Source organism: Qipengyuania triglochinis, assembly GCF_054655615.1.
Map to the genome: position 1 here is coordinate 786,826 of NZ_BAAHND010000001.1, position 115,343 is coordinate 902,168.

Genomic DNA, 115,343 nt, shown 5'->3' on the forward strand with positions numbered 1-115,343 from the left:
ACTCACCTATGAAAGCCGCTATTCGAACAGCTATTCAGACAGCCTGCCCGACTTCGTGAAGCTGGCCGAGGCCTATGGCTGGAAAGGCATCCGCATTGAGGATGAGAGCCAGCTCGATGCAGGAATCGAGGCGATGCTGGCGCATGACGGTCCGGTGATCGTCGATTGCATGGTCGCCAAGGAAGCAAACTGCTTCCCGATGATTCCCAGCGGCGCCGCGCATACCGAGATGCTGCTTTACGGCGACAAGGTCGGCGGCACGATGGACGACGAAGCGAAGGCACTCGTATAATGGTTATCTCGAAAGAACTTCCGGCGGCGCTGGCCGCCAAGGCGCAGCGTCGCAACTGGTACACGCGCGAAAATGCGGCAGAATTGCTCGACTGGATCGAGGAGACTGGCCAACGGTTTCTCGGCGTGGATGTGGCACAGGCACAGTCCGATGGCAGCTGGCTGCTGATCGACGAAGGTCTGGATCTCAGCCGGCAGACCGAGAATTTCGAAGCCGTGCGCCGCGGCCGCCAATTCATCGCTGAATATGACGGCTCCGGCCGGATGTTCGCGCCCGTATGGCAGGATCGCGGCGAATGAAGATCGCCGAACAATCCAGCGAGCGGCACGTTCTCAACGTGATCGTCGACAACGAGGCGGGTATCCTGGCGAAGATATCCGGCCTGTTCACTGCGCGCGGCTATAATATCGACAGCCTCACCGTGGCGGACATTTCCGAAGATCACGCAATCAGCCGCATCACCGTGGTCACGCGCGGCCCCCAGCCGGTGATCGACCAGATCCGCGCCCAGCTCGAGCGGCTGGTGCCGGTGCACCGGGTCATCGACCTCACCGAAAGCGGCGCGCATGTCGAGCGTGAGCTGGCCTTGATCAAGGTCGCTGGAAAGGGTGACGCGCGCGTCGAGGCGCTGCGTATCGCCGAGCTGTTCCGCGCCAATGTCGTCGACACCACCACCGCAAGCTTCGTGTTCGAGCTGACCGGCTCGCCCGACAAGGTGGACAGTTTCATCACCCTTATGCGCGAACTCGGCCTGGTCGAGGTCGGCCGCTCGGGGATCGTGGGAATGATGCGCGGGCCGTCAGCCGAATAACGGTCGCACAAATTAGAACGAGGAATTCAATGCAAGTTTATTACGACGCCGATTGCGACCAGCAGCTGATCAAGGACAAGAAGGTCGCAATCGTCGGCTATGGCAGCCAGGGCCACGCCCACGCCCAGAACCTGCGCGATAGCGGGGTTGGCGAAGTCGTCATCGCGCTGCGCGAAGGTTCGGCCACGGCGAAGAAGGCCGAAGGCGCTGGCTTCACCGTCAAGACCGTTGCCGAAGCCGCCGAGTGGGCCGATGTGCTCATGATCCTCGCGCCCGATGAACATCAGGCGGCGATCTATGCGGGCGAAATCGCCGGCAAGATGAAGCCCGGTAGCGCGCTCGCATTCGCGCATGGGCTTAATGTGCACTTTGGCCTGATCGACCCGCCTGCCGATGTCGACGTCATCATGATCGCGCCCAAGGGCCCCGGCCACACGGTGCGCGGCGAATATATCAAGGGCGGCGGCGTGCCCTGCCTCATCGCGGTCCACCAGGAATCGAACCAGTCGGGCGGCAACGGTTTCGCCAAGCAGCTGGCGCTGTCCTATGCCAGCGCGGTCGGCGGCGGCCGGTCGGGCATCATCGAGACCGATTTCAAGGAAGAGTGCGAAACCGATCTCTTCGGAGAACAGGCCGTTCTGTGCGGCGGGATCACCCACCTCATCCAGGCCGGGTTCGAAACGCTGGTCGAGGCGGGTTACGCGCCCGAAATGGCCTATTTCGAATGCCTTCACGAAACCAAGCTGATCGTCGACCTGCTCTATGAAGGCGGCATCGCCAATATGCGCTACTCGATCTCGAACACCGCCGAATATGGCGACATCAAGACCGGCCCGCGCATCATCACCGATGAAACGAAGGCCGAAATGGGCCGCGTGCTCAAGGACATCCAGTCAGGCCGCTTCGTGAAAGATTTCGTGCTCGACAACCAAGCGGGCCAGCCAGAACTGAAAGCCAGCCGCAAGGCTTCTGCGGCGCATCCGATAGAGAAGACCGGCGCGCAGCTTCGCGCCATGATGCCTTGGATCGGCGCAAACAAGCTGGTCGACAAGGACAAGAACTGACGGGTCAGGTCGTGCCCATACCGTAATCTTGTGGAGAGGATGCCAATGGGCGCGACCAACGCTCTACATTTCGGGTGCAAGTGCCTGAGACTGGCCGGCGCGGTCGAAAACGCTTCCCCCAGCGAAGGCGATTACGTCGTTTGTCATTGCCACGACTGTCAGGCGTGGCCCCGCCTTTTGGGCGCCGATCATGTGTTGGATGAGCATGGCGGTACCGCGCTATACCAGTCTCGATGTGCGAGGTTACGGATTGATCGCGGCAGGGACCATCTCGCCTGCGCCCACCTGACCAAAAAACCGACGCTGCGATGGTACGCCGATTGCTGTGACACGCCGCTGTTCAATACCTATGCCAATGGCCGCATTCCCTATGTCACGACCCTGCTGGCCAATTGCGACGATGCCAGTCCGGTCCTTTTGGGCAAACCGCTTGGCCACCTGTTTCTTGCCGATGCGAAGGGCGATGCCTCCCATCTGAAACCGTTGTCGATGAGCAAGCTGATGCGGCGTTTTGCCGTGCGTATGACCAAGGATATTTTCTCGGGCGACCGGCGTCGCAATCCGCTCTTCGATCCAGAGACCCTGGACCCTATCGCCCCACCCCGACGTATTACCGCGGAAGAACGGGCCACGCTGACCCCACCATCGTAGGGTAGGGAAGCCAATTTGCTCGCTCTTGAACTACGCCATAGCACTTCCCGGCCTTCTGGGGGTGCATTGGGCTATTGGCAAGAATTACTGGTCCGGCAAGCGCTCGCTGGATTTATCGGCCCGCCATCGCCACAAAGGGTCGCAGGATGGACCGTCACTGCATTGCGGCGGTCCGGGGCAAGGATCACAGTCCCAGCTCATTACGGCCGGGATCATATACAACAACCGACTCTCCCAAGGAGAAGACGCAATGAAGAAACTCGTAATCGCCGCCGCTGCCTGCACCCTGGCCGCCCCCGCCGCCTTCCTGTCGGCGCAGAACGCCAGCATTCCCGGACAAATGGATGCTTCGCGCGTTGCCGCGGGCACCTATCAGCTCGATCCGTCCCACACACTTGTGAGCTGGCAGGTCAACCACTTCGGCTTCAACGATTACTTCGGCCTGTTCGGCGATATCGAAGGCACGATGACTCTCGATCCGGCCGATATTTCCGCAACCGAGTTCGATATCACCGTGCCGATCGCCAGTGTATCGGTGGCCAGCGAAGGTCTGCGCGATCACCTGCTGCGTCCGGGCAAGGATGGCGGCGAGCCGGATTTCTTCGGTGCCAATCCCGAGCCTGCACGCTTCGTGTCCACCTCCGTCCGCCGCACCGGTGACACGTCTGCAGTCGTTTCCGGCCAGCTGACCATGAACGGCAAGACCGGCCCGGTCACCATGCTGGTCGATTTCACCGGCGCGGGCGAAAACCCGATGAGCAAGGTTCCCACCGTCGGCTTCCAGGCGCGCGCCACGATCGACCGCACGCAGTGGGGTGTCGACTATGCCGCCCCGATGGTCGGCAGCGAGGTCGATCTCGAAATCAGCGCGGCCTTCGAACGCCAGCAGTAATCCACTTTAATCTCGACTTCCCATCGGCATCGCGGCATCGCCCGTGCCGATGGGGGACGAGCACCGCACCAGACTGATCTATATCGTTTGCGCGGTGGCCTTTGCGGTCATCGTGTTCAACCAGCTTACGCGCGAACGCTCCCCCGCTTACGAGCCGCAGTCGAGCGTGGCGGAAATCCAGCGCTATGCCCGCGATACGCTGGCGGGATTGCAGCAGCAGTCGATCACCCGAAACCAGGAATATTGCGGCGTCATCTACGAAGACGAAGCCGGCAAGCTGCACACCTCCGAAATCTACGAAGGCAAGCGCGCGGAATGCGAATTCGACTGGGGCCTGCCGCTGGGCAATCACGTCGTCGCCAGCTTCCATACCCATGGCGGCTATGATTTCGACTACGACAGCGAAGTGCCTTCGGTAGAGGATCTTGCCAGCGATGTGGATGCGCGGATCGCCGGCTTCGTTGCCACGCCGGGCGGCCGCATCTGGTATAATGACTGGCAGGAGGAAAATTCCACACTGCTGTGCGGCGAAGGCTGTCTCGCACAGGATCGCCGCCAGGCCGCTGCGCCCAAAGAACACCTTGCCCCGACCTACACCATCGCTGACTTGCAAGCACGCGGGGCCTACGGCACCCAGCCTGAGTGAGACTGTCCGACTGCCATAATATCGAGGATTTCCGCCGGCTGGCGAAGCGGCGCCTGCCGTGGCCGGTGTTCGATTATATCGACGGTGCGGCGGATGACGAGCTGACCAAGGCGCGTAACACCGCAGCCTTCGACGAGGTCGATCTGGTGCCCGATGTGCTGGCGGGCGTGGAGAAGATCGATACCGCCTGCACGATCATGGGGCGGCGCAGCGAACTGCCGCTGGTCCTCAGCCCCACCGCATTGCAACGGGCCTTCCACCGCGATGGCGAGAAGGCAGTTGCCCGGGCGGCGGCGAAATTCGGCGTCTGGTTCGGCATTTCCAGCCTCGCCACCCACTCGATCGAGGAAATCGCCGCGCTTACCACCGCGCCCAAGCTGTTCCAGCTCTATGTCCACAAGGATAAGGGGCTGAACACCAGCATGATCGAACGCTGCAAGGCATCGGGCTTCGATGCGCTGGCGCTGACGGTGGATACCATTGTCTCGGGCAAGCGCGAGCGGTGCCTGCGTTCGGGCTTCACCACCCCGCCCCGTTTTTCCGCCAGTTCGCTGTGGAGCTATGCCACGCGCCCGCGCTGGACGCTGGATTATGTCTTCGGTCCGAAGTTCCGCCTGCCCAATCTCGACGGCTACGTCAGCGAGGGCAGCGGCAAGGCAGTGAGCATACAGGACTATTTCAACACCATGCTCGACACCGGCATGGATTGGGATACCGCCGCCCGCATCCGGCAGGACTGGGGCGGCACTTTCGCGCTGAAGGGCGTGATGAGCGCTGCGGACGCGCGCCGGGCGGTCGAGATCGGGGCCGATGCCATCTGGATATCCAATCACGGTGGACGCCAGCTCGACGGCAGCCGCGCGCCCTTCGACCAGCTTGAAGAGATTGTCGACGCAGTTGGCGGCGAGATCGAGATCATTCTCGACGGCGGCGTGAGGCGCGGGACGCATGTTCTCAAAAGCATGGCCCTGGGCGCCACGGCCGCATCGGGCGGACGGCTCTATCTCTATGCCCTCGCCGCGGCCGGGCAAGACGGGGTGGAGCGTGCGCTGGCCATCCTGAAGGAAGAAATCGAACGCGCCATGCGGTTGATGGGGATTACCTGCGTGCAACAATTGAACCGCGACCGGCTCAGATTTCGATGATTTCGAAAACTAACGGTTGAACCGGAGGCAATAATACGCAATGCAGCGACGCATGAACCGTATCGGACTAATTCTGCGACTTAGCCGCCCTTGGGCGTGACCTGTGCGTGCCAAAAGGGTGCGCCGCGCACCCAAGGGCTGAACAGACCGCAGTAGTAACCGACACGAGTACCTCCCGATGCCCATGCTCCCCAATCCGAGCGTCAAATATTCGCCCTTCCCGCAGGTGCCGCTGACCGATCGGCAATGGCCTGCGCGCACCATCACCGCCCCGCCCCGCTGGCTGTCCACCGATCTGCGTGACGGCAATCAGGCCATCGTCGATCCGATGGATGCGCATAAGAAGAACCGCTTCTTCGATCTGCTGGTGGATGTGGGCGTGAAGGAGATCGAAGTCGGCTTCCCCAGTGCGGGCGCCACGGAATTCGATTTCATCTCGGGCCTCGTCCAATCTGGCCGCATCCCGGACGATGTGCTGGTGCAGGTGCTCACCCAAAGCCGCGAAGATCTGATCCGTACCAGCTTCGCCAGCCTGACCGGCGCGCGTGCCGCCATCGTCCATCTCTACAATGCCGTCAGCCCCGCCTGGCGCGAAGTGGTCTTCGGCATGAGCAAGGACCAGGTGCGCGACATTGCGGTCAAGGGCGCCAAGGTCATGCGTGACGAGGCTGGCAAGCAGCCCGATACCGACTGGCATTTCCAGTACAGCCCGGAAACCTTCTCCACCGCCGAGCTCGATTTCAGCCTTGAGGTTTGCGAGGCGGTGATGGAAGTGCTCTCCCCCACGCCCGAACATCCGATCATCCTGAACCTGCCCGCCACGGTGGAAGCGGCCACGCCCAATATCTATGCCGACCAGGTCGAATATTTCATCCGCAACCTGCCCAACCGCGATAGCGCGGTGATCAGCCTGCATACCCATAACGATCGCGGCACCGGCGTGGCGGCGGCGGAACTGGCACTGATGGCGGGCGCGGACCGCGTGGAAGGCTGCCTGTTCGGCAATGGCGAGCGGACGGGCAATTGCTGCCTCGTGACGATGGCGCTGAACATGTACACGCAGGGCGTCGATCCGAAACTGGACTTCTCCGATATCGACCGCGTGATCGAGACGGTGGAATATTGCAACGAACTGCCGGTGCACCAGCGCCACCCCTATGGTGGCGAACTGGTCTATACGGCCTTTTCCGGCAGCCATCAGGATGCGATCAAGAAAGGCTTCGCGGCGCATCAGGTGCAGAACGATCCGCACTGGCGCGTTCCCTATCTGCCCATCGACCCGGCCGATCTGGGCCGCAGCTATGAAGCGGTCATCCGTGTCAATTCGCAGTCCGGCAAAGGCGGCTTTGCTTGGATTCTCGAACAGACACAGGGCCTCAAGCTGCCCAAGAAAATGCAGGCCGATTTCAGCCCGCATGTCCAGCGCGTGGCGGATGAAGTGAGCCGGGAGCTGACGGCGGACGACATTTGGGAAAGTTTCAAGCAGGCCTATCACGTCCAGACCGCGCCAAAGCATTTCCAGCTCGTCGATTACGAAGAACGCCGCGCCACGGATGGTACGCGCCTGTTCAGCGGAACGATCGAGGTCGAGGGACAAGAGCAGACCGTATCGGGACGTGGCAACGGCCTTATCTCCTCCGTGCTCGCCACGATCGAAGATGCTTTCGGGCTGAGCCTGGAAGTCGTCGATTATACCGAACATGCGCTGACCACCGGGCGTGACAGCCGCGCTGCGGCCTATCTCGAATGCCGCACGCCGGATGGGCGGACGATCTGGGGCGTGGGCATCGATGAAGACGTCGCCACGGCCAGCGTGCGCGCCGTTCTGTCGGCGGCCAATTCAGCGGTTCTGAAAGCACCTGCTGGCTAAGCATCGGTAAGGCTGGGCGGCCCCCTGGCCTACCCCCTTTCCTACATTCGGGCCGCTTGATAGCAGGGCCCGATGAAGCAGCTTTTCACCCGTCCGACCCGCAGAATTCTGCGCCCGTGCACGCCCTGCGTTTTTTCGCCCTGGACCGTGCTCCATGTGCTCCATCCTGTAGGATTTGCTTTTGACGACCAGTCCTGTGCGGACGCTGCTTGACGTTTACGTAACGTCAAGCTCGACAAGTGCGATGGCACGCAATACGCACTGCGCCAACTGGAAGAGGAACCTGACCGAATGACCCTGCCCGCCCCCTTCGACAAACTGCGTATCCCCGTAATCGGCTCGCCGCTGTTCATCGTCTCCGGCCCCGAACTGGTCATCGCACAGTGCAAGGCGGGTATCGTCGGCAGCTTCCCCGCGCTCAATGCCCGGCCGCAAAGCCAGCTCGACGAATGGCTGCACCAGATTACCGAGGAACTGGCGGTGCATAATCGCGACAATCCCGATCGCCCGGCAGCGCCTTTCGCGGTCAACCAGATCGTCCACCGCTCCAACGACCGGGTGGAAGCCGACATGGCAACATGCGCCAAATGGCAGGTGCCGCTGGTCATCACCTCGCTGGGCGCGCGCGAGGAGATCTTCCAGGCCGTGCGCGGCTGGGGCGGCATCACGCTGCATGATGTGATCAACAACCGCTTTGCCCATAAGGCGATCGAGAAAGGCGCGGACGGTCTCATCCCCGTAGCAGCGGGCGCAGGCGGCCATGCCGGCACGCTCAGCCCCTTCGCCCTGATGCAGGAAATCCGCGAGTGGTTCGATGGATTGGTGGCGCTGTCAGGCTCCATCGCCCACGGCCGCTCGATCCTCGGCGCGCAGGCGCTGGGCGCGGATTTCGCCTATATCGGCTCCCCCTGGATCGCGACCGACGAGGCCAATGCCGAAGACGGCTACAAGCAGGGCATCGTCGATGGCAGCGCGGACGGTATCGTCTATTCCAACCTCTTCACCGGCGTGCATGGCAACTACCTGCGCTCCAGCATCGAGAAAGCCGGCCTCGACCCCGAGAACCTGCCGGAAAGCGATCCGAGCAAGATGAACTTCGGCAGCGGTGGCAACACCAAGGTCAAGGCGTGGAAGGACATCTGGGGTTCGGGTCAGGGCATCGGCACAGTCAAGAGCCTCGGCCCGGTTGAAGACACGGTTGCGCGGCTTGAAAGGGAATACCGGGCGGCGAAGGACGCTCTGGCGACAAGGACCGCCTAGTCGGGCCGGGCGGTCAAAGCATCCCCGAGGCAACGGCTTCGCCCAATGCCTGCCCCATCTCGCGGGCGGTCTGCAGGGTGGCAGGGTCCAGCGTCTTGGCAGCGAGGATGGCCTCGGGAGACTGCGCCGCGGTTTTGACGATCCACGGCTCCGCCACGCGCTTCAGCCGCCAGCCCTGGGCGATCCGGTCGATCTGCCGCTGGGCACCCTCTCCGTCGCTTCCGGCAGCGATGATGGTGGCGAAGGGCCTGCCGTTGAGCTTGCCCAGAACCGGGTAATAGCAGCGGTCGAACATCTCCTTCATCTCGCCGCTCATGCTGGCAAGGTTCTCGGGGCAGACGAACAGATAGCCTGCCGCTGCCAGCAGGTCATCGGGCATGACATCTGCGGCGGGAAGCAGAGAGCCGTTGGCGGCGGCACCTTCCACAGCGCTCGCTGCAAGCGCTTCGCTGGTGCCGGTGCGCCCGTGCCACGCGATCAGCAGATATCCGTCTGTCATGAACGCAGGGTCGGGGCACCGCTGTCGATTGTCAACGCAGTTACGGTTGCCGTGCCAGCACGCAAGAGAGTATGAACCACATCATGGCCACCACTGCCCTCCCCAAGGTTTTCGGCGTTTCCCAATCCCTCACCGGCCGCGCCTGGCGTTGGCGCGGCGGCAATATGGACCTGGGCCAGGGCCACTTCGGCGATGGCGAGGCGATCGTGCGCCAGATACTGCTGGCCCGCGGCGTTGCGGCCGAGGATCTGCCGCGCCATTTGACCCCCACCCTGCGCGAATTCCTGCCCGACCCGTCGGAATTCAGGGATATGGATGTCGCCGCAGATCGGCTCACCCAGGCGGTTCTCGGCAAAGAGCGCATTACCATCTACGGCGATTACGATGTCGATGGCGCCACCAGCTCAGCCCTGCTGATCCGCTTGCTGCGCGATTTGGGCGTCGAGGCGGAGTACTACATCCCCGACCGACTGCTGGAGGGATACGGTCCCTCGGGGGAAGCACTCGTAAAACTGGCAGAGGCCGGCTCCAGCTTGATCGTGACCGTCGATTGCGGCGCCATGGCACACGAAGCGCTTGCCATGGCGAGCGAGGCAGGCGTCGATGTCATCGTGGTCGATCATCACAAATGCTCGCCGGAGCTGCCCCGTGCCGCCGCGCTGGTGAACCCCAACCGGCTGGACGAGAACGACCTTGCAGCGTCGCACGGGCATCTGGCGGCAGTCGGCGTCGCGTTTCTGCTGGCTATCGCGCTGGTGCGGACCCTGCGCAATCAGGGCTACTTCGCAGCCCGCAAGGAGCCTGACCTGATGGCGTTGCTGGATGTGGTGGCGCTCGGCACGGTTGCTGATGTCGCGGCGCTCCACGGGCTCAATCGGGCCTTTGTCGCTCAGGGGCTCAAGATTATGGCTCGGCGCGACAATATCGGCATGGCCGCGCTGATCGATGCAAGCCGGCTCAAGCGCGCGCCTGCCTGTTCCGATCTCGGCTTCGCGCTCGGGCCCCGCATCAATGCCGGCGGGCGGGTGGGCGAATCGACGCTGGGCGTGCGGCTGCTAACCACACAGGATCCGGAAAAAGCCCGGCAGATAGCGGCTCAGCTGTCATCGTTGAACGAAGATCGTCGCATCATCGAGGCAAATGTGCAGCAGGAGGCCGAAGCCCAGATCGCCGCGCAGCATAATCGCGCTGTCCATGTGGTCTTCGCGCGTGGCTGGCACCCCGGAGTGATCGGGATCGTAGCTGGCAGGATCAAGGAGAAGACCGGCAAACCCTCCCTTGTAATTGCACTGGATGACAACGGCGAAGGCAAAGGTTCGGGACGTTCGATTCCGGGAGTTGACCTTGGTGCTGCGATCATTCGTGCGCGCGAAGAAGGCCTGCTGGTCAAGGGTGGAGGTCATGCCATGGCCGCCGGGCTTACCGTGGCCGAAGACAAACTCGAAGGATTTACCGACTGGATTGATGCTCATCTGGAAGAGGCCGTCTCGCGAGCTGGGGAGAATCGCGAAATGCTGCTGGATCTAGCCGTCGCTCCCGGGGGGCTGACTCCTGAACTGGTCGATGCCCTGGAAGCCGGCGGACCCTATGGTGTCGGCTGGCCTGGGCCTCGTGTGGCAGTCGGCCCAGTTCGATTGGTCAAATGCGACATAGTGGGCGCAGATCACGTGCGCCTTGTCGCCAGCGGCGACGATGGCAGAAGTTTCAAGGGAATCGCGTTCCGTGCTGCTGAAAGCGAGATGGGCCAGACCTTGCTTCATGCTTCGCGCGGGCGCCGCCTGTGGCTCGCTGGCAGAGTGAAGATCGACGATTGGGGTAGCCGTCCGCAGGCAGAACTCCATCTGGAAGACGCTGCTTTTGCAGATTGATGGAAAAGACGCCCGATTGTGGGTTGACGGTTTTCTCAGGCACGCCTAATTGCGCCGCCACGCCACCGACCCCGCAAGGGGTGTGGCCCGTTCGTCTAGCGGTTAGGACGCGGCCCTTTCACGGCTGAAACACGGGTTCGATTCCCGTACGGGTCACCATCGGTGGCGTTATTGCATACGCAATCCGCGCAAAGCGCCACTCGTGTGGCCCGTTCGTCTAGCGGTTAGGACGCGGCCCTTTCACGGCTGAAACACGGGTTCGATTCCCGTACGGGTCACCACTTCTTCCATGACAATCCGTTCGCCGGACTGGCGCCCATCGTGCCGCCCCGCTAAGCGCTTGGTTGTAATGACTTCCCGTCCTTTTCCATGGTCCGGTTTCGCTCTGGCTCTCGCGACTGCCATCGGCCTGATGATACTCGGCCTGCCTGTACTGCCGATCCTGCTCATGCTGCTGGTATGGGCTGGCTCACTATGGCTCGTTGGCGGACCGCCGCCACCGCCGGTGGAAAAAAGCAAGAACGGCGGTATCTCTCGCGAAAACATCGGCGAACTGCTCGAGCATTCGGAAAGTCCGGTTATCGTTATAGAGAACGGCCGGGTGGTAATTGCCAACTTAGCTTCCCGCCGTCTTCTCGGCACGCACATTCTGGGTCAGGACGCCCGCATGGCTCTGCGGCAGCCCGAAGCCGTCAGCCTGCTCGAAAGCGGCGAGGACGGGGTGGCTATCGTACGCGGGCTTGCGCGGCGTAAGGACATCTGGCGAATCAACCGGCAAAGCCTGGAAGGTGGCCTTTCGATCGTGGAGTTCGTCAACAAGACAGCCGAAGCCGATATAAGCAGAGCGCATACGGATTTCGTTGCTAACGCAAGTCACGAATTGCGTACTCCCCTCGCCTCCATCCTTGGCTATGTCGAAACGCTGCGCGAAGATATCGATGATCTCGACCCCAAGATGGGCGACAAGTTCCTTGCGACGATCCAGCGTGAAGGCCTTCGCCTCCAGCAATTGATCAGCGATCTCATGTCGCTGTCGAGGATCGAAGCGGAAAAGCATGATCTGCCGGACGAAACTCTGGACTTCGGCAAGCTGGTCGATCGTGCCGCGCGGGATGCAGCTGGCGACCGAGCCGTCCGCCTGGACATGGATTCCCATGGAGAATTCACGGTGGGTGGAGATGAGCAGCAGCTCGAGCAGATGGTTCGCAATCTGGTCGACAATGCACTCAAATACGGAGCGGAAGACCAGCCGGTCACTGTTCGCTTGCAGCCGCAAGGTGACAAGAGGGTGGTTCTGTCTGTCCAGGACCGTGGCGATGGTATCGCGCCGGAACACCTGCCCCACTTGACCAGGCGCTTTTATCGCACCGATCCTGGCCGGAGTCGGGCGTCAGGGGGCACGGGCTTGGGACTGGCTATCGTCAAACACATCGTAGAGCGTCATCGCGGGAAGCTCGCGATCGACAGCGCGCTTGGCGAAGGTACCCGGGTGAAGATCACCCTGCCCCTCGCCGAATAGAAAAATAGTAGGAAAACGGGCAACTGCGACGACATTCGTCGTCCGATCCTATGCGCCCATCTCATGTCACAAAGGCGCAATAAACTGGTCATAGATGCGACGCCGAAACGTCATGTTGTAAGAGATTCGTCACATGCAGATCGCTTTTCGCCTATCCGTTCTCGCCGCAGCATTGAGCTGCACGGTGGCCACGCCCGTTTTCGCGCAAGAAGCAAATGTTTCGACCGAACAGGAGCTTGCAGCAATGAGAGCGCAGCTTCAGGCACTTACCTCGCGTATCAATGAACTCGAAGCCGATTTGGCCGAATCGAGAGCCGTCAGTCCCTCCACTGACAGCCCTATCGTCGGCGACACTTCGACTGTCTCGGCTCAGCAAGAAGCCGCCCCCGCCACTCAACTTGCAACATCCTCTGGCTGGAGCTTCAAACCGCGCGGTCGCCTCATGTTCGATGCGGGCACTGTTTCCGTTCCCGATTCGGCCGCAGCTGACGATGGCTTTGGAAATGAACTGAGGCGTGCGCGAATTGGGGCGTCGGGCGACCTTCCAGGCGGCTTCGGATACAAGTTCGAAATCGATTTCGCCGGTGATGAAGTGGCAATCTCCGATGCTGTCCTCACCTACGCAGATGGGCCGCTGGAAGTTGCGGTTGGACAGCACAACAACTTCCAGTCACTCGACGAGCTTACAAGTTCGCTGCACACGAGTTTCATTGAGCGCTCCGCTTTTACCGATGCTTTCGGCTTCGAGCGGCGAATCGGAGCTTCCATCTCCTATAGCTCGGGTCTTATCCTCGCTCAGGCAGGCCTATTTACGGATAATTCCGCAGATACCGGTACCGACAATCGCGGGGTGGACGGCCGTGTGGTGGTGATGCCTAAAATCGGGCCCGTGCAGATGCACCTTGCCGGCTCAGTGCATTACAACGATCTTGGTCATGAGGATGCAAGCGTACGTTATCGCCAGCGTCCGTTCGTGCATTTTACTTCCACTCGTTACGTCGACACCCGCAACCTCGCTGCCGACAACGAATTTGGCATCGGCATCGAAGCGGCAGCGATCACCGGCCCGTTCCACACCGCGGCCGAAGGCTTTTGGCAAAAAGTTGATACGCCGCTCGAAGTTGCAAATCCGACCTTCTTCGGTGGCTATGTAGAGGCGGGTTATTTTCTCACGGCAGGCGATACGCGCGGATATAAGGGCGGAAAGTTCGACCGCGTAAAGCCAGTCAATTCGGTCGGCGAAGGCGGCTTCGGCTCGCTCCAGTTCAATCTGCGCTACGACTATCTGGACCTTAACGATGCCGGTATCGTCGGCGGAATACAGAACGCCTATGAGGCCTCACTGATCTGGAAGCCGACCGATTATACGCTGTTCAGCGTGAATTATGGCCGGATGGACTATCGGGACGCCGCTATTCCGATGGAAGATGGTGACCGAGATTACGGTGTCGATGCCCTCGGACTCCGCGCACAGGTCGATTTCTGATCCCGATGACGTTATGGGCCGCCGAACAGATTCGGCAGTCCGATAGCGAAAGTCACACTCTTGTCGTCAACATGTAACAATTTCGCGCTCTTGCGCGGCTAGTTGGACACCAATGGGGTTTCTACCAATGACCAAGACTTTCAAATTCGCTCTCGCGGCCGCTTCGGCCCTTTCGCTCGCAGCCTGCGGCGGCAATGATGCTGGCGGTGGAGCTTCACGCGACCAGATCAAAGCTGTCGGTTCGTCGACGGTTTATCCGTTCGCCAAAGCCGTGTCGGAAACCTTCACGCGTTCCAATCCTGACTTCAAATCGCCGATCATCGAATCAACCGGTACCGGCGGCGGCATGAAGCTGTTCTGCCAGGGTGTGGGTGCGGCAACGCCCGATATCGCGAATGCATCGCGCCGCATGAAAGCCAGCGAATTCGAAACCTGTCAGCAGAATGGCGTGACGGACATTATCGAAGTTCAGGTCGGCCTAGACGGGATCGCACTTGCATCCTCCAAAGGCGGCATCACGATGAACCTGACGCCGAAGATGGTCTACGAAGCCCTTGCGGCCCGTCCGTATGGCCAAGAGCAGACCAACCAGACCTGGTCGGACGTCGATCCGTCCCTGCCCGATACGCAGATCCTGGTTTATGGCCCGCCGAGCACCTCCGGCACCCGCGATGCATTAAAGGAACTGATCCTTGAAGTCGGCTGCGACACCAATGCAGAGATGGAAGCCCTGAAGGACAGCGATAAGGATCGCCACGCACAGCTGTGCACCGAAGTCCGCAGCGACGGGAAATACGTCGATCAGGGCGAGCAGGACAATCTGATCGTCCAGAAGATCGAAGGCAATCCGAATGCCGTGGGGATTTTCGGCTACTCATATCTTGAGGAAAATGCCGACAAGGTGCAGGGCCTTAACATGAACGGCGTTGCCCCGACTTACGAGAACATCGCCAGCTTCGAATATCCTGGCGCACGTCCTCTCTACATCTATGTCAAGAAGGCTCACCTTGATGCTATTCCGGGTCTCAAGGAATTCCTGGCCCAGTGGACACAAATGTGGGACCGCGGCGGACCGCTCGCGAAGATCGGGTTGGTTGCCAATCCGGACGACGTGATGGCCCGGTCCATGTCGGCTGCTACCAACTTTGATACGCTCGACTCCTCCGAGCTCAACTAAGGTTTGAATGTACCCACGATGTCGCTGACTATCCTGCTCCTCCTGGCCCTCGGGCTCGGGCTCGCCGGGTGGTTGGCGGCTCGTGCGCGTGCATGGACCTTCCGACGCGCCAGTTCAGACGGACGTATCGCCAGTTTGCCGAGCTATCATGCTTGGTATGTCGCGTTATGGATCGTACTGCCTGTATTGATCTTCGTCGCGATATGGAGCGCGGTCTCACCGGGTCTCGTTGCACAGTCGGTGTTAGCAAGCCCGGCAGCCGATCAACTTCCGGAATTCGGTTTCCAGCGCCAGACAATTCTCAACGAAGCCCGTGCAGTAGCCACAGGCGCTTCGCAGGCCGTCTTCAATCCGCTCGCACGTGAATTCGTCGAACCCTATCGCGAGGCACTTTCGCGGTATAACTGGATCGGGATCGTCGTTACGCTGTTGATTGCCTTTATCGGCGGAGCCTATGCATTTCTGCGATTGAAGCCAGATTTCGCGGCCCGCAACCGCGTCGAAAAGATCGTAATGGCGATCCTGCTTGGCGCTTCTCTTGTCGCAATCCTGACCACGCTTGGCATCTTCGGTAGCCTGGTATTCGAGACCGTCCGGTTCTTTGGAATGGTCAATCCTATCGATTTTCTGTTCGGCACCCACTGGGGTCCCGATCCGATGGCTAATGCGGCGAATCCCGACGCGAGCCGCTATGGCGCAATCCCTCTCTTCTGGGGGACCCTTTTTATCGGCGCTATCATCGCGATGCTGGTCGCGATTCCGCTCGGTCTGATGAGCGCCATCTATCTCACGCAATACGCCAACCCCAAACTGCGTGCATGGGTGAAGCCAGCGCTCGAAATCCTGGCTGGCGTTCCGACCGTCGTCTACGGCTATTTCGCTGCACTTACCATCGCACCTGCAATTCGCGATTTCGCAATTTCTCTCGGTGCCACATCGGCATCAAGCGAAAGCGCGCTTGCCGCGGGTCTCGTAATGGGTGTCATGATCATTCCGTTTGTGTCATCGATGGCCGACGACAGCATTGCCGCTGTTCCGCAGGCCATGCGCGACGGTAGCCTTGCCATGGGCGCAACCAAGAACGAGACGATCCGCCGCGTCCTTGTGCCGGCGGCCTTGCCGGGTATCGTCGCCGGGGTCATGTTGGCTGTCAGCCGTGCGATCGGCGAAACGATGATCGTCGTTATGGCTGCCTCAACTGCCGCCAATCTCAGTGCAAATCCTCTCGAGTCCATGACGACCGTGACTGTCCAGATCGTGGCCATGCTGACCGGCGAAGGCAGTTTCGATCACCCGGCCACGTTAAGCGCGTTTGCCCTGGGGTTCGTACTGTTCCTTGTCACGCTGGCTCTCAACTTCATCGCCCTGCGCGTCGTCAAAAGGTTCCGCGAAGCTTATGAGTGAGCAGATCGCCCCCACGCGCACACCCGCTTTCGAAGCGCGGCTGAAAAAGCGTTACGCCGCGGAAAAACGCTTCAAGGCTATGGGCCTTGGCGCGATCATCTTTTCGATTCTCGTTCTGCTTTATTTGCTGGGCACGATGACCATAAACGGCATCGGGGGCTTTCAGCGCGCTGAAGTCGAAGTGCCTATCGACTTCACTCAGGCTGGCATCTCGATTGACGCCTCATCGACGGATGCAGGTGATGTCCTTCGGTCGCTTGAAGCTCAGGGCTTACCCCAAGTTGTCGAATATTTTGCGCAGCAATCCCTTGGTAACGAAGGCGCAAGCGAAATCGGCGGACAGGCATGGCGCGATGTCGCTGCGGAAATCGCTGCTGATCCAGCACTATTGCAGCGTAAGGCCACTTTTTGGCTCCCCGCCAGTGCCGACCTTGCGTCGGGACTCGATGGCGAGGGATCGCAAGAAATGCGCGCGCTGGCGGCGCAGCTTGTCGATACGGGCAAGCTTGAAAAGAATTTCGATGGGGGTTTCTTTACCCGCGCCGATGCGACCAACCCACAGCAGGTCGGTATTTGGGGGGCGCTCAAGGGCTCGATCCTGACCATGATCGTCACACTGGCACTCGCCTTTCCGATTGGCGTTCTCGCAGCTTTATATCTCGAAGAATATGCTCCGAAAAATCGCTGGACGGACGTGATCGAACTGTCGATCAACAATCTGGCAGCCGTCCCCTCGATAATTTTCGGCCTGCTTGGTCTCGCCGTATTCCTGACCATCTTCCCAAGCTACCGATCGGCGCCGTTGATCGGGGGGATGACCTTGGCACTGATGACGATGCCGGTGATCGTGATTGCGGGCCGTAACGCCATTAAGGCTGTGCCTCCGAGTATCCGTGACGGTGCGCTCGCTGTCGGTGCCTCGCCGGTACAGGTCGTCTTCCATCATGTGCTGCCGCTTGCCCTGCCCGGAATTCTTACCGGTACGATCATCGGTATGGCGCGTGCATTGGGCGAGACCGCACCGCTGCTAATGATCGGCATGCGCGCTTTCGTGGCGAGCCCGCCCGATAGTTTCACCGCGCCTGCAACCGTGTTGCCGATGCAGATCTTCCTCTGGTCAGACGAAATCGACCGCGGCTTTGTAGAGCGCACCAGCGCTGCTATCATTGTCCTCTTGCTGTTCCTCCTGTTGATGAACGGCCTCGCCATCTACCTGCGCAACAAGTTCGAGAAAAAGTGGTGACCGTAGTTCACGAAAATTTAGAGAACGTCGACGCCAAGATGAGCGCGCGCGACGTGTCCGTATTCTACGGTCAGAAAAAAGCGATCGATGACGTGTCGATCGACATTCCGACCGAATACGTGACTGCCTTCATCGGTCCCTCCGGCTGCGGCAAATCGACTTTTCTGCGTTCGCTCAACCGCATGAACGACACGATCCCCTCGGCGCGGGTCGAAGGCGAGATTACGCTCGACGGTGAGAATATTTATTCGCCGAAGCTCGATGTGGTTCAACTGCGTGCACGGGTGGGGATGGTGTTCCAGAAGCCCAACCCGTTCCCCAAGTCTATCTACGAAAATATCGCCTACGGGCCCAAGATCCATGGCCTCGCCGAAGGCAAGGATGAATTGGACGCCGTGGTCGAGAAATCGCTTCGCAGGGCCGGCCTTTGGGAAGAGGTAAAAGACCGCTTGCAGGACAGCGGAACTGCCCTTTCAGGCGGCCAGCAGCAGCGTCTGTGTATCGCGCGCGCTATCGCGGTCGATCCGGAAGTCATCCTGATGGACGAACCCTGCTCCGCGCTCGATCCGATTGCTACTGCAAAAATCGAGGAACTGATTGACGATCTCAATGGTCGTTATGCCATCGTGATCGTAACTCACTCCATGCAGCAGGCCGCACGCGTCAGCCAGCGGACGGCGTTTTTCCACCTTGGCAAGATGGTGGAATATGGGCGGACTTCCGATATATTCACCAACCCGATCGAACAGCGCACGCAGGATTACATTACCGGCCGCTACGGATAAGGCTCCAAGAGAATGCAAGAACACACAGTAAAGGCCTTTGACGAAGATATTACCCGCCTGCGCGGGCTGATCGCGGAGATGGGCGGTCTTGCCGAGGTCGCGATCCAAGAAGCGCTCGACGCGCTGGTCCAGGGCGATGACGAACTCGCCAAGAAGGTCGTCAAGGGCGACAAGAAGATCGATGCTCTCGAAAGCGAGATCGACAAGCTTTCCGTGCGAATCATCGCGCTTCGCGCTCCCATGGCAGACGATCTGCGAGAAGTGATCGCTGCTCTGAAGATTGCCGGTGTCGTGGAACGTATCGGCGATTATTCGAAGAACATCGCCAAGGCGAGCCGAGAGATCGGCGATCACCGTAAACAGTTCGAGCCGCTGACGCTCCTCCCCGCAATGGCCGAGGTGGCGAGCGAGATGGTGCATGATGTCCTGACCGCCTATGCCGCGCGCGACGCCGAGCTGGCCCGCGAGGTCATCGCTGCCGACGAAAAGGTAGATGCGTTCTACAATTCGATCTTCCGAAATCTCGTCAGTCATATGGTTGAAAATCCGGCAACGATCTCGAGCGCGGCGCAATTGCTGTTTGTTGCCCGCAATCTGGAGCGGATCGGTGATCATGCGACCAACGTGGCGGAAATGGTGCATTTCGCTGCAACCGGAACCTATCCCGTAGATGAGGATGGTTGACACAATTCTGTAGCTTGAGGGTCATACTGCCGTGTCAAAGAAACCGCAGGAAGGCGCCAAGGTGAAGGCAGGTAAGTTATTGCTGGTAGAGGACGACCCCGCTCTCTCCGAACTACTCGAATACCGATTCTCCAACGAAGGCTACGATGTCCGCACCACTGCGGACGGTGACGATGCTCTGCTACTCGCATCCGAAGACGTGCCCGATCTCGTCATTCTGGACTGGATGATCGAAGGCACCAGCGGGATTGAGGTCTGCCGTCGCCTGCGGCGCGACAAGACAACAGCGCATGTGCCGATCATCATGCTAACGGCGCGCGAAGCCGAAGACGACCGTATTCGTGGCCTCGAAACAGGCGCTGACGATTACCTCACCAAACCCTTCTCACCGCGCGAGCTCCTAGCCCGTGTTGCAGCGGTAATGCGCCGCATCCGCCCAGTTCTGGCTGGCGAATCTATCGAGGTGGGCGATCTAACGCTTGATCCCGTTGCCCATAAGGTGATGCGGCGGGGCACGGCTCTAAAGCTGGGGCCGACCGAATACCGCCTGCTCAAATTCTTCATGGAAAGCCCTGGCCGGGTGTTCAGTCGCAACCAGTTGCTGGACGGCGTATGGGGCACGGAAAGCGATATCGAACTGCGCACCGTCGACGTGCATATTCGCCGACTCCGTAAGGCGCTGGAAATCGAAGGGGCGAAGGATCCGGTTCGCACGGTCCGCAGCGCTGGATATTCACTCGAAGCGGCCTGATCAGCGGCAGACGCTGGTCCAGCGGCTATCCATGTCGAGATGAAAATGATCAGTGTGGGCGGTATTGTAGTCAGGTGAAAGCACTGTGGAGAACGCGCTGCACGCCCCATCTCGGATTTCGTGCAGAAAACGTGGCTTGTCGCCCTCGCCTCCCCAATCACCCAGTACGCTGATCCGCGTGCCGTCTTTCAGGACGAAGCCTGCAATGTCTAGCGCATTTGCGGTCGCATGCTCGCTCCATGCGCCTTCATCGCGGCCGTATATCCGGCGGCACGAATAAGCACCGAGATGTTCGATCCGCGCGATGCCACTGCCAAAAATTTCCTCGGCTTTGGGGTCAAGTGTGTCACGCCTCCATAGTTCCATGGCTAGGGCGACCGGACAGGTCGTCGCCGGCGCATAGGGGCTCAGGGGATAGTTTGAAAGCTGTGTCCGGTCTTCGCGGCGGCATTCCCTGTCCCCCGCCGGATCGAGCACATTAAACGCTACCTCGCTACGCTTCAAAACCGCACGGCAGGCGGGGACGTCATCGCGCAGGGCGAGCAATTTCTGCTGGGTCGCCCACCCTTTGGGATCATCCAGCGAGAGTGGCGCCCATGGATTGTGCTCCGGGTGCTCAGCCAGCCACGCGCGACCCGCGACGAACAGGCTTGCTAATACGAGCAGCATCAGCACGCGCCGGTCGAACAGGAATTTCCCGATATGACGCGAGAGGGTGTGGTTCAAAGCTGTGTACCGTAAAGATCGACCGCGATGGCCAAGGCTATCAGGATGAATACGCAGCCGATGCCACGATCGATCCAGCGCCGCGTTGCGGCCCGCTCCATCGCGCGCGCCAGTCGCTTTCCTGCGGAAATATACATCCAGCCTACGATCATATCGAGCACGAGCGCGATCAGTGCCAACGTGACGATCTGCCACCCCACGGGCAATTCGGGATCCACGAAGGGCGGAATGATCGCGACCATGTAGACCAGCGACTTGGGATTGCCGATCGCCACTGCAATTCCATCGCGAAATGCATGGGTAGACGGCCTGCGGGCCGGTTCCGTGCCTTCTTCGCTCGCATGAAAGGAATGCCAGATGGCTCTCGCACCAAGCCATGCGAGGTAGACCACGCCAGCGATCGCCAGCAGACGGAATGCCAGCGGATAGGCCCGGGCCAGCGTACCAAGGCCGAACGCCGCAGCCATCCACCATACGATATAGCCGATCTGCATGCCCGACAGGGCGGCCCACCCCGACCGAGGCCCGCGCCAAATCGCCTGGCCCATGACGAACATCATCGAAGGTCCTGGCACGATGCTGGTAGTGGCGGTGATCAGGGCAAATGCCAGCAAGCGCTCAGCGTCGAACATGCGAGTGGCGACTAGCGCGGCGCTTAATGAAAGTCGCGCGATTTCGGAATGATGCGCACATCACGCGGGTGTCCCTGATGCCATCCGCATTCGCGGTTGCCTGGCGGAGGCTCCTGCCATGGTTCCACAGGCTGATAGGGATCCTCATTGCCTTCCCGTAGATTGTCCCGCGGATTGAACTTGTCCGGCAGGGGCGATGCCACGTGGTCGGCACGCGCAAGCGGGGCGTTGAGCATATCATCGGAAAGCTTGTGCAGATCGGCTGTCGCATCGGTCATGTGCTGCGCGATCACATGGATTACTTCGTCGTCATACTCCACGCGGCCTCTCACTTCCATCAGCCTTGCCCCCATCACCACGCGCCGCTGCCTTTCTTTCAGGTCCGGCCAGATCACAAGGTTGATGACGCCCGTCTCGTCCTCCAGCGTGATGAAGCATACGCCTTTCGCACTGCCCGGTCGCTGGCGGATCAGCACTACGCCTGCAACATGGACCATGCTGCGAAATTTCCTCTCGCGAAGGTCGCAGGCACGGACAAAGCCGCGATCAGCCAGGCTGGCACGTAAGAAAGCCATCGGGTGTGCCTTGAGGCTGAGACGCGTGGTCTGGTAATCGGCGACCACTTCCTCGGACAGCGGCATCTGTGGCAAGCGCGTGGGATGCTTTTCGGCGCCTTCATCACGCGCGGCAGCAGCAGCGAAGAGCGGCAGGTCCGGCCCACCGATGAGGCTTCTTACATCCCACAACGCCTGCCTGCGCGACAGGTTCATCGACCCGAAGCCGTCGGCACTGGCGAGCCGTTCGACGTGCGATGGCCCGATCCGCGCCCGATCGCGCAAGGCCCGTACGTCCTCGTAGATGCCGCTCTCCTCACGCTCGGATACCAGCTGTGCCGCGACCGCTTCGGGCAGACCGTCGATCTGTCGCAAGCCAAGCCGCAAGGCGAAGCCATTGTCGAAGCGGCCTTGCTCCTTTGGGGCGGAATACTCCACCCTTTCCAGAGTACAATCCCATTGCGAATGGTTCACATCCGCAGGCAGCACCCGCACCCCGTGTTCCGCCGCATCGCGCACGATCTGCGCCGGGGCGTAAAAGCCCATCGGTTGCGAGTTGAGCAGCGCACAGCCAAAGGCGGCAGGGAAATGGCATTTGAGCCAGCTCGACACATAGACGAGGTGCGCAAAGCTTGCCGCGTGGCTTTCGGGAAAGCCATATTCACCAAAGCCGCGGATCTGGTTGAAACAGCGCTGCGCGAACTCGCGGTCGTAGCCGCGGTCGACCATGCGTTCGACCATCATGTCCTGCAATTCGTCCACCATGCCGCGGCTGCGGAAGGTCGCCATGGCCTTGCGCAACCGGTTCGCTTCCTTGGACGAGAACTTGGCCGCATCGAGCGCAATCTTCATGGCCTGCTCCTGGAAGATCGGTACGCCCAACGTACGTTCGAGAATGCTCGACAATTCGTCAGGTGGGCCGTGATGCGGACTTGGTGCGGGTATCTCCACCTTCTCGGCCCCGCGCCTTCGTTTAAGATAGGGATGGACCATGTCGCCCTGGATCGGGCCGGGCCGAACGATAGCGACCTGAATCACGAGATCGTAGAATTCGCGCGGACGCAGCCTTGGCAGCATGTTCATCTGCGCGCGGCTTTCGACCTGGAATACGCCGAGCGAATCCCCCTTGCGCAGCATGGCGTAAGTGTCGGGATCTTCACGCGGGACGGTTGCCAGAGTGAGAGTCCGGCTGTGATGATCGTCAATCAGGTCGAGGCATTTCCTGATGCAACTCAGCATTCCCAGCGCCAGAACATCGACCTTGAGGATGCCCAGCGCTTCGATATCGTCCTTGTCCCATTCGATGAAACTGCGGTCGGGCATGGCACCGTTGCCCACCGGTACCGTTTCGGTCAGCGCATTTTCGGTTAAAATGAAACCGCCTACGTGTTGTGACAAATGCCTTGGCATTCCAATCATTTGCTCAGTCAGCTTAAGAACCCGCCTCAAATGCGGATCTTTCACATTCATACCAGTTTCCGCGGCATGTTTCTCGCTAATCTCGCGGCCCCACCCGCCCCATACCGTCTTGGCGAGCGCTGACGTGACGTCTTCGCTTAATCCCATGGCCTTACCCACTTCGCGGATGGCCATGCGCGGACGATAGTGAATCACTGTGGCGCACAGCCCTGCCCGGTGACGGCCATATTTGCGATAGAGGTACTGGATCACCTCCTCGCGCCGCTCATGCTCGAAATCGACATCGATATCGGGCGGCTCCTTGCGATCCTCGGAAATGAAGCGGTCGAACAAAAGCTGGTGCTTCGAAGGATCGACATTGGTGATGCCGAGGCAATAGCATACCGCAGAGTTGGCCGCACTGCCGCGCCCCTGGCACAGGATCGGCGGATCGACCTTGTTGCGCGCGAAATCGACGATGTCCTTGATGGTCAGGAAATAGCGCGCAAGATCCATCTTGCCGATCAGCGCCAGTTCCTTGCGCAGCGTTTCGGTCACGCCATCCGGCACCCCGTCGGGATAGCGCCAGCCAGCTCCCTTCCAGGTCTCTTTTTCGAGATAATCCTGCGGTTCGGCGCCGCCGGGATACAGTTCTTCAGGATACTCATATTGCAGCTGATCGAGGCTGAAATCACAGGCGTCGGCCACGGCGCGCGCGGCTTCGATCGCATGGGGCCATGGTTCGAACAGATGGCACATGGTCTCTGGCGGCTTCAGATATCGCTCGGCATTACTCTGAAGCAGATAGCCCGCTCGCGCCACAGTAGTCTTGTGGCGGATCGCGGTCATCACGTCCTGCAGCGGCCGGCGCTCCGGCGCGTGATACTGCACATCATTGGTGGCGAGGATGGAAAGATCATGATCCTTCGCCAGCGCGTCGAGCCGGGCAATCCGGGCGAGGTCGTTCCCAGCGTAAAAGAAAGTCGCAGCGATATGGCATAGGGCTGGTAGTCCAGCGGCAAGATGCGGCACGATTTCCACGAAGGGCGCCGTGACCGCCCCTTCCCCCCGTTCGCTTTCCGCTGCGCCGCCTGGCGTGGCCCAGGCTGGAACGGTGAACTCGCATGCCAGATCGGGTGGCGGAATTAGAATCAGTTGCACGTCTTTACTGTGCCCGGCCAGCATCTCTAACGAGATATCGCATACGCCCTTATCCTGCCACTCGTTGTCGAGCGTGCGCATCCGGCCCGCGGAAATCAGGCGGCACAAACGACCATAGGCCTCACGGTTTTTGGGATAGGCGAGGAAGGCCAGCCCCTCGACCGTTTCGATCCGGCAACCGATACAAGGCTTGAGTTTGAGCGTTTTTGCCTCTGTGTGCACCCGCACCACGCCCGCCATGCTGTTGGCATCGGCGATCCCGATCGCGTCATACCCCAGTCTGCGCGCCTCCATTACCAGGTCTACCGCATCGCTCGCTCCGCGCAGGAAGCTGAAACACGAGACGAGACCGAGTTCGACGAACGGCGCGCGCGCTGGTGCGTCTATTTCATCGGGATCAAGGTCGATAGTGCGCTTGGGTTTCTGCTGGTCATTCTCGGGCATGACACCAGCTCTGAAAAGTCATTACGCCAACTCCTCGAGCCGCTCCTTCACTGCGGCGAGATCGGCATCGAACAGCCGCACCTGCTCCTCGCGCGCGGGACCATCAAGGCGAAGGAGATAGGACGGGTGGGCGGTGATCCACAGCTCGCTGCCGTCTTCCAGCGGAATGGGCGTGCCCCGAGCCTTGGAGATGCTCACTGTCTTTCCCAGCATGCCGCGCGCCGCGCTCGCCCCCATGGCGAGTATCAGCTTGGGCTGGACGATCGCGCGCTCGCTCTCGATCCACCAGCGGCAGGTATCGATTTCCTTTGCACCGGGATTTTGGTGCAGCCGTCGCTTGCCGCGCTGGATATATTTGAAATGCTTCACGGTATTCGTGACATAGGCCGCCTTCCGGTCGATACCGGCCCGATCAAGATGGTGTTCGAGCAGTTTTCCGGCCGGTCCGACAAAGGGACGGCCAGCCAAATCCTCCTGATCGCCCGGCTGTTCGCCCACGATCATCAGCGCAGCATCCTGCGGTCCCTTGCCCATAACAGCTTGATTATCGAGGCTGCCGATCGGGCATTTACGGCAGGCGTGAATTGCCTTGTCGATCGCTGCCAGCGTATCGGGCCGCTCTTCGAATTCCAGCGCTCCCTTTTCGACCATAGCACTTTCCCGCTTCTGCGCGCCCGCCACCAACTCGGGAATGAGCGTGGCTTCGGGCATGTTTTTCCAGTATTTTTTCGGCATCTCCTTGAGCATGGCGCCAATCTTCAGCCGCGCCGGATTGAAGATCGAAGCGTAGTAGGTGCGCCAGAGATCCTCCATCGGATCGCCCTGAGGCGCGTCGTGACGTTCAGCTGGCGGCCCCTCCGCCATGGTTTCGCCATCCCAGTGAAGCGAGCCGCGCGGCGTCAGGATCGACCAGCGCATGTTCGAAAAACGCCGCATGAAGAACCCTGCATTGGCCCGGAGAATATGATGCTCCGGCTCGAACCAGGCAACGTAATGCTCACCTCCCTCGCCATCTTCACCACCGGAATGATCGGGGCTTTCGACCAGCCGAAAGCGCACAAAAGCATGCATCTTGTGGCTGTCACGCCTCACGTTCTTGTCGAGTTCCTCCAGCTTTCTGACATCTGGATCAGCCTTGTCTTCCATCATCCGCGGCTTGCCTTGTAGCCTCCAGAGCAGGCGGTAGAGCAGCGCAAACCGTTCAGGGTCCAAATGAAGGATGGCATTACGCGCAAGTTGTACAAAGCGTCGGTTGGCCTGTACCGGCCTCGCTCCCTTAGGAGGGGCAGGCATACGCCGTTCTCCATGGGCGAAGAGGTCCCCGCTACCGCCGGGTTCGACCCATGCGATACGGTCCGGTGGCACATCGCATTGGACGAAGGCCCGCGCCCACTCGCGCCAGAAATCGAAATCATCCGCATCAGGCAGTTGGACAACGTAGTAGGTGCCGAGTTTGACGTGTTGGAGCGCAGTCACACGAACAGCTCCAGCTGCTCGGTTTTCGGGGCGAGCAGGCTGCGCAGGTCGGCGCGATCGGTGAGAGTGATCGGCCGCCAGTCGATAGTACAGATGAAAGGTCGAACCTTGGTGATGGACTGGGTCAGCAGCGACACATCGTCCAACCGTAGGCCGCGATGACGGCGACTTGCCAAGATCTTGCCAACCGCCTTCACGCCTAAGCCCGGCACACGCAGCAATTGCTCCTTGGTCGCGCGGTTCACATCAACTGGAAAGGCTTCACGAAACTTCAAAGCCCAAGCAAGTTTGGGATCGATATCAAGCGGCAAATTCCCGTCTGCTTCTGTCGCATGCATGACGTCCGAAGGCTTGTAACCGTAAAAGCGCATCAACCAGTCAGATTGGTAAAGCCTGTGCTCGCGGATCAAAGGTGGACGCTTCAGCGGCAGCACCGCGCTCGCATCTGGGATTGGCGAGAACGCGCTGTAATAGACACGGCGCAGGCGGAAATTATCGTAAAGCCGGCTTGCCTTGCCCACAATATCTGCGTCAGTCGCTGCATCGGCGCCCACGATCATTTGCGTAGACTGGCCGGCGGGCGCAAAGCGGGGGGCATGCCTGAACCGCTTGCGGGCATCCTTGGCCTCCACCAGATCCTCTTTCACCTTGCCCATCGCGCCTTCGATCTGGCGCGCATCCTTGTCCGGCGCGAGACGTGTTAGGCCGCTGTCAGTCGGCAATTCGACATTGATGGAGACTCGATCAGCATAAAGCCCCGCCTGATGGACGATTTCTGCATCTGCTTCCGGGATGGTCTTCAAGTGAATGTAGCCGCGAAAATCATGTTCTTCGCGCAAGATCCGGGCAACCTCGACGATCTGCTCCATCGTGTGGTTGGAATTCTTCACAATACCCGAGGAAAGGAACAGCCCTTCGATATAATTGCGCCGGTAGAAAGCGAGCGTGAGATCGACCACTTCTTGCGGTGTGAAACGCGCACGAGCCACGTTCGAGCTCTTACGATTCACACAATAATGACAATCAAACACACAGTGGTTGGTCAGTAAAATCTTGAGCAGCGAGATGCAGCGTCCATCTGGCGCATAGGCATGGCAGATTCCCATCCCTTCAGTCGATCCAATGCCCTTACCGCCCAGACTGTTCTTCTTCGCCGTACCGGAGGACGCGCAGGAAGCATCGTACTTCGCTGCGTCGGCGAGGATCTCGAGTTTTTGAAGGACGGTTTGCAGAGCCATATGTTCTATATATGTTCCACTCCGGGATTCGCCAATAACAAAAGGTAATTGGTTTGTTTTGCGAGAAGTGAGCATGTCAGATCCATGCCCGTTACGCCCATCGAAGTTATATGGAGCGAGGTGTAGCCGAAGGTCACGCGGCCTCACTTCCTCGAATAGGAAGGGGATCCGCTGCGGCCTTATTCACTCAAGCGGGAAACGGATGACAATATTCCGGAGTTATCATTATTGGAGCGCCAAGCATAATAACCTAAAATTAACCAGGTTCGTGTAAAAATCGATTAACAAGAGGGACTTGCCGAGTGGCACTTTTCCAGAAAAAATCTGGCCAGAAATCCGAGGAGCGCAGGACCGTACAGCGCTATTCTGTCGATTGTACTAGTCGGCTCAAAATGCCTGGCGGCAACCGGGACGGACGCCTGTCGGATCTTTCACAATCAGGCGCGCGGTTCGAGACGGCCAATCCGCCGCAACAAGGCGTTTCAGGCTTGTTGTCGTGGGGTGAGCACGAATTCTTCGGCAAGATCGTATGGACGCGCGATAGCAGTTGCGGATTTCTTTTCGAACGCCCAATACCGGCATCGGTCGTTGAAGAGACCTGTGATGTGGTCGAAGTCGAATCCGGCCCGGTGGCGAAGTTCGATAATATTCCCGTCGCCAAGCGGGGCCGCCGTGCGTCGCTTGTGTCTCGCGACAGTTGAGTTTTGCGAAGAGTGCCTCGCCTTTGTATTATCAGGCGAACAATCCCTGCAAGTACCACTTTGGTTTACCACCTCGTCCATCTCCGATGATGCCGAGCCGATAGATCCAGTAGCGCCTCCCTCTCTGATCCTCAATTCGGTAATAATCGCGTAGTCGGGTACCACCGCGCTCACGCCACCATTCAGGGGCGATACGTTCGGGGCCTTCGACACGTTTGATATCGTGTACCTCGTCGCGCCAGCGGAAACGCTTGGGATATCCATCGGGAGTAGCGTAGAGCACAGCAATCTGCTCGGCCTTGTCGAGCAGTTTAAAAGGGCGTTGATGGAAGGCAAACTGACCTTGGTTGGCCGGTTCGGGCTCTAAAGGTGGTTGGCCCCGCTGCGCACGCTCGGGGATGTGACTGGCTGAAGGCACGGGCCGTGTGACGGCGCGGGGCCCAAGGCGCACGGTGAGCCGATCGACCAAGGTGGAAAGCGCGATGCCATGGTTTTTCGAAGCCGTTTCGATATCGCTTTGGTCCAATGCCAAGGCTTCCGACCAGGTGGCACGCAAACGCAGCATTTCGATCCCGAACCCTGCATCTACATCATCTAGCTTGCTGACAAAAAGGCGTACGAAATGCGCGGCCTCTCGGGTTGCTGCAGCAAGTTCGATATGCCGCACAACCAATTCACCATCGACGCGCCACAAGCCGAGTTCCAGCCTGCGGGCGCCCTGCCCCTTACCCTCCAGTTCGCGCACCATGTCATCCGACAGATCGTTCACCACCTGATCGAGCAGGTGGCGGTGTCGGATCGGCTCCAGCAGGCGGCGCTGTACCATCGGAATTTGTTGCGGAATGACTGGCAGCAGCGGTTCCGGTATCCGGCCGAGCAGCTGGTCCAGCCGGATTAGCGGGTTGGCAGAGGGAGAGTTCCGGTTGCGAAACCGTCTATTGATTCCATCGCGATCGACCGCCGAAAGCTCGCTCAGTTTCTTGAGCCCTAGCCGTCGAAGAACAGTGACGACATCCTGATCGAGCCTTAGTGCCGCCACGGGAAGCTCGCCCAGCCGTGTTTCCATTTCCTCATCTTTGCGCAGGATCGTACCCGATGCAGCATAATGGGCCAGTGCCCAAGCTGCCCCGGCAGTCGGAGCTATGGCACAACGCATAGCGATGTCGCGCTGTGCAAACACCGCAGCTACATCGGCAAGCAGCTTTTCTTCGCCTCCGAAGAGATGCGGCACTGCGGTTACATCCACCAAAAGCCCATCCGGTACATCCATCGCCGACCAAGGTCCCCAGCGTCGTGCCCAGGCAGCAAGCTTTTCCAAGAAAACGAGATCGCCTTCAGGGTCGGACAGTGCCGTAGTAATTTCAGGGCAAAGCGAATGTGCATCAGCCAACATCATCCCTGCCCTGGCCCCGGCAGCAGCGCTTGTGCGGTTGGTCGCTTCGATCCGCGGCCCATGCGCTGTATCAGCGGTCAGGACAAACGGCTTGTCATCTTGCTCCCGTCTCTCCGCCGAGCCCATACTCCAGCGGTCCATGGCAATGGACGGGAGCCAGATAGAAAGGATACGGCGCGGCTGATCCATGGCAGACCAACAAGCTAGCGCCGCTTGCCTTGGACTTGTCGGAAACGAGACTGTTCCGAAAGCACAACGGATCTATCTTCGATTGCTGTGCTCGACGGCTTGAAAAACGCTCTTTCGGCGAGCCCGAAACGTGGACCGATATGCTGAACGATAGAGGATGGCTTGCCGGTGGGTGGCGAAGAGACCTGCGGCGTTTCACGACGCGCCTCCAGCCGCTTCCCGAACTCTTCGAAAACCCATTCGCCCGGTGGGTGCGAGCGGGCACGGAAGAGCTCCCCCCGCCACGACGGATTGCCTGGTGCTTGCGCGTTCCATTCGGGTGCGGTGGATGGAGCCGAAGTCACTTCCCAGCGCATCCGGGCCGAAGACAGGTCACGCGCCGCATCGACCCGCAGCAGGAACAAAGGTACCTCGTGTTTCTGCGCAGTCAGCGTCAGCCGACGCGAAGCTGTGAAGTCCAACGCCTTTGGATTGCCGGCAATTTCCCCGATAACGAAGGATAGCTCACGACAGCGCAACCCTTCCTCCATCGCAAAAAGCGCATCTTCCGCCTTGTGGGCCAGCACATGGATCACGCGCGACTGCAAATCCTGCGGTAGCCCGGCACGATACGGTTTACCTCCCAGGCGCGCCGCCTCACGCGTCTGCACCCAGAGTATGCTGCGTTGATCGCTCATCTCCCCGCCTTCTTTCGGCGACGCGTTACGCCAATCGTCAAGTGCCAGCGCCAGCACTGCACCAGCGCCTGCCGCTTCTCTCGAGGAGGCGAACACTTCGCTGTGCAGAGCTTTTCCATGTAAGCCAGCCAAGCCAGGCCTCCAGCGCTCACTATGACGCTCAGGTAGTGTGGCGACATCTTCAGAGGCGGTCGACGGCAAGGAGGAGAGAGCTAGTTGGATCATATGGAACCGAATCGTCTGTTCCCTTTATGTTCCAATATCTATCTATTAGCAAATCCTGCTCTATCTTTTCCTCTACTGGCTTGGGACCAAACCTGCCCTTCGGTCATTGAGCAAATGAACCAATCTTGGAGACCAAAATGAAACATGCCGAAGGCAATCCCGACGAACTCAAAACCAAGTTCTGGAAAGCTCTGGCCGACAGCCCATTCCTATTCCTTCAGCTGGACGGTGACAGCTCAAGCGCCGTTCCGATGAGCCCCCAACTGGACAAGGACGCGAACAGCTCGATCTGGTTTTTCACGCACACGAAAAGCGATTTCTGCAAGCTTGGGCCAGTCACTGCAACATTCGCCGGCAAGGGCCACGAAATGTTCGCTCGCTTCAACGGAAACCTCGTGAAGGAAACCAGTCAGGAGCGCTTCGACCAACTCTGGAACAACTTCGTCGAAGCCTGGTACGATGGCGGCAAAAACGATCCGGATATCTTCTTCATGCGGATGGACCTTGGCGATGCAGAAATCTGGAGCGGAGATCTGGGACTTCTCAATACCGCGAAAATGGCCTTGGGCATGACTGTGCAAGACGAAGCCGAAGAACAACATGTGAAGTCTGCAGACCTCTAATTTAATCGGCAAAAGCGAAAGGAGCCGTCCTAAAAAGGATGGCTCCTTTTTTATGTTTCTAGCTATCGGGATGAATGGGAACGGCTGTTTCTTCACCCGCCACATTGTCGACCACTTCCACGATCCCCTGACCCAACCGGCTGTGGTTCCTGCTATACCCGAAATACACCAGCAAACCGATTATGCTCCACACTGGAAGCACCAGCATAGCCGCACTTGGCAGGTTGAGGAACAGAAAGGCACATCCAAAGATCGTCGCCGGTCCTACCAGCCAGAGCATGGGGGTTCGGAAATCTCTCTTACGCTCCGGCGCCGTACGCCGAAGAACCATGACCGCAACTGCCACCATCAAGAAAGCATATAGCGTTCCTGCATTGGCAATATCGGCCAGCTGACCCACAGGGAAGAATGCTGCTCCGACAGCGACGATCACTCCGGTAATGGCGGTTACCACGTATGGCGTCTTCCACCGCGGATGCACTCTGGAAAGCCCATCTGGCAGCAAACCATCCCGGCTCATTACAAAGAAGATGCGGGTCTGTGCGAAAAGCAGGACGAGAATGACCGATGGCAAAGCCAAGAAAGCCGCTATTCCAAGGATATTGCCAATTCCCGAAAAGCCGATCTGGCGAAGGACGTGTGCCAAGGCTTCATTGGAGCAGACCAACGCTTCCACATGTTGCGGAAGAGCGCACTGCCGCGCCAATTCCTCGGATCCTGCTGGGAAAGGAATACCGCCGGGCCCCATGATCGGCTGCCCGCCGATCGTCCCGATCGCTCCCGCCGCCACGAGAATATAGAAGATCGTGCAGAATATGAGTGAACCGACGAGACCGATCGGCACATTGCGCTGCGGGTTCTTAGTTTCCTCCGCGGCGGTGGAAACCGCGTCGAAACCTACATAAGCAAAAAAGATAGTCGCTGCCGCACCTACTGCTCCGACTCCCGAACCGAAGCCTCCGAATAGGCCAGCGGGAAGGAATGGGTTGAATTTGTCTGGATCGAAATAGGCGCTGGTCAGCGTAAGGCCGATAAAGGCGGTTAAAGCAATAACCTTGATGGCGACCAGAATAGCGTTGACCTTGGCGCTCTCGCTTGTGCCGATCATCAACAACCAAGTGACCAGTAGGGCGATGATCATGGCAGGAAGATTGATAAATCCGCCTGCCTCTCCACCCAGCGCAAGCGGGCCCGCGGCCAGCCATCGCGGCAACTCTATACCCAGGAACTCATTTAGAATGGTACCGCTGAAGTAACCAGACCATCCTACGGACACTGCCGATGCTGCAATTGCGTATTCAAGGATAAGTGCCCACCCCACGGTCCAGGCAATTAATTCCCCCACCGTGGCATAGCTATAGGTATAAGCGGATCCAGCCACCGGAATCATGGAGGCAATCTCGGCATAACAAAGCGCCGCGACTACGCAGACGGCACCGGCAATCACAAAGGCCAGCATCAGGCCTGGGCCAGCCTTTTGCGCTCCTGCAGCGGTCAGCACGAATATTCCGGTACCAATGATACAACCGATACCGAACAGCATTAGCTGCAGCGCGCCCAAGGAACGGTGCAGCGACTTCCTTTGCGCCGCGGCCAGAATGGCATCGAGCGGCTTAACCCTGTCGAAGATCATATACGGCCAGCGGCCTCCACCGGCCCGCCGCGGGACAGCCCCGCTCCGCCAACCGGAAGTTCGTCATTTACTCGCGAACTTCCGGACGGAAAAGAGGATTTTGCTTAGGCTCCCAGAATGCTGGGAAACAGGCCCGTCACCAAGATGATCGTCACGGCGATCGGACACAGCCAGGCAATCAGGAACCGCCACAAGCCAAACGCGATTGGAGAAAGGCCGGTGGTAGTACGGAGGAGGTTCTTGTCTGCCTTCCAACCGATGAAGAGCGAAGTCAGCAGCGCCCCAAGCGGAAGCATGATTTTCCCGGTAAAGGCGTCGATCGTATCGAGAATATCTGTTTCGGCGAAGAGCGACCAGAAGCCGAGCGGGCGTACATCCGAAAGGACGTTGTAGCCCAAAAGACAGAAAATACCGATCAGGAAAGCGCCGATACCAAAGACAAGCGCGGACTTGGGACGGCTCCAACCAAGTTCACCGATGCCCCATGCCGTCGGGACCTCTAGGAGTGAAATTGAACTTGTCACCGCCGCAACGAGAATGAGCAGGAAGAACAGGAAGCCGAACAGTGCGCCTCCAGGCATAGTCTGAAATGCAAAAGGTAGGGTCTGGAAAACCAACGTCGGTCCAGCGGCCGGGTCGAGGCCGACAGCAAAAACGATGGGGAAGATCATCAACCCTGCAAGCAACGCGACGCAGGTGTCGGCAATTGCGATCATTGCAGCCGTGCCGCCGAGATTGCTTTTTTCTTTGATGTACGAACCGTAGGTGATGAGGCCAGCGACACCGAGGGATAGTGAAAAAAGAGCCTGGCCCAGCGCTGAATTCATCACTTCGGGAGTGAGCTTCGACCAATCAGGCGTAAACAGGAAGGAAGCAGCCTCTCCAATGTCTCCTTCCACCGCTCCGTAGAGCACGAGACCAATCAACAATACGAAGAAAGCTGGCATGAGATAGGTTGCAGCCTTCTCGATACCTGAACTCACCCCTCTTGCCACGATGTAGAGCGTAAGGCCCATGAAGCCCAAATGCATGACGAGAAGCAGCGGCCAGGAGGCAAACATATCACCCAGTCTCTGTTGGATCTGCGCCTCACTCTCTCCTGCAAGTGCACCTCGGAAAAGGTCACCGGAGCCGATGGCCTGCAGGAGGTCCCAGCCCATCACGCCAGCGTAATACAGGACCCAGCCGGCCACGACCGAATAGAAAGAGACGATTAGAAACGCTGCCACCGCGCCGATCCCGCCAAAGATCGACCACTTGGCCGATGCTTGGGAGCCTTGCGCTACCTTGCGGATCGAACCGACAGCGTCAGTCTGACCAACGCGGCCAATGAAGATCTCTGATAGAACCAGCGGCAGCCCAAGCAGAAACACGCACGCTATATAGAATATGACGAAGGCGCCGCCTCCGCTCTCACCCGCGAGCGTCGGGAAACGCCAAATATTGCCGAGGCCGACGGCGGCGCCGACTGCAGCAAGGATAAAGGCAGAGCGTGAGGACCAGCCCTCACCCGTAGTTTTTCCGGCAGCGACCATTCTCGTGTAATTCCCTCTCCGACAAACGATGCCTCCCGCATCGCAGATGTGCGCGGCTTTAAGCATGGAATTCAAACCCTGTCCAAGCCTCGCTTCCAACTGTCGACAACGCTTGCTAGGGCATCCGCCATGTCAACGACCTTCCAGCTCGACACCAGCACCAGCCGCGCCAATCCGACCCCGCAGCCTATGAAGCGGCTCACGGTCCCGAAGATCCGCGCTCGCAAAAGCGAAGGAAATAGCGAGGAACCGCTGGTCATGCTTACGGCCTATACGGCTAGGCAGGCCCAGTTGCTCGATGCTCACTGCGATATGTTGCTGGTAGGCGATTCGCTGGGGCAGGTCATTTATGGGCTACCGTCGACCATTCCAGTAACGATGGAGATGATGGCAAACCATGCCGCCGCAGTCGTCCGTGGCAGTTATCACGCTGTGGTCGTGGTCGATATGCCTTTCGGATCGTACGAAAGCTCCAAAGAGCAGGCATTCGAAAGCGCCGCTCGTCTCCTGAAGGAAAGCGGCGCCGCGGCAGTCAAGCTCGAAGGGGGTGAACCGATGGCCGAGACGGTCGCATTCCTCAATCAGCGAGGCATCCCTGTCATGGGGCATGTCGGCCTGACGCCTCAGGCGGTCAACGTTCTGGGCGGCTATATGGCACGTGGGCGCGACCATGCGGAAGCCGAAAAAATAATCGGTGATGCCAAAGCGCTGGACGAAGCGGGGGCATTCGCTGTGGTGCTTGAAGGCGTGCTAGAACCGATTGCAATTGAAGCGACCAAGGCCCTGTCCTGCCCGACGATCGGCATAGGGGCGTCAGCACAATGCGACGGCCAGGTTCTGGTCACCGAGGATATGCTAGGTATGTTTGATCGCGTACCACGGTTTGTAAAGAAGTACGAAAATATTGCCGAGGTGATCGAAAAGACTGTCGCGCAATACGCCGAGGAAGTGCGTGGGCGCAGCTTCCCTTCGTCTGACCAGACCTACCAGCCAAAGGGCTGAGGAACCCGCACATGAAAACTATCCGCGAGTATTATACTTTCTCGTTCGTCTTCACGGCGATCTGTTTCGCTTTGGCTGCCTGGTATGGCTGGTCCAGCACCGGCTCCCTTACCGCCACTCTAGGCATTTTATGGATTGTGCTGGTGCTTTCCATTCTCGAGGTTTCGCTGAGTTTCGACAATGCTGTCGTTAATGCGACCGTTCTAAGAGACATGGACCCGGTCTGGCAGAGACGGTTTCTCACCATTGGCATTCTTATCGCTGTATTCGGAATGCGAATTATATTCCCAATCGCAATCGTAGCAATCGCGGCGCAGGTCGGGCCACTCGAAGCTATCAGTCTCTCTCTGAATAATCCCAGCGAATACGAACGTATCGTCTCCGATGCCCATGTAGGCATCGCAGGCTTTGGCGGCGCATTTCTTGCTATGGTCGGCCTGACTTTCTTCTTCGACCATGAGAAGGAGGTGCACTGGATCCGCGTCGTGGAGCAGACGATCAATAAATTCTCGAATGTTCCCGCCGTAGAGATCGGCTTGGTTCTGGTACTTATCTATTTCGTTTCAACGCTCCTGCCCCCTGCTGACGATGTCATGTTCCTGACTGCGGCGATCCTAGGCTTGGTGACTTTCATCGCAGTCCACGCGATCGCGGCTATGATCGAGGAGCGAGAAGCACGAAAAAAGGCTGTCGGAGAATTGGTGAAGTCCGGGCTTGGAGGCTTCCTCTATCTTGAGGTGCTTGATGCAAGCTTCAGTTTCGACGGCGTAATCGGCGCATTCGCGCTATCGAATAATATGATCATCATCGCACTGGGCCTCTCGGTGGGCGCGATGTTTGTTCGCTCAATGACAATCCATCTGGTGAAAACCGGTACTCTGGCGCAATATCGTTATCTCGAACATGGAGCGTTCTGGGCGATCATCGTGCTGGGGATGATCATGCTTCTGTCGGCACGCTATCATATACCAGAAACGGTCACCGGCCTCCTGGGAGCAGTCCTGATTGGCCTCAGCTTCCTGTGGTCGGTGCGGTACAATCGTCGCTATCCGGACGAGGCGACAACCTCAGCCGACTAGCAAGCGGAGCTGCCAGTACCAGCTGAGCCAGATGGTAGAGCAATAGAGGCAGTACGATAAATCCTGCCATCGACGGCTTAAACAGAATGGTTGCCAGCGGCGCGCCAATGGCGGTCGACTTCTGCCCACCGGCGAAAAGGAACGAGATACGATCTTCGAAGGACAGGCGGAGAGCCTTTGCTGCCAGCCAAGCTCCTATATGCCCAATGAAGATTAGCGCTAGAACCATCGCCGCGGTCCACAGCCAGCCCTCGGGATCAATGCGCGTCCATATACCCTGCTCTACCGCGCCGGAAAATGCGACGTAGACGGCAAGAGCGATTACACCGCGGTCTAGCCAGATGATCTTCGGCTTGTGGGCGGAAATGAAGCCCCGGGTTCGCGTTTGAACGACCTGCCCGATCGCGAAGGGGACTATCAATATCTTCATTATCTTGATCACGGCATCGCTGCCGACTGCCCCGTCGCCAGTACCGCCCAAGGCTATGAAGAGTGGCACGCTGATGAAAACCCCAAGAATGCTGAGAAGAGCGGCAGCGATAACTGAAAGTGCCACATTCCCGTTGGCAAGCGAACTATATGACGTGGACGACTGTATCGTCGTAGGAAGCACACCCAAATATAAGAAGCCAATCGCGACCAGTGGAGGAATGCTCACTGGAGCAGCGCGGTAAAAGCACAGCCCAAGAAGGGCCATCGCTCCGAAGCACCACAATATCAAAGGCCCGAGGAATTTGAGGTTGGCTGCCCCTGCCAGGATTTCCCTCCGAGCGATCCGCATTCCGTTAAGCAGAAAGAGAACGAATATTCCGACATTCGCCGCTATCTGCAGAATAACGCGCGCATGCCCGGTAGCAGGAAGCGCAGCCGCCAGAGCGACTGCGACAACCAGCATGCGAAGCATTGGGTCGGATATTAGTGTGCGTACCATGATGCCGGAGGCCTAGGCGTGATCCGGTAATCTGTCAGTCCTGTAAATCGTACTGCTTCAGCAGGTCGTAAAGGGTCGGGCGACTGATGCCCAACAGCTTTGCCGTCATCGAGATGTTACCTTGACTACGAGCCATCGCCTGCCGGATCATCCGTCGATCCGCAGCCTCTCGCGCTTGCTTAAGGTTTAGCGGTTGCTCACCTCCCTCGCCGCTTTGCTCCAGATCGAGATCCGCCGCAGTGACGAGCTTGCCATCGGCCATAATAACTGCGCGTTTGACCCTGTTCTCTAACTCGCGAACATTACCAGGCCACTTCCAACCATCAATCGCTTCTAGCGCATCGGGCGCAAAGCCTTTGACCTGAGGATTCATTTCCTCGGCAAATCTAGTCAGGAAATGTTTGGCTAAGAGGACGCTGTCACCCGGGCGTTCGGTTAATGCAGGCACCCTGATTACCACTTCGGCCAATCGGTAGAACAGATCCTCGCGAAACGTATTGTCGCCGATCATTTCTTCGAGGTTTTGATGAGTCGCGCATACGATGCGGGTATCAACCGCGATTGGTGTACGCCCCCCTAGCCGTTCGATAACCCGCTCCTGCAGAAAGCGCAGTAATTTGACTTGGAGTGCGAGCGGGATATCACCTACTTCATCGAGAAAGAGAGTGCCACCGTGAGCCATCTCAATCTTACCTTCGGTGGTTTTTACCGCTCCAGTAAATGCTCCCTTTTCATGTCCGAAAAGTTCGCTCTCGAGAAGGCTTTCTGGAATTGCGGCACAATTGATTGCTACGAAGGTGCCCTTTCTACGGTCGCTTGCCTCATGTACGCCCTTAGCCAGCAGTTCTTTTCCAGTTCCGCTCGCACCGAGAAGCATAACCGAAATGTTGGTAGGCGCCACTCGTTCGATCGTTCGCGCAACCTTAGCCATTTCAGGTGCGGCAGTAATCATCCTACCCAGAACCGTTTTGTCTTCGCCAATCTTGGCGGAAAGTCGGCGGTTCTCAATTTCTATCTGGCTAAGTTTGAAAGCGCGACCGACGATAAGCCCGAGGTTCTCGATATCGACCGGTTTTTGATAAAAGTCGTAAGCGCCCCGTTCAATGGCCTGCAAAGCGCTTTTGCGTGCGCCATGGCCCGAGGCAACAACCACTTTAGTATCTGGCTTCATCGCCATTATCGCATCTAGCACGGCGAAACCTTCACTCGTTCCGTCAGGGTCAGGCGGTAAACCCAGGTCGAGAGTTACTACAGCAGGCTCTTGACTGCGAATGGCTGCCAGCGCCTGATCTCGGTTACCGGCAATAACGACATCATAGTCATCGTAGGCCCATTTCAGTTGTGCCTGCAGCCCTTCATCATCCTCAACGATAAGCAATGTCGGCTTGGTTTGCGCCATCAGGCCGCTTCCTTCCTCGTGATTGCCTTTGCACCCAAGAGCGCGTGAGCGGAAGCGAGCGGCAAACTAATGGTAAAACGAGTACCGAGACCCTCGCGGGACTCTACATCCAGTCTGCCACCCATGGACCGGATCAATTCGCGAGCTTCATAGGCGCCAATACCAAAACCACCGTCTTTGGAAGAAACGAAAGGAGTAAACAGACCACTTCGAATGAAACTGGGGCTCATACCCTTGCCGCTGTCTACAATTTGCACGATGCCAGATAGTCCGTCGCTGAAAATCTCAAGCATCACAGCGGATTCAGGATCACTGGCTTCGATCGCATTCTGCAAAATATGCGCTGCAGCCTGTTCGAAACCTTCTGGATTTCCGCTCACCTGCAGCGGTTCCGACCGAAGTAAGGTTATGGTATGCAAGGCCGAATAACGATCGATCAAAGCTCCCATATGACTCGTAATATCGAAGTCGCGGCCTTGCTCTTGGCCAGCCGTTCCATATCGCCCTAGCCGGGCCAGCATCGTGTTTAACTTGTCGGCACTGTTACGAAGGGTGATAAGCATGTCTTTACGAAATTCCGGCTTTTCGGCATGCTTCTCAGCGTTTCTGAGCAGCAGGGACATCTGGCTGGATAGGTTCTTGATGTCATGCATCACGAAAGCCATTCGCCGATTGAATTCGTCAAATCTCGTCGCTTCGGACAACGCTTCCTGGCCCGCTTGTTCGGAAAGGTAACTCGCCAGTTGCTGTCCCACGACGCCAAGTAGGTCGAAATCCTCCCAGTCGAGCTTTCGGTCGATGAGAGGTCGCGAGAGTACGATCAATCCTATCAAACGCTCGAAATGCAACAGTGGAACGACTGCCCATACCCGATCGTCTTCGAGAAACCACTGAGGAAGGTGATCGAGTTCTCCCTGATGCTCTACTCCTGCACGGCTTTCGTCCAAGTCTAGGATCAGACCTGTCTTCTCGAATATTTGCGCGAGTTCCGGTGAAATGGCGTTGCCCGGGATCCTCAGGTCTGGCCATCTCCAATGCCCGCCAGGCTGCAATGTCCCATCCTCATCGGATAAAAGCAAAGCCCCTGAAGGACTCTCGGTAATTTCCGCGAGCGCCTTCACCGCTCGCTCCTGCAACGGACTATCTCCGTTCGTCGATCGGCCCATTGTGTGAGTGAAGCGAATCCACTCATTGCGATAGTCATAACGATATTTGAAGAGATGCTTGATCGCGGTGACCTTGGCCCAACCGCGCAGCTTGTCTGAAGGTAGCCAGATCAGCGCCAAGGCTGCGGCGCCAACAAGGAGGCCTACCTGAGTAAGCCTTCCAGCATTCTCTTCGAAAAGACTCAGCCAGCTTGCAAAGAGAAGCATGGCGGCGAGGTAAGTCCCGATAACCATCAGCGAGAGAAACCGGAATGTTACTGTGCGCGATGGACTAAACGTTAATCCTGCAGCTTTTTGATTGAAGCCAATGGCAAAGGGGATGGCGACCATGGCCACTGCAAGGCCCCTCGTCGCTACTAGTTCGGCTGGATATGAACCAGATAGCCAGGCGACATTGTAAAAATTCAGAGTGAAAGCCCAGAAGCCAGCCATCGCCGCGGCATTCCACCGCAATATTTGGCGTGAACGCGGCGATGCTCCGACATACAAATTATGCACCATGACCAGCGACCCTGTAGCCACGAGCATACGAAACATCGCCGACGTCTCAAAAACGGTTGCCGTTGTCCCGTTAGGCCATCCGGCATTATAAGCCAGTAATATGAGGGCCAATTGAAGCGCTTCTACAAATCCCAGAGCTAACGCGACCGGACGTACCATTCGGACGCTTTCGTCACGGCCATCATTTGCGAAATGCCGCAGAAGAGTAGCAAGCCAAGCTACATTCGCGGCCACTTCCGTCAGTAACAAAATTGAATGGTCTGGGTCGAAACTCGCTGCCGCGACACACCAGTTCGCAGTCAGCGCAAGCGCTACGACGGCCGACCAGCGATCAGACCTTTCGGGATCTCCAAAACGAGCGATCCACACCGCACATATCCCGGCAATAATCGCGCCAACTGAATACGAAAGATAAGAGACGTGTGCTGCCCAATCCATCAGGGATGAGCCTTCTCACCAATCTTTCTCAAGACGGACATAAGACCGCTAGACCCCATTTGCTCTGCCAAAGTGATTGAGCAGCAGTATGGCGCAATGATGAATTGTCGGTAAACTTTACAGTTAAGAAATAGAAAAAACGGCGCGCCTTCGAAGGATGCACCGTCGTTTTTGGCCCTAAGATTTAGGTTTATCAGTCTTCAACTGCATCTTGAACTGCGGTCCCCGCATTCTGTGCAGCATCGCCCACCTGTCCTGCGGCCTCGCCAACTTCAGAAGCAGCACCAGCCACCGCATTGTCCTTCGCTACTTCCGCTCCACTCATTTGCGAGAAGAAGAAGACAGCCGCGATAGCAACTACCAATACAATGATTGCGATTAGCCAGCCTGCACCCCCGCCGCGACGACTCTCTCCATCAGTGATCACCGTATGTGTCGTGTGCGTATCTCCCGATGGACTGCGCGTCTCGGTAATGCGTTCTTCGGTCATGGATTTTCCTCAGCTGACCCATTGAATGTGGCAAAAACGCGGCTACCGCTCGAGCGGTTCCGCATAAAGAGGGTTAACGCGCTGATTTTTCTCCATCGCCAAACTCGAATGGGGAAATCCCTCGCCGCATGCGATCGAAGCGTAGGCGGCGTCCCCGAGGCGGCAGAGAGCGCTGAGAACACTCTTCCCGATAGCATCGTGCGCACCCAGGACCAATTATCTGAGCTTCGGATGGACGAAAAGAAATACCCCGTGCCTGGGCCAAGTCGCCAGCAAGAACCGCCTCGATGCCTAGTATAACGACAAAGCGCGCTTCGCCTGGAACACCGCTACCCTCGACACTTCGCATAATAGTGAACCATCCGCCCTGAGACTCGTCGCCTTGTTCAAGGCTAACGAACTGGGCAACCAATTCGCCACCGCGCTCGAAGGCCCGGTGAGCATCCCATAGCGGGCAAGACACATCTTCGCTCGCGAACCGCGCCGAACTAGCTCCAAGGAAACGTTTGGAGAATTGGCCCGCCCTGTCGAGACGAGCCATGAAAAAGGGCAAACCGCGCTGACCGACCCGTTGTAATGTAGTTAACCGGTGCGCGAGTTGTTCAAAGCTAACGCTAAACCTGCGCTCGAGAACAGGTAGGTCGTATCCGGTACCTTCGCAGGCGCGCAGGAAACGGCCGTAGGGCATTATCAGCGCAGCCGCGAAATAGCCCTCGAGGTGGCGGCTGAAAAGCGCCCGCGCTTCCTCATCGTCAAATTGAGCACCCTGCGCAATGTTCGGAATTTCGTCCTTCATCTCCAATTGAGCGATTTTGATTGCGAGTTGGAAATTGCGCGACGCCGGAGCGAGTAATTCCGAAAGCTGAACCTGACGGGCATGTAGATCCAGTCTGCTGAGGCTATCGGGCAAAACGTCGCGCGGGAGAATACGCACGGAAAGCTGGTGACGTTCTCTCAATCTCTCCGTCAAAGCCAGTCCGATGTCGCCGCGAGAAAGACGCATCTCGTCCGCCAGTTCCTCGGCAGCATGGTCGAGATCTGCAAAATGATTTCGCCAGCGCTCCACTTCACGGCGTGATGCTACGAGAGGAGAGTCTTCCACAGCCGCTCCTGCCCGAGCATTGTCGAAAAGCTGCGCAAATGCAGCCGCTACGTTTGGAGCCGTAGCAAGGAAATCGTCGACCTCATCGCGATCTATCGGGAAGGCAGCAAAGCGCTCATCGGCGAACCTTCGCATCAAACCTTCGAGCCCTCCGATTGCCTCATCTTCACGAATGCTGCGCGGATCGAAGTCGAATTGTTCTACCAACGCCATTACAACGCGGGCACTTACAGGGCGCTGATTTCTCTCGATAAGATTAAGATAGCTTGGCGAGATTGCCAGACGGCTAGCCATTGCGGCCTGCGTCAGGTTCTCCCGTTTCCGTAAACGGCGAATAGCGGGACCGGCCTGAAGCGCAGGATCAGCCATTTGTAAAGTCCTTTACAACGTTACATCTAATTTTTGCGCATAATGGCATTTTAGACAAGTTATTCTGTAAATTTTCCTGCCGGAGCGCGGGTGTTTAGGCCATAACCATCTCAAGGCCACACAGGCCACCCGGACGGACAGGAGATACCGCAATGACCTACCAGAGCCGCATTGCCCAAATGAACGAAACCATTAGCCAGAACGGTGACAGCTGGGCAGCCATCGATAGCGCAAGCGCCGCGCGGATGGCTGTGCAGAACCGCTTCCCCACCGGACTCGACATTGCGCGCTACACCGCGAAAATCATGCGCGAAGATATGGAAGCCTATGATGTTGACCCGGCGAACTACACCCAATCGCTGGGCACGTGGCACGGCTTCATTGCTCAACAAAAGATGATTTCGATCAAGAAGCATTTTGGCAGCACCAAACGACGCTACCTTTATTTGTCAGGATGGATGGTTGCCGCGCTGCGTAGCGACTTTGGACCCCTTCCCGATCAATCCATGCACGAGAAGACAAGCGTCCCCGCACTGATCGAAGAGATTTACACCTTCCTCAAGCAGGCTGATGCCCGCGAACTGGGCGGTATGTTCCGCGAGCTTGACAACGCGAAAGAGAAGGGCGATGTGGTTAATACCCATCGTATTCTTCGGGAAATAGATGAGCATCAAACGCATGTTGTTCCAATCATTGCGGACATCGATGCCGGTTTCGGCAATGCCGAGGCGACCTATCTTCTCGCCAAGAAGATGATCGAGGCCGGTGCCTGCGCGCTCCAGATCGAGAACCAGGTTTCTGACGAGAAGCAGTGTGGCCATCAGGACGGAAAGGTCACCGTTCCCCACGAGGACTTTCTTCAGAAGATCCGGGCGATCCGGTATGCCTTTCTTGAGCTTGGTGTACCCGACGGTGTCATCGTTGCCCGCACCGACAGCCTCGGTGCTGGCCTGACCAAGCAGATCGCCTTCTCGAAGGAGCCTGGCGACCTGGGCGACCAGTACAACGCCTTCCTCGATTGCGAGGAGGTTGATCCGGCCGACATTAAGAACGGCCAGGTCTTCATTAGCCGCGATGGCAAGTTGCTCGCGCCTAAGCGCTTACCCAGCAACCTTTACCAGTTCCGGGCCGGGACCGGAGAGGATCGCTGTGTGCTCGATTGTATAACAGCACTCCAGCACGGGGCCGATCTCCTGTGGATCGAAACCGAGAAGCCGCACATCGGCCAGATCGGCGGCATGGTTGACCGCATCCGCGAGGTAATCCCCAATGCCAAGCTGGTCTACAACAACTCGCCCAGCTTCAACTGGACGCTCAATTTCCGTCAGCAGGTCTATGACGCTTGGGAAGCCGACGGCAAGGACGTTTCGGGGTTCGATCGCGCCAAGCTGATGAGCGTGGATTACGACGGCACCGAACTAGCGGAAGAGGCTGACGAACGCATCCGCACCTTCCAGAAAGACGCGGCGCGCCAAGCGGGTATCTTCCACCATCTGATCACCTTGCCGACCTATCACACGGCTGCATTGAGCACCGACAACCTTGCCCGCGAGTACTTTGGTGATGCCGGAATGCTCGGTTACGTCAAGAACGTCCAGCGCGAGGAAATCCGCCAGGGTATCGCCTGCGTGAAGCACCAGAACATGGCCGGCAGCGACATCGGCGATGATCACAAGGAGTACTTTGCCGGTGAAGCGGCCTTGAAGGCCGGCGGCAAGGACAACACCATGAACCAGTTCGCAGCCGCGTAAGGAGAGGAAGGATGACTACGATGACCGAAGACACCCCCAAGACCGAGCCCGGACGCGCACGCGCCCTGTTCTCGACCGCCGATTTCCGCCTGCTGCGCACTGCTTTGACCAGCTACGCCCGCCAGACGGATGACCGCGAGGAGTTGGCGAAAATCAACGCCCTGCACCATCGCCTTGGCACTTACGTTCCCTCGGACGGCTAACATGAATTTCCGCACTCAAGCAGCGAAGCATTAGCGCGGAACATCCTTTCTCCTGGGGAGGAGAAGCGGCCACCGGAGCAACCCCCAAAAGCTCCGGTGGCCGTCATTTTATCCGCCGTTGGCAGGCATGAGATCGAGCGCCGCACCTGCCAGCGCTTCCGCCCCGGTCCGCACCACGGCTTCCGCATCGGGCGCCCAGTAGGGTGAGTGGAGCGAGGGCAGCGGCGTGCCCTCTTCCTTCAGCGCAGTGAGCATGTCGGCGGGCGTGCCGCTAATCCAGAAGATCATGCTCTTCACATCCTCTGGCGCAGCGCGGCGGAACTGGCTGAAATCTTCGCCGCCCATAACTGCCGGTGTGGCGAACACGGCCTGATCGCCGAAGCGTTCGCGGAACGTTGCCGCCATCTCTTCGGTGAAGTCGGGGTCGTTGAAAGTCGACGGCGTATAGGGATCCTCTACCGTCACGACGGGATAGAGCTCTTCCGGCAAACCCGCCGTGATCGCTTCGCCCCGAGCCACGCGGCGGATGCCATCGAGAAGCAGTTTGCGGCTTTCATCGGAATAGCTGCGGACCGTCAGCTGAAGCTTCGCTTCGTCCGAGATGATGTTGTGCTTGGCACCCGAATGAAAGCTGCCCACCGTTATCACGGCGGGGTCCAATGGCGATGAATTACGGCTCACTACCGTCTGCAGCTTCATCACGATCGCACTGGCAAGCACGATGGGATCCCGCGTGGTGTGCGGATAGGCCCCATGGCCGCCCACGCCCTTTACCTGAATGTCGACGCTGTCGACATTGGCCAGCGCATATCCGGAGGTGTAGCCGATGGTCCCGGCGGGCATGGGCGCCGCGGCATCGTGGAAGGCGAGCGCATAGTCCGGTTTGGGGAACCGCGTGTAGAGTCCATCTTCCAGCATGGCGAGCGCACCGAGCCCCAGTTCCTCGGCTGGCTGGAGCACCATGACCAGCGTGCCCTGCCATTCATCCTTGCGCTCAGCCAGCAGCTGCGCCGCCCCGATGAAGCCCGCCATATGGGTATCGTGACCGCAGGCGTGCATGACGCCGGTCGTCACGCCGCTTGCGGGCGTGGCAGTGACCGTACTCGCATAGGGCAGGCCCGTTTGTTCCACGACAGGGAGCCCGTCCATGTCGGCGCGAAGGAGGACCGTGGGGCCATCGCCGTTCTTCATGACGGAGACCGCGCCGGTCTTGCCGACGCCTTCGGTCACGTCGAACCCAAGCGCCCGCATTCTCTTCGCCAGCTTCGCCGCCGTCTTGTGTTCTTCGAAACTGAGTTCGGGATGGGCGTGCAGATCGCGATAGAGCTCCATCAGTTCGGGCATGTCTTCGTTCAGCGATGTGCGAAGGTCCTGAGCGGCGGCAGATGTGGAGCACGCAAGCGCAGCACAGGCCGCCGCGAGCATCTGTTTGCGGATGTTGGACATACGGAGGGGGACTCCTACAGGATGGAACACATGGAGCACGGTCCTGGAGAAGGAATCGCCCCACCCAAAACCGCCAGGCTTTCGATGAGGCAGACTGGCAGAGCGAACGCGATTAGGAAAGCGCGCTACAGGCTGTAGGTGAGGACGAGGCCGATCGAGAGCGACGCAACCATGATGATGACCAGCGGCACCCCGGTTTTCACGTAATCGCCGAACTGATAGCTGCCCTCCGCCATGATCAGCATATTGGTCTGATAGGCAATCGGCGTCGCGTAGGAGAGATTGCAGCCGAACAGCACCGCCAGCACCAGCGGTTCGGCAGGAAGCCCCAATTGCGAAGCGATGGCGAAAGCGATCGGTGTACCGACCGTTGCGGCCGTGGCATTCGAAGCGAAATTGGTAAGGAAGGTGACGAACACCATGATCGCGGCGAGCACGAATGCGGGCGGCAGGTACTGCAGGCCATAGGACATGGCTTCCCCCAGCCACGCCGCTGCCCCGCTTTCGTCGATGATCCGGCCGATGGCGATGCTGGCCGCAACCAGCACGATGACTTGCGCGGAAAGCGCACGGCCCACTCGGTCAAACTTTACGCAGCCGGTCAGGAACATCAGGATTGCGCCGCCGAGAGCGGCGATGGCAATGGGAAGGAAACCGAAAGACGCAAGCGCCACGGATCCGGCCATGATGCCGGCGGCCAGCCATGCCTTGGACCGGCGCGGCAGTTCCCGCTTACCCTCGAGCTGCAACAAACTGTCGCCATTGGCAAAGGCTTCCAGATCATTCTGGAGGCCCATCACCAGAAGGACATCGCCCTCCCTGATGCGCATATCGCCGACATCGCTGAATTCGTCCTTCTGCCCGATCAGCGTGTCGGGACGGTGGAGGCCGACGACAGCCACCCCGTAGAGGTCTGCTATGCCCGAGGTGGGTAGCGTGCGACCGGAGAGGCGACTGTCCGCCGTCACGGTCATCTCGACGACCTGGATATCCTCGCCGGTCTCACTGTGCTGACGCTGGATGCGCTCCAGAACCCACCCCGGGGCTGCTTCGCCCCGCAAGACTGCGATAGCTTCTTCGATGGCGACGTGTGTCCCCGACACCCGGAGCCGTTGACCAGGACGGAATAGGCCCGGCTTCACATCATGAAATTCGATGTCATTCGGCAGCCGCGAACTGATTTGCGCCATTTCGCGACCGTTGAGCAGGCTGTCCTCAGTAACCCTCAGCCGTGTGAAGAACCGCCGCTGTTCAAGGGTCTGCTCCACCCGGTTGTCGCTCAACATCCTGGGCATCACCAGCCACAGATATGGTAGCGCCATGATTGCCGCCCCGAGCACGATGGGGGTGTAATGAAACACGCTCATCATCGGCATTCCCAGATCGACGGCGATCGAGACGACGAGGATATTGGTCGAAGTGCCGATGGTCGTAGCCAGTCCGCCGATCAGCGAAGCAGCATTGAGAGGCATCAGAGTTTTCGACGCGGGCATGGCGCCGCGTGCCGCCAGCGTCACGAAGATGGGAATCAACAATACGAGGACCGGGGTATTGTTAACGAACATCGACAGGAAAAACGCGAGAAACAGCGATAGCAACAGGCCGAGATGGGTGTTGAACTTGAACACCCGCTCCAGAAAGCGGGCAGCTGGGTCCAGTGCGCCAGTCACGATCAGGCCGCGCCCGAGGATCATCAGGGCGCAGATGGTTATAAGGGCGTAATGGCCGAAACCGCCGAATGCGATGGCAAGGCCATCGGTTGGCGATTGACCGTCGAGCGGGAAGAAATAAAGGCCCACTGCGATCACAGCGATCGTCAGCAGCGAGATGATCTCGATCGACATGCGTCCGCGCGCAAAGGCGATGAACATCGCGACAGTCACGCCCATCGCGGCCAGAGCGTGGTATGATGGCATTCCGATCATTCGATATTCGAAGTCCCAAACCGCCAGAGCGAATGCAAGCAATTGTTTGCTTTCATTGCGCCCCAATCCGGCACCATATCATTGCGGGAAGCGCAAAACCGTCCTCGCAACCGTTCTAACACGAGATGCGATTCGCCGAGCGCCGCTGGTCGGCTCACGAGGTGAAATTATTGCGGAAAATTGTGGTACCCCCGGCCGGACTCGAACCGGCACTTCGTAAGAAACTCGATTTTGAGTCGAGCGCGTCTACCAATTCCGCCACGGAGGCACGTGTTGGAGCGCGGGAGTTAGCCGCGCTCCGAAGCGGCATCAAGCCTTCAAAGCATTCACGAGCATTTTATGCAGTTTTGAATGCAGCTGATCGTTCGCAGCCAGCACCTGTTTCGAGTGGATCGGCTGCGATCGTCCGCGGTAATCGGAGACGAAACCGCCCGCTTCACGCACGATCAGACAGCCTGCCGCGGTATCCCAGTCGTTGAGCCCGCTTTCCCAGAAACCGTCATATCGACCGGCGGCGAGCCAGGCGAGATCAAGCGAGGCCGCACCGAAGCGGCGGATACCCGCCACATTCGGGCCGATAGCGTTGAAAATCTTCGACCATTCGCCGAAATCGCCATGCCCTGCGAACGGAATGCCGGTGGCGATCAGGGCTTCGGACGGGTTACGGCGCGACGACACGCGAAGGCGCGCATCGTGCAGCCATGCACCTCGGCTCTTCTCCGCCCAGAACGTCTCGTCGGTCACCGGATTGTACACGACAGCGGCGGTAACGTCGCCCCAGTCGTCGCTACCCAGCTTGCGTTCCTGTACCGCGATGCTGATCGCGAAATGCGGGATGCCATGCAGGAAGTTGCTGGTGCCGTCGAGCGGATCGACGATCCAGCGCGGCATGCCATCCTTGCCTTCGATCGTGCCGGCCTCTTCCATTTCGAAGCCCCAGTCGGGCCTCGCCAGAAGCAGCTCGTCATAAATCGCGCGTTCGGCGCGCATGTCGGCCTTGGATACGAAATCGGCAGGACCCTTTCGGCTAACCTGCAGATGCTCGATCTCGCCGAAGTCGCGGCGAAGGCGGCCACCCGCCTTGCGCGCGGCTTTCTCCATCACGCGGATCAGTCCGGAAATTGCGGCCATTGTTATCTCTTATTCGGTAAGGACGCGGATCGAGCGCGCCTGCAGATGAATGTTACCCCACTCGCAGGCCATGTCGAACTTCGTGCCCTCGATGTGAAAGGTCTCGATCGCGAAACGGCGCTGCATGCCCTCGCCCGCATTGTCGCGGCGGTCGAGCTGGAGCTTGCTGATGCCAGCGAATTTCAGAAGGCCGGGGTGGAAACAGCAATCGTCCCCCTCGCCCGGCGCTTCATAATCGGGATGCGCCGGCTCGAGGCAGAAATCCATCTCCAGCGTCAGTTCGTCATCATTGATGATGACGGCACGCAGGGTGCTTTTCTCGATGTCGATATTGTCGAAACGGCTGGCGATCGATTTACCCATGAGAGCGACTCCTTGACTTGCCCTTAGCTCGCCTTGCCGACGTAGCTCTGCTCGTACACGTCGACCACGATCCGCGTACCGCTTTCAATGTGCGGCGGGACCATGATGCGAACGCCATTGTCGAGCACGGCGGGCTTGTAGCTGGAGGAGGCAGTCTGGCCTTTGACCACGGCATCGGCTTCGACGATTTCCGCTTCGATGTGCTGCGGCAGTTCGACCGAGATGGGCTTTTCTTCCCACAGTTCGAGCTTCACTTCCATGCCGTCCTGGAGAAACGGGCGGGCATCGCCGAGCAGGTCGGACGGCAGGGTGATCTGTTCGTAAGTACCCTGATCCATGAACACGAGCATGTCGCCGTCCTCATAGAGGAACTGGTATTCCTGCGTATCGAGGCGCACCTTCTCGACCGTGTCGGCGCTGCGGAAGCGGACGTTGGTCTTGCGGCCATCCTGCAGGTTCTTCATTTCGACCTGCATGTAGGCGCCGCCCTTGCCGGGCTGGGTGTGCTGGATCTTGGCGACCTTCCAGATGCCGCCTTCATATTCGATGATATTGCCCGGACGGATGTCCACGCCGCTGATCTTCATGAGAAATGCCTCGATGTGAAAGAGCGCTGCCGCTTCGGCGGTCAGCCATGTGGTGCGCGCCTTACAGCTTGGCGACACGCTCGGCAAGGCGGTGGAAATTTTGCAATGCATTCCCTATCTCGCCTGATGGAGGCCATGACATGAAAAGACTGTCCATCGCTTTGATGACCATCGCGGCTCTGACCGCCTCACCCACGCTGGCGCAGGGTCGACTGGGGCTACTGCCGCAGGGCGATTACGTGTGCGCGTTGCCCGGGAATGCGGACGGATCTGCCTGGAACGAGGTGGAGCGCGCAAATTTCTCGATCACTGGCGCGTCCAGTTACAAGGCGCGCCATGGCGCGGGGACCTATCTTCTGGAAGGCCGCAGGCTCACCTTTACGCGCGGGCCCATGAAGGGTATGCAGATGATGCGCGTTTCCAGCGGAATGCTGCAAGAGATCAACAGGTCAGGCAAGCTTGGCCGTATGCGCTGCCACCGCGCCGGCCCTCTGACGAAATAACCTCAGCTCTTACTGCCTACTCAGCAGCGGATAGGGATTGACGGCATTGGCCGGCTCCCACCACGCCGCGTCCTTCGTGGTCTGCAGAATCGCGAAGTGGAGATGCGGCGCATCGGCTGAAGCATTCCCGCTGGAGCCTACCTCGCCCAGCCGCTGCCCACGGCGGACTTTCTGCCCTTCCTTCAGCCCTTCGGCATATTTATCGAGATGCGCGTAATAATGGATTGTGCGCCCATCGTTCGAGCGGACGTAAATCGTCATGCCCCCCGCATCGGATTCGAACAGCTTCTCGATCACGCCGGGCGCCGCGGCGACCACGGATGTTCCTTGTGGCGCCATGATATCGATCGCCTCATGCAGCCGCTCTCCACCCCCGCGCGAATCGGTATAGGTGTCTGACAGTTCCGAAGGCCGTACATTGAGGACCGGGATCATCAGTTCCCTGGCGGCGCGTTTGTCGACTGGTTGCGCAAAATCGGTGTTGAGCGGGGCGGCATTGCGAGCTTGGTCGGAAACAGGCGTTTCCGAACCATCATCTGCCGAACCGGTGGTGATCGGTGAAGGGCTCGGCGCAGCATCGGCCGGCCGGGTGGTATTGCGCTGACCATCGGCAGTCGCATTTTCGATGAGGCTGCCGCCCGCCACGATCCAGATTGCACTGGTAATCGTGGCGGTGACGACGATGGTCAGAAGGCGGTCGACTATGTTCATGGGCCGTCCCTACCCCTTCAGGCCTCGAAAATCACCTGAGTTGATTGCGAGACCATGCCTGCAAGCCGTGCGGCATCCCAATTGGTCAGGCGTACGCAGCCGCTCGATTGGGCTCGTCCGATCGTTTCCGGATCGGGCGTCCCGTGGATGCCGTAATGCTCTTTCGACAGGTCGATCCAGACGACGCCCACCGGACTGTTGGGTCCGGGAGGTAGCTTGAAGGTCTCACCGTCTTCCTTGCCGCCTGAAAGAACTTCGGGATCGTAGCTGTAAGGCGGATTGTAGGCTTCTCCCACAATGTCCCATTCGCCAATCGGCAGCGGGAACTGGCTCGAGCCGGAGCTCACCGTGAATAGGGCTACCAGCTTGTCGCCCTGATAGGCCTTCAGTGTCTTGCCAGCCTTGCTGACGACGATCTTGTCGACTTCGGGCTGGTCCGTGCCGATACCCAGGCTGGCAAGCGTATGCTGCCAGTCGCGGTCCTCGACCTTGCCCTTCGCGATCCGATCGTTGCCGATGTTCGGCACGCGGATCTGCTGCCCTGCGGTAAAGAAATCAGCGGTCTTTGCGGTGGAGTTCGAGTTGGAAGAATTGGTTTTGTCGGTATCGGACGCACCGGAGCCGGAAGTGGTAGAACCGTCCATCCCGGCCGGCTTCCCGCCAGGGTTGAGCATCTTCAGGACTTCGACCGTGGTATGGAAACGTTCGGCCAGTCGCTCGTCGAGCGATTTGTAACCCATCCGCTTGAGCTCGGCTTTGCCTTCGGGGTCTTCCGGAATGTTGACGTAATCGGTCTGGCCCCAGCTTCTCGGTATAGTGACGACGCGCGTTGCGGGGATCGAATCCCAATCGGACAACGCAGTTTTTGTCGCTTCATCCAGTTCGCCCGTGACCTTCAGGTCGTTGGCCTCCTGAAAGCCGTTGAGCGCGTTCTCGGTGCTCATGCCCATCTTACCGTCGATAACGCCGGGGCCGAAACCGATGCGGTCCAGCACGACCTGCGCCTGCATCACCGGCCGATCCTGGCTATCGGGAATGTCCTGATCTTCCGTAGCTACGGAATCGCCCAGTCCGTAGGCGTCGTCATTCGACGCCATGGTGTCAGCGAGGTTATCGTCATCGTAAGTTTCGTAGCCATAGTCTTCGCTCGGCTGCGACTGAGCAGTTGTGTCGGTGGCAGCACTGTCTTCGGCATCATTTGTGCCACAGGCAACCAGGGCGAGCGATGATACGGCGACGAAAAGCATATTACGCATGGAGTCTTCTCCTGAACTAGTGCGGGGAGGCGACCCACCCCGTTTCAGGAGACACAACTCACTCGCCGGAGATTTGCTCCTTGAAGGCTTTGATGGCTGCGACTTCATCACCAGACCACACGGCACTCGACACCGCGAGAAAGTCTGCCCCGGCATCCACAAGGGGCTTGCAGTTGGATGGGGCGATGCCGCCGATCGCCACACTCGGAATCTCGACCAGAGATGTCCACCATTCGATCAGATCGAGCCCTGCGCGATGTTCCGTATTTTTTGTTTCGCTGTCGAAAAAGGCGCCGAAAGCGACGTAGTCGGCCCCGGCCTCTCCCGCTTCAATGGCCAGGTGGCGCGATGCGTGACAGGTCACCCCGATCTGGGCCTCCCTGCCCAGCTCTTCCCGAGCCTCGGCGACATCGCCATCGCCTTGGCCCAGATGCACACCGTCAGCCTTGAGGCGCTTGGCCAGCGGTATCGAATCGTTCACGATGAAAGCCACTTCACGCTCTGCGCAAATTTGCTGAAGCGGTTCAGCCAGCGCCGCGGCCTCGTGCTGGTCCAGTCCCTTCACCCTGAACTGGAAAGCGGTGACCAATCCTTCGCCCGCGTCGAGCGCACGCTCAAGTCGTTTGGGAAAGTCTCCCGAAACGTCCAGTGGCGAGATGAGATAAAGCTGCGTTGGAATTTGCTGTGTCATTGCGCCGCCTCGTACCCTCCGAATAGGCTTTCGTCGACATTCAGATTGGCGCAATGCAAGCCAAGCCTAAGAGAGCGGCATGATCAGACCTTTAGCCCTCGCGCTTATCGCCCTTCCTCTCGCCTCCTGTGCGATCATTCCCGATACACCGCGTGTCGGTCAGGACGCGGCCTCACAAGGAACCCCGGTTGGGATAGGTAAATCCGTATGGGCTGGCGACGCGATCCTGACCCCGCTCGCCGTGACCGAGGACAGCCGCTGTCCGCAGAATACGAACTGCATTCGCGCAGGCGAGCTCAAGGTCTCAACGCGGATCACTTCGACGCATTGGGCACAGACAGCGGAACTCACGCTGGGCAAGCCCCACGAAATCCTTGGCCGCAATTACGTGTTGGTATCCGGCGTTCCGGAAAAGCAGGCCGACCGCGAGACGCAGCCGGCCGAGTATCGCTTTGTGTACGAGCGGCGATAACGCCGCAAATACGTTTCTGATCAGGTTACGCTGGCCGCGTGGATCTGGTCGATCGCGCCCGACAGCGTCCCATCGAATTCCGCATCGCTCTGCTGCTTGCGGAGATCCTGCAAGAGGCCGCGACTGAAACTTGCGATCATGCCCGGGTTCTTGGCCAGTTCCGCGCAGGCGTCCTCTGTCGAATAGCCGCCCGACAGCGCGACCACGCGCAGCACCTTGGGGTGCTTCACCAGATCGGCATAAAGCCCGGCGTCCTTGGGAATGGATAGCTTGAGCATGACCTGCTGATCATCGGGCAGCGCATCGAGCCCTTCAACGATGGCATCGAGCATGACCTTCTCGCCTTCAGCGCGATCGGTCGCGTTGATGTCGTATTCGGGTTCAAGCATGGGGACGAGGCCGCAGGCGAGGATACGTGCACCTTCCGCAAATTGCTGGCGCACGGCTTCCTTGATGCCGACCGGATTGGCAGACTTGATTACGCTGCGCATCTTGGTTCCGAAGACGCCCAGTTCCTTCGCACGTCGGCAAAGATTTTCGAGCTCGGGGTTTTCCTTCATCAGCTGCGCGCCGTCGCGCTCGTCTTCAAGGCCCTTGTCGACTTTCAGAAAGGGGACGATGCCGCGTTCCTTGAGACGTGCGGGAACGCTTTTGCCGCCGCTCTCTCCGTCCATGGTCTTTTCGAACAGGATCGCGCCGATAACCTTGCCATTTCCGAAACAGGGGCTTTCGATAATGCGCTGGCGCATTTCATGGATAAGGCCGAACATCTGTTCATCGCCGCTCCATTCGCCTTCTTCGACTCCGTAGCCACGAAGCGCTTTGGGAGTTGAGCCACCCGACTGGTCGAGCGCCGCAATGAAGCCCTGCCCAGTTGCAATACGCTCGCGCATTTCATCGAAAGTCATATCTGTATTCCCGTCGTGTAGAGCCAAGTCTGCATTCGTATGCACTGCCATACAAAACCATATTCGCACCTGCAACAGGGCGCGGGCAACTTATCGCTTCATACATCGTATCTCCAACAAGCGAGAGGAGAACGTATGTTAGACGAAACCCAGCAAAAGCTTTGCAGTGAAAGCCGGACAGATTTTTCCGACCTCAAAGCGGTGACGATCAACTGCACGCTCAAGCCATCGCCCCAAGGCTCCCACACAGACAAACTCCTTGGCGTCGTGGAGGCCATTCTCGTGAGAAATCAGGTAGCCCTCGAACAGGTCAGGCTGGTCGATCACGATATCGCGCCCGGGGTCTATCCCGATATGACAGAGCATGGTGCGCAGAGCGACGATTGGCCAGCGATCTGGGAAAAGGTCGAGGCGGCCGACATTCTGGTTATAGGGACACCGATCTGGCTGGGTGAAAAGTCGAGCGTCTGTCAGCGCCTGATCGAACGCCTTTATGGGCATTCTGGCCAAACGAACAATCAGGGCCAGTATGTTTTTTACGGAAAAGTAGGCGGCTGCATCGTGACCGGCAATGAAGACGGCATCAAGCACGTCGGTATGGGAGTGCTCTATTCGCTCCAGCATGTGGGCTATACCATTCCGCCTCAAGCCGATGCGGGATGGATAGGGGAAGCAGGCCCCGGGCCCAGCTATGGAGACCCTAAGCAGGATAGCGCCGGTTACGTGGGGTTCGACAATGACTTTACCCGCCGCAACACGACTTTCATGGCATGGAACCTGATGCACATGGCGCGCATGCTGAAGGATGCAGGCGGCATCCCGGCCTGGGGAAATTCTGTCAATCTTTGGCAGGACGGACATCGTTTCGATGCGCCCAATCCCGAATATCGTTGATCAGTCGCGGCGGGTAATCTTGCGAATGATGCCGTTGAAGCTGAGCACCGGCTGACCATCCGCGGTAATCTTGCCGACGACATAAATCGTCTTTCCGCCAGCACGGACCACTTCGCCCCTCGCTTCGATAAGCTGGCCGCAGCGCGCCGGATCAAGAAAGTCCCCGGCGAGGTGCATGGTAACCCCATGAGAGCCCGCCAGTGCGTCGGTCGCTATGGTGAACAGCGCACTATCGGCGAATGTCATGAGGCAGCCGCCATGCATAAAGCCCGCGCCATTCATGTGCCGGTCTTCAGCACGGAAGGCGGAGATATGAGATCCGTCATCGTCGCGCCGCTCATAGAATGGACCGGTACGCTGTTCAAATGCGTCCCCGCTCCATTCGAACCAGCCGGCAAATTCACCTTCGGTGACAGGCGTCAGCCCACCGCCGGACCCAACCGCTTTGTTTTCGCTCATTTTGTCAGCGCTGCGACACCAGGCAAATCCTTGCCTTCCATCCATTCGAGGAAAGCGCCGCCAGCGGTCGACACGAAGGTGAAATCATCCTTCACCCCGGCCTGCGCCAGTGCGGCCACCGTGTCCCCACCTCCGGCGACCGAGATCAGGGAACCGTCCTGGGTGAGCGCAGCCGCTGTCTTGGCGAGCGCCACTGTGGCTGTGTCGAACGGCTCGGTTTCGAACGCACCCATGGGCCCGTTCCAGACCAGAGTACGGCAGGTCTTGAGCACATCGCCCAGCGCTTCCGTTGCGAGCGGCCCCACATCGAGAATCATCTCGTCTTCGGCCACCTCGTGCACGTTGCATGTCCGCATGCTGGGCGGATTGGCGGCGAATTCCTTCGCTACCACTACGTCATAGGGGAGGTGCACGGTGCATCCGGCGTGATCGGCCTGATCCATGATCCGGTTCGCCGTGTCGGTGAGGTCGTGCTCACACAGCGATTTGCCGACCTTTACGCCGCGTGCGGCAAGGAAGGTGTTGGCCATGCCGCCGCCGATTATCAGGTGCTGGACCCTGCCGACGAGATTTTCGAGCACGTCGAGCTTGGTAGAAACCTTTGCCCCACCCACCACGGCAACAACCGGCTGCTCGGGGCTACCGAGTGCAGCGTCCAGAGCTTTCAGTTCTGCTTCCATTGCCCGCCCGGCGTAGGCTGGCAGATAGTGAGCCAGCCCTTCCGTCGATGCATGGGCACGATGCGCGGCAGAAAAAGCGTCGTTGACGTAGAAATCGCCATGTGCGGCAATACCCTTGGCGAATTCAGGATCATTCGCCTCTTCTCCCGGCCAGAACCGCACATTGTCGAGCAGGCCGATGTCGCCATTGGAAAGGATGCCGATCGATTGTTCGACCACGGGGCCCATGACCTCAGGAATGAACATGATCTCGCGGTCCAGCACCCGCTCGATGTCGCCTTGCACCATGCTGGTACTCATGGTTGAAAAGCGCTGCCCCTTCGGACGGCCGAAGTGGGCGAGCAGGAGAACCTTTGCGCCCTTGTTCGCCAGTTCGAGGATCGTCGGCATCGCAGCTTCGACCCTGGTAACATCGCTGGCGCGCCCTTCCTGCATCGGAAGGTTCAAATCGACGCGCACGAGCGCGACCTTGCCGGTCACGTCGCCAAGGTCATCCAGGGTCTTGAAGCTGCTCATTTCGTAGGCTTTCCTTAGAGGAACTTGGCCATCACGCCCGCAGTGTCGAGCATGCGGTTCGAGAAGCCCCATTCGTTGTCGTACCAGCTGACGACGCGGGCAAGCTTGCCCTCCATGACGCTGGTCTCGAGGCTGTCGATGGTCGAGCTGGCGGGATAATGGTTGAAATCGCTGCTGACCAGCGGCTGGTCGGTATAATCCAGCACACCCTTCATCTTGCCTTCTGCAGCTTCCTTCAGCGCTGAGTTCAATTCCTCAATGCTCGTGTCACGACCGGGCGTGAACACCAGGTCGACGAGGCTGACGTTCGGCGTTGGGACGCGGACGGATGAGCCATCGAGCTTGCCGGCCAGTTCAGGAAGCACCAGGCCAACTGCCCGGGCAGCGCCCGTCGTGGTCGGGATCATGTTCTGCGCGCCGCCGCGGGCACGGCGCATGTCGCCATGCATCTGGTCGAGCATGCGCTGATCGTTGGTATAGCTGTGGATCGTGGTCATGAAGCCGCGTTCGATACCCACGGTATCGTGCAGCACCTTGGCCATCGGTGAAAGGCAGTTGGTGGTGCAGCTGGCATTCGACACGATGACGTCGTCGGCAGTCAGCGTCTCATGGTTCACACCATAGACGATGGTCGCCGATACATTCTTTGCCGGGGCGGAGATCAGGACGCGCTTCGCGCCTGCCTTGAGGTGCGGTTCTGCCTGTTCATGGCTCTGGAAGAAGCCCGTGCATTCCAGGACGATATCGATGCCCATGTCAGCATGCGGCAAATTGCCCGGATCACGTTCGCTGGTGACCTTGATTGACTTGCCGTTGACGACGATTGCGTCGCCATCGACTTCGACCGAACCGGGGAAACGGCCGTGCGTACTGTCATACTGGAACAGGAGCGCATTCGACTTGGAATCGGCGAGATCGTTGATCGACACCAGATCGAGATCGTGATCGTCACGTTCCAGAATGGCACGCGCCACGAGGCGTCCGATACGTCCGAAACCGTTGATTGCAACCTTGGTAGCCATGTGAAAAGCTCCTGCTTAAACGTTCAGTTTGTTCATGATTTGCGGCACGATTGCATCTGCAGTGATGCCGAATTTCTCGAAAAGGTCATCGGCTGGCGCAGAAGCGCCGAACCGGTCGATCCCGATATTGAGACCGTTTGCCATCGTGTAGCGTTCCCAACCGAAGGTCGTTCCGGCCTCGATGCTGACGCGCAGGATTTCGCCCGGATCAACATTGGGCAGAATATCCGCCTTGTAAGCATCGTCCTGCTCATCGAACAGTTGCGTGCAGACCATCGAAACGACATCCGCACCTACACCCTGCTTTTCCAAAGCCTCTGCACATTCCAGCGCGATATGGACTTCCGAACCGGTCGCGATGAGGATCACCTTGCGCTTGTTACCGGCTTTCTTGAGGCGATAGGCACCCTTTGAGCACATATCGGTCTCGTCCGGCGCGTTCCGAACTTGCGGCAGGTTCTGGCGGCTCAGAGCAAGGACTGTCGGCCTATCTTTGTTACGCAGTGCAATTTCCCAGCACTCTGCTGTTTCAATCGCATCGGCAGGACGCATGACCAGAAGGTTGGGAATCATCCTCAAGCTCTGCACGTGCTCGATCGGCTGATGCGTTGGACCATCTTCGCCAAGGCCGATGCTATCATGCGTCATCACGTAGATGGCGCGCGCCTGCTGCAAAGCCGAAAGCCTGATGGCGCCACGGCAATAGTCGGTGAAGACTAGGAACGTGCCGCCATACGGTATCACGCCGCCATGCAGCGCCATACCGTTCATCGCCGCTGCCATTCCGAATTCGCGGATGCCGTAATAGATGTAGCGACCTGAATAATCGTCAGCCGTGAATGGCCCGATTCCACCTGCCTTGGTGTTGTTCGAACCGGTAAGATCGGCGCTTCCACCCATGGTTTCAGCCAGTTGACCATTGATCTGGGCCAAGGCCATTTCGCTCGCCTTGCGGGTCGCGACCTTCACAGGCTCGTTCATCAACGACTGGATGTAATTGTCCAGGCTGAAAGTCTTGGGCAAGTCGCCTGCCATGCGGCGCTCGAATTCCGAACGCTCGCCATTTGCAAGAAAGCGATTTTTCCATTCGTCGTGAGCGATTTTCCCGCGCGCAGCGGTGCCGCGCCAGTCCGATAGAACCTGCTCCGGAATTTCAAAAGGTTTCGCTTCCCATCCGAGCACGTCACGTGCGGCAGAGATTTCCTCGTCGCCCAATGGCGCACCATGGGTTGCGCTGGTGCCCTGCTTGCTAGGGGCGCCCTTGCCGATCACCGTGCGGCAGGCGACCAGCGATGGCCGCTCGCTGGCCTGCGCTTCGTCCAAAGCGCGGCGGATATCATCGAAATCGTGCCCATCGCAGCTGACTACATGCCAGCCGGTTGCCTCATAGCGAGCCTTGATATCCTCGCTGGTCGAAAGCCCGGTCGAACCATCGATCGTAATTTGGTTGTCGTCCCAAAGCACGTTCATCCGGCCCAGCTTGAGGTGACCAGCCAGCCCGATGGCTTCGTGGTTGATCCCTTCCATCAGGCACCCGTCGCCAGCGATCACCCAAGTACGGTGATCGACAAGGTCATCGCCGAAATCAGCGTTAAGCTTGCGTTCGGCGATCGCCATGCCGACTGCCATCGCGAGACCCTGACCCAACGGACCGGTCGTGCACTCGATGCCATCGATCAGGAAATTCTCCGGATGCCCGGCGCAAGGGCTGCCAAGCTGACGGAAATTGCGAATATCTTCCATCGTCGGATGCGCATAGCCGGCCAGATGGAGCAAGCTGTAAATCAGCATCGAACCGTGCCCGGCCGACAATACGAAGCGATCACGGTCAGCCCAAGCTGGATCGGCCGGATCATGCTTAAGGAATTCGCTCCACAGCACAGTGGCGACATCGGCCATGCCCATCGGCATGCCCGGGTGCCCTGAGTTTGCCGCCTGTACCGCGTCCATGGAAAGTGCCCTGATGGCGTTGGCCATCTGGACCATGCGAGCGGTGTCGAGACTCATAAGGTAGGTTCTCCGGCAAATATGTGGGCGATTCGACGCGCGCGCACCCATCGCGAAAGGGGTGCTGCAGGTCAACCCGAAGGCCTTTGGTAAAGGTTGCCTGCGTTGGCTGGCGTAATTTATCAACAGGAGCTGCCAAGCCTTTGCCAAGGCGCGTCAATATCGTTAATTCGGGCTCACCATGAGCGAGCAACGCATCAATGGCGCTATCGACAGGATCGAAAGAGCGCTCATCCGGATCGAGGTACAAACAGCCCGGGCACGCGGGTCGGGCGATCTCACCGCTTCTCACGAGAAGCTGAAGGCGCGGGTGTCGGCCAGCCTTTCCCAGCTCGACGGCTTAATCGAAAGCCTGGAAGGATGAGCGACGTCCGGCTCGAAGTCGGCGGACGCCGCTACACGATTGCCTGCGCCGACGGCCAGGAAGACAGCGTGCGTCATCTCGCAAGCATGGTCGATGGGAAGCTCGCCCAGATGGGGACGAACCTCTCCAACAACGAAGCGAAGAACCTGTTGTTCGCGGCTATCCTGCTCGCTGATGAACTGGATGAAGCCAATAAGCGTACTGCGGCTCCTCCCCCGCCCGCGGTTCAAATCGATACCACCGCAATAGCCGATAAACTGGAAGCGCTAGCCGCTTCGCTGGAAAATGCAGCGTCGAGACTTGAGGGCTGACGACAGCAACCCTAGATAGGGATCGGCGGGGCTGCCCGGCACGAGCCGCATGAACATCCCTGAGGCTATAAGCAATCCTAGGGAGCTGTCCCTACCGGATTGGCGGGTTCGTCCTGGCGATCTGGATATACGGCGCCCACCTGACGTGAAGGCGTCAGAGGATTTTCCGGCACCGACCCATGGTGGTCCCGTCACTTTTTTGCTGCGCTATCGCTCAACTCTGACTGCGATATGGCGAGATAGCGACATCTTGTTCGATAAAGGCACCGCGTGACCAAAGACGAACTTCGTAAACAACTACGCCAGCGACGCCGTGATCATGTCGCGAGCTTACCGGATACGATGCGTGCGCTCGTATTTCACAGGCCGCCGGGTTCGTTGCTCGATATCATAGGCCAAGACGCGGTGATTGGGCTCTATCGCGCCAATCCCTTCGAAGCTCCGGCGACGTCCTACGCGAAATTTTTTCTCGAACGCGGTCATGAGGTCGCTCTGCCTCGCTTCCATAAGAAGAATGCGCCGATGGAGTTTGCCAGGCATTCCGATCCATTCGATGAAGAAGATCTCGAAGTCGGCCCCTTCGGCCTTCTCCAGCCTTTTGCCGATGCGCCGGTTTTGCAGCCCGACTTCCTCTTCGTGCCACTTCTTGGCTTTACCGAAAACGGCCAGCGCCTTGGCCAAGGGGGCGGCCACTACGATCGCTGGCTGGCCTCGCATGAAGACGCAAAGGCAATCGGAATGGCGTGGGATTGCCAGCTGGCCGATGAACTTCCAATGGAAGCACACGATCAGCCTCTCTGGGCGGTTGTCACTCCCACTCGCCTCTATGGACCATTTTCATGAGAACCGAACCGACGTGGCGTATTCCAGTGGGGCTGCTGGGCCTGTTGATGGTCCTGATCGTCTATGGAATTGTAATCGCGCGCTACTTGCCGGACCTGATAGGTAGCTGGCCAGCATTGGCACAGACTGTCGTCTATGTTGCCTTGGGGCTTATCTGGCTTCTCCCCTTGGGGCGATTCCTCACATGGATGGAAACCGGCAGCTGGCGCTAAGCGGAACCGCGGACGTATTGATGCCGTTTAGGCACCATGCCGGAATTACCTGAAAACGAAGCGCAGCGATTGGTACTCGAACGCGAATGCCTAAACCGCACGATTGAGGCGGTCGAACTTGGTGACAACGTTTCGTATATTGAACTGCCCGGCGACAACGAGAGAGCCAGGCTGATCGGTCACCAATTTACCGAGACGCGGCGGCACGGGAAGAATATTTTCGCCGGCTCCAAGACCGGGCCATGGATGACAGTGCATCTGGGGATGACTGGGCGGTTAATTCCATACGATGCACCCGATGATCCGCCCGACCACACGAAGCTATTGATACATTTTAAAGGCGATCGCCGGCTCGCTTTTTGCTGTCCTCGTAAACTCGGTCATGTGCGGGTTATCGACGACCCTGACAGCTATATTGAGCAGGAAGAGTTGGGGCCGGACGCGCTATCCATCACTGAGGATCAGTTCGTCGAGACGTTTGGGAAGACGCGCAGTGCGATCAAAGCCGCCCTCTTGAAGCAGGGCAAGATGGCCGGCGTCGGCAACCTGTGGTCGGACGAAACGCTCTTCCAGTCAGGATTCCACCCAGAGGTGCGTGCGGATCAACTGGGTAAGGAAAAGCTCACCGAGATTTTCGACATCATGCAGACGGTGCTGGAAAGCGTCGTAAAGGTCGAAGCGCACTATAAAGATCTGCCGGACGACTGGCTTATCAGACATCGTAAGGACGGCGCAGAGTGTCGGCGTTGCGGCGGGACGATACGCAACAAGAAGATAGGCGGACGAACCGCCTACTTCTGCGACAAACATCAAAAGTAAGAAAATATCCCAAGGTGGCGCGAGTGACGGGACTCGAACCCGCGACCCTCGGCGTGACAGGCCGATACTCTAACCAACTGAGCTACACCCGCGCATTCTACGCTGCAGCGCCCCTTGGGAGCCGCGCATCTAGTGGAGCCTCTGATTCCTGTCAACGCTATTTCCGAGCATTATTTCAGACTTTTTTTCAACAACACCTAAACTACTGAAATCAGGGATTATCTTGGCTAAGATAAAGGCTTTCCACCGCCCAGCAGCAAGAGCACCGGCAGCGGATTTTTTGCCACCGAATGGCGATTACAAAAGGCAGGAACCCAAGTTTAGCCGAACCAACCTCAAGGAACTCGATGCGGTGCTACGAAAAAGCTGATCCAATCCGAAAGAATGCATCAGCCTCAATAAAAAACTCCCGCCGAAGCGGGAGTTTTGTGCGCTGTCATCGCTCAATCGATGAGAATAAGTGCTGGTTTCTCCAACAAGTGCTTCAGAGCGTGAACGAAGCTTGCTGCGTCCCAGCCGTCGACGACCCTGTGATCGCAGCTGATCGAGATATTCATCAGCTTGCGCTTCTCGATCCGCTCCACCCCGTCAGGGCCGGTTACATACATGGGCCGTTCGATGATCCGGTTCGGGCCGATGATCGCTACTTCCGGACGGTTGATCACCGGAGTGGTTGCAACACCTCCCAGAGGGCCGAGAGACGTGACAGTCAGCGTACCACCTTCCATCTCGTCTTTCTTCGCCGTGCCATTGCGCGCGGCATCGGCCAGCCGCGAGATCTCGTTGGCAAGCTGCCAGAGGTTCTTGGCATGGGCATTCTTGATAACTGGCACCATCAGGCCGGCATCGGTCTGCGCGGCCATACCTATGTTCACCGAGCCATGGCGGGTAACCACGCCGGCCTCATCATCATAACGGGCGTTGATCATGGGGAAGTCAGGCAGTGTCTTACAGATGGCTGTAATAAGCAGCGGAAGTATCGTCAGTTTCGGCTTATCGCCGCGCGCATCGTTTAGCTGCGCCCGCAAGACCTCGAGCTCAGTCACATCGCATTCTTCCACATAGGAAAAATGCGGAATATTGCGCTTGGAAGCGGCCATGTTCTCAGCAATGCGGCGACGCATTCCGATAACCTTCTTTTCCTCGTCTTCGCGGGTTTTGGCAGCAGCGCCATAGCCCGAATTGTAAGACAGGAACTGATCGAGATCGCCATGACGAACACGGCCGTCCTCGGCCGGCTTCACCTGCGCAAGATCGACACCAAGTTCCTTGGCGCGCTTACGCACGGCCGGAGAAGCGAGAACCTTCGCCGAAGGAGCCGCAGCCGGTTCGGGGGCAGGTGCAGGAGTTGGCGCAGGCGGCGGGGTTGGATCGGCAGCCATCGCATCGTCAACATCGCTGGGATCCGAATTCTCTACCTCAATCCGCTCCTCCGCCTCGTCCGCCTTGGGAGCGGGAGCTGCAGCAGTTTCGGTCGCGGCATCGTTTTCTTCTGCCACGTCGTCGGGTATGTCCCCCTCGACCTCAATCACCACCAGCATCGATCCGATGGAAACCATGTCGCCTTCCTCGCCGGCGATCTCCAGGATCTTGCCGTCCACGGGGCTTTCCATGGGCACCGTCGCTTTGTCGGTCATCATGTCAACGAATTCCTCGTCTTCACGGACCGTGTCGCCGACTTTCTTGTGCCACTGGACGATTTCCGCTTCGGCAATACCTTCGCCGATGTCCGGCATGTTGAATACAAATTTCGCCATGTCGTTTACTCGCTCAGGATCTTGTCGAGGGCCTCGCCGATGCGGATCGGGCCTGGGAAATAGGCCCATTCGAGGCTGTGGGGATAGGGGGTGTCGAAACCGGTCACGCGTTCGACCGGCGCTTCGAGATGATAAAAACAACGTTCGGTAACGAGCGCCGACAGTTCTGCACCGAAGCCAGCCGTACGGGTCGCTTCGTGTACGATAAGGCAGCGCCCGGTCTTCTTGACCGATTTCTCGATCGTCTCAATATCTACCGGGACGATGGTGCGCAGGTCGACAATGTCGGCTTCAACGCCTTTCTCGCGGCAAACCGCCTCAACCACGTGCACCATAGTCCCATAGGCGAGGATAGTGAGTTCTTCGCCCTCGGTCGCATGGCGCGCCTTGCCCAGCGGTATCTTGTAGTGACCCTCCGGCACGACGCTCTCGTCGAAGCGCTTCCACGGCTCGACCGGTTTGTCGTAATAGCCAGAAAATGGGCCGTTATAAATTCTCTTTGGCTCGAAGAAGATGACCGGATCGTTGTCTTCGATCGCGCTAATCAGCAGCCCTTTGGCATCATAAGGCGTTGCCGGAATGACAGTCTTGAGGCCGGAGACATGCGCAAAGATCGCTTCGGGACTCTGGCTGTGCGTCTGGCCACCGAAGATGCCGCCGCCGAACGGGCTGCGTACCGTAATTGGCGCGGTAAATTCGGCCGCCGAACGATAGCGCAAACGCGCAGCTTCGGAGATTAGCTGGTCAAGACCGGGATAGATGTAGTCAGCGAACTGGATTTCCGGGACGGGACGCAGACCATAAGCCCCCATCCCGACTGCGGCAGCAATGATTCCACACTCGGAAATCGGCGTATCAAATACACGGGTCTTGCCATATTTCTCTTGCAGGCCAGCTGTGCACCGAAAAACGCCGCCAAAATAGCCCACATCCTCGCCCATGATGACGATGTTTTCATCGCGGTTCATCGACACATCCAGCGCGTCGTTGATCGCCTCGATCATATTGAGCCGCCGCTCGGCCTTCACGTCGTTCTCGGGCGCAATTTTAGTTTTGGTGTCGCTCATGCGCCCTTCCCTTCGTTAGGAAGCCCTTCGGGAAACTTCGTCTCGCGCTCGTGGATCGCTTGCTCAGCCTGTTCCTTGAGGTGCCAGGGCAATTCTTCGAACACGTCTTCGAACATGGTGCGGAATGGATGGTGGAGACCGTGGCCAAGAATGCCGTTGGCTTCGGCTTCCTTGGTAGTCTTCTTGACGTGCTCGGCAGCCTCGAGGTCCATCTTCTCCTGCCGCTCTTCGTCCCATTCCCCTATTTCGATGAGATGATTTTTCAGGCGCATGACCGGATCACCCAGTGGCCACTCTTCACGCTCCTGCGCACTGCGATATCCTGATGGATCATCGGAGGTAGAGTGTCCTTCGGCGCGATAGGAGAAGAACTCGATCAGGGTCGGCCCCGCATTGGCACGGGCGCGATTGGCAGCCCATTGCTCGGCGGCGTAGCATGCCAGCGGATCATTCCCGTCAACACGCAATGATGCGATGCCGTAGCCTACGCCGCGAGCTGCGAAGGTCGCACGTTCTGCGCCGGCAAAACCGCTAAAGCTGGAAATCGCCCATTGGTTGTTCACCACATTCAGGATGACCGGCGCGTTATAGACGGTTGCGAACAGGCAGGCCGAGTGGAAGTCGCCTTCCGCCGTGCTGCCCTCGCCCACCCAGGTTGCTGCGATCCGGCTGTCGCCCTTGATCGCAGAAGCCATCGCCCAGCCGACAGCTTGCGGAGTCTGCGTTGCGAGGTTGCCCGAGATGGAGAAAAAGCTGTGCTCCTTGCTGGAGTACATGATCGGCAACTGGCGGCCCTTCAGCTTGTCACCCCGGTTCGAATAGATCTGATTGATCATCTCGATCATCGGATAGCCGCGCTGAATCAGAATACCTTGCTGGCGATAGCTGGGGAACACCATATCGTCCGCTGCCAAAGCCATGCTCGCCGATACACTGGTAGCCTCTTCGCCAGTGCACTTCATATAGAATGACGTTTTGCCCTGGCGCTGTCCGCGGAACATGCGCTCGTCGAAAGCGCGCGTCATGGCCATGTGGCCCAACATGCTGCGCAGTGTTTCGGGATCGAGCTTTGGATCCCAGGGGCCATGCGCCTTGTTATCCTCGCCCAGCACCCGGATCAGACCATGCGCGAAATCCAGCATATCCTTGGGATCGCTGGTTTCATCGGGCCGCGATTGCGCACCCGCTTCAGGGACTTCGATATGCGAAAAATCGACCGTGTCGCCGGGCCGAAATTTCGGTTCAGGTACGTGTAGCGAGAGCCGGGGCCGGTTGTCTCCGGCGCCAGCAACTCCGTCTTGAGGCCTATCGGCCATAGAATCGTCTCCCAGACGCAATCTTACTCTTCGGCGATATTTTATTTCACAAGCCAAGACCGGTCAAGTGATGCCATCGATGCGCACATTTCAGACCGCAACCGGAGCCTTGATAGGTTCGTGCGGGGTATAATCCTTCACCGCGAAATCTTCTATCCGATAGTCGAATATCGTTTCCGGCTGCCGAGTGATTTCGAGCGTTGGAACGCCGCGTGGTTCTCTGGAAAGCTGCTCCGTCACCAAATGCTCGTGATTGAGATAAAGGTGCGTATCACCGCCCATCCACACAAACTCCCCAGGCTGCATATCTACTTGTTGCGCAATCATTCTCAATAAAAGTGCGCCCGACCAGAGATTGAACGGCAGGCCCAGAGCGACATCGCAACTTCGCTGATAGAGAATACCGTTGAGATAGGGCTTTCCATCCAGACAGGTCGACACATGATATTGATAGGTTTTGTGGCAGGGCGGAAGGGCCATGCGGGGGACATCTGCTACGTTCCAGCCCTCGATTATATGACGACGACTGCCGGGATTTGAACGCAGGGATTCAATTACCTCGGCAACCTGATTGATACCGCGACCTCTGCGAAAAAGCCCTCCTTCGACCGGGTCATAGGTCGGCCAATCGACCCATTGCTTGCCATACACCGGACCCAGATCGCCCCATTTTGCGGCAAACGCTTCATCATCAGCTATTCGCATCACAAATTGGTCGAGAGTAATTTTATCGCCAGACTGCTCGACATAGCGCGCGTGCGGCCATTCGTTCCAGATTTTCACCCCCTGCAAGACCAACGGACGGATATTGGTGTTACCGGTAAGGAACCACAGCAATTCGCGAGTGGCAGTTTTCCAGTATACTCTCTTCGTCGTGATCAGCGGCATAGCCCCCTCGGCGAGGTCAAACCGCAATGTCGCACCGAAAATCGACCTCGTACCTACATCGGTACGGTCCAGCCGCTCGTCACCCTCGAGCCAGATCTGCCGCATGAGATCGAGATATTGCTGTTCGAAATGAGGTTTTTCGGAGGTCATAGAGTACTCGTTCAACGAGCATCGGTCTTAGGTACAAAAACCTGCAAAAGCGCGCTTGCGTGTTAGACAATCCACACCTATAGGGCCGCCTCTGCCTCGCGGAGGGATCACCTCCGCCACGCATCCGGTCGGGGAGTAGCTCAGCCTGGTAGAGCACTGTCTTCGGGAGGCAGGGGCCGGAGGTTCGAATCCTCTCTCCCCGACCAACTTCGCTTTTCCTTATCAAATCAATGCCTTGCGCTCCCCGCAATAGTTAGTGTGGGGCAGGCGCGTGGGGCAGGCGCGTGGGGCAGGTTCTGCGGGCGGCTCCCTGTTGCTCTCATTGGGGACTGCATGACCCTTCAATGATCGAGCCGATCTCAATACGTGTGCGGGTTGTGAAGTGCCTATTATTCGGTACTTATCCTACTAATTAGAATGAGCCACGGATAGACCGATGCTAAGCAAGGCCGTTGTGAAAAACGTTGGAGTTCTTCGGGCGTTTTCTACGCCCAATCAGCCGACGTTCGATAAACTCACACTTCTCTATGGCCGGAACGGAAGGGGAAAGACCACTTTCTCGTCAATACTGCGATCTGCAAGCTGCGGCGATTGTGACTTGGTCATAGGCCGCAAAACCCTAGGCAATGGAGGTGCTAAGCCTGAGGTAATTCTTCTATTCAATGATGGCTCTAGAAATAAGTTCACGGACGGTGATTGGGAGTCGGAAAGCAATATAGAGGTCTTTGACCGCTCGTTCATCACAGACAACCTTTTCGCAGGCGAAGCTATTGATCTAGATCATGACCGTAAGCTCTTCACCGTCATACTCGGCAAGGCTGGCGTCAAACTCGCGAAGCAGTTGGAGTGGTTCAAAGAGGCCGCGAAGAGACGGGCGGCGACATTGAAAGCTGCTACCGCTGCGGTCGAGGCTGATGTTCCCTCAGGGATGTCGCTGGAAGAGTTTCTCGGGAGCGTCCCGCCACTGGACATTGATGACCAGATTGAAGCAGCCAAGCTGGATGGGAACGCAGCTCGCCAGTCTTCTCGTCTTCAATCTCTACAACTGCCTTCGGCTCTCCCTATTCCCACTCTGTCGGACGACATACCTCAGAAGACGGCGCTGACAGTCGAGGGGATCCAAGCAGAATCACGGGAACGTCTAGCGGAGCACTTTACTAAGCATAAGCTTGGCAAGGACGGCGAAGAATGGGTTCGATTCGGGCTGCAGCATATTGCCGACGAGGCCTGCCCCTTCTGCGCCCGCGACAATGTTGATGCCGAAGGTATGGTCGGGCTGTACGAAAAGATTTTCGGAGAGCAATACCAAGCGCACCTTAGCGATCTTCGAGCAATCGTCGGAGCGACCGAGGCTGCAATAGGCGTCGAAAGGCAAGCGGCATTGGGGAAAGCAGTCGCTGAGAATGAAACCCGCATCAAGGAGTGGAGCGATTTCTGTGACTTCAAGGACATCATTCTAGCCAATCCCACTGCGGCGCTCGATGCAATGAAGACAGCGCATGAAATGCTTTCGCCCGTGCTGAACGCAAAACTAAAATCGCCGCTCGAAACAATCGACTCTAAGACGGTTTTTGCCGACGCGAAAGGGCAGGTAGCCAAGGCTATCGAAGTGCTCACAGAGTACAATGCTGCGATCAATAGCGTGGTCGAGCGGGCCGAAGCGAAGCGTTCGGGACCCAAGAAGACTGAAGATGAATGCAAAGCCAAGGTGGAGCAGCTTCAAAAGCGCAAGCGCCGCGGTGATGATGACGTACAACACCGGATCGATGTTCGATTTCGAGCGCTCCGCGCCGATGAGCGCGCGAGAAAGATCAGATCGCTCGTTCAAGATCGTCTCAAAGCGGCCAACACTGCATCTGCGACACACTACCATGATCGGGTGAACCACTACCTCGAAAAGTTTAGTGCAAGCTTCGCGATCTCAAAGATTTCAAATGCAATGACCGGGAACAGCGGATCGGTTGACTATGGGCTCATCGTGCGCGGCCATCCCATTAAGCGCGGCAGACGAGACGCGTCAGAGGCTGTTCCCACTTTTAAGAACACGCTCTCGTCAGGGGACAAGACAACTCTAGCGTTTGCGTTTTTCTTAGCGGGCTTGGATCGAGAGACGGATCTCGCGTCACGCATCGTCGTCTTCGACGACCCCTTGAGCAGCCAAGATACACATCGGCAGAAAAGGACCGTCCACTATCTTGGCAAGCTTTGCGACAAGTGCGCTCAGGTCATCGTGCTTTCCCACGACGCGTACTTTCTTCGGCGTATAAAAAAGCGGTTCAAGGCCACACCATGCGCGGCCTATCAGGTGCGACTGCAGGGACCAGAACAATGGGCTTCAATTGACGAGGCCGACCTCGATGTAATCTGCCGTGATAGTCACGCAATCGATGTTGAAAAGCTTAGGAGTTACCTCGCCAACAAGCAGGGCGAACCACTGGATGTCACTAGGGCGGTGCGGACGGTGCTGGAGACTCATTATCGCCGCACCTTTCCCGTCCACTTTCAACGAGACGACTACCTTGGCTCTATCGTCAAGAAAATACGAGATGGCGGAAGCGCTCACCCTTGCGCTCTGCAGCTTGAAGATCTGGAGCATTGCAATGACTCGACGTCCGAGGATCATCATGGTGATGACCCAATGGTAGCAACTCTATCCCCGCCAGACCCAGACGATCTTCACTCGATCGTACAGGATGCATTGCGTCTAATTAACGCCATCTAGATGAAAAAAGCAGGGCCTAGGAGGCCTGCAGGCGAACCATCAGATTCTTGACGGACGACGCATGCCACTTGCCGCCCCTTGCGGTTCGCATGTGACGCGCATTCAGCTCCGAAGCAATCCCGGCAAGGCTTGTGATGCCCTTGCGGCGGATGCTGTCCACTGTGCCCCTGAGGCTTTCAGCGAACCTGTCGGCGTTGCTTTGGATAGCCGCAACGGACGCGCGATTCCCCTTCCCGGCCCTCCGGAGTGCCCTCGCTCCGTTCGGGTTGCCTAGCTTCGTCCCGCGCGCCTTGGCAGCCGCAAGAGCCGCTTTAGTCCGTTCTGAGATACGCTCTCGCTCGTCTTCATTGATAACCGCCAGAAGTCCGATGGTGAGCCGATTTACGTCCGGGTTGTCCGCGCAAGTGAAATCCACGCCGCTGTTGCGGAGCTGCAGGGTAAAGGCTGCATCGCGGCTAAGCCTGTCGAGCTTCGCGACTACCAGCTTCGCACCTGTCAGGCGGGCGTGGTCCAGCGCAGCGTTGAGTTGCGGCCTGTCATTGCGCTTACCGCTCTCCACTTCGGTGAACTCGGAGACAATCTCCCACCCCCTCGCCTCGCACAAAGCGCGGACGGATTGGCGTTGAGCTTCCAGCCCGAGACCAGAGCGCCCCTGCTTGTCTGTCGATACTCGATAGTAGGCAGCAACTCGGCACATGATTAGGTTCCTTACAAAACGATCAAACGGTCGTTAGGCCATTTTGTAAGGCAAAGTTTTGCAGGCTGTCGATGGGTCGCTGCTCGCTTTATCGCGAAACGGACTCGGCTCGACTCGTTACCTTCGACCATGCGGAAGTATGTGGTTCTCAGCTTCGCGATATGTGCACATAGGGCTGCTCCCATCACTCAACAGGGAGGACATCAAGTGACCACAAGGGATCCTAAAGGCATCGCTGAAGAAGTGCATGCACGCTTGGACAAGCTGCTCGGCGGCAAGAGAGAGGAAGGAGCGGACGCCATCTGCACTTCCCCCACCCCGCCCCGTTAAAGGGTGCGGCCTGCGCCGCCCCTAGGACCCCGGCGGGATAACCTTTCGGGATCCGAAGGAGCGGCGCAGGCCTCTCTACCTACACCCCACCCCCACGGGGGCAGGCGCGTCGGTCTGATACGTTTATGCCGCTTCGGATTTTTGCGCCAAAACTAACGCCCATAGCGAGGGGGTGCAGCCCTCGCCTCGAAACCGAGCGCAAATCTTCGTAGCTGCGCAGCCGCATAGTTCTGCACGGAGGGGTAGTCGTGTTCCATGCAAAAGTAGGACAAGGCTTCCCGCTGAGGCTCGTTGGCGATCTTGTCGGCGAACTCAGCTATCGGAAAGCGGTCACGGGTTGCAATCGAAGCAGCGAGAACAGGAATGGTCTCGCCACGCAGGCCGCGATAGTTCTTGTAGCGGCTCATGGGTACGGCACCGACATCGGCTCTACAGGAAGTTCGTAGGGGTTCACTTGAGCAGGGATGGACCGCACCAACTTCGCTGTATCCTCGACCAGTTTTGCCAAGTGCCTGGACTTCTTGCTCGATGCTCGTGCGCAGGCTTTGCACTGTGAGTTCAGACCATCTTTCTGACCGCGATGGCTTCCGAAGCCACTGAGCGGGTGCGGGGTCTGGCATGAGTGGCAGAACTTGCTCCCCGATGGCACAGGCACCGGGATATTCTTTCTAGGCATATTGCCTCCAAGGCCAGCCTGAGGCTGGTCCATAAGTTGATTGAGGGGTGGCAGGGGACTGAGACACCCACACGGCTTTCAATGTTTCTGAAAACCAGAATGACGGCGTCCTTCAGCCCCCAAGAGCTGCTGCTAGGAGCGCGACCGTGGCACCGGGCGGACAGCAAAGAGCGGACAGCGCGTGGTGGTGCAGGCTTCGACCTGCTGTCGCCAGCGACCCGGCTCTATCGGATCGTAAATGCACTCTCGACAGTGGGCGTCGATGGCGCTGCGTAATGAGGGCCGTTCGCTCACGCATAGCCCCAATGCCCCGTCAGGGCGGTTTCAGAGCGGCTAAGCGCGGCCGGGATGGTTCTGGTCATAAGACTGATCTTTCGCCGGGAAGACCAGCGCCAGCGCGGCCTTCACGTCCTCCCACAGGGGTTCCGAAGGTGTCCCAAGGGGTCGCTGATATTGTGGCTGACGGCGCTGCATGGCCGGTCTCCTCGATTGATGTGTTGATTAGGAAGCAGTTCCGATGTCGATGCGCGTCATCCCCGGCATGATCTCGCGGGAGGTCGTGCGGTGGCGGGCGGCATACTCGGGTGACCCGGGTCGATTCATATCGACGTAGGGCCTTTCACTTTTACGGGCTGCTGGACCGTAGCCCTTCGGCTTGCGGCTCCTCATCAATTGACCCCGTTGCGTTGTATTCGAGCCAGTAGCTGAGCTTGGTCTTCTACCCGCTTCTCACGATTTATCTCGGCGGCTCGGCGCTGAATATCGGCTTGGATTGCCGCTTCGCTCTCGCGTCGCTTGATGAGTGCAATAGACTCCTTCAAAGCCTCACGGGTACGATTTTGAGCTTCGATACCCGGCTTGCCGTCCTCGTTGACCAGAAGTCGCATGCGGCGCTCTAGGTCACGCATGTGGTTCTCGTAGTGAGTTCTGCGCACGCCTCCGATGGCATGAACTTCTTCAGGGATGGCTTCGCCTGTCTGTGGGTCAGTGGTGGTGGTGTAACCAGAGACACGATTGAGATCGTCATTGTACCGGTTCCACTCTCTCGCAAGGTCACGGTACTCGCGTGCAACGGACACCATCTCTTTGTGATAGGGAAGCGCACTCTTTCCAAGACCCGTCATAAGACGGATGCGAGATAGCTCGCCTTCGGCTCTCTCGCGAACCAGCCGCGGCTCTTCGCTTTCGCGCATGCTAGGCGGCAGCTTGTCCAGCTGGTCGCGGACATCTTGCTGCATCTCTGGCGAAAGCGCCTCTAGCTTCATCGGTGCCAGCCTGCGGCCTTCCGGCATGGTGGCATTACCGGGCACATCCTTGATAGGATCCATGCCCATGATGCGCTGAGCGTAGGGCTGGTCGTCCTCTGGGATCCCTTCGGGGATCTGAGGGGCGCTGCCGGTTGAAGTTACAACGGCGCGCAGTTCGTCGCCGCCGGAAGGCGTGGAATTAGTATCAGTCATAATGGGAGTTTCTGCCCGAGCAATCTCAGGCGGTTGGATTTATGAATACGTCGCAAGCGGACGCGGCTATTCCTTCGGCTCCTCGGGAGGAGACCGTCGGGCTTCGTACGGAGGAAGGGAAGGTAGGAGGTCGCTCAGGGCTTAACGCCCAACACACCACCCCTTTAGAGAGTTACTTGAAGGAGTAGTTTCTAAGAGAAACTGACAGGGATCCTTCGGGTCACTTACAGTGCACCTAAGGTTCTCTTACAGTTCTCTTTCAGTGTATCTGACCCGGGGGGGGAAGGGTTCCCTCTCCAAGGGTGAGGGTTAATCAAACTGTCCCCATACCTAGCCACGCTCGGCCCAATCTACTAGATACCGAGTTTCGGTAAACCGCAGCTCGGATACTCAATCAACGCAATGACCTCAGCCAGCCTCGTGAGCGATAATTCCTTGCCGTAGGTGCCAAAAGTCAGGCCTTGCTTCTCATGACCTATCAACTGGGCAACCTCGTTCTGAGGAACCCCCGCAGCCTCAAGCTGTCCGACAACGTTCTTTCGGAAAGAATGGAATACCTTCCGGCGGTCATTAAACCCGAGTGACCGCTTGAAGCGAGAGAACTCCTTACCAGCATCCCCGCCCGGTTTTTTGCCCGGACCTTCATCCGTGAAAGCTGGCCAGAGCCTAGCGTCCTCGGGTCCTTTCTCTGCTTTTCGATACAACCACTTAAGTTCATCATGAAGAGGCACCTTCCGGATACCAGCCGATGTCTTGGCATCTGTTACATCGATATAATTTACGCCGCCTTGACGCTTTAGCTGGCCGTTGGTCAGGGAGGCGATCTCATTAAGGCGCATTCCGGAATAGAGCGCTACCAGTATCACCTCCTGCAGGTCTCGGCGCTTAGGCGGTGGGTCAAAGAGTGCCTTCAGCTCTTCCGCTTCCCATGCAACATACCCTTGCTTGTTCTTTCCCTGTTTGAGATTTCTCCGATGCCCGTCGAACGGGTTGCGGCCCTCGCAATACTCACGGCCTTCCGCCCACTTCCAGAACGCCGAAAGTGTTCCCATGTGTCGATTAACAGTCGCGTCAGAGAGGCCTCGATCTCTTCCGCCGAAGCGCCTTTGCAGTTCCGTCCAAGACATCGTTAAACCGTCCTGTCTAGCTTTGCCCGTGCGTGCCCAGTTAGGATCCATTTGTCTCAGCGCATCCACAAAACGCGAGACGTCTCCTCGGCGCACTTGGCGGATGGGCTTGGCCCCGTAGAAGCACTGAAAGAGGTCAAAGGTCGCTTTCTTTTGCTGCTCAGTATTTGTCGGCTTAAGTCCTGCGGTAGTACGCCAAAGCTGAAGGTACTCACCTGCCAGTTCTCGAAAGCTTAGCTCTAGTTCGCCACGGGGTTCAACGTAGCCGCGCTCTCTCTGCTCCTTGGCATCCTGCAAAGCCATCAGCCTTACAGCCTGAGCTTCTGACAGCTCCCCTCCCCCGGTCTGTTCCTCAAGCTTTCCTAGTTCGTATTCTATCCCGGCGGTTATCTCATCGAAGCTCTCGCGATTACCCTGAAGGACGTATTCCCCGCGCTCAGACTTCTCGCGAACACTTTCGTAGACCCGGCGGAGTGCGGCTAAAGGCGCGGCGCTCCCCAAGCGTTGCGTCTCCCACTCAGCTTTGAGGTCGGCCTCCCACGCCATTGCTTCGACCTTCGCTGCGCGCCTGTCAGTGGCACTGAGGGTTCGGTAGAGCATCTGCTTGCCGTTTAGCGACTCTCGAATATTCTTTGGTACGCGAACCCTCGCTTCCCATTTATTATGTCGCTGCTTCAACGCCGCCATCTCTGCCCTCCGAAGCTCCGTGTGGGGCAGGTTTGTGGGGCAGGTTTGTGGGGCAGGTCTGTAGGGCCATAACCCACAGTATTGCAATGATTGTCGGGATTCTGCGGGGTTGAGCATCGCGTAGCTCAGTCTCCTCTCTCCCCGACCAACATAATGCGCTGATATTTTAGCGTTTCTCTTCATTTTTACAACCTTCGACCAATTTGCGGTCCGGTGTCGCTGCGGCGAAAGCGCCTGGAACATTGGTTTCTATCTCGTCGATGATCGCGCTCGTGCCTTCGAGTGCGAAGCCGAGATTGGCCGGGTCAAACAGTGCGTAAAGGTCGCTGGTCGAGGCCTTGCGATGGCCTCGCATGATCTCACCCTGGCGCCATTGCGCCTCCCCGATTCTCTTTCTGACTTCGTGCGCCATTGAGCGGCGGATCAGCTTTAGACCGGTCTCGCGCTCGCGAGGTAGGCCGAGTTCTTCGAGCATCGCCTCGAAGGCTTTGCGGACCGAACCGACCTCAACAAAGAAGCCATCGGTCGCGTCGAGCAGTTTGCCGAACTGTTCCGGCACAGGGATTTCCGGACGAAACTTGTTTGTCTGCCCCCCTCCTTCTGTTTGAGGCGGAGCACCTTCGCCTGCGAAATCCCCGGCTCTTGCGCTGGAACGGTCGTGATATCGTGCGCGGCGTCGGAGGTGTCCGTATGGCAACGCTTGCCACCAGGAAGCACAGCAGCTTCCGTGGTGCAATATCCTTGGCGGGCGCATGCGCTCGCTTCATGCGTCGCCCCGCGACAGAAACCTACCCCAAGGCCCTCGATGCTAGTTTAGGGCATGGCCGAGGCCGGGAAGCATCAAGGGACCCGATCAAATTATCTCGATGCGGAGTTGATGGCTGGAATGCGGGCCAATCCGGCGGGTACTGGGGAATTAGATATCAATTCGAGCGAAACCTTCAGTTTCGTTCTGGCGCAAGTAATTCGAATCACCAACCTGGCTACAAGTTCGATATCAATGGCACGGCGGCTTTGAATAAGGAGGTAAGGGCCGCCCCCACTACAGGCAAAAGGGTTGCGAGCGGCATTCTCTATAATTCAGCCAATCTATCTAACAAATGCACCGCAGGAGACACGGCCGGGACGTTGGTGTCGCTCTAATTCACGCGCCTGAACTCTACACCCGGCATCCCAGCTAGGTAATGGGCGGCGCTGCTACCGTGGTGGTAAACCGTGAGGCTGCGATAGGCTTGCGCCAGAATGGTGATAAGCACTTCGGCCGGTACGCCGCCGGGGAGCACATCTTCTCCGGAGAGACTCTCTTTGCGATGGGGGTGCGGCTTAAGGAAGAATGGGTCCTCTTTCCTGAGACGGGCAACAATACGCTGGTCGACATCCCAATCGGACAGGTAGACCGTAGCAGATTTGTCGGAAGGTTCCTGATCGCCTGCCCCGAACAGGTGACTGAGGATTGTCCGGTTTTCGGACACATACCCTGCCACACTTCCGTCAATCTTCACCGGAATGGCGCGGATACCCTGGACGCGCTGATAATAACTCGCCGGATCGAAGACATAGATGAATTGAGCGATATCGGAGCCCCCGAAAACCGTCCCGATCCCGCGCCCATGTAAGAGCCTGCGCTTGAAGCCGGAATAGAGGTCGTTCCGGTATGTGCCCACACCTTCCTCATAGACGCGCACCGACTTTCCCTTGAAGCGCTTCAGCATCTGGTAGATGCGAAAACCGACGTCACAGTTGGTATGGACAATGCCGTACTCTGCTTCAGCGGCGTGAGCGTACGCCGCACGCTGCTCGGCGAAGTAGATGGCGCGCTGGTTCTCTCGGTCGAGGCGGTTGAAGCGCTCCACGAAATCAGAGGCACCGGCGAAGAGATCCACAACGAGGAAGTCGATATGCTCTCCCTCATTCTCTTGACGCGCTATCATGTCTGCGATCATGAACTGCAGCGGTTTGGTGACGATGAATGCGGTCTGCGAGTGCGTACCCAAGTGGGAAGGACGGTGCATTGGCCTGCCGATGCCACGAGACATTGTCATCCTGCAAGCGAAAAGGAAGCCCAGAATCGCATCGATTCTTCAGTATGGGATCGCATGGTATTGTGCATGAAGAGGCCGTCCGTCGCGGGCGAACTGCGTGGTGTCCAAGAGAGCAAGACCTACTTCGCTCGCCAAATCGCGCGCATACGGGCTCCATTCGCTTCGCTCCCACATCTCTACGGCATAAGTTCTTTGCCGCAGATATTCGATATGGCGGTCCAGTGATGGACTTGCCAAAGCGTAGCTAGCGAAGAGGGCCATTCTCTCTTCTGGATGGTCACGGAACAGCGCAGACAGACCAAACTTATTTGTCAACCGAACTGCTAGGCTAGTGGGCCTAGGCTCTAATCTGCGCCCTGTTAATTTGAAGATATGGCTATTGCCGGAATGGGTGGTGCGCCCGTTCCAGACAACCAAATCTCCCACCTCCACCTCGGCACTCACTACCCGTCCAGTATCAAAATTTGGATGATGGTGCGAGCCTTGGCGAAAATCGATTCCGTAAGGCAGCCGACCGTGGGGCTGGGTATAAATGCCGAAGCGAATGATGGGGTAGCGGTCAACTTTCCAGTCAGGTGCATTGACATCTAAACGATCAGAATTGTCTTTATGAAAGCCACATCCTGCGCCCGTGCCGCGCTGCGCCGTAGAGTCCCCAAAATAGACAGGCTGCCCCCCAAGTATTTGATGTGCGGCGTCAATCAGAACCGGCTCACAAACCACCTCGGCAAGCGTGTCGTCGGAAAGCAAATCCACTGGTCCAACTTGAAACCCGGCATCTCTCCAACGCGCAACTTTGGCCGGTGGCAATACTTTGCGAAGGATGAAAAACCCGTCGTTCCAAAATTTTTCGACATCCAAATTCATTCTTGTGCCTCCAGTCGGCGGTGGTCACCCTTAGATTAGATTTAAACCGTCGTACTCACAAGTGGCGGGTTTCGCAGCAACCCGTGGTCCAAGCCAAACCTCTGAACGCGCGTTTCTGCGGGGTGGCCGTGATGGGTGGCCTCGAAAGTCGCCTAGCCGACTCATTCCGCTGGTGGGCTATGGGAGGTGCTACTTTAGATACGATCATGGTTACGGCTGCTCTGGTCGCTGGTCGCCGCGCGTCACTGCCTGCCCGTGAGAGCAGCAGGGTCGCGATTATACTTCTGACCATAGTCTTTGTTGGCCTGTCCGCGAGCTTGCGGGCCGTTTCTATGATCCTAATTATCAGCCACAGCTGGTTGACCGAATAGGATCAGGAAGCTGTTCTATGAAGTCGAGGTACTGGCCTAGCTGCTAAGGGGCACCTTCTCATCGGACGCCGCTCGGTGGCGCGCGCAACCGTCTTAGAATGGGGTTCGCTGGCCTCGCATAGTTTTTGGTCTGACTCCTTTCCTGCGGGCGACCGTGAGCGCGTCGCTGTAACCTACTGCCGGCTCTGGGCGAAATAAGCCCCCCCCCTTATTGCGGCGATTGCGATGTTCGACTGAATACTGGCGACCTCAACTTCTGCGGTCTAATAGCCCATTGGGAAGGTGCAGCCTAGCTGCGAGTACGGAGAGGGTTAGAAAGTCTGCAAGCGGGATAGAACATCACTCTTTTCGAGCGGGGTGTGGGTCTCCTAATCGCACTCTGGGCCACCCGCGTATTTTCGCTGAATGGGTCCCAGCGAACATGGCATCATTAGTTGGCGCGCTGCCGCGAAGGATGGCGACTATAAATGCGGTTTGCCCCGATAGTTAGCAGTGACAATCCTATCGACCCGCCCTAACGGGAGAAAATGGTCAACGTAAAATTAGCAGAACGACACCACGGGCTAGATTAAATCAGAGGTTTGGCGGCTATTGGAATAGCGGTGTATCATCGAATGGCGTGGGCGAATGATGTCGACCTATATTCACTTGGCACGTTCGGGGTTTATCTCTTCTTCATCCTCTCCGCTCTCACGATGATGCTGGTTTACGAACGTACCTTTTCAGATGGTATCGCTTTCGATGATGCTGCGACCTTTTTCCGCAACCGGATTGCGAGGATTTTACCGTTGCTGCTTATGGTGGCGGTCCTCTGGCTCGCTCATTCGTCGGTAACTATGGGTTATGATCCATCGGTTCTCGCGCGCGCCGTTTTGACCGGCACCGGTATGATGGCGCTGACACCTCCGGGCTTCACCTCGACTGTGACGGGCGCGTGGTCGTTAGCAATAGAGTTGCAGTTCTATCTGGTCTTGCCGCTACTGATACTCTGCTTCGCGCGCCTGCGTTTTTGGCATATTTGCCTGATATGTGTGACCGCTGTCGCTGCCCAGCAAGCTTATTTGTTCGCCATCTCAGGACAAGATGAGTATTGGGTTCTCTACACTAACCCGCTCACCTTCACGCCCTTCTTTTTGATGGGATTTCTCATCTACAAAGCCGGTTCGGCAAAGCAGAGGGGAGCGCTTGCTCTTTCCCTTGCGGCTTTCGCTTTGATCGCGGTCTATTCGCTCGCTTGGCCAGGAGACACGAGGCAGTATGGGTTTTCGTTTCTCATCCTGACGAGTCTCGCTTTCGCGTCAGTGTACTTCGCGTATCGCAGCCAGCTTCCAGAACATTTTGTCGTTCTCGCCTCGCTGTTAGGTAACTTGAGCTATGGCACATATCTAATCCACCCGTTCGTCAGCCTTTTGACTAATAAGGTCGTAGGCCTATTAAACATAGGCGTAGGCCTTAGCTTCGCCATCTATCTCGCGATGGTTTTCATTGGCGCGTGGGTTGTTTACTATGGGCTCGAAAAGCCTGCTCGGCGGATTTTGAGAGCAAAGACCGGATCGATTTCCACCCTTCCCTGACGCAAAAGATTGGCCATCGAAAATTGGGGTGCAAGTCATTCAATTTCAGCTCAACAGTCCTTCTTTGTGAGAATACGCCTTGTTCATGGCACGACATCGTTGGGAAAAATCCGCTCCCAGAGCTCTAAAATTTTCCGACTTTCGTATTTCAAAGTGATTTATAAATTTATTCCCTCAAGCACTCACCAAAACTTTCGACACTTTTGGAGCTTGAGCTTCGGTCGATGAAGATGACGGTTTTAGATGGCGCATCAACACCTCTCGCGCCGACATATTCAGGGCGTCCCTGTCTACAAGATACGCCGCATCGTATCGGCGCATAGTGTCCTGCCACCCTGAAGTCTGATAAAAATGGTTTAGGCGGCTATAAAGGTCGTCAGTCCACCAAGGCATTGAATAGATCAGCCTGCTCTGGACGAAACCAAGAGTGTCGAATTTACCGTCATCTAAGCTCGAAAGATATGCAACTGGTCGACCTCCGCTAACGACATTTAGCGCCACCCCGCTATTTCCACATATTACTATGTCACAAGCAGCTATCTGAGCCTCCAATGGTTCTCCTATCGTCACCTCCACATTTAGATCATCCAACCCGATTTCAGCAAAATCACTCTGCAAAAGAGTTACAGGATGTTGTCGAATGATAATTCGTGCAAAAGGCAAGCCAAGTAAAACGCTAGCGATAAGGCTTTGCAGCACTTCCACACGTGTTCCTGCAGTCAGGAATATTCCGACCGTCTTCACTTCTTCTTTAAATTTCATCGGCTCAGACGCGCCCGGTTGGCCGATTAGGGCTATCTCTGCAGTGCATTTGCTAGACTGTATGTAGGTTTGGCTCATTGCCTCACCGTACACGAGGGCGCAATCCGCTAAAACGGGCGGGATAAAGCTTGCATTCGCTGGTACCGGAGCATGATTGGCATAAACTACGCGCCGGTCTTTTCTGTGAGCGGCAGCAGCCATTCCGACAGCTTCAGGACTGTAATTGCTTGCCACGATTGCCGCCTCAAGCCCCGGCCTCTCCGTAAAAAGATAAGAGAACCGAATATAAAAGGCCAATGTACCGGCAATTCGCGCTGAGGGCATGAAATTATGCGAACGAGCCAGCACCTGCAAAAATCGAAAAATCCGACCGGCAGTAAGAATTAGCGCGGCAGTCGCGCGCCACTGTTCACGTCCGAATGATTGACGAAGTGCTAACGATATACGCAACACTTCGATCTGTGGAACAAGGGACTCTACGCGATCAATCGTGCGATGCTCGTTAGGGAACTGGGAAATTGCTACCGCTTCTTCGGTGCCTTTTACGCAGGAAGGGCCGGTGCAAGCCACGCATTTGAGCATGTAGGCAAAGAGCAGGAGCGGCTTGAAAATGCGATCATCGCAAGATTGGTAAATCCAATCTACGAAGCGATAGAGAGCATTCTTGCTCTTGATTTCATTGAAGACTGCAGAACGACTGGCAGAGGTCTCCATTCGTCGCACTATTCGCAACGCGAGTGCTAGCGTGTAGCGACCTGGCAGTGATGCGTGTACCACTTCCACCGCATTCGGAATTGATCGAACTTGGTATGAACCATCAGTCTTTACTGCATTGAAAGCCACGCTGAAGTACCTCACCATCAAACTTTTCGGATGCGGGGAGTTCGACCCAACCCACTGGCGATCTTATCGCAGCGAAACGTTAAGAATTTCCGTTTACCGATTGTGAAGCACAAGTTCCGGCAGTCGGAACAGCCGCACGGGCACGGATTGACCACATGAACCGCGACGCACTCACTCTGAAAGCCAAGAAGTTTCTAGCGATCCAATCGCTATTCTATACCCTAGCCAACAGTATCGAAGCACTCGTTCCTTTTCTGCTTGCCCCCCTTCTGACACGCATGCTGGACCCGACTGCGTACGGCGTCTGGGTTTTGTTTGTGACATATGCGACGTTCATGCGGCCAGTGGTTGGCCTGACCACGCAAGATGCCATCCGGATGCGGTTCTATGATTTTGATCAAGGCCGCCTCGACAGATTCACGCACACCGCGCTCTTTGTGATGAGTGCTTTGGCAGTTGTAACCTCAATCATGTGTGTCGTGTTCGACGAGATAATTTCAGCAGCTACACAGTTTCCCCAAGGCTGGCTGACAAGTATTGTTTTAGCTGCATTTCTGTATGAGGTTTTTTACACCGCATTGGCGCTGCAGCAATTCCATAATAGAAGGGGAGCATTTCTCTCTACCCAGGCTCTGCAAGCAGGCCTCAGCATAACATTCATCCTGCTATTTCTTCTTGCTGGATGGGGATGGAGGGGCGTTGTGCTGGGAAGGATGCTCAGCATGGCGGTGGCCACGCTGTATTCATTGAAGTTGCTGGGCTTTACCATCCCCGCACTACTCCGCATACCACAACGCTCGTTTTATCGGGATATTGCCTCATTTGGCTTTATATACTGGCCTGCCGGAGCGGTCATCATGGTGGTGGCTACAACGGATAAAGTCATAGCGGCGCATTATCTTGGTTTAGAAGCTAGTGCAATTTACGGCGTCGCCGCACTTTTCGCCTCCGCTTTCTGGATGGTCAATTACAGTTTTGTTCTCGCTTGGACACCTTGGCTCTTCCGCAAATTAAAGTCTGGAAATGCGCGATCAATGCGAGAGATCGCTTCCGTATCTGCACTTTACTTCATGATAAGTTCAATCGCAGCTTTAGTATTCTACTTAGCGGCAAGATTTGTAGCTCCTATAATTCTGGGAGACGATTTTCACAGTGCAATATCGCTAATGCATTATATAATGGCAGCCATTGTGCTCCAAGGATACTTCGTACACAACATGAAGTTCCTACATTTCGATAAGCGCATTCGGCTAATGTCGGGACTCAGCATGATAACCATTGCATTGAATATTTGGCTGAGCATTGAGTGGGTGCAAACTTGGGGCGTGCGAGGCATCATGCTCGCAACAGTGGTTTCCTTTGGTGCGGCATTCATTATCAGTAGCTGTTTGGTATTGGCACGGTGGATGCCGTCAGAAAAGCAAGGGAAGGTCGCCCATGGATAGGGAGATCGTCTCTGCTAAATTAGGCCCAGTCGAAAAACTGATGAATCCCCGAGGGCGCAGGTAGCGAGACGGGACGCCCACTCAAATTTGGCGAAGCATCTCTCGATGCGGCTGTACGCGACCTAGATGACAGCACAGAACGGATTTAGACTGGGTGGATTGGTGTCGACCAAAAATCTCGTCGCTACACCACGATCAACGATCAACGTACAGATACAATCGCACCCGCAGGTTCGGCCATTCGCCCAGAAAACATATCTACTTCGAGAAACCTATTTTGCCCCGAAGGTAATCCACCCGCACCCTCGCATCAAAAAATGGTCACCAAAACAAATTTGAAATCAGCAACCTATTATTAATTTTTTTAATGGCGTTTTTATTGAACTGTTTTTATCCGCTCAAAATAAGTGAAAGACAGCGCATGATCTCTGTATTCTAGAACGGGTCGATATTCTTTCATTATATTTGCAAACCGCTGATCATTAGCGAAAACATTTTTCCAGTTCACTTTGATATGACGAAGCGGCCAACTAGTGCTTTGGTCCAGGATTAGTGCGTCCGGGGGTGAATCTTCCCACAACCGCAGCATATCGCTGTGTAATTTTCCGCGGCCGTTGTCCCTCAATGTCACTTTTTGCGGATACGAAGAGGCATACTCGACACTATCATACGCTTTAAGTTCTGCCGCGACATACGCAATGTTTTGCCCTGCATTCCAGCGTGTAGCGCCGGCTGCTGCCAAGTACTGATTAAAAGGTGAAGGATGCATGTTCAGAAGACCGACATCCTTTCCAGCAACCGATATGTTTGCTTGCCGCATGACGTTCTGAACAGTTTGTACGGATCTTTGGTATCGGCTTGTGTCGCGAAATTCACCCACAATCGGCCAGAGCGCTAAGAACCCTAAAGCAAATAGCCAAGCCAGATTGAGGTAAGGTCGCGCTATCCATAGCCAAGCCAAGTATGCCATCATGACAGGATATCGATGATGGCTGTACCAACGTTCCTGCATCCAAGACGCTACTATCGTAGCGACAACAAGAGCCAAACCTACAGCAATGATTCTCAGAGGAATCTTTCTCGAATACCCCAAGGCTAATAACGGTACGCACAATGCCAAGTGAAAAATGGCCTGCAACAAATTCACTTCGAAGCTTTTCAAATTCCCATCGATTGCACTTACCATTATGGCTATTGCTTCTCTCTGTGATGGATCAATCGCCAACCAGAAAAATAGATAGAGCGCCACAATTCCACCAGAGATCAAATTCTCTATTCTGAAAAAAGAAAATACGTTACGCCTGTCTACCGCACTCGCCAATTCCACCATCAGGACCACGACGCTATATAGATATTTGAGTAACAGTGTTGCGCCGAGCCAAAGCCCTAAAACAAAGCGGGTTTTCTGGCCGACTAAATTGCCATCTGGATCTGAAATCCTCAACACGAGGTAGGGCCATAAACCCAAAATAACTATGTGCTCACGCAAGCCGAAAACGTTTTTGAACATCACTGCCGGCACGGCCAGAATGAGGCAAGAAAATCCGAAAAAGAGCACCGAAGCTCCCACTGCCTGGCGACGTATAAAAAACGCTAAATGGGCCGAGGCAAGTACTGTAATAGCAGTCAAAATAACTGCCGAGACGTCCAACCGCAATCCCGTCCAATCAGCAAGCCAGACGGGAATAGCATACCAAACCTTTTCAGCTGGCGGTAAGTACAAGCTGTAGTTAGCAAAAGACTGACCGAGCGTAGAAGCCAGTTTGCTCGATAAGAGCGCTCCCGCAAGATCTTGGTGAATCGAGTAAAATTCCCCATAAAAAGCGCCGAAAATTCCAAGTATGCTGGCATCGATCAGCAAGATCAGCCCTTGCGGGAATTTGCTGAAAAGACCAAAAGCTTGCGGACGTGTCAAACTACCAAACCCTCGTTAGGTTAAAATTTTTCGACCTGATTTTGGATGATCATTCGAGGGCATAGAACCCAAGGTTCATCTATACGGCTCGCTTTAAAATGGATCGAGCTTTACCTCTGCAAATCGGCTCTGCCATTATCAAACGAATGATGTGAGCGTCCATCCTTTAGATCAGGCCTCGGAGGTTTCGTGGCTGAGCAAGTTGATCTTAAATCGAACCGTGCTCGCCACTAACCCTTCTTGTCTCACTCCCCTACTGGGAAGCGCATTCATTCGACAAGAAATCTCACCTTGGCGGTAAAGGTCGTGGACGCTGCGAAGGCTCCAGTGGGACGCAGTCTGAAATCAGTGATCTCTGCATCGCATCCGTCCGCGTCGGGAGATGGCGTGTATGCCCACGTCGCCCCACCATCGGAGGAAAAGTCCAGGCGATCGGAGGTGTCATTCAGCACTGTAAAAACATAGCTCAGGCCCGAAGAAGGCGACCCAACGTTGAACAGTACAGGTCCGGTGCCTCCCCCAAAGCCGGTCAGGCACATTTTCGCGTTTGCAGGTGCGTCGTCACGCACGATTAGCGTGTTCGGGTCGGTTGGTTCTTTCCCTGTGTTGGTGACTGAAATCAGGTACTCCACCAAAGCACCCGGGATGGCCTTTGGGTTAGTCGCGCCATTGATAGGATCTGATACGACACGGCTTACCTTCGTCACGTTCAGACTGGTGTGGGGTCGGCAGAGCTGGATATCGTGCAGGCCGATCCCTTGTTGCCCTGGATCAGCCGGCGCAGTGGAATGGTTGCCGTAACTTATCGTTATCCGGTCTACCTTTCCGGCGAATGTGACAACCACATTCCCCATTCCGGAATCGCTGTCGGACGCGAAATCGCCGATCGCCGTGTTTCCGCTCACATAGTTGGCGTTTCCATGGGTGAGCGCGGGGGTAACCGAATTTCCTGATGATGTTCCGGTTACAGTAACTCGGTCTGCGAACTGGTTTGGGGCATAATCAACATCGAACAGCGTAAATTGCACGCCCTCGAAGCCTCGTGGAAGAGTGATCGTTATCGTGGCGGAATTCGATCGGGATGTTTGATTAACCACAACAGCGAGATTACGCTGTGCTGGTGCAAGTCCTCCAGTGAAGGTGTCTTGTAGCGTAGGCGATCTGCCTCCAAATTCAGGGTTATCGAGGTAGGCACCGGGATTGGAGATCGCGAACCCGATGTTGCCATAGTTGCCAAGAGCATAACTGTTATTCGTGGAGCCATCCGCCCAGCTCACCGAGTTTGCATCCCAGTCGAACAAAGTCGAGCCATTTGGGCAAGTAAGAGGCGGTGGTGTTCCTGCCACCCTTCCGCTGGCTACGACGAAGCTTGCGCTCGCATAATCATCTTCATTCGCGAAATTATTGTTCGGCGTGGAATCGGGATCAACCGCACTGCTCGCTATCACCTCCGCAATATTTGTTACGGTCGTGCCAGAATTAGCGGACACGGTTCCGGTAATTGTGAGCGACACCGAGGCGCCCGGAGCGAGGCTGGCGACCGACCAGATCCGGGTCGAAGAATTGAAGCTGCCGCTTCCCGATGCCGACGAGAAAGTGAATTGGCTGGGAAAGTCGTCACGCACGCCGATGTTGTTGGCGGTCTCTACCGAGGTGGAACTGTTCACCAGGGTCAGACGGTATGTTACGGCACCTCCTTGAACCGGAGCCGGACCGACAACGGTCTTTGTCAGAGATAGATCGGCACCAATAACCGTGTAGGTAAAGTCCGAAATCCCCGCGAATTGCTCGCTTGGATTGTTAGACCACCATGACCCGCCGGTGTAGCTGAAATACACGATCCGGATACGCTTGACGCTGGTGTCATTGAAAGTGAACCGGATGTCCCCGGACGTGGAGGAACTGTCGGCATTATCCACTCCTCGCCAGCCATTTACGACGGCGTCGTCAGTTCGTCTTGCAGCATTACCGGCCGACCAGAAAGCAGCATTGGTCGCAGCGTTGATGAATGATCCAGATCCGTTATCGTAGTAGACTTCGATAGCGTCGACAAACTGTCCATTATCGATATCGGTGATGGAGAAGCTCAAGTTTCTGACCGAGCGACTGAGCACGAAATCGGTCGTGATCTTGTCGTTGGGATCGTAGCTTGAATTGTCGAAATTGAGCAGAAGCGGACGGGAGGCTCCCCCCATAGTGCCGTTGTAATAGCTTAGGAATTCGCCGTAGACCGGATTGAAAGAGCCTGAGCCCCTCCGAACCGAGTTGAAGGAAACGGTCGCGGTAGTGCCGTCCGACCCGGTGACGGTGCTGGGGTTGGGCACGCCGTTCAGATTGGGGAAGTTGGCGGTTTCCCAATCGATGGTGGCAGTTTGCGCGGCAGCGGGGGAAGACAGGCCAAAGCTCAGCAAGATCACCCATATGGCGACGGCTGCCTGGGTCAGGACATCGCGGAGGCTGGCGGCGGTCATCGGCTCAGTCCCAGGGCCGAGAGGCTGTCGGCGTCGAGCTTCATGCGGGCGGTGGCGTAGAAGCCGGCATCGGTCTGGCGCGCAGCCGAGAAGTCATCGTCGCGGAAGCCGGTGATATTATATCCAAGCGTCAACAGAGCCCCGTCGACAGGCACGAAACCGAGGTTCGGCCCGAAGGAGAAGCTGGTCGTTTGGTCACGCAAGGTGGCGCGGATGGTGCCCCTACCCCCGATTTCGAACCGTTCGCCTAGGCCGAAGCGCACTTCGGAGCCTGCGAGCAGCGTAGTCCCTTCGAGCGAATATCCTTCGACCTGGTCGAGATTGTACCGTGCGCCGAGGAACAGGCCGTATTCATCGCGCTGGAAGAAGCTGCCGTCCTCGCTCTCGCCATAAGGGGACCAATTGCCTGACAGGCTGGCGATCAGTCGCCGCGAGCGGGCATCGCCGGTTACGGCAAAGGCGCTGCGTCCGACCGGTCCGACCTCTCCGGCGACCACGTTCCATACCTGATCGCTGCGATATTCCAGCTTGCTGAGGAAGGAAAATTCCGAATTGTCCGGACGGTGTGCGAGCGCGATAGCGGCATCGAGGATCTCGCTTTCCGCGCCATCCGTGCCCGAAGCATTGGTCCAGGTGAGGCCCGAACCGACGACCGAACCCTCGCCCAGCTGGCGGATCGCGCCAGCGGTAATGCCCTTGCGCGTCGCCCACTGGCCATCGCGATATTCGGCGCGCGCAGTCGCGCTCCAGCGGTCCTTGCGATAAGCCACGCCGAGCGTTGCGGCACCGAAGTCCTCGAACAGGCTGCCCCCCTGCCCCAGTTGTCCGCCGCTGCTGACCGGGTGATCCGGATTGACGATGTCGCCGAGCGCCGGGTCCTTTCCGAGCGTGCGATTGCCATCGATCGTGGCATCGATGGTGAGGCTCGGCGTCACTTGCAGGCTCTGTGACAGGCCGAAGGCGGCGAAAGTCCGGTTGCCGAATTCGTCGATCCGCTGCTTGCCGATCGAAGTGACAGCCTGCGCCCCGTTCCAGGGCGTCATCTCGAAACCGCCCTTGATTGTATGGGCCCCGATGTTTTCGCCATCGGCGATCTCGTAGAGGCCGACCAACCGGACATCTTCGGTCAGCGCATAGCGCGCCGCTATCTGGTGGCGGGTCGGCAAATCGACCGACTCACCCTGGTCAAGAGCGATGCTGGTCGAGGCGCTAAGTTCCAGCCGGTTATCGAACAGGCGCCGGGTCGCGCCGCCTTCGAGAACGGTCGAGATATTCTGCGAGCCATCGGGCAAGCGGTCTTCGAACCGGGCAATGCCAAGGCGATATTCGTTCTGGGGATTGATGTAACCCAGTTCTACCTGCGCGGCACGGCGGCGGGCGTTGCTGTCGAGGCTTTCATCCTGCCAGATGCTGCCAAGGACGGCGAACCGATCGCCGATCTTGACGCGGGCATCCGCGCCGACCTTGGTGCGGCCAAGTTCGGCCCCGTTCTGATGGCCCACGCCATATTCCGAGCCTACCGACCGGGCATAGGCCAGCAAATCGACATTGCCCGTCTGACGCTGCATTTGGACCAGCCATCCCTGGTCCAGTTCCCCATCCTTCTTGCTGACCGCGACTTCTGCCCGCACTTGCGTCGATTCGTCCAGTTCAGCCTGAAGATCCAGGCCGACCATATCGGTACGCGCGCCGGTTCCCTTGTCGCTGATGGCGGTGGCGCCGATGCGAACCGTATCGGTACGGTCGGTCCATTCCACACGCACCCCAGCGTTCGTTTCCCCGCCCGATCGGCCATCGGTTTCATAGTCGACGACGATGAATTGTGGATTGAGATCGAAGTCGCGGCTGAGAACCGGCTCCTTGAAGGTGATCGTGCCGGTCAGCAAATCGATATCGTAATCGATGAAGCGGGTCAGCTGCCGGGTGGTCACGATCAGTTCGCTGCGGAAGCGGTCGCGCACTTCCAGCGTGACGCGTTCGCTATTGGCGATGATCCCACGGCTTGAAAGGCTGTAGGGTCCGGTGATGCCCTGCCCCTGGATTTCGTCGCGGCGGAAACCGCTCGAAATGTCGGCCGCGAAGGCTTCGGCCTTGAATTCGCCGAACCGCGCTTCGCCCTTGAAGCCGGTCGCCGTGCGGTTGTAGCGCGAAAGCCTTGTCTGGTCGAAGCCGGTAACGAAATCTCCGTAGAGCGCGTAGAAGCTTGCGGTTTCGACACGGAGATACAGTTTTTCGCGCGATGCGGCGTCGAACTGCCGGCTCGAAGCATCACCGAACACCGTATAATAGGCATCAGGATCGATGGTGCCGAGCAGGCGCTGGTCCTCTTCCTGCTTGGCACTGTCATAGGCAAGCGTGACGAGGTATTTCCCGAGCACACGGCCCTTGGCATAAAGCGCCACGCGGGCGTCATCACCCAGATCGCTGTCGAAGCGGCCCGAACGTTCCATATTGTCGGCCACGGTGCGCGCGCCGACCGAACCTTCGGCAAGACCGATCACGGTCCATTCGATATCACCCGGTTCGATCCAGGTTTCCAGAATCTCCTCGCGCGAGATTTCTCCGTCGTCGAAGCGGAACGCAAGTTGCAGCGAACCGCTGACCATGGTCGGCGCCAGTTCTATGAGCGCGATCCCGTCGGATCCTTCCACCGTCCAGCGAGCCGATCCCGCGGCAAGCCCGGTGAGCTGGTTCAGCTGCTGGCGTTCGAGTTGCTCCGCGCTTTGATAAGGGGCGCTGATCGTCAGTTCGCCCGAAATCCCAGCGCGCAGGGGTCGGCTGTTGCGATCGAGTATGCGGATCGCCACCACCGGATTGGTGCGCCCGTCGGCCACCAGGTTCGACTGGGCTTCGACCAGTTCGGCCTTGGCCGGCGTGGTGGTGAAGAAAACTTCGCGATCAATCGTCTGATTGATTTCTCCGAAGCTGTTGATGATGTCGGCGCTGAGTACGGAGCGTTCCCCGCGCAGCGGCACGCCGCGCCACATGCTGACGGCATAGCGGCCTTCTTCGGCATTACGCACACCCTCGAACAACAGCGGATCCACCGGCTTGCCGTCGATACGCAGGGCGATCTTCTGTCCCTGGCGATGCCGGATCGCCACCTTGATGGCTGGCGCGCGCGGATTGTGACCGACTTCGGGTGACAGCCAGCCGTCCGGCCCATCGCCAAGCGCGATCCAGTCGACGGACGCTTCGCTCGGGGCTTCGGTGTGGGCTTCGGTTTCGGCTATCTGCGCGACCTCACCCTCATCGAGTGCCCCCGGAGTCTCCTCGGCCTCGGCAGCCTCCGGCAGGCTTCCTTCCGGCACGGTCGCATAGAAATCAGCCGTAACAAGCGAGCCGCCGCCGCCGATGGCAAAGCGCGAGATGGCGCTGCCCGCGCCGCGCGTGTCACGGTTGCAGTCGATGAATTCGCCCCCCTCGGGCAGGGTCATGCGCGATACCTGCACCACATGCGTGCCGGGCACGACACCGTCGAAGTGGTAGCGGCCGTCGCGGTCCGTGACTGCGAAGCTGCCATCCTCCAGCATGACGCGGACCCCGGGGATACCCTGACGATTGCCCTTCACATCGCAAGTGCCCGCCGAGACCCGTCCGATGATGGTCATCCGGCCAGCGATCGTTTCGCGTTCGACCTCGATCGTGGCTCCGGTTCCAGTTTGGCGACCAAGCGAATCTTCTGCCGTTGCGCGGTTTTCCACCGGACCCGGAGGCGCATCGGCGCGGATGCTCATGGCATAAGTGATCCGCCGGCTGCCGCCGGCCGGAATTTCGTCCAGCGTGAAGACGACCTTACTGCCATCGGTTGCAATATCTGCCGCGTCACCTGCCGGCTCGCCGTCGATCTGTATCGAATCCCTGCGAAAACGCAGCCAGCGCGACGGAGTATCGGTGACCTTGACGGCCCGTTTTGGACGCGAGGGATCATCATTGGTGACAACGATCGAATAGAGAATGAGATCGCCCGGCTGTGCCTCGGGGCGCGATGCGGTTTTAGTGAGCTTTACGCCAACACCCGGACGATCGAGCGGAATGTCTACCAGCCGGGAATCGTCGATGCTGGGCGAGAGTTCGCCGCCAAAGGAGCCATCGCCGATCGTAAAATGTTCGCCGTTCGCGCCGGTAAAGACGGTTAGCAATTCGGCGGAAACCACCGAAGGCGCTGTATAGGGAGCCGGTGGTTCGATCCGCAGGCGATACTGACCCGCTGCAACGCGGGGAAACCAAAATTGGCCAGGGCCCATGGAATAGACCACACCCGAGACATCGAAAATCGGTTCGCCAGAAGTGACAGTGGATGGCCATGGAGTGACCCCGTCGCCTGCGAAAACCTGGGTTGGTGCGCCAGTGCGAGCATCGACGAGCGTGACGCGCGCGCCCGAAACCGGGGCGCCGGTCTCGCTGTCGAATACGGTATTGAACGAAGGGGCGATCACGTCCACCGCACGGCTGATAATGATTGCCGATCCGACATCCAGCGACACGTCGATTTCGACAGTGCCCTTGTCGGTCACGCCCAGGCGGCAATCGCCCGACACGAAAGACGGCGGCGTCGGGTGCGTTTCGATCGATCCGATAAAGACGCCGGTATTTACGCCCGTTTCGTAAACGGTGATATTCTCGCGGTCGCCAGTGCTGCTGGCGATGGAGAGGTTCACCTGATCGATCCCGTTGGGGTCTAGATTTGCCTGCGTCGCAGTAACCTGAATATAAAGAGCCGTTCCCGCCGAAACCAACGATGTCGGCTGAACATTCGCCGATTTGCCATTCGTGCTCGTCGCGTTGGCCCGGGCGACGGCCGTTTCCGTGGCGTTGGTCGCCAGGCAAAGCGAGGCGGAGAAGTCCAGCTGGATGCCGGTGTTCACTGCGGGACGGAACAGGGCGATCGAAGCGTTGTTCCTTTCGACTTTGATCGAATAGAGATTGGACTTGGTTTCAAAGGGGGCGCCGTCGAACGTCCAGCGCGCTTCTGCGACATTGTCGATTGTCTGCGCGCGCGCCGTTCCTCCCGGCACGACGAATGGCAGCAGTACTGCAAGGAGCACTGCTGCCAAAAGCCGGAAGGAGGAACGGAAACGCACGTTCTGCTTCAGGTGATCAGTTGATGGTCACGCGGAAGTAGACCGATCGGCTTTCAGCCGAACCGATGTCGCTGAGGTCGGCAGTGACATTGGGCTTGGCGTAGGTTGCGGTCTGCGGGGTAGCAGTCACACCGTTGCTGCCATTCGTGCAGGTTCCATCGTTGACCACGAAAATGCCGTTGCCGTCGTAAGTGACATCGGCCGGCAGTGCGTCGAGCACTTCGATACCGGTAGCGGTTGCGCCGCCCGAAGCATTCGACACCACGATGCAGTATTCGACCACTGCACCCGGAATTGCCTTGGGATTTGTGGTGCCGTTGATCGGATCGCTGATGATACGGCTGGTCTTCGACACAGTCACATCGGCAGCCGATACTTTGTAAGTACCGCGAGCCGAGAAATCGCCCTCGTATTCGTTATCGCTGTCACCTTTGCCATCGGCCAGAACCGTGTCCACACCCGAAGTGTTCGCTCCGGTGGTGTTGACCAGTGCGGCGCCCGGCGATGCTGCGGTGCCCGAAACGTCGCGTGCGTCGGCAGTCAGAACGACGTCGAATTTGCTGGTGTTCGTAGCATTCAGACCGATGTCGGCAACGACTAGGACCTGACGCTTGTTATTATTGTTGGTTTCGTCCGCACTCAGGTCGTTGAGATAGGTAATCGGACCGGCGGTAATTTCAGCCTGATCGAGAATGCCGTTCTTGTTCGCATCGAGATAGATGCCAACGATCGACAGACCGGCCGTATTGTTACCGCCAGCAACGGCGCTAAGCTGGTAATCGACCGTGTCGTTCGACAGGTTGGTAACTTCGAAGGCCAGAACAGCCTTTTCCTGCCCCGGCGTTACCGAAACGAATTGCTGGTTGACGGCGACGGTGACATTGATCTTGCGGTCGACGGTGAATTCGTCAGAAGCGGTAACTGCGGTCTGGGTGATATTACCAACGTCGAAGCTTACCGAGACGTTGTTGGTAATCTTTTCACCAGCCGAAGTGCCCGCCGCCAGCGCAGGGCTGGAACTGAGGGCGACAAGTGCAATCGCACTCGTCGCACCCAGCATTTGCTTGGTGCGTTTCATCTTACACTTCCTTAGTATGTGTCCGCGCTTCGGTTACCGCCCGCAGAACTTGGCGGTCATCTTCCGCCCTTCAGCGAATGATAGCTGGATATTCGAGCCGCCCGCTCTCGCCCGGTGCGACCGAGGCCAGCGTCCAGCGAATGTGAGTGACATCTTCGTGATCGGCCGCCCGCTCAGTCCCGTCAGGGTTTTTCACCGTGAGGGCTGCAAGCTTGCCCCAATGTTCACCCTCGTCCACGGACACCGTCAGATCTTCGCTGGCATCGGGAGCAAGGCGAACAGCCTTCGGAACGGGGTTGGTCACCACAAAATTGGCGACAGCCTGTGCGCCCTTGTTGGTATAATCGGTACCGAAGATCAGCTTGTCTCCAGGCACAATTGTGTCCGGCGCAACGAGTTCGACGGTCTCTTCACCGTTCTCATTTGTCACCACCTTCTCGAGTTTCACATCACCCTTGAGGTCGATTTCCTTTTGCTGCGCCGCAGCGGGAGAGGAGGTCATCCCGAGTGTGGCGACCATCAGGATGGCGCTGGCAAAGAGACTGGCGATCTTTTTCATTTTTCCGGATTCCATGTAATCAATCATTTCAGTCAATTGTGACGTCGAACGTGACAGAATGGTTGGTGCCGCCCGCAACTGTTCCCAGCGAAACGGAGATGCCCGTCGCAGAGCTTTCGCCAGCATCTCCATCATCTGCGTCGGTGAGAGCTGCGGCGTTCAAGGCCAAAGTTCCGGCGGTATAAGTTGTCCCGGCAGGGAATACGTCAGCCACGACCAAATCGGTGACAGAGCCCCTGCCCTTCACGTTCGCCGTGATAGTGTAGGATACGACCGAACCGGGCACTGCGCTGGTTCCACCCCACGGGTCGGCGATGGTTGCTCTCTTCACGAGATCGACCGTGGTGATGCCGATTATGATGGAACCGGCCTTGTTATCGTCCGCGCCGTTTCCGCCAACGATCGCGTCGCCGCCGTCTACACCCTTGGCAGCAAAGACCGTCCCCGGTGCCCCGGTACCGGTGACTGCTTCCGCCAAAAGATCGATCGCGCTTTTCTGACCATCGAGCACCATTCCGGGAATGGTTGCGATAACGAAGACCTTCACGTTTTTGCCGGCGCCGAGAACCTTGGTCGTCTCTGGGCCGGTAAGAATTGCATCGACGCCCGGCTCGTATGATCCATTGTCATTGCTATCCACAGCGATCGCTTCGATGTCCGTAACGAAATCGTTACTCGCCGTGTTGGGATTGGCTGTCAGCCTGAAAGCTTCCGGACCATTCCCGATATTTGTAACTTCGAAGGTCAGTACCGCTGAGCCGGATGATGCCGAAACCGGTCCGGGATTGAGAGAGGTAACGGTAACGTCGAGCACTTCATCGACACGAAGGGTAACTGTGTTCGACGGGACGGAAACGGATCCTGTTCCGTCCTCGTAAGTCGCAGTCGCCGTATTCTCGATCAGTGTACCTGCTTCGACACCGCCGGCATGCGCCGCCGATCCTGCGAGGAGAAAGGAAAGCGCCAAGCTGCTGGCGAGAGTGCGATGATAGTTAACCATAGGGTCACACCTACGGCAAAACGCTTAACAATTAATTTCCTGCAAGGTTACTTCTCGGTTACCTTTCGTGAAAATTGAAAATTAACCTGTGGGTGCTTCTTCGCCCAGCGGCAAACTCTTGGCGTCGTGCCACCCAACCTGTTACGCTCGAACCATGAGCAAAATTAAGGTCCTGTTCGTCTGCCTTGGCAACATTTGCCGTTCTCCCCTGGCGGAGGCAGCTTTTCGCCATGCGGCAGAGGATGCCGGCTTGGAAGTCGAAGTGCAAAGCGCGGGTACGGCTGATTACCATGTCGATGAGGCGCCTGATCCGCGCAGCATTGCTGAGGCCAGCAAACACGGTATCGACATCTCCGCCTACCGCGGCCGCCAATTGCAGCCCGATGATTTCAGGACATTCGATTATATCCTGGGGATGGACGCGTCCAACATGGCTAACATAGCCGCGGTCGACCCAGGGGATGGCAAGGCTCACGTAGCCATGCTGCTGGATATCGTCCCCGGTCAGCAGGGTCGCGAAGTAGCTGACCCGTGGTATGGTGGTCCTGAAGGCTTCGAGACGACCTGGAGCGAAGTGAAAGCCGGAGCCGATGCTTTGGTAGCGATCCTGTTAGACGAACATGGCTGACGAAGAACCACCTTCGCGTCACCGTTCGGTACCATCCTCCCGCATCGGACGATTAGGTGGCTTCACGCGCCTAGCCGGAGGTGTGGCAGGCGGCATGTTGAGCGAAGGGGCACGGCGCCTCGCGAGTGGAGAACGTCCGAGGCTCGATCAATTGCTATTAACGCCAGCAAATGCCCGACGGCTTACCGACCGGCTCGCGCATCTGAGAGGGGCCGCCATGAAGCTGGGCCAGATGATTTCGATGGACGCTGGTGATCTGCTGCCACCGGAACTCTCCGACATCCTTTCCCGCCTCCGCGACCGCGCCGATTTCATGCCGCCGCGTCAGCTGGACAAGGTTTTGCAACAGGAATGGGGGGCGGACTGGCGCCGCCAATTTCGCCGGTTCGAGCCAAGACCCATCGCCGCGGCTTCTATTGGCCAAGTCCATCGAGCCTTGACGCCCGATGGCCGGACCCTTGCGATCAAAGTCCAATATCCCGGTGTGGCGCAAAGCATCGATTCCGATGTCGACAATGTAGCTGCCCTCCTGAAGCTCACAGGGCTGCTTCCTCCCGAACTCGATATAGCTCCCCTACTCGCAGCCGCAAAAGACCAGTTGCACGAGGAAGCCGATTACGAGCGCGAGGGGCAGATGATGGCCCGCTTTGGCAATTTGCTGGCGACCCAGCCGCAGTTTGTGGTTCCCACGCTTGATGCTGATCTTACCACGCCGCGCGTTCTGGCGATGAGTTATGAGGAAGGCTCGCCGATCGAGGCGCTAGCGGAATCAGGACAGGAAACCCGTGACGAGGTTTTTTCGCATCTCGTGGAATTGGTCGCGCGCGAGTTGTTCGAAGCGCAGCTGATGCAGACAGACCCGAACTTCGCGAATTACCGCTGGCAGGCTTCGACAGGCCGTATAGTTCTCCTCGATTTCGGCGCAGCTCGTGAAGTGTCCAACGCTATCTCGCAGGATTATCGGCGCCTCCTGTCCGCGGGCCTGGCAGAAGATCGCGAAGACGTAATGACCGCCGCAATCGAAGCAGGTTTCGTTAATCCGCGTGCACTTGATCGTCATCCAGAAGCCATGCGAAAAGCCGTGGACATTGCGGTAACCCAGATGGCCAGGCCTGAGCCCCTGGACTTCGGCGACCGGGCTTTCGTGCCCGAAATTCGCGAAACGGTCATGCCCATCGCCCAGGATCGCGATAGCTGGCACTTACCCCCTGCAGAAACGCTGTTCGTGCAGCGCAAAATCAGCGGTACAGCTCTGTTGGGAGCAAGGCTGAAAGCGCGGGTGGATGTGCGCGGCATAGTTCAGCGTATTCTGGATCAGTAAGGGTGAACGATGCGGTCCGCAGAGTTGCACAGCGCCTCGCCGGCTCTGATGTTCTCGCTATCAATCGATATCCCGGTGGTGATATATCGGGCGCTAGTGAAGTCCGTCTGGCCGACGGTAGAGTGCTGGTTGCGAAACACGGCCCCGTGGTCGATATCGAAGGCCGTATGCTTCAAGCAATGAGCGCAAGCTCCGCGCCAGTACCCGATGTGCTGGGCTGCGAAGATGACGTCTTGCTCATCGAATACCTCCCTGACGACGGGCCGCTTTCTGGGGAAGCCTGGTCGGCACTTGCCAGAGCGCTAACCTCTCTACAGGAGATAACGGGCGACAAGTATGGCTGGGCGGAGGATTACGCCCTTCGCCATGTCACTGTGGCGAATGCCAACTCGAGAGAGTGGCCATCGTTCTGGGCAGAAAATCGCCTGTTATGCCATGTGGCTCATCTGGATGGAGCGACGGGTAAGAGGGTGGAAGCACTGTCATCGAAACTCAAAGACATCTTGCCTGACAAACCCCGCCCGGCATTGCTCCACGGCGATATGTGGGGCGGAAATGTGCTGGTTTCGAGTAACCGTATCAGCGGCCTAATCGATCCCTGTGCCTATTATGGTCATGCCGAGGTCGATGTCGCCACCCTCACGGTTTTTGACAGTCCCACACCAGAATTTTTCGAAGCGATGCAGTTGGAAACGGGGTGGCAGGAACGCCAGCCCGTTTACCGCTTGTGGACCTGGCTCTTGCACGTGCGCCTGTTCGGGAACGGCTATCTCCCAGCGGTCGAGCGGGAACTTGCCAGCTTGGGGTTCTAGAGCCCCTTGCGCCCGAACCCACCCTGACGAATCTGCGGCGCCGGCCCATGGCCAATCCCACCGGCGGAGCGTCCATCGGGCAATGTGCCCGCAAGGTCTTGCTGAAGAGCGACCTGTTGCGGAACTACCTCCTGCTGTTCGAGATGGTGGACAATTTGATCGAGCAACCGTTCGATCGGTCGATGCTGTCGCGCAAGCAAGCGCTCTGTTATGCTGGCATAACCAAGTGGTGAAAATCGGCCTCTAATCTTCAGGAAGCGGTTCGTGGCTATCCAGTTGTAGGTTTGCTTTTCGATCTCGATACCGGTCACCTCTTCCCACGGCAGCCGAACAGCGCCCAGCATACCGTAAAAAGTCACGAAATTGCGGTCATACTCGAGCACCACGCAGCCACCCATGAAGTAGCGCACCATCATAAAGAGACCGAAGAGCCCGGTGATGGCAAGGATTGCCCCGGCAAAAGCAACCTTGCCGTGAGATACACCCCATAAACAAACGCCAACGATGAGAAGGCCCAAAAGGGCAAGGCCCAACCCGATGAGGCGGCCCTTGGAATAGTGAACAGTCTGCATGAATTCCCCCGTTTCCCCATCCAGTTTACGAGCGAATGCTTAGCGATTTGCTTACTCTAGCCCCCGCGCAGGGTCTTCACGCCGAAGTCGCGTTCAAAAAGATACAAGAGCGTGCGCGCCGCCTCCCCGCGCTTGCCTTCCAGCCCGCCATCTCGTTCCATCAGAACTCGGGCATCGTCATGCGCCTTTGGTAGCAATTCGGTGATCTGCTCGAAGCTCGCCACATTGAACGGCGTATCGCCAGACTGCCGCGTACCGAGAACTTCACCGCCGCCGCGTAGCTTCAGATCTTCTTCTGCCAGCAGGAAACCATCTTGGCTCTCGCGCAACAGGGCGAGCCTTTTTTGAGCGGTTTCGGAAAGTGTTTCCCCATGAAGCAAGACACAGTAGCTTTTCTCGCTCCCACGCCCCACGCGTCCTCGTAGCTGGTGGAGTTGGGCGAGGCCGAAGCGTTCGGCCTGCTCGATCACCATGAGCGTGGCATTGGGCACGTCGACCCCGACCTCGATTACCGTGGTTGCCACCAGCAACCGCGCATTTCCGCGCGCAAAACGCTCCATAGCGGCGTCCTTCTGATCGGAGGCAAGTTGGCCGTGAACCATCACTACGTCGTCGCCGAACCGCTCTTTCAGTGAAGCATAGCGCGCCTCGGCAGCGGCAATCTCCTCCGGTCCGTCAATCTCACGAACCATCGGACAGACCCAGAACGCCTGGCGACCTTCGGCGAATTGAGCTGCCAGCCGTTCGACAAGGGCGGGAATGCGGTCTTGTCCCATCACCACCGTGTCGATGGCCTGCCTGCCTGGCGGAAGTTCATCGAGCTTGCTGACGTCGAGCTCGCCATACTGAGCCAAGGTCAAGGTTCGCGGAATCGGGGTTGCAGTCATTGCAAGGACATGCGGAGCGCGCTTGCCCTTGCTTGCCAGCATCAGCCGCTGGCCAACGCCGAAGCGATGCTGTTCGTCGATAACGACCATCGCAAGATTACGATAGGCAACCTTGTCCTGAAAAATCGCGTGAGTACCCACCACGATGTCGATACTGCCGTCAAGCAATCCCATAAGCGTGCTCTCACGCGCTTTGCCTTTGTCACGGCCAGTCAGCAGGGCAACTTGCGCGCCCGTCGGTTCGGCCATGCGGCGCAGGCTTTCGTAATGCTGGCGGGCGAGGATTTCCGTCGGCGCGAGTAATGCGGCCTGCGCACCTGCCTCGACGGCAATCAGCATCGCTTCCAGCGCAACCACCGTCTTGCCCGCACCGACGTCACCTTGCAGCAGGCGAAGCATGGGTGCCTCCTGCGCCATATCTCCTTCGATCTCCGCAATCGAACGCGTCTGCGCGCCTGTCAGCGGGAATGGCAGGTCAAGTTTGCCACGATAACTTCCGTCTCCTTGCAATGGTTGTCCCTTGCGCCTGCGGTTGTCCGCCCTGACCAGCAGGAGTGCGAGGCTGTTGGCCAGCAACTCATCGTAGGCCAATCGGTCGCGGGCCGACTTGTCTTCTCCCTTGTGTGCCGCCTTCAGCGCTTCGTGCCATTCGGGCCAGTCGGCTTTGGCAAGCTGCGTTGGCTCGATCCATTCGGGCAGTTTTGGGAGCTTGAAGAGCGCCTGTTCGACAAGCCCCGCAACGCGTGGTTGAGTGAGGCCTTCAGACAAACGATAAACCGGCTCGCACAGCCGCTGAAGCGTATCCCCGCCTTCTTCGACCACATGATCTGGATGAACGATCTGTAGCATGTCGCCGTAGCGTTCGATCTTGCCGGCCACCCAACGCGTCTCGCCAACCGGCAACTGCTTCTTCGCGGTGTAGGAGGCGCGCCCGAAATAGCTCAAGGCGATGACATTACCCGCGCTATCCTGCGCTAGGACCCGGTACGGGGCCCGGTGATTACGGCTTCCACGATGTTCCGTCACCGTCAGCTTGAGGACGATATTCTCGCCCTCGCCAGCTTCATCCAGCGTATCGACAGGCCGCCGGGATACGAACCGTTCGGGTAAATGATAAGCCAGATCCTTGATGTGCAACAGGCCGAGCCGGGCCAAGGGCTTTTTCAGTTTCGGGCCGACGCCATCCAGCGTCTCGGTTTCGGCAAACAGGGGGTTGAGGACTTCGGGCCGCATGCTCGACACCCTATAGCCGCTTGCGCGGGTTTGGCGAGTGCCCTACCCATGCCCCATGCCCGAAATGCTTACCACCGAAGGTCGCCTCGCCCGTTGCAAGTTCCGCAGTTGGCACCGGGGCACGCGCGAAGCCGATTACATGATCGGAGGCTTCTTCGACCGGTACCACAAGGAATGGGGCGCCGAAGAACTAGCGTGGTTCGAGGCGCTGCTGGAAGAAGACGATGTGGACATCGTGGCATGGGCTTTGAAGACCCAGCCTACCCCTCCACGTTTCCAAGGCATTCTCATCGAGAAGATGCAGGAATTGGATTACGTCGATATTCCTCGCTAAGCAGTAAGATCACACATTGACGGGAACGGGGTTGGCGTTACGGCGCTGACCCATAATGCCCGATCTCTCCCGCATCCTGAAAGCCGACAAGCCGCTCACTCTCGCACAAGTGGCCCGCGGCGCCCAGCCACTCGTCATGGCGGATCTCGCCCGCGCCGGTACCGGTCGGGCAGTTTTTATTGCGCCCGACGATACTGCAATGCGTGCAGTGGCTGATGCGGCTCAATTCTTTGCGCCTGAACTTGAAGTCATCGAATTTCCTGCCTGGGATTCGCTCCCCTATGATCGCGCCAGCCCTGCCCTTAGCGTAAGCGCTAAAAGGTTGGCGGCACTGCATCGCCTGCAGACCGGCAAAGCTAAAGCGCAGCTGGTCGTGACCACTGCAAATGCTGTGCTGCAGCGCGTTCTCACACCGTTCCGCATTCGCGAGAGTGTCCGCGAATTCAAAGCTGGTATCGAAATAGGGCGCGAGAGCCTTTCGCTCCTGCTGCAGAAGCAAGGTTACAGCCGCACGGATACGGTCATCGACAAAGGCGAATATGCTATTCGCGGCTCGATCGTGGATGTTTTCCCCAGCGGCCTAGATGAAGCGCTGAGGCTCGATTTCTTCGGCGATGAGCTCGAGAGCCTCCGCAGCTTCGATCCCAATACGCAGATGAGCACTGGCACGCTGGACAACCATTTGCTGTTACCCGCCAGCGAGGCTTTGCTGGACGAAGAAAGCATCAAACGTTTCAGGACCCGGTATCGTGAAATGTTCGGCGCCAACGCAACACAGGACCCCCTTTACGAGGCCGTGAGCGAAGGTCGGCGCCTTGCGGGTATGGAACACTGGTTGCCGTTGTTCGAAGACCGACTGGTATCGCTGTTCGATCATTTGGACGACAACGATACGGTCGTCATCGATAATGCCTCTCTCGCCGCGGCTGATGAACGTGCCAAGGACATTGGTGATTATTTTGAGCAGCGGAAAGCAGCGAGCGGCCAAGCTAAGGGCAGCTACCGGCCCCTGAAACCCGAAGCACTTTATCTCACGGCGGAGGAGTTCAAGTCGGCCTTGGCCAACGTGCCTGCCCATCGCACTACTGCGTTTGACGAACCGGAAAGCGATACGGTGATCGATTTCGGCTTTCGGTCGGGCCGTGATTTTGCTCCAGAACGTGCTCGGGGAGATAACGTTTACCCCATTCTTGCCGGCCATCTCAAAGCCTTGGGTAAATCAGGCAAGCGCCCCCTCCTAGCGGCCTATTCAACCGGCAGTCGCGCACGTATCGCATCGATTCTGTCCGAAGCGGGCACTGCAGTGCAACTCGCAGACAGCTGGCAGGAGGCATTGGGCCTTGCAGCAAAGGGCAAACCGGCGGCCATGGTGTTGCCGCTCGAAGCGAGCTTCGCGAATGACGAGATGGAGCTGCTCACCGAGCAGGACATTCTCGGCGACCGCCTCGTCCGGCGCAAAAAGAAGCGCAAGGACGCGGATGCCTTTCTCGCCGAGTTGCAGGCTCTCTCGGTGGGCGATCTGATCGTGCATACCGAACACGGAATCGGGAAGTATCTTGGCCTCGAACCCGTGACCGTTGGCAAATCGAAACACGATTGCGTTCAGCTAGAATATAAGGGCGGCGACAAGCTGTTCATTCCGGTCGAGAATATTGATGTGCTGAGCCGGTACGGTTCGTCGGAAGACGCCGTCGTGCTTGATCGGCTTGGCGGCGAAGCGTGGCAGAAACGCAGAGCGCGTCTAAAGGAGCGGATCCGCGAAATTGCCGGCGAACTCATGCAGGTTGCGGCCGAACGCGCGCTCCGCAAGGCGCCAGTTCTGGAAGTCGATGAACCGACGTACAACCAGTTTCTCGACCGCTTTCAGTATGAAGAGACCGACGACCAGGAACGCGCCATCGAAGATGTGCTCGGTGACTTGGAAAGCGGCCGGCCAATGGACCGGCTCGTTTGCGGCGATGTCGGTTTTGGCAAGACGGAGGTCGCCCTGCGGGCAGCCTTCGTGGCGGCAATGAATGGCCAGCAGGTCGCGGTGGTTGCGCCGACCACCCTGCTTGCCCGTCAGCATTACGAGAACTTCAAACAACGCTTCGACGGTTTTCCGCTCAAGGTTGGCCGACTTTCTCGTCTCGTCGGCAGCAAGGAAGTAAAAGATACTCGTGATGGTTTGACCGGGGGCGACGTTGACATCGTGGTCGGTACCCATGCCATCCTGTCGAAGCAGACCAAGTTCAAGGATCTTGGCCTGGTTATCGTGGACGAGGAACAGCGCTTCGGCGTCACCCACAAGGAAAAGCTCAAGCAGTTGCGCGCCGATGTTCATATGCTGACGCTGACCGCCACGCCCATTCCGCGTACGCTTCAGATGGCGATGACGGGGCTGCGGGAGCTTTCCACCATCCAGACCCCACCCGTAGACCGCCTGGCGGTGCGAACCTACGTGATGGAATGGGATGATATGGTCATGCGCGAAGCCTTGCTTCGCGAGCACCATCGCGGAGGGCAGAGCTTCATCGTCGTGCCTCGCGTATCGGACATGGAAGGTATATCCGACTGGCTCCACGAGAACGTGCCCGAGGTCAAATTCGTTGCCGCTCACGGACAGATGAGCGCTGGCGAGATCGAAGAGCGAATGAGCGCTTTCTACGAAGGTAAATACGACGTCCTGCTCGCTACCACCATCGTCGAAAGTGGGCTGGACCTACCCAGCGCCAATACCATCATTATCCACCGCGCCGATATTTTCGGCCTTGCCCAACTCTATCAGCTACGCGGGCGGGTGGGCCGCTCAAAACTGCGGGCTTATGCCTACCTCACCTACGAGAAAGACGTCGCCTTGTCCGAGGTAGCGGAAAAGCGTTTGAAAGTGCTGGGCGACCTCGACAGCCTCGGCGCAGGTTTCCAACTCGCCAGCCACGATCTCGATATCCGCGGCGCCGGCAACCTCTTGGGCGATGAGCAATCGGGCCACATTCGCGAAGTCGGCTTCGAACTCTATCAGTCTATGCTGGAAGACGCGATCCTTGCTGCCAAGGCAGGTGAATTGGGCCTTGAAGCGAAGCGCGAAACAGTCAGTCCTCAGATCACGGTCGATGCACCAATCATGATACCCGAGGATTATGTGCCCGATCTAGCGGTACGCATGGCCCTCTACCGCCGCCTAAACGATGCCGAAAATCAGGGCGAGATCGAAGCGTTGGCTGCAGAAATGATCGACCGCTTCGGCCCGCTCCCCTCAGCCACCGAGAATTTGGTACGTCTCATTCAGATCAAGCTACAAGCGATCGAGGCCAATATTGCCAAGATCGACGTTGGCGCCGCGGGCACGCTCGTGACCTTCCACAACGATGACTTCCCGGATGGACCAGGACTTGTTGCCTATGTGGACCGCCTCAAGGGCACGGCCAAGTTGAGGCCCGATATGAAACTGGTCATCAGCCGCGCGTGGAACTCGCCAGAAAGCCGCCTCAACGGTCTGTTCCAGCTTACCAAGGGGCTATCCTCGGTCGTGCGAAAAGCAAGGAAACAAGAAAAAGCTGCGGCTTAGGCTGTGGCCATTTCTCGAAAAGTAACATCAGGCAAAGCGCCCGCCCGCAAAAACCCTTGATAGTAGGCGCAATCTTCCGCCGCGATGAAGGCGCGCTGCTCTTCCGTTTCCACTCCTTCGACCAAGACCCGTAGGTCGAGAGCCTTGGCCATGCCCATTATCGCGCGAAACACTGCCCGGTCTCTGCTATTGGCGAGAACACCCGCTAGCATGGAGCGATCGAGCTTGAGGAAATCAATCGGCAGAACTTTCAGATAATGAAAGTTGCAGAAGCCCGCTCCGAAATCGTCGAGCGCTATCGAAACTCCCAACGCCTTCAATCTCTGTAGTACACGTTCAACCCGGTCCGTCTCGGCCAGCAGAACCTGCTCAGTAATTTCCAGCGTTATCCTGGAGAGTGGGAAGCCGCGCCGTTTTGCCATCTGCGCAAAATCAGTCGCGAAATTGTCAGCCGCCAAATCGGATGGTGTGATGTTAATGGAAAGTCGAATGTCAGGCCGCCAGGCGGTGGCTTTCGTCAGGGCTCGTTCCGCGATGTGTCGCGATAACTGCGCAACGTGGTCAGCCCGCTCTGCAATCTGAAAAAGTGTGTCGGCGCCGATTTCGCCAACGATGGGATGATGCCAGCGCGCGAGTGCTTCTGCACCGACGACACTATCATCCGAAAGTGAGAATTGAGGCTGGAACAATATCTCGATTTCGTCCCGATCGATCGCGGCCAGAAGGTCTGCTTCGAGTTCGATATGCGTTCGAGGACTCGCATTGATCGCTCCGCTCGACCAGGCGATACGCCGCCCGTTACCCATGCGCAAACGCGCGGACACTTCCGACAGCCGGTCGAGCATGATGTCCACGTCGTCACTCTCGCCCCACTTCATCAGGGCGATCCTCGGCCAGAGACGAAGACTACTCTCTCCGGAAGGGTTTGCTATCGGAGCAGCAAGAGCATCAGCTAATGCTTCGGCCAACCATTGCCATCTCTCACTGGTCATCTCTGACCGGGCAATAAGAAGGAAGTGTCCGCCGGCGAGACGTGTTGCCAGCCAAGCGTCGCTTTCCAGTTCATCGCCCGCAAAATGCCTGATGCGCCTTGCGACTTCAACCAGAGCGAGATCGCCTGCGGTCTCGCCGAAGGCCACATTCACTGTATCGATGCGGCCTATCGAGATCAGCATCGCATTTATCGGGCAGGCGCGAGAAGAAGAGCGCCAATCTTCGCGCCAGCCAGCAACCGTGTCGCGCAGATGCACCAGCCCACCAAGCCCGGTCAGCTCGTCAGGAGTGTCACGATCTGCCCTGTATGGTGTCGTTGCCATGCCAATTTAGATAGCATCGCAAGGTAAAGCACTTCCTACAAAATGCATCGTGTTGCCAAACGAGACACCGACCCATAGGGATGCGCCAGTATCGTTTTTCGGACGACAAGCACAGAACAGGGCGGGAATGCCGGAATTTCAGAAACTCGCGCTACTCGTTTCGGACTCCGATCGCGCACTTGAAGCGGCCGAAGGAGTTTTCAGAAATTTGACCGATTGGGTGTCGATGGATGATGCCGAAGCAGTCGTTGTGGTTGGTGGAGACGGTTTCATGCTGCAAAGCCTGCATGCCATGCTCGACCAGGGGCGCATCCTTCCGGCCTACGGCGTAAATCTGGGCACGGTTGGTTTTCTCATGAATAGAAATCGGCAGCCGGAAAAGCTTCTCGGGCGCATCGCCCGCTCGAAAGCGCACAAGATCGCGCCCATTTCGATGGAAGCGGTAACCGAATACGGCGAAACGCACTGCTTCTGCGCGATCAACGAAGTATCGCTTCTTCGTGAGACCCGTCAGACTGCCAAGCTTGAGGTTACGGTAGACGACAAGGTCAGGATCAAGGAACTCGTCTGTGATGGCGTTTTGCTGGCGACGCCTGCCGGATCCACCGCTTACAACCTTTCCGCTGACGGCCCGATCCTGCCGCTGGATTCGCAACTGTTGGCACTGACGCCGATCTCCGCATTTCGTCCTCGTCGCTGGAAAGGAGCAATCCTGCCCGATAGAAGCCGCGTCGTGCTCAAGGTCATGGAAGCGGAAAAGCGCCCGGTATCGGCAGTCGCCGACCAGCGAGAAATTCGCCATGTAGTGGAAGTTAAACTGGAAATCGCTCGCGAGAACGAACTTACTCTCCTTTTCGACCCCGGCCATGCGCTGGACGAACGCATCGTTTCGGAGCAGTTCGTCTTTTGAACTCGGGACTGTTTTCCGAACGTTCAAAAAAAATCCAAAACCCGGCTTGCCAAACCAAAGCACCCCCCATATACGCGCGGCCTGCCTGACGGGCTGCTCCCCGATAGCTCAGCGGTAGAGTAGGTGACTGTTAATCACTTGGTCGTTGGTTCGAATCCAACTCGGGGAGCCACTTTCTTACATTGCGAAAAGTAGCCGCGCCCCTATCCAGGCGGTGAGCGCGGCTGTGCCCCAGCGGATCCAGCGCTGCGGGAGGAACTTAAGCGCCAGCAAGCTTCCGATCTGTCCTCCGATCGCCACAGCTACGAGCAAGGGCAGGCCGACATCGAAAGCGGCAAGGAAGCGTCCTTCACCACCCTTCAATAGCTGACCGACCAAGCCGAACAGCGAATTAACGAGGATAAACAGGCTCGCCGTTGCGGCGATTGCCCGCGCTTCGTTCCAGCGAGTTAGATGGAGGAAGGGCGCGAGAAAGATCCCGCCACCGATGCCGACCACTCCGGCGAGATAGCCCAGCGGAACCGCCACCACAGGCATGAACTTAGCACCGCGGCTGGGCCCACCTTCTCCTATGCCCAAAGGTAGCAACATTGTTAACGCAGTAACGACGAGGCTGGCGCCAAGCAGTGTCATGAACGTCGCTTCGCTCACCGGCGTGAGGCCACCGAGAAAAGCTGCCGGTGCTGCAAGCGCTGTGACGAGCAAAGCGCCGCGCCACGGCAGCACTTCTGCCCGAGCGAACCTCACTGTGCTGCCAGCTACTACGACGATGTTGCAGGAGAGCGCGATGAGCGGAAGGATGCGGTAATCGACGCCCGCCAGCGCCAAGATTGCATTGTAGGTCGATCCGCCACCGAAGCCGACACTGGCATACAGAAGGGCTGTTACGAAAAAGGCGGCGATGAGCCAGATCATGCTCTCGCCGCCTCCATTCTTACCGTTAGCACGTCAAGCGAGCGAGTCAGGCCTTGGCACGGATGGCCCCGTGACAATGCTTGTACTTGTTGCCCGATCCACACGGACACGGCTCGTTGCGGCTGATCTCCATATCGGCATATGGGTTCTCGGTTGCCGAACCGCCCGGACCTACGGCGGCGCGTGAACTGCCAGCCAACGCGCCGAACAGAGCCGCCCGTTTTTCCGAGCCGTCACCGTCGTTCGAATCGTCGAGGCCGGTCAGCGGGTCGATATGCCCGGTCAGAAAGTCAGGAAGATCGGGAAGATCCACGGCCGGCATCGGGGCTGGTTCGGCGAGCTGGATGCGAAGCAGCTTGGCAGTCACATCCTCACGCAAATTGTCGAGCATGCTTTCGAACAGAGCAAAGGCTTCCTGCTTATATTCGTTGAGCGGCTGCTTCTGGGCATGAGCGCGCAGTCCAACAACCTGGCGCAGCGCGTCGAGCGTGGAGAGGTGGTCCTTCCACTGGTGGTCCAGCTCCTGCAGCAGCAAGCTCTTTTCAATACGACGCCAGATCGCCGGATCCGCCTGGGCAATCTTCTCGTCCATACGGCGGTCGGCTTCGTCGCGGATACGCTCTTCCACCAGCTCAGGCTCGATTGCTTCTTCCTGCAGCCATTCCTCCATCGGGAATGACATGCCGAAGACTTCTTCCACCTTGGTTTTGAGACCTTCGAGATCCCATTGTTCGGGATACGAACCCGGTGGGCAGTGTTCCGAAACCATGCCGTTGATCGCGTCGTGACGCATATCGACGACGACATCGTCCACTGCTTCGCTGTCCATGATTTCGGCGCGCTGTTCGTAGATGACCTTGCGCTGGTCGTTCATCACGTCGTCGTACTGGACGACTTGCTTGCGGATTTCATAATTGCGGGCTTCGACCTTCTTCTGCGCGGTCTCGATCGCCTTGGAAAGCCACTTGGAACCGATGGCCTCACCATCTTCGAGGTTTGAATTCATCATGCGGGCGAACAAGGTGTCCGGCCCAAAGATGCGCAGCAGATCGTCTTCGAGACAGAGGTAGAAGCGGCTTAAGCCGGGATCGCCCTGACGGCCTGAGCGCCCACGTAACTGGTTGTCGATACGGCGGCTTTCGTGACGTTCGGTCGCCAGTACGAACAGGCCTCCCGCATCGAGCACGCGTTGCTTTTCCGCCGCCACATCTTCCTTGATCTTCGCAATGGCCGCATCGCGTTCGGGACCTTCGGGCATTTCCGAAAGTTCGTCTTCGACGCGGAAATCAACATTGCCGCCCAGCTGAATGTCGGTTCCGCGACCGGCCATGTTGGTAGCGATGGTGACCGCCCCGATCCGGCCTGCCTGCGCGACGATATGCGCCTCGCGTTCGTGCTGGCGAGCATTCAGGATCTCGTGCTTCACACCTTCCTTGTCGAGGAAGCTGGAAAGCAATTCGCTCTTCTCGATCGACACGGTACCGACGAGCACCGGCTGGCCGATCTCGTTCTTTTCCTTGATCGCCTTGGCAATGGCTTTGAACTTATCCGCCGTATTCTTGTAGAATTCGTCTTCTTCGTCGATGCGCTGGACCGGCACATTGGTCGGGATTTCGACCACGTTCATCTTGTAGATGTCCCAGAATTCGGCCGCTTCGGTGGCTGCCGTACCGGTCATGCCGGAAAGCTTGGGATACATGCGGAAATAGTTCTGGAAGGTGATCGAGGCCAGCGTCTGGTTCTCGGGCTCGATCTTGACGCCTTCCTTGGCTTCCACCGCCTGGTGCAAACCGTTGGACCAACGCCGTCCGTCCATCATGCGGCCGGTAAATTCGTCGATGATGACGACCTTGCCCTCTTCGCCCATCGACCCGTCGGGCTGCATCTTCTTTTCGTATTTGACGATGTAGTCGGTGTCGCGCTTGAACATGATGTTCGCTTTGAGCGCCTGGTCGAGATGGTGGACCACCTGCGTATTCTCGACGTCGTAAAGATTATCGGTTTCGAGAAGACCTGCTTCCTTGAGCATCTCTTCGATCTTGTCGTTGCCGTCTTCGGTCCAGGTGATGTTCTTGGTTTTTTCGTCCGCCTCGTACCAGTCCGGTTCGATCTTCTTTACGATCGCATCGACCGTCACATAAAGTTCGGACTTATCCTCGGTCGGACCGGAAATGATCAGCGGAGTACGGGCTTCGTCGATCAGGATGGAGTCGACCTCGTCGACGACAGCGAAGTTGAAGGGGCGCTGGACCATCTGGCCGCGCTCATGCTTCATATTGTCGCGCAGGTAATCGAAACCGAATTCGTTGTTCGTACCGTAGGTAATGTCTGCGCCATAGGCATCGCGGCGCTGCATCTCGCCGAGGTTCGGCACGATCACGCCGATCGTCAGGCCGAGGAACTGGTGAAGCTGGCCCATCCATTCGGCATCACGACTGGCGAGATAATCGTTGACGGTAACGACGTGAACGCCCTTGCCTTCGATGGCGTTGAGATAGGTGGCCAGCGTGGCGACGAGGGTCTTACCTTCACCCGTGCGCATTTCGGCAATTTCGCCGCGATGAAGCACGATTCCGCCGATCATCTGTACATCGAAGTGCCGCATGCCCAGCACACGGACGGAGGCTTCGCGCACTGTGGCGAAGGCTTCCGGCAGGATATCGTCGAGCGTTTTACCATCGGCCAGCTGCTGGCGAAACTTGTCGGTCTGGGCGCGAAGTTCGTCGTCGCTCAGTTCCTGTAGTTGCGGCTCGAGCGCGTTGATCTGGTCAACGATCTTGCGAATGGAGTTAACGTAACGATCGTTTGATGATCCAAAGACGGATTTCATGAGCGAATTGAACATGGGTAGGCTGTGGCCTCGAATAATGTGTGATTATATGGAGAAGCCCGCGCAGCGTGATGGGCGCGAGGCGAGAAATTACAGAGGTATGCGGGAACGCTGCTATTCGAAAGCGCGATCGGCGCCGAACATGACCGTTGGGATATAGACGGTAACGGTTTCCTGCTTCTTGCAGGGTGCCACCTTTTCTCCGCGAAGCTTCTGCCTGAGCTGCTTCTGAGCACAGGTAACTTGCGAATCGTCCTTATCGCTATCCTGGCTGCTCGCCTGCTCCATGATCGAGCCGACAGCGCTTTCCATTGCAGCCTGCGCAGGGGTGCCGAGAGCGGCAAGACCCGTGAGGAGTGCTAGGAAGGCGAGGAACTGGCGTACCATGGTTGCGGAGCGAGATAGCGCAAAAGGTGCATGGTTTGAAGACGCAGTGAAATTTTTTTGCGTTTGCGCAGGATATTGCGACGCAGGGCGGTCAGGTATAGCGGGCGGACCATGGATCTCGAACGTTCTCCCCTCGCCCGCCCCTTTCCGGAATTGCCCTACATCGAAGGAGTGACTCTTCGTGTCGCGAGGGCGCGCTACAAGGATTGGGACCGCGCTGATCTAACCTTCGCAGAGATGACCGAGGGTACGAGCGTGGCAGGCGTTTTTACCAAATCGGCCTGCGCTTCCAGCGAAGTCGAACTGGGCCGGGAGCAGGCAAGGCTGGGCAAAGCGCGCGCGCTAATCGTCAATGCCGGCAATTCCAATGCCTTTACCGGTATTCGCGGTCGCGAAGCGGTCGAACAGATCATGGCGCAGGTGGCGGATAATCTGAACTGCGAGCCTAGCGAAGTCTTCGTCTCCTCCACGGGCGTTATCGGCGTACCGCTTCCGAAGGATAAAGCTCGCGAAGGCATCGCCGCTGCCCTGCAGGCGGAACCCTGCGGCTGGGAAGAAGCTGCCAACGCTATCGGCACGACCGACACCTTTCCCAAGGGCGCCACCGCCTCGGCTATGATTGGTAAAGGACGTGTCGAACTAGCCGGAATTATCAAGGGCAGTGGTATGATCGCACCCGACATGGCCACGATGCTCGGCTATATTTTTACCGATGCATCGGTCGAGCCGGTGTTCCTGCAGGAAATGCTAACCAAGGCTAATGCAGCGACCTTCTCTTGCATAACGGTAGATGGCGACACCTCGACCAGCGACACGGTCCTTGCTTTCGCAACCGGCAAGTCCGGTAATACCTCTCTGGCCTCATGGGATGACGCAGGGGCCGACGCATTCTACGCAGCCCTGCTATCCATCTGCCGCGAACTGGCGCATCTGGTCGTGCGAGATGGCGAAGGCGCGCAGAAGTTCATCGAAGTGGCCGTCTCGGGTGCCGAAAGCGATGAAAGCGCCCGCACGGTCGGCCTCGCCATCGCAAATTCTCCCCTCGTAAAAACCGCCATCGCAGGTGGAGATGCAAACTGGGGCCGCGTGGTCATGGCCGTAGGCAAGGCAGGCGAGCCAGCCGACAGGGATCGCCTTTCCATCGGCTTTGGCGGCACTTGGGCAGCCAGGGATGGGCAGCCCCTTCCCGATTACGACGAAGCGCCCGTTGCGAAGCACCTCGAAGGACGGGAAATACGCATCGACGTCGATCTCGGCCTTGGCGACGGGCGGGCCACCGTGTGGACTTGCGATCTCACGCATGGGTATATTGCTATCAACGCGGACTACCGGTCATGAATTCGCTCGACCGCGAAATTCACTCCCTCATGCAAAGGGTGACCGAAACCGCGATACTTCCCCGGTTCCGGAACCTTGCCGAAGGTGAGGTGGAGGATAAGGGTGGGAATGACCCGGTAACTATCGCGGACAAGGAATCCGAAGCGCTGCTGCGCGAAGGTCTGAGTTCGATCGATAATGGTATCGGCTTCGTCGGCGAGGAGGCAGCTCATGCAAATCCGTCGGTGCTGGAGCAACTAGGTGGTGCTTGCTGGATTGTCGACCCGATCGACGGAACCCGGAATTTTTCAGCCGGCAAACCTCCATTCGGCATCCTCATAGCGCGGACCGAAGGCGGTCTGGCCCAGTCTGGCTGGATTTACGATTGCCTGACCGGCCGCTTCTGCGTTGCCCATCGCGGTAGCGGCGCATACCTAGATGGCGAGCGGATTACCGCACGCCCGACCGGCAAAACACCGCCAATAGCAGCCATCTCACTCATCTTCATGGAAGAAGCGCGGCGGCAGGCTACTCGGCGCCATATTTCCCCAAATTATGAACTGGTCGACATCCCCTTCTGCGCCGCTGAACAGTATCCGAGGCTCGGCCTTGGTCAGAACGATGTCTCCATCTTCGAGCGCACCCTTTCCTGGGACCATGCGGCGGGTGCTCTGTGGCTGGAGGAAGCCGGTGGCAAAGTGGCAAGGCCCGACGGCACACCCTATCGCGTTGACGAATGGGATCGCAAAGGTCTGCTTGGCGCAGCTTCCCCGCGATTGTGGGACGATCTGGCGGATCTATATTCCCAAATGTGACCCTGACCTGACAGGGAGGTGCGCCCGGTGGTGATCCGAAACGCTTTCCAATAGCGAGCCGTCGTCCTACCCTGCATTGCCCTGACCAGAGAGGTTCGCCCGTGACACTTGGAAATGCGCCGTCCTCAAGCTCGGATGACCATCCAAGGATGGAAGATGAGCCCGGCCCTCCCATTCCGCCGGAAGCTCCGGAAGAACGCTACGTCAATCGCGAACTAAGCTGGCTCAGCTTCAACCGCCGGGTTCTGGCGGAAAGCGAAAACCCGGATTATCCGCTGCTCGAACGGCTGCGCTTCCTCTCGATTTCGGGAAGCAACCTCGATGAATTCACGATGGTTCGCATCGCCGGTCTGGAAGGCCAGGTCCAGCGCGGCATCGAAACCACGGCCATAGACGGGCGCAGCCCCCGCCAGCAGCTCGATGCCATTCGCGAACAGGTCCTTGAGCTCGAAGACCGCCAGCAGGAGAGTCTCGACTCGCTCCGCCGCCTGCTGGCAGACGAAGGGATCATCGTCGCACTGGTCGACGAACTGCCGAAGGACAAACAGACCTGGCTCGAAGAATATTTCGAGACCGACATCCTGCCGCTGATTACTCCGCAAGCGATCGATCCATCGCATCCCTTCCCCTTCGTTGCGACTGGCGGAATGGGCGCCCTGTTTCGCCTGAAGCGCGGGAAGCGCAAGGGCGAGTTGATCGAGATGGTGCTGATACCCAGCGGGGTCCCACGTTTCGTGCGCGTACCGGGCGACCATGCGATTTATGTTGCGATCGAACAGCTTGTAGCCCGTTTTGCCGACAGGATATTTCCGGGCTTCAAGATCCTGGGTGACGGTATCTTCCGCGTCCTTCGCGATAGCGATATGGAGGTCGAGGATGAGGCCGAGGATCTGGTTCGCTTCTTCCGTACGGCCATTCAGCGTCGCCGCCGCGGACGTGCCGTACTGCTGGAACTGGACGACGAATGCGACGAGGTTGCCGAAGCGCTGCTGCGTGACCAATTCGATGTTGACGCCGCAATGATCGTGAAGACCGGCGGGATGCTCGGCCTGCGGGATCTCGACGCGATCTGCGCAGAGCCACGCCCCGATCTGAAATTCCCGCCCTTCTCGCCTCGCTATCCGGAACGCGTTCTGGCGCATGACGGCGACGTCTTCACCGCGATCCGCGAGAAAGACATGGTCATTCACCATCCGTACGAAAGCTTCGAGGTGGTGGTGGATTTCCTGCATCAGGCGGCCGTCGATCCTTCAGTCGTCTCGATCAAGCAGACCCTCTACCGCGCAGGCGACCAGTCGCCGGTAATCGCCGCCCTGATCGAGGCTGCGCAAAACGGCAAGGCCGTCACCGCGGTGGTGGAGCTCAAGGCCCGTTTCGACGAAGAACGCAATATCCGCTGGGCGAATGAGCTAGAACGGGCGGGCGTCC

General features: G+C 57.9%; 98 protein-coding genes and 6 tRNA genes (2 of these 104 only partly in view). 49 read left to right on the forward strand and 55 right to left on the reverse strand.

Going from position 1 to position 115,343, the window contains the following annotated elements; all coding sequences use genetic code 11:
• From ilvB to ACYQ0G_RS03990, 10 genes are all read left to right on the forward strand, one after another.
• On the forward strand, positions 1 to 292 hold the 3' portion of the coding sequence (gene ilvB / locus ACYQ0G_RS03945; protein ID WP_460099560.1) for a biosynthetic-type acetolactate synthase large subunit. Its footprint begins 1,469 nt before the window's first position; 292 of the gene's 1,761 nt are visible here — the last part of the coding sequence; its start codon lies off the left edge, out of view; it ends in the stop codon at positions 290 to 292.
• On the forward strand, positions 292 to 591 hold the full coding sequence (locus ACYQ0G_RS03950) for a hypothetical protein (protein WP_460099562.1): 300 nt from the start codon (positions 292 to 294) through the stop codon (positions 589 to 591). Before ilvB ends, ACYQ0G_RS03950 begins: the two co-directional genes overlap by 1 nt.
• A complete protein-coding gene (ilvN, locus tag ACYQ0G_RS03955; RefSeq protein ID WP_460099564.1) occupies positions 588 to 1,103 on the forward strand; it encodes an acetolactate synthase small subunit in 516 nt (171 codons plus the stop codon). Before ACYQ0G_RS03950 ends, ilvN begins: the two co-directional genes overlap by 4 nt.
• A gap of 29 nt (positions 1,104 to 1,132) precedes the next feature.
• Positions 1,133 to 2,167, forward strand: coding sequence for a ketol-acid reductoisomerase (ilvC, locus tag ACYQ0G_RS03960; RefSeq protein ID WP_460099567.1), 1,035 nt, complete (start codon positions 1,133 to 1,135; stop codon positions 2,165 to 2,167).
• A gap of 45 nt (positions 2,168 to 2,212) precedes the next feature.
• On the forward strand, positions 2,213 to 2,818 hold the full coding sequence (locus ACYQ0G_RS03965; protein WP_460099570.1) for a DUF6151 family protein: 606 nt from the start codon (positions 2,213 to 2,215) through the stop codon (positions 2,816 to 2,818).
• A gap of 250 nt (positions 2,819 to 3,068) precedes the next feature.
• A complete protein-coding gene (locus ACYQ0G_RS03970; protein ID WP_460099572.1) occupies positions 3,069 to 3,710 on the forward strand; it encodes a YceI family protein in 642 nt (213 codons plus the stop codon).
• Between the two features lie 49 nt (positions 3,711 to 3,759).
• A complete protein-coding gene (locus tag ACYQ0G_RS03975; RefSeq protein ID WP_460100624.1) occupies positions 3,760 to 4,356 on the forward strand; it encodes a DUF4329 domain-containing protein in 597 nt (198 codons plus the stop codon).
• Complete coding sequence (locus ACYQ0G_RS03980; RefSeq protein ID WP_460099575.1) at positions 4,353 to 5,501, forward strand: alpha-hydroxy acid oxidase; 1,149 nt, start codon at positions 4,353 to 4,355, stop codon at positions 5,499 to 5,501. The genes ACYQ0G_RS03975 and ACYQ0G_RS03980 overlap by 4 nt, the downstream gene beginning before the upstream one ends.
• A 178-nt stretch (positions 5,502 to 5,679) precedes the next feature.
• Complete coding sequence (gene leuA / locus ACYQ0G_RS03985; protein WP_460099578.1) at positions 5,680 to 7,371, forward strand: 2-isopropylmalate synthase; 1,692 nt, start codon at positions 5,680 to 5,682, stop codon at positions 7,369 to 7,371.
• 291 nt (positions 7,372 to 7,662) lie between these two features.
• Positions 7,663 to 8,631 carry an NAD(P)H-dependent flavin oxidoreductase gene (locus tag ACYQ0G_RS03990; RefSeq protein WP_460099581.1) on the forward strand — a complete coding sequence of 323 codons (969 nt, stop codon included), beginning with the start codon at positions 7,663 to 7,665 and terminating at the stop codon, positions 8,629 to 8,631.
• Positions 8,632 to 8,644: 13 nt separating this feature from the next.
• Here ACYQ0G_RS03990 and ACYQ0G_RS03995 read toward each other — a convergent pair whose 3' ends face one another.
• Positions 8,645 to 9,130, reverse strand: a complete 486-nt coding sequence (locus tag ACYQ0G_RS03995; protein ID WP_460099583.1) for a flavodoxin family protein — start codon at positions 9,128 to 9,130, stop codon at positions 8,645 to 8,647.
• Between the two features lie 83 nt (positions 9,131 to 9,213).
• On the opposite strand from ACYQ0G_RS03995, the gene recJ reads away from it, so the two are divergent.
• The 11 genes from recJ to phoB all read left to right on the forward strand — a co-directional run bounded on the left by recJ (position 9,214) and on the right by phoB (position 20,047).
• Positions 9,214 to 10,998 (forward strand): single-stranded-DNA-specific exonuclease RecJ, encoded by a 1,785-nt coding sequence (gene recJ / locus ACYQ0G_RS04000; RefSeq protein WP_460099585.1) that lies wholly within the window; start codon positions 9,214 to 9,216, stop codon positions 10,996 to 10,998.
• An 84-nt stretch (positions 10,999 to 11,082) separates the two neighbouring features.
• Positions 11,083 to 11,157 (forward strand) — tRNA-Glu (locus tag ACYQ0G_RS04005).
• A 47-nt stretch (positions 11,158 to 11,204) separates the two neighbouring features.
• A tRNA-Glu gene (locus ACYQ0G_RS04010) sits at positions 11,205 to 11,279 on the forward strand.
• A gap of 68 nt (positions 11,280 to 11,347) precedes the next feature.
• The gene (locus ACYQ0G_RS04015; RefSeq protein WP_460099588.1) at positions 11,348 to 12,517 is read left to right on the forward strand and encodes a sensor histidine kinase; all 1,170 of its coding nucleotides are present in this window, start codon (positions 11,348 to 11,350) and stop codon (positions 12,515 to 12,517) included.
• A gap of 133 nt (positions 12,518 to 12,650) precedes the next feature.
• The gene (locus tag ACYQ0G_RS04020; protein ID WP_460099591.1) at positions 12,651 to 14,003 is read left to right on the forward strand and encodes an OprO/OprP family phosphate-selective porin; all 1,353 of its coding nucleotides are present in this window, start codon (positions 12,651 to 12,653) and stop codon (positions 14,001 to 14,003) included.
• A gap of 127 nt (positions 14,004 to 14,130) precedes the next feature.
• Positions 14,131 to 15,180, forward strand: a complete 1,050-nt coding sequence (locus ACYQ0G_RS04025; RefSeq protein WP_460099593.1) for a substrate-binding domain-containing protein — start codon at positions 14,131 to 14,133, stop codon at positions 15,178 to 15,180.
• A gap of 18 nt (positions 15,181 to 15,198) precedes the next feature.
• On the forward strand, positions 15,199 to 16,584 hold the full coding sequence (gene pstC, locus ACYQ0G_RS04030) for a phosphate ABC transporter permease subunit PstC (protein ID WP_460099595.1): 1,386 nt from the start codon (positions 15,199 to 15,201) through the stop codon (positions 16,582 to 16,584).
• On the forward strand, positions 16,577 to 17,827 hold the full coding sequence (gene pstA, locus ACYQ0G_RS04035; RefSeq protein WP_460099597.1) for a phosphate ABC transporter permease PstA: 1,251 nt from the start codon (positions 16,577 to 16,579) through the stop codon (positions 17,825 to 17,827). Before pstC ends, pstA begins: the two co-directional genes overlap by 8 nt.
• A 38-nt stretch (positions 17,828 to 17,865) precedes the next feature.
• Positions 17,866 to 18,612 carry a phosphate ABC transporter ATP-binding protein PstB gene (pstB, locus tag ACYQ0G_RS04040; RefSeq protein WP_460100626.1) on the forward strand — a complete coding sequence of 249 codons (747 nt, stop codon included), beginning with the start codon at positions 17,866 to 17,868 and terminating at the stop codon, positions 18,610 to 18,612.
• Between the two features lie 12 nt (positions 18,613 to 18,624).
• Entirely contained in the window at positions 18,625 to 19,296 is a 672-nt protein-coding gene (gene phoU / locus ACYQ0G_RS04045; protein ID WP_221543116.1) for a phosphate signaling complex protein PhoU, read from the forward strand.
• A 61-nt stretch (positions 19,297 to 19,357) separates the two neighbouring features.
• Entirely contained in the window at positions 19,358 to 20,047 is a 690-nt protein-coding gene (gene phoB, locus ACYQ0G_RS04050) for a phosphate regulon transcriptional regulator PhoB (protein WP_460100628.1), read from the forward strand.
• Here the strand turns inward: phoB and ACYQ0G_RS04055 are convergent, their stop codons facing one another.
• Genes ACYQ0G_RS04055 through ACYQ0G_RS04075 form a run of 5 tightly spaced genes read right to left on the reverse strand, consistent with a single transcriptional unit; the run spans position 20,048 to position 27,676 of the window.
• Positions 20,048 to 20,773 (reverse strand): extensin-like domain-containing protein, encoded by a 726-nt coding sequence (locus ACYQ0G_RS04055; protein ID WP_460099600.1) that lies wholly within the window; start codon positions 20,771 to 20,773, stop codon positions 20,048 to 20,050. It lies immediately after the preceding gene.
• A complete protein-coding gene (locus ACYQ0G_RS04060) occupies positions 20,770 to 21,405 on the reverse strand; it encodes a LysE family translocator (protein ID WP_460099603.1) in 636 nt (211 codons plus the stop codon). Before ACYQ0G_RS04060 ends, ACYQ0G_RS04055 begins: the two co-directional genes overlap by 4 nt.
• Before the next feature lie 23 nt (positions 21,406 to 21,428).
• Positions 21,429 to 24,962 carry an error-prone DNA polymerase gene (locus ACYQ0G_RS04065; RefSeq protein WP_460099605.1) on the reverse strand — a complete coding sequence of 1,178 codons (3,534 nt, stop codon included), beginning with the start codon at positions 24,960 to 24,962 and terminating at the stop codon, positions 21,429 to 21,431.
• Between the two features lie 21 nt (positions 24,963 to 24,983).
• Entirely contained in the window at positions 24,984 to 26,438 is a 1,455-nt protein-coding gene (locus ACYQ0G_RS04070; RefSeq protein ID WP_460099607.1) for a UdgX family uracil-DNA binding protein, read from the reverse strand.
• Complete coding sequence (locus ACYQ0G_RS04075) at positions 26,435 to 27,676, reverse strand: putative DNA modification/repair radical SAM protein (protein ID WP_460099610.1); 1,242 nt, start codon at positions 27,674 to 27,676, stop codon at positions 26,435 to 26,437. The genes ACYQ0G_RS04070 and ACYQ0G_RS04075 overlap by 4 nt, the downstream gene beginning before the upstream one ends.
• 302 nt (positions 27,677 to 27,978) lie before the next feature.
• Between ACYQ0G_RS04075 and ACYQ0G_RS04080 the strand changes: the two genes are divergently transcribed.
• Positions 27,979 to 28,377, forward strand: a complete 399-nt coding sequence (locus ACYQ0G_RS04080; RefSeq protein WP_460099613.1) for a PilZ domain-containing protein — start codon at positions 27,979 to 27,981, stop codon at positions 28,375 to 28,377.
• 31 nt (positions 28,378 to 28,408) lie between these two features.
• On the opposite strand, the gene ACYQ0G_RS04085 is transcribed toward ACYQ0G_RS04080, so the two are convergent.
• Together ACYQ0G_RS04085 and ACYQ0G_RS04090 are read right to left on the reverse strand one after the other, a co-directional pair.
• Positions 28,409 to 29,959 carry a DUF6504 family protein gene (locus ACYQ0G_RS04085; protein WP_460099616.1) on the reverse strand — a complete coding sequence of 517 codons (1,551 nt, stop codon included), beginning with the start codon at positions 29,957 to 29,959 and terminating at the stop codon, positions 28,409 to 28,411.
• 14 nt (positions 29,960 to 29,973) lie between these two features.
• Positions 29,974 to 30,636 carry an ImuA family protein gene (locus tag ACYQ0G_RS04090; RefSeq protein ID WP_460099619.1) on the reverse strand — a complete coding sequence of 221 codons (663 nt, stop codon included), beginning with the start codon at positions 30,634 to 30,636 and terminating at the stop codon, positions 29,974 to 29,976.
• A 362-nt stretch (positions 30,637 to 30,998) separates the two neighbouring features.
• Between ACYQ0G_RS04090 and ACYQ0G_RS04095 the strand changes: the two genes are divergently transcribed.
• Positions 30,999 to 31,484 (forward strand): pyridoxamine 5'-phosphate oxidase family protein, encoded by a 486-nt coding sequence (locus ACYQ0G_RS04095; protein WP_460099622.1) that lies wholly within the window; start codon positions 30,999 to 31,001, stop codon positions 31,482 to 31,484.
• Between the two features lie 58 nt (positions 31,485 to 31,542).
• Here ACYQ0G_RS04095 and ACYQ0G_RS04100 read toward each other — a convergent pair whose 3' ends face one another.
• Positions 31,543 to 33,117, reverse strand: a complete 1,575-nt coding sequence (locus ACYQ0G_RS04100) for an amino acid permease (protein ID WP_460099624.1) — start codon at positions 33,115 to 33,117, stop codon at positions 31,543 to 31,545.
• A 104-nt stretch (positions 33,118 to 33,221) separates the two neighbouring features.
• Positions 33,222 to 34,652 carry a sodium-dependent transporter gene (locus tag ACYQ0G_RS04105; RefSeq protein WP_460099626.1) on the reverse strand — a complete coding sequence of 477 codons (1,431 nt, stop codon included), beginning with the start codon at positions 34,650 to 34,652 and terminating at the stop codon, positions 33,222 to 33,224.
• Between the two features lie 129 nt (positions 34,653 to 34,781).
• Between ACYQ0G_RS04105 and panB the strand changes: the two genes are divergently transcribed.
• Positions 34,782 to 35,654, forward strand: a complete 873-nt coding sequence (gene panB / locus ACYQ0G_RS04110) for a 3-methyl-2-oxobutanoate hydroxymethyltransferase (protein WP_460099629.1) — start codon at positions 34,782 to 34,784, stop codon at positions 35,652 to 35,654.
• Between the two features lie 11 nt (positions 35,655 to 35,665).
• Positions 35,666 to 36,733 carry a DUF475 domain-containing protein gene (locus ACYQ0G_RS04115; protein ID WP_460099632.1) on the forward strand — a complete coding sequence of 356 codons (1,068 nt, stop codon included), beginning with the start codon at positions 35,666 to 35,668 and terminating at the stop codon, positions 36,731 to 36,733.
• Here the strand turns inward: ACYQ0G_RS04115 and ACYQ0G_RS04120 are convergent.
• From ACYQ0G_RS04120 to ACYQ0G_RS04140, 5 genes are all read right to left on the reverse strand, one after another.
• The gene (locus ACYQ0G_RS04120; protein WP_460099635.1) at positions 36,666 to 37,664 is read right to left on the reverse strand and encodes a bile acid:sodium symporter family protein; all 999 of its coding nucleotides are present in this window, start codon (positions 37,662 to 37,664) and stop codon (positions 36,666 to 36,668) included. The genes ACYQ0G_RS04115 and ACYQ0G_RS04120 overlap by 68 nt on opposite strands.
• Before the next feature lie 34 nt (positions 37,665 to 37,698).
• Positions 37,699 to 39,063, reverse strand: a complete 1,365-nt coding sequence (gene prsR, locus ACYQ0G_RS04125) for a PEP-CTERM-box response regulator transcription factor (protein ID WP_460099637.1) — start codon at positions 39,061 to 39,063, stop codon at positions 37,699 to 37,701.
• On the reverse strand, positions 39,063 to 41,168 hold the full coding sequence (gene prsK / locus ACYQ0G_RS04130; protein ID WP_460099640.1) for an XrtA/PEP-CTERM system histidine kinase PrsK: 2,106 nt from the start codon (positions 41,166 to 41,168) through the stop codon (positions 39,063 to 39,065). Before prsK ends, prsR begins: the two co-directional genes overlap by 1 nt.
• Before the next feature lie 193 nt (positions 41,169 to 41,361).
• Positions 41,362 to 41,658 (reverse strand): hypothetical protein, encoded by a 297-nt coding sequence (locus ACYQ0G_RS04135; protein ID WP_460099642.1) that lies wholly within the window; start codon positions 41,656 to 41,658, stop codon positions 41,362 to 41,364.
• Between the two features lie 73 nt (positions 41,659 to 41,731).
• Entirely contained in the window at positions 41,732 to 43,129 is a 1,398-nt protein-coding gene (locus tag ACYQ0G_RS04140) for a helix-turn-helix domain-containing protein (RefSeq protein ID WP_460099645.1), read from the reverse strand.
• Positions 43,130 to 43,281: 152 nt separating this feature from the next.
• On the opposite strand from ACYQ0G_RS04140, the gene ACYQ0G_RS04145 reads away from it, so the two are divergent.
• On the forward strand, positions 43,282 to 44,880 hold the full coding sequence (locus tag ACYQ0G_RS04145) for an isocitrate lyase (protein ID WP_460099648.1): 1,599 nt from the start codon (positions 43,282 to 43,284) through the stop codon (positions 44,878 to 44,880).
• Between the two features lie 11 nt (positions 44,881 to 44,891).
• Positions 44,892 to 45,083, forward strand: a complete 192-nt coding sequence (locus ACYQ0G_RS04150; protein WP_460099651.1) for a hypothetical protein — start codon at positions 44,892 to 44,894, stop codon at positions 45,081 to 45,083.
• 108 nt (positions 45,084 to 45,191) lie between these two features.
• Here ACYQ0G_RS04150 and ACYQ0G_RS04155 read toward each other — a convergent pair whose 3' ends face one another.
• The 6 genes from ACYQ0G_RS04155 to efp all read right to left on the reverse strand — a co-directional run bounded on the left by ACYQ0G_RS04155 (position 45,192) and on the right by efp (position 50,535).
• A complete protein-coding gene (locus tag ACYQ0G_RS04155) occupies positions 45,192 to 46,529 on the reverse strand; it encodes an amidohydrolase (protein WP_460099653.1) in 1,338 nt (445 codons plus the stop codon).
• 125 nt (positions 46,530 to 46,654) lie between these two features.
• Positions 46,655 to 48,454: an SLC13 family permease gene (locus ACYQ0G_RS04160; protein WP_460099656.1), complete on the reverse strand. Its 1,800-nt coding sequence runs from the start codon at positions 48,452 to 48,454 to the stop codon at positions 46,655 to 46,657.
• A 183-nt stretch (positions 48,455 to 48,637) separates the two neighbouring features.
• Positions 48,638 to 48,722: transfer RNA gene (locus ACYQ0G_RS04165), tRNA-Leu, on the reverse strand.
• Between the two features lie 41 nt (positions 48,723 to 48,763).
• Positions 48,764 to 49,585: an inositol monophosphatase family protein gene (locus ACYQ0G_RS04170; RefSeq protein WP_460099657.1), complete on the reverse strand. Its 822-nt coding sequence runs from the start codon at positions 49,583 to 49,585 to the stop codon at positions 48,764 to 48,766.
• A 9-nt stretch (positions 49,586 to 49,594) separates the two neighbouring features.
• The gene (locus ACYQ0G_RS04175) at positions 49,595 to 49,948 is read right to left on the reverse strand and encodes a hypothetical protein (RefSeq protein WP_460099660.1); all 354 of its coding nucleotides are present in this window, start codon (positions 49,946 to 49,948) and stop codon (positions 49,595 to 49,597) included.
• Positions 49,949 to 49,971: 23 nt separating this feature from the next.
• Complete coding sequence (efp, locus tag ACYQ0G_RS04180; protein WP_460100631.1) at positions 49,972 to 50,535, reverse strand: elongation factor P; 564 nt, start codon at positions 50,533 to 50,535, stop codon at positions 49,972 to 49,974.
• 140 nt (positions 50,536 to 50,675) lie between these two features.
• Here efp and ACYQ0G_RS04185 point away from each other — a divergent pair, with 140 nt between their 5' ends.
• On the forward strand, positions 50,676 to 51,038 hold the full coding sequence (locus ACYQ0G_RS04185; protein WP_460099663.1) for an elongation factor P: 363 nt from the start codon (positions 50,676 to 50,678) through the stop codon (positions 51,036 to 51,038).
• Between the two features lie 9 nt (positions 51,039 to 51,047).
• Here the strand turns inward: ACYQ0G_RS04185 and ACYQ0G_RS04190 are convergent, their stop codons facing one another.
• The 3 genes from ACYQ0G_RS04190 to thiE are packed head-to-tail and all read right to left on the reverse strand — an operon-like array spanning position 51,048 to position 53,696.
• A complete protein-coding gene (locus tag ACYQ0G_RS04190) occupies positions 51,048 to 51,749 on the reverse strand; it encodes a M23 family metallopeptidase (RefSeq protein ID WP_460099664.1) in 702 nt (233 codons plus the stop codon).
• A gap of 17 nt (positions 51,750 to 51,766) precedes the next feature.
• Positions 51,767 to 53,005, reverse strand: a complete 1,239-nt coding sequence (locus ACYQ0G_RS04195) for a L,D-transpeptidase family protein (RefSeq protein ID WP_460099667.1) — start codon at positions 53,003 to 53,005, stop codon at positions 51,767 to 51,769.
• Positions 53,006 to 53,063: 58 nt separating this feature from the next.
• Positions 53,064 to 53,696, reverse strand: coding sequence for a thiamine phosphate synthase (gene thiE / locus ACYQ0G_RS04200; RefSeq protein ID WP_460099670.1), 633 nt, complete (start codon positions 53,694 to 53,696; stop codon positions 53,064 to 53,066).
• Between the two features lie 79 nt (positions 53,697 to 53,775).
• Here thiE and ACYQ0G_RS04205 point away from each other — a divergent pair, with 79 nt between their 5' ends.
• Positions 53,776 to 54,168 carry a hypothetical protein gene (locus ACYQ0G_RS04205; protein WP_460099673.1) on the forward strand — a complete coding sequence of 131 codons (393 nt, stop codon included), beginning with the start codon at positions 53,776 to 53,778 and terminating at the stop codon, positions 54,166 to 54,168.
• A 20-nt stretch (positions 54,169 to 54,188) separates the two neighbouring features.
• Here the strand turns inward: ACYQ0G_RS04205 and ACYQ0G_RS04210 are convergent, their stop codons facing one another.
• A complete protein-coding gene (locus ACYQ0G_RS04210; RefSeq protein ID WP_460099676.1) occupies positions 54,189 to 55,076 on the reverse strand; it encodes a fructose bisphosphate aldolase in 888 nt (295 codons plus the stop codon).
• A 135-nt stretch (positions 55,077 to 55,211) separates the two neighbouring features.
• On the opposite strand from ACYQ0G_RS04210, the gene ACYQ0G_RS04215 reads away from it, so the two are divergent.
• Entirely contained in the window at positions 55,212 to 55,970 is a 759-nt protein-coding gene (locus tag ACYQ0G_RS04215; RefSeq protein WP_460099679.1) for a flavodoxin family protein, read from the forward strand.
• On the opposite strand, the gene ACYQ0G_RS04220 is transcribed toward ACYQ0G_RS04215, so the two are convergent.
• Genes ACYQ0G_RS04220 through tkt form a run of 4 tightly spaced genes read right to left on the reverse strand, consistent with a single transcriptional unit; the run spans position 55,971 to position 60,654 of the window.
• Positions 55,971 to 56,429 carry a PaaI family thioesterase gene (locus tag ACYQ0G_RS04220; protein ID WP_460099681.1) on the reverse strand — a complete coding sequence of 153 codons (459 nt, stop codon included), beginning with the start codon at positions 56,427 to 56,429 and terminating at the stop codon, positions 55,971 to 55,973.
• The gene (locus tag ACYQ0G_RS04225) at positions 56,426 to 57,625 is read right to left on the reverse strand and encodes a phosphoglycerate kinase (RefSeq protein ID WP_460099683.1); all 1,200 of its coding nucleotides are present in this window, start codon (positions 57,623 to 57,625) and stop codon (positions 56,426 to 56,428) included. The genes ACYQ0G_RS04220 and ACYQ0G_RS04225 overlap by 4 nt, the downstream gene beginning before the upstream one ends.
• Positions 57,626 to 57,639: 14 nt before the next feature.
• Positions 57,640 to 58,647, reverse strand: coding sequence for a type I glyceraldehyde-3-phosphate dehydrogenase (gene gap / locus ACYQ0G_RS04230; protein WP_460099686.1), 1,008 nt, complete (start codon positions 58,645 to 58,647; stop codon positions 57,640 to 57,642).
• 15 nt (positions 58,648 to 58,662) lie between these two features.
• A complete protein-coding gene (tkt, locus tag ACYQ0G_RS04235) occupies positions 58,663 to 60,654 on the reverse strand; it encodes a transketolase (protein ID WP_460099690.1) in 1,992 nt (663 codons plus the stop codon).
• A gap of 181 nt (positions 60,655 to 60,835) precedes the next feature.
• Between tkt and ACYQ0G_RS04240 the strand changes: the two genes are divergently transcribed.
• The 5 genes from ACYQ0G_RS04240 to ACYQ0G_RS04260 all read left to right on the forward strand — a co-directional run bounded on the left by ACYQ0G_RS04240 (position 60,836) and on the right by ACYQ0G_RS04260 (position 63,203).
• Positions 60,836 to 61,018, forward strand: a complete 183-nt coding sequence (locus tag ACYQ0G_RS04240; protein ID WP_460099693.1) for a hypothetical protein — start codon at positions 60,836 to 60,838, stop codon at positions 61,016 to 61,018.
• Positions 61,015 to 61,329, forward strand: coding sequence for a cell division protein ZapA (locus ACYQ0G_RS04245; RefSeq protein ID WP_460099696.1), 315 nt, complete (start codon positions 61,015 to 61,017; stop codon positions 61,327 to 61,329). The genes ACYQ0G_RS04240 and ACYQ0G_RS04245 overlap by 4 nt, the downstream gene beginning before the upstream one ends.
• Before the next feature lie 270 nt (positions 61,330 to 61,599).
• Complete coding sequence (locus tag ACYQ0G_RS04250; protein WP_460099698.1) at positions 61,600 to 62,172, forward strand: 5-formyltetrahydrofolate cyclo-ligase; 573 nt, start codon at positions 61,600 to 61,602, stop codon at positions 62,170 to 62,172.
• Positions 62,169 to 62,384, forward strand: coding sequence for a DUF2842 domain-containing protein (locus ACYQ0G_RS04255; protein WP_460099701.1), 216 nt, complete (start codon positions 62,169 to 62,171; stop codon positions 62,382 to 62,384). The genes ACYQ0G_RS04250 and ACYQ0G_RS04255 overlap by 4 nt, the downstream gene beginning before the upstream one ends.
• A gap of 36 nt (positions 62,385 to 62,420) precedes the next feature.
• On the forward strand, positions 62,421 to 63,203 hold the full coding sequence (locus ACYQ0G_RS04260; protein WP_460099703.1) for a DNA-formamidopyrimidine glycosylase family protein: 783 nt from the start codon (positions 62,421 to 62,423) through the stop codon (positions 63,201 to 63,203).
• A gap of 15 nt (positions 63,204 to 63,218) precedes the next feature.
• Here the strand turns inward: ACYQ0G_RS04260 and ACYQ0G_RS04265 are convergent.
• The 5 genes from ACYQ0G_RS04265 to thyA all read right to left on the reverse strand — a co-directional run bounded on the left by ACYQ0G_RS04265 (position 63,219) and on the right by thyA (position 68,381).
• Positions 63,219 to 63,295 (reverse strand) — tRNA-Asp (locus tag ACYQ0G_RS04265).
• Between the two features lie 351 nt (positions 63,296 to 63,646).
• On the reverse strand, positions 63,647 to 64,960 hold the full coding sequence (locus ACYQ0G_RS04270) for a dihydrolipoamide acetyltransferase family protein (protein WP_460099704.1): 1,314 nt from the start codon (positions 64,958 to 64,960) through the stop codon (positions 63,647 to 63,649).
• Between the two features lie 5 nt (positions 64,961 to 64,965).
• Positions 64,966 to 66,027: an alpha-ketoacid dehydrogenase subunit beta gene (locus ACYQ0G_RS04275; RefSeq protein ID WP_460099707.1), complete on the reverse strand. Its 1,062-nt coding sequence runs from the start codon at positions 66,025 to 66,027 to the stop codon at positions 64,966 to 64,968.
• Positions 66,024 to 67,343, reverse strand: a complete 1,320-nt coding sequence (locus ACYQ0G_RS04280) for a 3-methyl-2-oxobutanoate dehydrogenase (2-methylpropanoyl-transferring) subunit alpha (protein WP_460099709.1) — start codon at positions 67,341 to 67,343, stop codon at positions 66,024 to 66,026. Before ACYQ0G_RS04280 ends, ACYQ0G_RS04275 begins: the two co-directional genes overlap by 4 nt.
• A 90-nt stretch (positions 67,344 to 67,433) precedes the next feature.
• A complete protein-coding gene (gene thyA, locus ACYQ0G_RS04285; RefSeq protein WP_460099710.1) occupies positions 67,434 to 68,381 on the reverse strand; it encodes a thymidylate synthase in 948 nt (315 codons plus the stop codon).
• Between the two features lie 129 nt (positions 68,382 to 68,510).
• Between thyA and ACYQ0G_RS04290 the strand changes: the two genes are divergently transcribed.
• Together ACYQ0G_RS04290 and ACYQ0G_RS04295 are read left to right on the forward strand one after the other, a co-directional pair.
• Positions 68,511 to 68,587 (forward strand) — tRNA-Pro (locus tag ACYQ0G_RS04290).
• Between the two features lie 230 nt (positions 68,588 to 68,817).
• Positions 68,818 to 71,103 (forward strand): AAA family ATPase, encoded by a 2,286-nt coding sequence (locus ACYQ0G_RS04295; protein ID WP_460099712.1) that lies wholly within the window; start codon positions 68,818 to 68,820, stop codon positions 71,101 to 71,103.
• A 16-nt stretch (positions 71,104 to 71,119) separates the two neighbouring features.
• On the opposite strand, the gene ACYQ0G_RS04300 is transcribed toward ACYQ0G_RS04295, so the two are convergent.
• The 8 genes from ACYQ0G_RS04300 to ACYQ0G_RS04335 all read right to left on the reverse strand — a co-directional run bounded on the left by ACYQ0G_RS04300 (position 71,120) and on the right by ACYQ0G_RS04335 (position 78,989).
• The gene (locus tag ACYQ0G_RS04300; protein ID WP_460099715.1) at positions 71,120 to 71,800 is read right to left on the reverse strand and encodes a recombinase family protein; all 681 of its coding nucleotides are present in this window, start codon (positions 71,798 to 71,800) and stop codon (positions 71,120 to 71,122) included.
• Between the two features lie 482 nt (positions 71,801 to 72,282).
• Entirely contained in the window at positions 72,283 to 72,537 is a 255-nt protein-coding gene (locus ACYQ0G_RS04305; RefSeq protein ID WP_460099718.1) for a hypothetical protein, read from the reverse strand.
• Between the two features lie 602 nt (positions 72,538 to 73,139).
• Positions 73,140 to 73,280, reverse strand: coding sequence for a hypothetical protein (locus ACYQ0G_RS04310; protein WP_460099721.1), 141 nt, complete (start codon positions 73,278 to 73,280; stop codon positions 73,140 to 73,142).
• A gap of 194 nt (positions 73,281 to 73,474) precedes the next feature.
• The gene (locus tag ACYQ0G_RS04315) at positions 73,475 to 74,266 is read right to left on the reverse strand and encodes a hypothetical protein (protein WP_460099723.1); all 792 of its coding nucleotides are present in this window, start codon (positions 74,264 to 74,266) and stop codon (positions 73,475 to 73,477) included.
• A 353-nt stretch (positions 74,267 to 74,619) separates the two neighbouring features.
• Positions 74,620 to 76,080, reverse strand: coding sequence for a tyrosine-type recombinase/integrase (locus ACYQ0G_RS04320; protein ID WP_460099725.1), 1,461 nt, complete (start codon positions 76,078 to 76,080; stop codon positions 74,620 to 74,622).
• A 166-nt stretch (positions 76,081 to 76,246) separates the two neighbouring features.
• Complete coding sequence (locus tag ACYQ0G_RS04325) at positions 76,247 to 76,639, reverse strand: hypothetical protein (protein WP_460099728.1); 393 nt, start codon at positions 76,637 to 76,639, stop codon at positions 76,247 to 76,249.
• Positions 76,640 to 77,219: 580 nt separating this feature from the next.
• Positions 77,220 to 78,092, reverse strand: a complete 873-nt coding sequence (locus ACYQ0G_RS04330) for a polysialyltransferase family glycosyltransferase (RefSeq protein WP_460099730.1) — start codon at positions 78,090 to 78,092, stop codon at positions 77,220 to 77,222.
• Between the two features lie 69 nt (positions 78,093 to 78,161).
• Positions 78,162 to 78,989 (reverse strand): phytanoyl-CoA dioxygenase family protein, encoded by an 828-nt coding sequence (locus ACYQ0G_RS04335; RefSeq protein WP_460099732.1) that lies wholly within the window; start codon positions 78,987 to 78,989, stop codon positions 78,162 to 78,164.
• Between the two features lie 952 nt (positions 78,990 to 79,941).
• On the opposite strand from ACYQ0G_RS04335, the gene ACYQ0G_RS04340 reads away from it, so the two are divergent.
• Complete coding sequence (locus tag ACYQ0G_RS04340) at positions 79,942 to 80,934, forward strand: acyltransferase family protein (protein ID WP_460099734.1); 993 nt, start codon at positions 79,942 to 79,944, stop codon at positions 80,932 to 80,934.
• 174 nt (positions 80,935 to 81,108) lie between these two features.
• Here the strand turns inward: ACYQ0G_RS04340 and ACYQ0G_RS04345 are convergent, their stop codons facing one another.
• The gene (locus ACYQ0G_RS04345; protein ID WP_460099736.1) at positions 81,109 to 82,410 is read right to left on the reverse strand and encodes a hypothetical protein; all 1,302 of its coding nucleotides are present in this window, start codon (positions 82,408 to 82,410) and stop codon (positions 81,109 to 81,111) included.
• Positions 82,411 to 82,694: 284 nt separating this feature from the next.
• Here ACYQ0G_RS04345 and ACYQ0G_RS04350 point away from each other — a divergent pair, with 284 nt between their 5' ends.
• Positions 82,695 to 83,984: a lipopolysaccharide biosynthesis protein gene (locus tag ACYQ0G_RS04350; RefSeq protein ID WP_460099739.1), complete on the forward strand. Its 1,290-nt coding sequence runs from the start codon at positions 82,695 to 82,697 to the stop codon at positions 83,982 to 83,984.
• A gap of 376 nt (positions 83,985 to 84,360) precedes the next feature.
• On the opposite strand, the gene ACYQ0G_RS04355 is transcribed toward ACYQ0G_RS04350, so the two are convergent.
• From ACYQ0G_RS04355 to ACYQ0G_RS04380, 6 genes are all read right to left on the reverse strand, one after another.
• The gene (locus ACYQ0G_RS04355) at positions 84,361 to 85,899 is read right to left on the reverse strand and encodes a hypothetical protein (RefSeq protein WP_460099742.1); all 1,539 of its coding nucleotides are present in this window, start codon (positions 85,897 to 85,899) and stop codon (positions 84,361 to 84,363) included.
• A gap of 269 nt (positions 85,900 to 86,168) precedes the next feature.
• On the reverse strand, positions 86,169 to 88,316 hold the full coding sequence (locus ACYQ0G_RS04360; RefSeq protein ID WP_460100633.1) for a DUF11 domain-containing protein: 2,148 nt from the start codon (positions 88,314 to 88,316) through the stop codon (positions 86,169 to 86,171).
• Between the two features lie 50 nt (positions 88,317 to 88,366).
• Positions 88,367 to 93,454: a hypothetical protein gene (locus ACYQ0G_RS04365; protein ID WP_460099744.1), complete on the reverse strand. Its 5,088-nt coding sequence runs from the start codon at positions 93,452 to 93,454 to the stop codon at positions 88,367 to 88,369.
• Between the two features lie 16 nt (positions 93,455 to 93,470).
• Positions 93,471 to 94,532, reverse strand: coding sequence for a hypothetical protein (locus tag ACYQ0G_RS04370; RefSeq protein WP_460099747.1), 1,062 nt, complete (start codon positions 94,530 to 94,532; stop codon positions 93,471 to 93,473).
• 70 nt (positions 94,533 to 94,602) lie between these two features.
• Complete coding sequence (locus ACYQ0G_RS04375; protein ID WP_460099748.1) at positions 94,603 to 95,091, reverse strand: hypothetical protein; 489 nt, start codon at positions 95,089 to 95,091, stop codon at positions 94,603 to 94,605.
• Between the two features lie 28 nt (positions 95,092 to 95,119).
• On the reverse strand, positions 95,120 to 96,091 hold the full coding sequence (locus ACYQ0G_RS04380) for a hypothetical protein (protein WP_460099750.1): 972 nt from the start codon (positions 96,089 to 96,091) through the stop codon (positions 95,120 to 95,122).
• A gap of 154 nt (positions 96,092 to 96,245) precedes the next feature.
• Between ACYQ0G_RS04380 and ACYQ0G_RS04385 the strand changes: the two genes are divergently transcribed.
• The 3 genes from ACYQ0G_RS04385 to ACYQ0G_RS04395 are packed head-to-tail and all read left to right on the forward strand — an operon-like array spanning position 96,246 to position 98,852.
• Entirely contained in the window at positions 96,246 to 96,719 is a 474-nt protein-coding gene (locus ACYQ0G_RS04385) for a low molecular weight protein-tyrosine-phosphatase (protein ID WP_460099753.1), read from the forward strand.
• Positions 96,712 to 98,040, forward strand: a complete 1,329-nt coding sequence (locus tag ACYQ0G_RS04390) for an ABC1 kinase family protein (protein ID WP_460099756.1) — start codon at positions 96,712 to 96,714, stop codon at positions 98,038 to 98,040. The genes ACYQ0G_RS04385 and ACYQ0G_RS04390 overlap by 8 nt, the downstream gene beginning before the upstream one ends.
• 2 nt (positions 98,041 to 98,042) lie before the next feature.
• Positions 98,043 to 98,852: a fructosamine kinase family protein gene (locus tag ACYQ0G_RS04395; protein WP_460099758.1), complete on the forward strand. Its 810-nt coding sequence runs from the start codon at positions 98,043 to 98,045 to the stop codon at positions 98,850 to 98,852.
• On the opposite strand, the gene ACYQ0G_RS04400 is transcribed toward ACYQ0G_RS04395, so the two are convergent.
• Positions 98,849 to 99,424 (reverse strand): hypothetical protein, encoded by a 576-nt coding sequence (locus tag ACYQ0G_RS04400; protein ID WP_460099761.1) that lies wholly within the window; start codon positions 99,422 to 99,424, stop codon positions 98,849 to 98,851. The genes ACYQ0G_RS04395 and ACYQ0G_RS04400 overlap by 4 nt on opposite strands.
• Positions 99,425 to 99,480: 56 nt before the next feature.
• On the reverse strand, positions 99,481 to 101,544 hold the full coding sequence (recG, locus tag ACYQ0G_RS04405; protein WP_460099764.1) for an ATP-dependent DNA helicase RecG: 2,064 nt from the start codon (positions 101,542 to 101,544) through the stop codon (positions 99,481 to 99,483).
• A 55-nt stretch (positions 101,545 to 101,599) separates the two neighbouring features.
• On the opposite strand from recG, the gene ACYQ0G_RS04410 reads away from it, so the two are divergent.
• Complete coding sequence (locus ACYQ0G_RS04410; RefSeq protein ID WP_460099767.1) at positions 101,600 to 101,878, forward strand: FAD assembly factor SdhE; 279 nt, start codon at positions 101,600 to 101,602, stop codon at positions 101,876 to 101,878.
• Between the two features lie 55 nt (positions 101,879 to 101,933).
• Positions 101,934 to 105,425 carry a transcription-repair coupling factor gene (mfd, locus tag ACYQ0G_RS04415; protein ID WP_460099769.1) on the forward strand — a complete coding sequence of 1,164 codons (3,492 nt, stop codon included), beginning with the start codon at positions 101,934 to 101,936 and terminating at the stop codon, positions 105,423 to 105,425.
• Here the strand turns inward: mfd and ACYQ0G_RS04420 are convergent.
• The gene (locus ACYQ0G_RS04420) at positions 105,422 to 106,741 is read right to left on the reverse strand and encodes a GGDEF domain-containing phosphodiesterase (RefSeq protein ID WP_460099771.1); all 1,320 of its coding nucleotides are present in this window, start codon (positions 106,739 to 106,741) and stop codon (positions 105,422 to 105,424) included. The genes mfd and ACYQ0G_RS04420 overlap by 4 nt on opposite strands.
• A 127-nt stretch (positions 106,742 to 106,868) precedes the next feature.
• Here ACYQ0G_RS04420 and ACYQ0G_RS04425 point away from each other — a divergent pair, with 127 nt between their 5' ends.
• Positions 106,869 to 107,651 carry an NAD kinase gene (locus tag ACYQ0G_RS04425; protein WP_460099774.1) on the forward strand — a complete coding sequence of 261 codons (783 nt, stop codon included), beginning with the start codon at positions 106,869 to 106,871 and terminating at the stop codon, positions 107,649 to 107,651.
• 97 nt (positions 107,652 to 107,748) lie between these two features.
• Positions 107,749 to 107,823, forward strand: a tRNA-Asn gene (locus tag ACYQ0G_RS04430).
• A 5-nt stretch (positions 107,824 to 107,828) separates the two neighbouring features.
• Here the strand turns inward: ACYQ0G_RS04430 and ACYQ0G_RS04435 are convergent.
• From ACYQ0G_RS04435 to ACYQ0G_RS04445, 3 genes are all read right to left on the reverse strand, one after another.
• Positions 107,829 to 108,566, reverse strand: coding sequence for a sulfite exporter TauE/SafE family protein (locus ACYQ0G_RS04435; protein ID WP_460099777.1), 738 nt, complete (start codon positions 108,564 to 108,566; stop codon positions 107,829 to 107,831).
• Positions 108,567 to 108,612: 46 nt separating this feature from the next.
• The gene (gene secA, locus ACYQ0G_RS04440; RefSeq protein WP_460099779.1) at positions 108,613 to 111,411 is read right to left on the reverse strand and encodes a preprotein translocase subunit SecA; all 2,799 of its coding nucleotides are present in this window, start codon (positions 111,409 to 111,411) and stop codon (positions 108,613 to 108,615) included.
• A gap of 99 nt (positions 111,412 to 111,510) precedes the next feature.
• Positions 111,511 to 111,783, reverse strand: a complete 273-nt coding sequence (locus ACYQ0G_RS04445; protein ID WP_460099782.1) for a hypothetical protein — start codon at positions 111,781 to 111,783, stop codon at positions 111,511 to 111,513.
• Between the two features lie 111 nt (positions 111,784 to 111,894).
• On the opposite strand from ACYQ0G_RS04445, the gene argJ reads away from it, so the two are divergent.
• From argJ to ACYQ0G_RS04460, 3 genes are all read left to right on the forward strand, one after another.
• Positions 111,895 to 113,121 (forward strand): bifunctional glutamate N-acetyltransferase/amino-acid acetyltransferase ArgJ, encoded by a 1,227-nt coding sequence (gene argJ, locus ACYQ0G_RS04450; protein ID WP_460099784.1) that lies wholly within the window; start codon positions 111,895 to 111,897, stop codon positions 113,119 to 113,121.
• On the forward strand, positions 113,118 to 113,915 hold the full coding sequence (locus ACYQ0G_RS04455; RefSeq protein ID WP_460099787.1) for an inositol monophosphatase family protein: 798 nt from the start codon (positions 113,118 to 113,120) through the stop codon (positions 113,913 to 113,915). Before argJ ends, ACYQ0G_RS04455 begins: the two co-directional genes overlap by 4 nt.
• Before the next feature lie 149 nt (positions 113,916 to 114,064).
• A protein-coding gene (locus ACYQ0G_RS04460; protein ID WP_460100635.1) for an RNA degradosome polyphosphate kinase crosses the window boundary here: on the forward strand, positions 114,065 to 115,343 show its 5' portion. 863 nt of this gene lie beyond the right edge of the window; only the first 1,279 of its 2,142 coding nucleotides appear in the window; it begins with the start codon at positions 114,065 to 114,067; its stop codon lies beyond the right edge, outside the window.

Coding starts and splice junctions, on each gene's coding strand:
- ACYQ0G_RS03965 (WP_460099570.1), top strand. CDS start 2,213: ATGGGCGCGACCAACGCTCTACATTTCGGGTGCAAGTGCCTGAGACTG.
- argJ (WP_460099784.1), top strand. CDS start 111,895: ATGGATCTCGAACGTTCTCCCCTCGCCCGCCCCTTTCCGGAATTGCCC.
- ACYQ0G_RS04060 (WP_460099603.1), bottom strand. CDS start 21,405: ATGTTCGACGCTGAGCGCTTGCTGGCATTTGCCCTGATCACCGCCACT.
- ACYQ0G_RS04170 (WP_460099657.1), bottom strand. CDS start 49,585: ATGGCCGCAATTTCCGGACTGATCCGCGTGATGGAGAAAGCCGCGCGC.
- ACYQ0G_RS03995 (WP_460099583.1), bottom strand. CDS start 9,130: ATGACAGACGGATATCTGCTGATCGCGTGGCACGGGCGCACCGGCACC.
- ACYQ0G_RS04420 (WP_460099771.1), bottom strand. CDS start 106,741: ATGGCAACGACACCATACAGGGCAGATCGTGACACTCCTGACGAGCTG.
- ACYQ0G_RS04310 (WP_460099721.1), bottom strand. CDS start 73,280: ATGCAGCGCCGTCAGCCACAATATCAGCGACCCCTTGGGACACCTTCG.
- ACYQ0G_RS04095 (WP_460099622.1), top strand. CDS start 30,999: ATGAAACATGCCGAAGGCAATCCCGACGAACTCAAAACCAAGTTCTGG.
- ACYQ0G_RS04015 (WP_460099588.1), top strand. CDS start 11,348: ATGACTTCCCGTCCTTTTCCATGGTCCGGTTTCGCTCTGGCTCTCGCG.
- ACYQ0G_RS04185 (WP_460099663.1), top strand. CDS start 50,676: ATGAAAAGACTGTCCATCGCTTTGATGACCATCGCGGCTCTGACCGCC.
- ACYQ0G_RS04220 (WP_460099681.1), bottom strand. CDS start 56,429: ATGAGCGAAAACAAAGCGGTTGGGTCCGGCGGTGGGCTGACGCCTGTC.
- ACYQ0G_RS04225 (WP_460099683.1), bottom strand. CDS start 57,625: ATGAGCAGCTTCAAGACCCTGGATGACCTTGGCGACGTGACCGGCAAG.
- pstB (WP_460100626.1), top strand. CDS start 17,866: ATGAGCGCGCGCGACGTGTCCGTATTCTACGGTCAGAAAAAAGCGATC.
- ACYQ0G_RS04135 (WP_460099642.1), bottom strand. CDS start 41,658: ATGACCGAAGAACGCATTACCGAGACGCGCAGTCCATCGGGAGATACG.
- ACYQ0G_RS04025 (WP_460099593.1), top strand. CDS start 14,131: ATGACCAAGACTTTCAAATTCGCTCTCGCGGCCGCTTCGGCCCTTTCG.
- ACYQ0G_RS04175 (WP_460099660.1), bottom strand. CDS start 49,948: ATGGGTAAATCGATCGCCAGCCGTTTCGACAATATCGACATCGAGAAA.
- ACYQ0G_RS04190 (WP_460099664.1), bottom strand. CDS start 51,749: ATGAACATAGTCGACCGCCTTCTGACCATCGTCGTCACCGCCACGATT.
- ACYQ0G_RS04090 (WP_460099619.1), bottom strand. CDS start 30,636: ATGAGCGATCAACGCAGCATACTCTGGGTGCAGACGCGTGAGGCGGCG.
- ACYQ0G_RS03970 (WP_460099572.1), top strand. CDS start 3,069: ATGAAGAAACTCGTAATCGCCGCCGCTGCCTGCACCCTGGCCGCCCCC.
- tkt (WP_460099690.1), bottom strand. CDS start 60,654: ATGAGTCTCGACACCGCTCGCATGGTCCAGATGGCCAACGCCATCAGG.
- ACYQ0G_RS04445 (WP_460099782.1), bottom strand. CDS start 111,783: ATGGTACGCCAGTTCCTCGCCTTCCTAGCACTCCTCACGGGTCTTGCC.
- ACYQ0G_RS04345 (WP_460099736.1), bottom strand. CDS start 82,410: ATGGAGACCTCTGCCAGTCGTTCTGCAGTCTTCAATGAAATCAAGAGC.
- ACYQ0G_RS04245 (WP_460099696.1), top strand. CDS start 61,015: ATGAGCGACGTCCGGCTCGAAGTCGGCGGACGCCGCTACACGATTGCC.
- secA (WP_460099779.1), bottom strand. CDS start 111,411: ATGTTCAATTCGCTCATGAAATCCGTCTTTGGATCATCAAACGATCGT.
- ACYQ0G_RS04335 (WP_460099732.1), bottom strand. CDS start 78,989: ATGAATTTGGATGTCGAAAAATTTTGGAACGACGGGTTTTTCATCCTT.
- ACYQ0G_RS04065 (WP_460099605.1), bottom strand. CDS start 24,962: ATGCCCGAGAATGACCAGCAGAAACCCAAGCGCACTATCGACCTTGAT.
- ACYQ0G_RS04105 (WP_460099626.1), bottom strand. CDS start 34,652: ATGGTCGCTGCCGGAAAAACTACGGGTGAGGGCTGGTCCTCACGCTCT.
- ACYQ0G_RS04330 (WP_460099730.1), bottom strand. CDS start 78,092: ATGCACCGTCCTTCCCACTTGGGTACGCACTCGCAGACCGCATTCATC.
- ACYQ0G_RS04260 (WP_460099703.1), top strand. CDS start 62,421: ATGCCGGAATTACCTGAAAACGAAGCGCAGCGATTGGTACTCGAACGC.
- ACYQ0G_RS04350 (WP_460099739.1), top strand. CDS start 82,695: ATGAACCGCGACGCACTCACTCTGAAAGCCAAGAAGTTTCTAGCGATC.
- ACYQ0G_RS04380 (WP_460099750.1), bottom strand. CDS start 96,091: ATGGTTAACTATCATCGCACTCTCGCCAGCAGCTTGGCGCTTTCCTTT.
- ACYQ0G_RS04075 (WP_460099610.1), bottom strand. CDS start 27,676: ATGGCTCTGCAAACCGTCCTTCAAAAACTCGAGATCCTCGCCGACGCA.
- ilvC (WP_460099567.1), top strand. CDS start 1,133: ATGCAAGTTTATTACGACGCCGATTGCGACCAGCAGCTGATCAAGGAC.
- ACYQ0G_RS04270 (WP_460099704.1), bottom strand. CDS start 64,960: ATGGCGAAATTTGTATTCAACATGCCGGACATCGGCGAAGGTATTGCC.
- ACYQ0G_RS03990 (WP_460099581.1), top strand. CDS start 7,663: ATGACCCTGCCCGCCCCCTTCGACAAACTGCGTATCCCCGTAATCGGC.
- ACYQ0G_RS04115 (WP_460099632.1), top strand. CDS start 35,666: ATGAAAACTATCCGCGAGTATTATACTTTCTCGTTCGTCTTCACGGCG.
- ACYQ0G_RS04385 (WP_460099753.1), top strand. CDS start 96,246: ATGAGCAAAATTAAGGTCCTGTTCGTCTGCCTTGGCAACATTTGCCGT.
- ACYQ0G_RS03975 (WP_460100624.1), top strand. CDS start 3,760: ATGGGGGACGAGCACCGCACCAGACTGATCTATATCGTTTGCGCGGTG.
- recG (WP_460099764.1), bottom strand. CDS start 101,544: ATGCGGCCCGAAGTCCTCAACCCCCTGTTTGCCGAAACCGAGACGCTG.
- ACYQ0G_RS04425 (WP_460099774.1), top strand. CDS start 106,869: ATGCCGGAATTTCAGAAACTCGCGCTACTCGTTTCGGACTCCGATCGC.
- prsK (WP_460099640.1), bottom strand. CDS start 41,168: ATGGATTGGGCAGCACACGTCTCTTATCTTTCGTATTCAGTTGGCGCG.
- ACYQ0G_RS04315 (WP_460099723.1), bottom strand. CDS start 74,266: ATGACTGATACTAATTCCACGCCTTCCGGCGGCGACGAACTGCGCGCC.
- phoU (WP_221543116.1), top strand. CDS start 18,625: ATGCAAGAACACACAGTAAAGGCCTTTGACGAAGATATTACCCGCCTG.
- ACYQ0G_RS04455 (WP_460099787.1), top strand. CDS start 113,118: ATGAATTCGCTCGACCGCGAAATTCACTCCCTCATGCAAAGGGTGACC.
- ACYQ0G_RS04370 (WP_460099747.1), bottom strand. CDS start 94,532: ATGAAACGCACCAAGCAAATGCTGGGTGCGACGAGTGCGATTGCACTT.
- ACYQ0G_RS04150 (WP_460099651.1), top strand. CDS start 44,892: ATGACTACGATGACCGAAGACACCCCCAAGACCGAGCCCGGACGCGCA.
- ACYQ0G_RS04210 (WP_460099676.1), bottom strand. CDS start 55,076: ATGACTTTCGATGAAATGCGCGAGCGTATTGCAACTGGGCAGGGCTTC.
- ACYQ0G_RS04100 (WP_460099624.1), bottom strand. CDS start 33,117: ATGATCTTCGACAGGGTTAAGCCGCTCGATGCCATTCTGGCCGCGGCG.
- ACYQ0G_RS04275 (WP_460099707.1), bottom strand. CDS start 66,027: ATGAGCGACACCAAAACTAAAATTGCGCCCGAGAACGACGTGAAGGCC.
- ACYQ0G_RS04140 (WP_460099645.1), bottom strand. CDS start 43,129: ATGGCTGATCCTGCGCTTCAGGCCGGTCCCGCTATTCGCCGTTTACGG.
- ACYQ0G_RS04320 (WP_460099725.1), bottom strand. CDS start 76,080: ATGGCGGCGTTGAAGCAGCGACATAATAAATGGGAAGCGAGGGTTCGC.
- ACYQ0G_RS04435 (WP_460099777.1), bottom strand. CDS start 108,566: ATGATCTGGCTCATCGCCGCCTTTTTCGTAACAGCCCTTCTGTATGCC.
- ACYQ0G_RS04085 (WP_460099616.1), bottom strand. CDS start 29,959: ATGGATCAGCCGCGCCGTATCCTTTCTATCTGGCTCCCGTCCATTGCC.
- ACYQ0G_RS04160 (WP_460099656.1), bottom strand. CDS start 48,454: ATGATCGGAATGCCATCATACCACGCTCTGGCCGCGATGGGCGTGACT.
- ACYQ0G_RS04280 (WP_460099709.1), bottom strand. CDS start 67,343: ATGGCCGATAGGCCTCAAGACGGAGTTGCTGGCGCCGGAGACAACCGG.
- efp (WP_460100631.1), bottom strand. CDS start 50,535: ATGAAGATCAGCGGCGTGGACATCCGTCCGGGCAATATCATCGAATAT.
- ACYQ0G_RS04305 (WP_460099718.1), bottom strand. CDS start 72,537: ATGAGCCGCTACAAGAACTATCGCGGCCTGCGTGGCGAGACCATTCCT.
- ACYQ0G_RS04240 (WP_460099693.1), top strand. CDS start 60,836: ATGAGCGAGCAACGCATCAATGGCGCTATCGACAGGATCGAAAGAGCG.
- panB (WP_460099629.1), top strand. CDS start 34,782: ATGTCAACGACCTTCCAGCTCGACACCAGCACCAGCCGCGCCAATCCG.
- prsR (WP_460099637.1), bottom strand. CDS start 39,063: ATGGCGCAAACCAAGCCGACATTGCTTATCGTTGAGGATGATGAAGGG.
- ACYQ0G_RS04020 (WP_460099591.1), top strand. CDS start 12,651: ATGCAGATCGCTTTTCGCCTATCCGTTCTCGCCGCAGCATTGAGCTGC.
- thyA (WP_460099710.1), bottom strand. CDS start 68,381: ATGACCTCCGAAAAACCTCATTTCGAACAGCAATATCTCGATCTCATG.
- ACYQ0G_RS04215 (WP_460099679.1), top strand. CDS start 55,212: ATGTTAGACGAAACCCAGCAAAAGCTTTGCAGTGAAAGCCGGACAGAT.
- ilvN (WP_460099564.1), top strand. CDS start 588: ATGAAGATCGCCGAACAATCCAGCGAGCGGCACGTTCTCAACGTGATC.
- mfd (WP_460099769.1), top strand. CDS start 101,934: ATGCCCGATCTCTCCCGCATCCTGAAAGCCGACAAGCCGCTCACTCTC.
- ACYQ0G_RS04155 (WP_460099653.1), bottom strand. CDS start 46,529: ATGTCCAACATCCGCAAACAGATGCTCGCGGCGGCCTGTGCTGCGCTT.
- ACYQ0G_RS04255 (WP_460099701.1), top strand. CDS start 62,169: ATGAGAACCGAACCGACGTGGCGTATTCCAGTGGGGCTGCTGGGCCTG.
- thiE (WP_460099670.1), bottom strand. CDS start 53,696: ATGACACAGCAAATTCCAACGCAGCTTTATCTCATCTCGCCACTGGAC.
- ACYQ0G_RS04390 (WP_460099756.1), top strand. CDS start 96,712: ATGGCTGACGAAGAACCACCTTCGCGTCACCGTTCGGTACCATCCTCC.
- ACYQ0G_RS04300 (WP_460099715.1), bottom strand. CDS start 71,800: ATGTGCCGAGTTGCTGCCTACTATCGAGTATCGACAGACAAGCAGGGG.
- ACYQ0G_RS03950 (WP_460099562.1), top strand. CDS start 292: ATGGTTATCTCGAAAGAACTTCCGGCGGCGCTGGCCGCCAAGGCGCAG.
- gap (WP_460099686.1), bottom strand. CDS start 58,647: ATGGCTACCAAGGTTGCAATCAACGGTTTCGGACGTATCGGACGCCTC.
- ACYQ0G_RS04195 (WP_460099667.1), bottom strand. CDS start 53,005: ATGCGTAATATGCTTTTCGTCGCCGTATCATCGCTCGCCCTGGTTGCC.
- ACYQ0G_RS04375 (WP_460099748.1), bottom strand. CDS start 95,091: ATGAAAAAGATCGCCAGTCTCTTTGCCAGCGCCATCCTGATGGTCGCC.
- ACYQ0G_RS04145 (WP_460099648.1), top strand. CDS start 43,282: ATGACCTACCAGAGCCGCATTGCCCAAATGAACGAAACCATTAGCCAG.
- pstA (WP_460099597.1), top strand. CDS start 16,577: ATGAGTGAGCAGATCGCCCCCACGCGCACACCCGCTTTCGAAGCGCGG.
- leuA (WP_460099578.1), top strand. CDS start 5,680: ATGCCCATGCTCCCCAATCCGAGCGTCAAATATTCGCCCTTCCCGCAG.
- pstC (WP_460099595.1), top strand. CDS start 15,199: ATGTCGCTGACTATCCTGCTCCTCCTGGCCCTCGGGCTCGGGCTCGCC.
- ACYQ0G_RS04295 (WP_460099712.1), top strand. CDS start 68,818: ATGCTAAGCAAGGCCGTTGTGAAAAACGTTGGAGTTCTTCGGGCGTTT.
- ACYQ0G_RS04205 (WP_460099673.1), top strand. CDS start 53,776: ATGATCAGACCTTTAGCCCTCGCGCTTATCGCCCTTCCTCTCGCCTCC.
- ACYQ0G_RS04120 (WP_460099635.1), bottom strand. CDS start 37,664: ATGGTACGCACACTAATATCCGACCCAATGCTTCGCATGCTGGTTGTC.
- recJ (WP_460099585.1), top strand. CDS start 9,214: ATGGCCACCACTGCCCTCCCCAAGGTTTTCGGCGTTTCCCAATCCCTC.
- ACYQ0G_RS04400 (WP_460099761.1), bottom strand. CDS start 99,424: ATGCAGACTGTTCACTATTCCAAGGGCCGCCTCATCGGGTTGGGCCTT.
- ACYQ0G_RS04410 (WP_460099767.1), top strand. CDS start 101,600: ATGCCCGAAATGCTTACCACCGAAGGTCGCCTCGCCCGTTGCAAGTTC.